General features: G+C 62.4%; 108 protein-coding genes, 1 tRNA gene and 2 pseudogenes (2 of these 111 running past the window's edge). 46 read left to right on the forward strand and 65 right to left on the reverse strand.

Annotation, left to right across the window (positions count from 1 at the left end; translation table 11 throughout):
- Positions 1–42 carry the 3' portion of a Fe-S biogenesis protein NfuA gene (nfuA, locus tag F474_RS00480; protein ID WP_097086376.1) on the forward strand. Its footprint begins 543 nt before the window's first position, so the window shows 42 of its 585 coding nt (coding positions 544–585); its start codon lies off the left edge, out of view; it ends in the stop codon at positions 40–42.
- 167 nt (positions 43–209) lie between these two features.
- On the opposite strand, the gene cobM is transcribed toward nfuA, so the two are convergent.
- The gene (gene cobM / locus F474_RS00485; protein WP_097086378.1) at positions 210–962 is read right to left on the reverse strand and encodes a precorrin-4 C(11)-methyltransferase; all 753 of its coding nucleotides are present in this window, start codon (positions 960–962) and stop codon (positions 210–212) included.
- Positions 959–1,372 (reverse strand): cobalamin biosynthesis protein, encoded by a 414-nt coding sequence (locus F474_RS00490; RefSeq protein ID WP_256577788.1) that lies wholly within the window; start codon positions 1,370–1,372, stop codon positions 959–961. Before F474_RS00490 ends, cobM begins: the two co-directional genes overlap by 4 nt.
- Positions 1,373–1,588: 216 nt before the next feature.
- Between F474_RS00490 and F474_RS00495 the strand changes: the two genes are divergently transcribed.
- Positions 1,589–1,930: a hypothetical protein gene (locus tag F474_RS00495; protein ID WP_125483354.1), complete on the forward strand. Its 342-nt coding sequence runs from the start codon at positions 1,589–1,591 to the stop codon at positions 1,928–1,930.
- A 67-nt stretch (positions 1,931–1,997) separates the two neighbouring features.
- Here F474_RS00495 and F474_RS00500 read toward each other — a convergent pair.
- Together F474_RS00500 and F474_RS00505 are read right to left on the reverse strand one after the other, a co-directional pair.
- Positions 1,998–3,980 (reverse strand): annotated as a pseudogene (locus F474_RS00500) (right-handed parallel beta-helix repeat-containing protein); the annotation flags it as partial.
- A gap of 373 nt (positions 3,981–4,353) precedes the next feature.
- Positions 4,354–5,418 (reverse strand): NAD(P)-dependent alcohol dehydrogenase, encoded by a 1,065-nt coding sequence (locus F474_RS00505; RefSeq protein ID WP_097086385.1) that lies wholly within the window; start codon positions 5,416–5,418, stop codon positions 4,354–4,356.
- Between the two features lie 120 nt (positions 5,419–5,538).
- Here F474_RS00505 and F474_RS00510 point away from each other — a divergent pair, with 120 nt between their 5' ends.
- The 4 genes from F474_RS00510 to F474_RS00525 all read left to right on the forward strand — a co-directional run bounded on the left by F474_RS00510 (position 5,539) and on the right by F474_RS00525 (position 8,247).
- The gene (locus F474_RS00510; protein WP_097086387.1) at positions 5,539–5,865 is read left to right on the forward strand and encodes a thioredoxin family protein; all 327 of its coding nucleotides are present in this window, start codon (positions 5,539–5,541) and stop codon (positions 5,863–5,865) included.
- 36 nt (positions 5,866–5,901) lie between these two features.
- Complete coding sequence (locus F474_RS00515) at positions 5,902–6,684, forward strand: helix-turn-helix domain-containing protein (RefSeq protein ID WP_097086389.1); 783 nt, start codon at positions 5,902–5,904, stop codon at positions 6,682–6,684.
- A 71-nt stretch (positions 6,685–6,755) separates the two neighbouring features.
- On the forward strand, positions 6,756–7,718 hold the full coding sequence (locus tag F474_RS00520) for a zinc-binding alcohol dehydrogenase family protein (protein ID WP_097086392.1): 963 nt from the start codon (positions 6,756–6,758) through the stop codon (positions 7,716–7,718).
- 115 nt (positions 7,719–7,833) lie between these two features.
- Positions 7,834–8,247 (forward strand): response regulator, encoded by a 414-nt coding sequence (locus F474_RS00525; RefSeq protein ID WP_097086393.1) that lies wholly within the window; start codon positions 7,834–7,836, stop codon positions 8,245–8,247.
- On the opposite strand, the gene F474_RS00530 is transcribed toward F474_RS00525, so the two are convergent.
- The 3 genes from F474_RS00530 to F474_RS00540 all read right to left on the reverse strand — a co-directional run bounded on the left by F474_RS00530 (position 8,241) and on the right by F474_RS00540 (position 11,481).
- Complete coding sequence (locus tag F474_RS00530) at positions 8,241–9,167, reverse strand: site-specific integrase (RefSeq protein WP_097086395.1); 927 nt, start codon at positions 9,165–9,167, stop codon at positions 8,241–8,243. The two genes, F474_RS00525 and F474_RS00530, sit on opposite strands and share 7 nt — an antisense overlap.
- Positions 9,164–10,315, reverse strand: coding sequence for a hypothetical protein (locus F474_RS00535; protein WP_097086397.1), 1,152 nt, complete (start codon positions 10,313–10,315; stop codon positions 9,164–9,166). Before F474_RS00535 ends, F474_RS00530 begins: the two co-directional genes overlap by 4 nt.
- Positions 10,316–10,428: 113 nt before the next feature.
- Entirely contained in the window at positions 10,429–11,481 is a 1,053-nt protein-coding gene (locus F474_RS00540) for an AraC family transcriptional regulator (protein ID WP_097086399.1), read from the reverse strand.
- A gap of 321 nt (positions 11,482–11,802) precedes the next feature.
- Here F474_RS00540 and eat point away from each other — a divergent pair, with 321 nt between their 5' ends.
- The 4 genes from eat (at position 11,803) to F474_RS00560 (ending at position 17,244) form a co-directional block, all read left to right on the forward strand.
- Positions 11,803–13,164 (forward strand): ethanolamine permease, encoded by a 1,362-nt coding sequence (gene eat / locus F474_RS00545; RefSeq protein WP_097086401.1) that lies wholly within the window; start codon positions 11,803–11,805, stop codon positions 13,162–13,164.
- A gap of 3 nt (positions 13,165–13,167) precedes the next feature.
- A complete protein-coding gene (locus tag F474_RS00550; protein WP_097086404.1) occupies positions 13,168–14,562 on the forward strand; it encodes an ethanolamine ammonia-lyase subunit EutB in 1,395 nt (464 codons plus the stop codon).
- A 9-nt stretch (positions 14,563–14,571) separates the two neighbouring features.
- Complete coding sequence (gene eutC, locus F474_RS00555) at positions 14,572–15,390, forward strand: ethanolamine ammonia-lyase subunit EutC (RefSeq protein ID WP_097086406.1); 819 nt, start codon at positions 14,572–14,574, stop codon at positions 15,388–15,390.
- 210 nt (positions 15,391–15,600) lie between these two features.
- On the forward strand, positions 15,601–17,244 hold the full coding sequence (locus F474_RS00560) for an acetolactate synthase large subunit (protein WP_097086408.1): 1,644 nt from the start codon (positions 15,601–15,603) through the stop codon (positions 17,242–17,244).
- 87 nt (positions 17,245–17,331) lie between these two features.
- On the opposite strand, the gene aroQ is transcribed toward F474_RS00560, so the two are convergent.
- From aroQ to F474_RS00590, 6 genes are all read right to left on the reverse strand, one after another.
- On the reverse strand, positions 17,332–17,769 hold the full coding sequence (aroQ, locus tag F474_RS00565) for a type II 3-dehydroquinate dehydratase (RefSeq protein ID WP_097086410.1): 438 nt from the start codon (positions 17,767–17,769) through the stop codon (positions 17,332–17,334).
- A 20-nt stretch (positions 17,770–17,789) separates the two neighbouring features.
- On the reverse strand, positions 17,790–18,134 hold the full coding sequence (locus tag F474_RS00570) for a hypothetical protein (RefSeq protein ID WP_125483355.1): 345 nt from the start codon (positions 18,132–18,134) through the stop codon (positions 17,790–17,792).
- Positions 18,135–18,204: 70 nt separating this feature from the next.
- Positions 18,205–20,211, reverse strand: coding sequence for a mechanosensitive ion channel family protein (locus F474_RS00575; RefSeq protein WP_097086413.1), 2,007 nt, complete (start codon positions 20,209–20,211; stop codon positions 18,205–18,207).
- 266 nt (positions 20,212–20,477) lie between these two features.
- The gene (gene codA / locus F474_RS00580; RefSeq protein ID WP_097086415.1) at positions 20,478–21,722 is read right to left on the reverse strand and encodes a cytosine deaminase; all 1,245 of its coding nucleotides are present in this window, start codon (positions 21,720–21,722) and stop codon (positions 20,478–20,480) included.
- A 46-nt stretch (positions 21,723–21,768) separates the two neighbouring features.
- Positions 21,769–22,713 carry a sensor domain-containing diguanylate cyclase gene (locus F474_RS00585; RefSeq protein WP_097086417.1) on the reverse strand — a complete coding sequence of 315 codons (945 nt, stop codon included), beginning with the start codon at positions 22,711–22,713 and terminating at the stop codon, positions 21,769–21,771.
- A 146-nt stretch (positions 22,714–22,859) separates the two neighbouring features.
- Positions 22,860–23,762 (reverse strand): SDR family oxidoreductase, encoded by a 903-nt coding sequence (locus tag F474_RS00590; RefSeq protein WP_097086419.1) that lies wholly within the window; start codon positions 23,760–23,762, stop codon positions 22,860–22,862.
- 331 nt (positions 23,763–24,093) lie between these two features.
- Here F474_RS00590 and F474_RS00595 point away from each other — a divergent pair, with 331 nt between their 5' ends.
- On the forward strand, positions 24,094–24,360 hold the full coding sequence (locus F474_RS00595) for a DUF1652 domain-containing protein (protein ID WP_097086422.1): 267 nt from the start codon (positions 24,094–24,096) through the stop codon (positions 24,358–24,360).
- Positions 24,361–24,365: 5 nt separating this feature from the next.
- Here F474_RS00595 and F474_RS00600 read toward each other — a convergent pair whose 3' ends face one another.
- From F474_RS00600 to F474_RS22845, 4 genes and pseudogenes are all read right to left on the reverse strand, one after another.
- A complete protein-coding gene (locus F474_RS00600; RefSeq protein WP_097086424.1) occupies positions 24,366–26,945 on the reverse strand; it encodes a M10 family metallopeptidase C-terminal domain-containing protein in 2,580 nt (859 codons plus the stop codon).
- 179 nt (positions 26,946–27,124) lie between these two features.
- Positions 27,125–27,745, reverse strand: coding sequence for a LysE family translocator (locus F474_RS00605; protein WP_097086426.1), 621 nt, complete (start codon positions 27,743–27,745; stop codon positions 27,125–27,127).
- A 33-nt stretch (positions 27,746–27,778) separates the two neighbouring features.
- Entirely contained in the window at positions 27,779–29,365 is a 1,587-nt protein-coding gene (locus F474_RS00610; protein ID WP_097086428.1) for an ABC-F family ATPase, read from the reverse strand.
- A gap of 20 nt (positions 29,366–29,385) precedes the next feature.
- A pseudogene (locus F474_RS22845) lies at positions 29,386–29,589 on the reverse strand (site-specific integrase); the annotation flags it as partial.
- 124 nt (positions 29,590–29,713) lie between these two features.
- Between F474_RS22845 and F474_RS00620 the strand changes: the two are divergent.
- Entirely contained in the window at positions 29,714–30,238 is a 525-nt protein-coding gene (locus F474_RS00620) for an SMI1/KNR4 family protein (RefSeq protein WP_165830241.1), read from the forward strand.
- Positions 30,239–30,649: 411 nt separating this feature from the next.
- On the opposite strand, the gene F474_RS00625 is transcribed toward F474_RS00620, so the two are convergent.
- Positions 30,650–31,387 (reverse strand): YkgJ family cysteine cluster protein, encoded by a 738-nt coding sequence (locus tag F474_RS00625; protein WP_256577791.1) that lies wholly within the window; start codon positions 31,385–31,387, stop codon positions 30,650–30,652.
- Between the two features lie 220 nt (positions 31,388–31,607).
- Here F474_RS00625 and F474_RS00630 point away from each other — a divergent pair, with 220 nt between their 5' ends.
- Positions 31,608–32,516: a LysR family transcriptional regulator gene (locus F474_RS00630; protein WP_097086879.1), complete on the forward strand. Its 909-nt coding sequence runs from the start codon at positions 31,608–31,610 to the stop codon at positions 32,514–32,516.
- Here the strand turns inward: F474_RS00630 and F474_RS00635 are convergent.
- Positions 32,502–33,278, reverse strand: coding sequence for a substrate-binding domain-containing protein (locus tag F474_RS00635; protein ID WP_097086432.1), 777 nt, complete (start codon positions 33,276–33,278; stop codon positions 32,502–32,504). The two genes, F474_RS00630 and F474_RS00635, sit on opposite strands and share 15 nt — an antisense overlap.
- 19 nt (positions 33,279–33,297) lie before the next feature.
- Positions 33,298–34,593 carry an MFS transporter gene (locus F474_RS00640; RefSeq protein WP_097086434.1) on the reverse strand — a complete coding sequence of 432 codons (1,296 nt, stop codon included), beginning with the start codon at positions 34,591–34,593 and terminating at the stop codon, positions 33,298–33,300.
- Positions 34,594–34,856: 263 nt separating this feature from the next.
- Here F474_RS00640 and F474_RS00645 point away from each other — a divergent pair, with 263 nt between their 5' ends.
- Together F474_RS00645 and F474_RS00650 are read left to right on the forward strand one after the other, a co-directional pair.
- A complete protein-coding gene (locus F474_RS00645) occupies positions 34,857–35,243 on the forward strand; it encodes a response regulator (protein WP_165830242.1) in 387 nt (128 codons plus the stop codon).
- A 304-nt stretch (positions 35,244–35,547) separates the two neighbouring features.
- The gene (locus tag F474_RS00650) at positions 35,548–36,726 is read left to right on the forward strand and encodes a cellulase family glycosylhydrolase (protein ID WP_097086881.1); all 1,179 of its coding nucleotides are present in this window, start codon (positions 35,548–35,550) and stop codon (positions 36,724–36,726) included.
- 91 nt (positions 36,727–36,817) lie between these two features.
- Here F474_RS00650 and F474_RS00655 read toward each other — a convergent pair whose 3' ends face one another.
- Positions 36,818–37,099, reverse strand: a complete 282-nt coding sequence (locus tag F474_RS00655) for a hypothetical protein (RefSeq protein ID WP_097086438.1) — start codon at positions 37,097–37,099, stop codon at positions 36,818–36,820.
- Positions 37,100–37,245: 146 nt separating this feature from the next.
- Here F474_RS00655 and F474_RS00660 point away from each other — a divergent pair, with 146 nt between their 5' ends.
- On the forward strand, positions 37,246–37,710 hold the full coding sequence (locus tag F474_RS00660) for a response regulator (RefSeq protein WP_165830243.1): 465 nt from the start codon (positions 37,246–37,248) through the stop codon (positions 37,708–37,710).
- A 4-nt stretch (positions 37,711–37,714) separates the two neighbouring features.
- Here the strand turns inward: F474_RS00660 and F474_RS00665 are convergent, their stop codons facing one another.
- Positions 37,715–38,380 (reverse strand): SOS response-associated peptidase, encoded by a 666-nt coding sequence (locus F474_RS00665; RefSeq protein ID WP_097086442.1) that lies wholly within the window; start codon positions 38,378–38,380, stop codon positions 37,715–37,717.
- 93 nt (positions 38,381–38,473) lie between these two features.
- On the opposite strand from F474_RS00665, the gene F474_RS00670 reads away from it, so the two are divergent.
- Both F474_RS00670 and umuC read left to right on the forward strand, forming a co-directional pair.
- Positions 38,474–38,905 carry a LexA family transcriptional regulator gene (locus F474_RS00670; RefSeq protein WP_097086444.1) on the forward strand — a complete coding sequence of 144 codons (432 nt, stop codon included), beginning with the start codon at positions 38,474–38,476 and terminating at the stop codon, positions 38,903–38,905.
- Positions 38,889–40,166 (forward strand): translesion error-prone DNA polymerase V subunit UmuC, encoded by a 1,278-nt coding sequence (umuC, locus tag F474_RS00675; protein WP_097086447.1) that lies wholly within the window; start codon positions 38,889–38,891, stop codon positions 40,164–40,166. The genes F474_RS00670 and umuC overlap by 17 nt, the downstream gene beginning before the upstream one ends.
- A gap of 6 nt (positions 40,167–40,172) precedes the next feature.
- Here umuC and F474_RS00680 read toward each other — a convergent pair whose 3' ends face one another.
- Positions 40,173–40,502 (reverse strand): hypothetical protein, encoded by a 330-nt coding sequence (locus F474_RS00680; protein WP_097086449.1) that lies wholly within the window; start codon positions 40,500–40,502, stop codon positions 40,173–40,175.
- A complete protein-coding gene (locus tag F474_RS00685; RefSeq protein ID WP_097086451.1) occupies positions 40,499–42,097 on the reverse strand; it encodes a hybrid sensor histidine kinase/response regulator in 1,599 nt (532 codons plus the stop codon). Before F474_RS00685 ends, F474_RS00680 begins: the two co-directional genes overlap by 4 nt.
- A 505-nt stretch (positions 42,098–42,602) precedes the next feature.
- Here F474_RS00685 and F474_RS00690 point away from each other — a divergent pair.
- The 3 genes from F474_RS00690 to F474_RS00700 all read left to right on the forward strand — a co-directional run bounded on the left by F474_RS00690 (position 42,603) and on the right by F474_RS00700 (position 45,768).
- Positions 42,603–43,118 (forward strand): GAF domain-containing protein, encoded by a 516-nt coding sequence (locus tag F474_RS00690; protein WP_256577792.1) that lies wholly within the window; start codon positions 42,603–42,605, stop codon positions 43,116–43,118.
- Between the two features lie 147 nt (positions 43,119–43,265).
- Positions 43,266–45,218, forward strand: a complete 1,953-nt coding sequence (locus F474_RS00695) for an ATP-binding protein (RefSeq protein WP_097086454.1) — start codon at positions 43,266–43,268, stop codon at positions 45,216–45,218.
- Positions 45,219–45,348: 130 nt separating this feature from the next.
- A complete protein-coding gene (locus F474_RS00700) occupies positions 45,349–45,768 on the forward strand; it encodes a response regulator (protein ID WP_097086456.1) in 420 nt (139 codons plus the stop codon).
- 167 nt (positions 45,769–45,935) lie between these two features.
- Here F474_RS00700 and F474_RS22590 read toward each other — a convergent pair whose 3' ends face one another.
- Positions 45,936–46,106 (reverse strand): hypothetical protein, encoded by a 171-nt coding sequence (locus F474_RS22590; protein WP_165830244.1) that lies wholly within the window; start codon positions 46,104–46,106, stop codon positions 45,936–45,938.
- A gap of 158 nt (positions 46,107–46,264) precedes the next feature.
- Between F474_RS22590 and F474_RS00705 the strand changes: the two genes are divergently transcribed.
- The 3 genes from F474_RS00705 (at position 46,265) to F474_RS00715 (ending at position 50,127) form a co-directional block, all read left to right on the forward strand.
- On the forward strand, positions 46,265–48,061 hold the full coding sequence (locus F474_RS00705) for a thiamine pyrophosphate-requiring protein (protein ID WP_097086458.1): 1,797 nt from the start codon (positions 46,265–46,267) through the stop codon (positions 48,059–48,061).
- 107 nt (positions 48,062–48,168) lie between these two features.
- Positions 48,169–49,329: a DUF2235 domain-containing protein gene (locus tag F474_RS00710; RefSeq protein WP_165830245.1), complete on the forward strand. Its 1,161-nt coding sequence runs from the start codon at positions 48,169–48,171 to the stop codon at positions 49,327–49,329.
- A 111-nt stretch (positions 49,330–49,440) separates the two neighbouring features.
- Positions 49,441–50,127, forward strand: coding sequence for a tRNA (adenine(22)-N(1))-methyltransferase TrmK (locus F474_RS00715; RefSeq protein WP_097086462.1), 687 nt, complete (start codon positions 49,441–49,443; stop codon positions 50,125–50,127).
- On the opposite strand, the gene mdtD is transcribed toward F474_RS00715, so the two are convergent.
- The 9 genes from mdtD to F474_RS00760 all read right to left on the reverse strand — a co-directional run bounded on the left by mdtD (position 50,108) and on the right by F474_RS00760 (position 59,150).
- On the reverse strand, positions 50,108–51,502 hold the full coding sequence (gene mdtD, locus F474_RS00720) for a multidrug transporter subunit MdtD (protein ID WP_256577794.1): 1,395 nt from the start codon (positions 51,500–51,502) through the stop codon (positions 50,108–50,110). The two genes, F474_RS00715 and mdtD, sit on opposite strands and share 20 nt — an antisense overlap.
- The gene (locus F474_RS00725) at positions 51,472–52,653 is read right to left on the reverse strand and encodes a PotD/PotF family extracellular solute-binding protein (protein ID WP_097086464.1); all 1,182 of its coding nucleotides are present in this window, start codon (positions 52,651–52,653) and stop codon (positions 51,472–51,474) included. The genes mdtD and F474_RS00725 overlap by 31 nt, the downstream gene beginning before the upstream one ends.
- Entirely contained in the window at positions 52,650–53,639 is a 990-nt protein-coding gene (locus F474_RS00730) for a GTP-binding protein (protein ID WP_097086466.1), read from the reverse strand. The genes F474_RS00725 and F474_RS00730 overlap by 4 nt, the downstream gene beginning before the upstream one ends.
- Positions 53,636–53,935: a hypothetical protein gene (locus F474_RS00735; protein ID WP_097086468.1), complete on the reverse strand. Its 300-nt coding sequence runs from the start codon at positions 53,933–53,935 to the stop codon at positions 53,636–53,638. The genes F474_RS00730 and F474_RS00735 overlap by 4 nt, the downstream gene beginning before the upstream one ends.
- A gap of 14 nt (positions 53,936–53,949) precedes the next feature.
- The gene (locus tag F474_RS00740) at positions 53,950–54,699 is read right to left on the reverse strand and encodes an SDR family NAD(P)-dependent oxidoreductase (protein ID WP_097086470.1); all 750 of its coding nucleotides are present in this window, start codon (positions 54,697–54,699) and stop codon (positions 53,950–53,952) included.
- A 9-nt stretch (positions 54,700–54,708) separates the two neighbouring features.
- Positions 54,709–55,476 carry an SDR family NAD(P)-dependent oxidoreductase gene (locus tag F474_RS00745; RefSeq protein ID WP_097086472.1) on the reverse strand — a complete coding sequence of 256 codons (768 nt, stop codon included), beginning with the start codon at positions 55,474–55,476 and terminating at the stop codon, positions 54,709–54,711.
- Positions 55,477–55,489: 13 nt separating this feature from the next.
- Positions 55,490–56,833 carry an MFS transporter gene (locus tag F474_RS00750; protein ID WP_097086474.1) on the reverse strand — a complete coding sequence of 448 codons (1,344 nt, stop codon included), beginning with the start codon at positions 56,831–56,833 and terminating at the stop codon, positions 55,490–55,492.
- 19 nt (positions 56,834–56,852) lie between these two features.
- The gene (locus F474_RS00755; protein ID WP_097086476.1) at positions 56,853–57,734 is read right to left on the reverse strand and encodes a polysaccharide deacetylase; all 882 of its coding nucleotides are present in this window, start codon (positions 57,732–57,734) and stop codon (positions 56,853–56,855) included.
- A 75-nt stretch (positions 57,735–57,809) separates the two neighbouring features.
- Complete coding sequence (locus tag F474_RS00760) at positions 57,810–59,150, reverse strand: amidase (protein WP_097086478.1); 1,341 nt, start codon at positions 59,148–59,150, stop codon at positions 57,810–57,812.
- A gap of 304 nt (positions 59,151–59,454) precedes the next feature.
- Between F474_RS00760 and F474_RS00765 the strand changes: the two genes are divergently transcribed.
- Complete coding sequence (locus F474_RS00765) at positions 59,455–60,459, forward strand: GntR family transcriptional regulator (RefSeq protein WP_097086479.1); 1,005 nt, start codon at positions 59,455–59,457, stop codon at positions 60,457–60,459.
- A 33-nt stretch (positions 60,460–60,492) separates the two neighbouring features.
- Here the strand turns inward: F474_RS00765 and F474_RS00770 are convergent, their stop codons facing one another.
- From F474_RS00770 to F474_RS00785, 4 genes are all read right to left on the reverse strand, one after another.
- Complete coding sequence (locus F474_RS00770) at positions 60,493–62,850, reverse strand: FdhF/YdeP family oxidoreductase (RefSeq protein WP_097086481.1); 2,358 nt, start codon at positions 62,848–62,850, stop codon at positions 60,493–60,495.
- Between the two features lie 74 nt (positions 62,851–62,924).
- Positions 62,925–63,149 carry a hypothetical protein gene (locus F474_RS00775; protein ID WP_097086483.1) on the reverse strand — a complete coding sequence of 75 codons (225 nt, stop codon included), beginning with the start codon at positions 63,147–63,149 and terminating at the stop codon, positions 62,925–62,927.
- Between the two features lie 95 nt (positions 63,150–63,244).
- A complete protein-coding gene (locus tag F474_RS00780; RefSeq protein WP_097086486.1) occupies positions 63,245–63,691 on the reverse strand; it encodes a DUF421 domain-containing protein in 447 nt (148 codons plus the stop codon).
- An 11-nt stretch (positions 63,692–63,702) separates the two neighbouring features.
- Entirely contained in the window at positions 63,703–64,209 is a 507-nt protein-coding gene (locus F474_RS00785; protein ID WP_165830246.1) for a hypothetical protein, read from the reverse strand.
- A gap of 238 nt (positions 64,210–64,447) precedes the next feature.
- Between F474_RS00785 and F474_RS00790 the strand changes: the two genes are divergently transcribed.
- The gene (locus F474_RS00790; RefSeq protein WP_371916163.1) at positions 64,448–65,128 is read left to right on the forward strand and encodes a CinA family protein; all 681 of its coding nucleotides are present in this window, start codon (positions 64,448–64,450) and stop codon (positions 65,126–65,128) included.
- A gap of 47 nt (positions 65,129–65,175) precedes the next feature.
- Here F474_RS00790 and F474_RS00795 read toward each other — a convergent pair whose 3' ends face one another.
- From F474_RS00795 to F474_RS23105, 3 genes are read right to left on the reverse strand one after another with little or no spacing between them, the layout of a single operon-like run.
- Positions 65,176–65,415, reverse strand: coding sequence for a metallothionein (locus F474_RS00795; RefSeq protein WP_097086488.1), 240 nt, complete (start codon positions 65,413–65,415; stop codon positions 65,176–65,178).
- A 26-nt stretch (positions 65,416–65,441) separates the two neighbouring features.
- On the reverse strand, positions 65,442–65,663 hold the full coding sequence (locus F474_RS00800; protein WP_097086490.1) for a PLD nuclease N-terminal domain-containing protein: 222 nt from the start codon (positions 65,661–65,663) through the stop codon (positions 65,442–65,444).
- 17 nt (positions 65,664–65,680) lie between these two features.
- Positions 65,681–65,977: a DUF1652 domain-containing protein gene (locus F474_RS23105; RefSeq protein ID WP_097086492.1), complete on the reverse strand. Its 297-nt coding sequence runs from the start codon at positions 65,975–65,977 to the stop codon at positions 65,681–65,683.
- 910 nt (positions 65,978–66,887) lie between these two features.
- Between F474_RS23105 and F474_RS00810 the strand changes: the two genes are divergently transcribed.
- From F474_RS00810 to F474_RS00820, 3 genes are all read left to right on the forward strand, one after another.
- Complete coding sequence (locus tag F474_RS00810; RefSeq protein WP_097086494.1) at positions 66,888–67,766, forward strand: manganese catalase family protein; 879 nt, start codon at positions 66,888–66,890, stop codon at positions 67,764–67,766.
- Between the two features lie 227 nt (positions 67,767–67,993).
- A complete protein-coding gene (gene ligD / locus F474_RS00815; protein ID WP_371916166.1) occupies positions 67,994–70,492 on the forward strand; it encodes a DNA ligase D in 2,499 nt (832 codons plus the stop codon).
- Complete coding sequence (locus F474_RS00820) at positions 70,485–71,336, forward strand: Ku protein (RefSeq protein WP_097086498.1); 852 nt, start codon at positions 70,485–70,487, stop codon at positions 71,334–71,336. The genes ligD and F474_RS00820 overlap by 8 nt, the downstream gene beginning before the upstream one ends.
- Before the next feature lie 52 nt (positions 71,337–71,388).
- Here F474_RS00820 and F474_RS22850 read toward each other — a convergent pair whose 3' ends face one another.
- Positions 71,389–71,520 carry a hypothetical protein gene (locus tag F474_RS22850; protein WP_256577795.1) on the reverse strand — a complete coding sequence of 44 codons (132 nt, stop codon included), beginning with the start codon at positions 71,518–71,520 and terminating at the stop codon, positions 71,389–71,391.
- A 54-nt stretch (positions 71,521–71,574) separates the two neighbouring features.
- Positions 71,575–71,973 carry a hypothetical protein gene (locus F474_RS00825; protein ID WP_097086499.1) on the reverse strand — a complete coding sequence of 133 codons (399 nt, stop codon included), beginning with the start codon at positions 71,971–71,973 and terminating at the stop codon, positions 71,575–71,577.
- 120 nt (positions 71,974–72,093) lie between these two features.
- Here F474_RS00825 and F474_RS00830 point away from each other — a divergent pair, with 120 nt between their 5' ends.
- Positions 72,094–73,383 (forward strand): MFS transporter, encoded by a 1,290-nt coding sequence (locus F474_RS00830; RefSeq protein WP_097086894.1) that lies wholly within the window; start codon positions 72,094–72,096, stop codon positions 73,381–73,383.
- Here F474_RS00830 and F474_RS00835 read toward each other — a convergent pair whose 3' ends face one another.
- Positions 73,384–73,758: a DUF4124 domain-containing protein gene (locus F474_RS00835; protein ID WP_097086501.1), complete on the reverse strand. Its 375-nt coding sequence runs from the start codon at positions 73,756–73,758 to the stop codon at positions 73,384–73,386.
- 128 nt (positions 73,759–73,886) lie between these two features.
- On the opposite strand from F474_RS00835, the gene treS reads away from it, so the two are divergent.
- The gene (gene treS, locus F474_RS00840) at positions 73,887–75,947 is read left to right on the forward strand and encodes a maltose alpha-D-glucosyltransferase (RefSeq protein WP_097086503.1); all 2,061 of its coding nucleotides are present in this window, start codon (positions 73,887–73,889) and stop codon (positions 75,945–75,947) included.
- 53 nt (positions 75,948–76,000) lie between these two features.
- On the opposite strand, the gene F474_RS00845 is transcribed toward treS, so the two are convergent.
- Positions 76,001–77,053 carry a 3-deoxy-7-phosphoheptulonate synthase gene (locus F474_RS00845; protein ID WP_097086505.1) on the reverse strand — a complete coding sequence of 351 codons (1,053 nt, stop codon included), beginning with the start codon at positions 77,051–77,053 and terminating at the stop codon, positions 76,001–76,003.
- 498 nt (positions 77,054–77,551) lie between these two features.
- On the opposite strand from F474_RS00845, the gene F474_RS00850 reads away from it, so the two are divergent.
- A complete protein-coding gene (locus tag F474_RS00850) occupies positions 77,552–78,043 on the forward strand; it encodes a GNAT family N-acetyltransferase (RefSeq protein WP_097086508.1) in 492 nt (163 codons plus the stop codon).
- Here F474_RS00850 and F474_RS00855 read toward each other — a convergent pair.
- Positions 77,991–78,230, reverse strand: a complete 240-nt coding sequence (locus F474_RS00855; protein ID WP_097086510.1) for a DNA-binding protein — start codon at positions 78,228–78,230, stop codon at positions 77,991–77,993. The genes F474_RS00850 and F474_RS00855 overlap by 53 nt on opposite strands.
- A gap of 81 nt (positions 78,231–78,311) precedes the next feature.
- Here F474_RS00855 and F474_RS00860 point away from each other — a divergent pair, with 81 nt between their 5' ends.
- The 6 genes from F474_RS00860 (at position 78,312) to F474_RS00885 (ending at position 83,517) form a co-directional block, all read left to right on the forward strand.
- Positions 78,312–78,638 (forward strand): helix-turn-helix domain-containing protein, encoded by a 327-nt coding sequence (locus F474_RS00860; RefSeq protein WP_099459020.1) that lies wholly within the window; start codon positions 78,312–78,314, stop codon positions 78,636–78,638.
- 94 nt (positions 78,639–78,732) lie between these two features.
- Positions 78,733–79,377, forward strand: coding sequence for a UvrY/SirA/GacA family response regulator transcription factor (gene uvrY / locus F474_RS00865; protein ID WP_097086512.1), 645 nt, complete (start codon positions 78,733–78,735; stop codon positions 79,375–79,377).
- A gap of 1 nt (position 79,378) precedes the next feature.
- The gene (uvrC, locus tag F474_RS00870; RefSeq protein WP_097086514.1) at positions 79,379–81,202 is read left to right on the forward strand and encodes an excinuclease ABC subunit UvrC; all 1,824 of its coding nucleotides are present in this window, start codon (positions 79,379–79,381) and stop codon (positions 81,200–81,202) included.
- A gap of 35 nt (positions 81,203–81,237) precedes the next feature.
- Entirely contained in the window at positions 81,238–81,795 is a 558-nt protein-coding gene (gene pgsA / locus F474_RS00875; protein ID WP_097086516.1) for a CDP-diacylglycerol--glycerol-3-phosphate 3-phosphatidyltransferase, read from the forward strand.
- A gap of 70 nt (positions 81,796–81,865) precedes the next feature.
- Positions 81,866–81,941: transfer RNA gene (locus F474_RS00880), tRNA-Gly, on the forward strand.
- 460 nt (positions 81,942–82,401) lie between these two features.
- Positions 82,402–83,517, forward strand: coding sequence for a hypothetical protein (locus tag F474_RS00885; protein ID WP_256577796.1), 1,116 nt, complete (start codon positions 82,402–82,404; stop codon positions 83,515–83,517).
- A gap of 278 nt (positions 83,518–83,795) precedes the next feature.
- On the opposite strand, the gene F474_RS00890 is transcribed toward F474_RS00885, so the two are convergent.
- The 3 genes from F474_RS00890 to F474_RS00900 all read right to left on the reverse strand — a co-directional run bounded on the left by F474_RS00890 (position 83,796) and on the right by F474_RS00900 (position 86,975).
- Positions 83,796–84,704: a DUF2167 domain-containing protein gene (locus tag F474_RS00890; RefSeq protein ID WP_097086518.1), complete on the reverse strand. Its 909-nt coding sequence runs from the start codon at positions 84,702–84,704 to the stop codon at positions 83,796–83,798.
- Positions 84,705–85,002: 298 nt separating this feature from the next.
- Complete coding sequence (locus F474_RS00895) at positions 85,003–85,485, reverse strand: nuclear transport factor 2 family protein (RefSeq protein ID WP_097086520.1); 483 nt, start codon at positions 85,483–85,485, stop codon at positions 85,003–85,005.
- 218 nt (positions 85,486–85,703) lie between these two features.
- The gene (locus F474_RS00900) at positions 85,704–86,975 is read right to left on the reverse strand and encodes a DUF2254 domain-containing protein (protein WP_097086522.1); all 1,272 of its coding nucleotides are present in this window, start codon (positions 86,973–86,975) and stop codon (positions 85,704–85,706) included.
- Positions 86,976–87,180: 205 nt separating this feature from the next.
- Here F474_RS00900 and F474_RS00905 point away from each other — a divergent pair, with 205 nt between their 5' ends.
- Positions 87,181–87,903, forward strand: a complete 723-nt coding sequence (locus tag F474_RS00905; protein ID WP_097086524.1) for a ribonuclease — start codon at positions 87,181–87,183, stop codon at positions 87,901–87,903.
- Between the two features lie 15 nt (positions 87,904–87,918).
- Here F474_RS00905 and F474_RS00910 read toward each other — a convergent pair whose 3' ends face one another.
- From F474_RS00910 to F474_RS00940, 7 genes are all read right to left on the reverse strand, one after another.
- Positions 87,919–88,593: an RraA family protein gene (locus tag F474_RS00910; RefSeq protein ID WP_097086526.1), complete on the reverse strand. Its 675-nt coding sequence runs from the start codon at positions 88,591–88,593 to the stop codon at positions 87,919–87,921.
- A gap of 16 nt (positions 88,594–88,609) precedes the next feature.
- Positions 88,610–89,644 (reverse strand): amidohydrolase, encoded by a 1,035-nt coding sequence (locus tag F474_RS00915; protein WP_097086528.1) that lies wholly within the window; start codon positions 89,642–89,644, stop codon positions 88,610–88,612.
- Positions 89,644–90,372, reverse strand: coding sequence for an amino acid ABC transporter ATP-binding protein (locus F474_RS00920; protein ID WP_097086530.1), 729 nt, complete (start codon positions 90,370–90,372; stop codon positions 89,644–89,646). Before F474_RS00920 ends, F474_RS00915 begins: the two co-directional genes overlap by 1 nt.
- Positions 90,369–91,112, reverse strand: coding sequence for an amino acid ABC transporter permease (locus tag F474_RS00925; RefSeq protein ID WP_218191665.1), 744 nt, complete (start codon positions 91,110–91,112; stop codon positions 90,369–90,371). The genes F474_RS00920 and F474_RS00925 overlap by 4 nt, the downstream gene beginning before the upstream one ends.
- A 3-nt stretch (positions 91,113–91,115) precedes the next feature.
- The gene (locus F474_RS00930) at positions 91,116–91,817 is read right to left on the reverse strand and encodes an amino acid ABC transporter permease (RefSeq protein ID WP_097086533.1); all 702 of its coding nucleotides are present in this window, start codon (positions 91,815–91,817) and stop codon (positions 91,116–91,118) included.
- Between the two features lie 45 nt (positions 91,818–91,862).
- A complete protein-coding gene (locus tag F474_RS00935; protein ID WP_097086535.1) occupies positions 91,863–92,663 on the reverse strand; it encodes a transporter substrate-binding domain-containing protein in 801 nt (266 codons plus the stop codon).
- A gap of 71 nt (positions 92,664–92,734) precedes the next feature.
- Entirely contained in the window at positions 92,735–93,940 is a 1,206-nt protein-coding gene (locus tag F474_RS00940; protein ID WP_097086537.1) for an aminotransferase class I/II-fold pyridoxal phosphate-dependent enzyme, read from the reverse strand.
- A gap of 117 nt (positions 93,941–94,057) precedes the next feature.
- On the opposite strand from F474_RS00940, the gene F474_RS00945 reads away from it, so the two are divergent.
- Both F474_RS00945 and F474_RS00950 read left to right on the forward strand, forming a co-directional pair.
- A complete protein-coding gene (locus F474_RS00945) occupies positions 94,058–94,957 on the forward strand; it encodes a LysR family transcriptional regulator (RefSeq protein ID WP_097086539.1) in 900 nt (299 codons plus the stop codon).
- A gap of 114 nt (positions 94,958–95,071) precedes the next feature.
- Positions 95,072–95,872 (forward strand): EAL domain-containing protein, encoded by an 801-nt coding sequence (locus F474_RS00950; RefSeq protein WP_097086540.1) that lies wholly within the window; start codon positions 95,072–95,074, stop codon positions 95,870–95,872.
- Positions 95,873–95,956: 84 nt separating this feature from the next.
- On the opposite strand, the gene F474_RS00955 is transcribed toward F474_RS00950, so the two are convergent.
- Complete coding sequence (locus F474_RS00955) at positions 95,957–97,300, reverse strand: MFS transporter (protein ID WP_097086542.1); 1,344 nt, start codon at positions 97,298–97,300, stop codon at positions 95,957–95,959.
- Positions 97,301–97,409: 109 nt separating this feature from the next.
- Complete coding sequence (gene acnA / locus F474_RS00960) at positions 97,410–100,148, reverse strand: aconitate hydratase AcnA (RefSeq protein ID WP_097086544.1); 2,739 nt, start codon at positions 100,146–100,148, stop codon at positions 97,410–97,412.
- 131 nt (positions 100,149–100,279) lie between these two features.
- On the opposite strand from acnA, the gene rlmM reads away from it, so the two are divergent.
- From rlmM to F474_RS00980, 4 genes are all read left to right on the forward strand, one after another.
- On the forward strand, positions 100,280–101,332 hold the full coding sequence (gene rlmM, locus F474_RS00965) for a 23S rRNA (cytidine(2498)-2'-O)-methyltransferase RlmM (RefSeq protein ID WP_097086547.1): 1,053 nt from the start codon (positions 100,280–100,282) through the stop codon (positions 101,330–101,332).
- 95 nt (positions 101,333–101,427) lie between these two features.
- Positions 101,428–101,670 (forward strand): sulfurtransferase TusA, encoded by a 243-nt coding sequence (tusA, locus tag F474_RS00970; protein ID WP_097086549.1) that lies wholly within the window; start codon positions 101,428–101,430, stop codon positions 101,668–101,670.
- Positions 101,671–101,676: 6 nt separating this feature from the next.
- Positions 101,677–102,825, forward strand: a complete 1,149-nt coding sequence (pdxB, locus tag F474_RS00975) for a 4-phosphoerythronate dehydrogenase PdxB (protein ID WP_097086550.1) — start codon at positions 101,677–101,679, stop codon at positions 102,823–102,825.
- 87 nt (positions 102,826–102,912) lie between these two features.
- On the forward strand, positions 102,913–104,859 hold the full coding sequence (locus F474_RS00980; protein WP_256577797.1) for a bifunctional diguanylate cyclase/phosphodiesterase: 1,947 nt from the start codon (positions 102,913–102,915) through the stop codon (positions 104,857–104,859).
- A gap of 86 nt (positions 104,860–104,945) precedes the next feature.
- On the opposite strand, the gene F474_RS00985 is transcribed toward F474_RS00980, so the two are convergent.
- Positions 104,946–106,406: a PLP-dependent aminotransferase family protein gene (locus F474_RS00985; protein ID WP_097086552.1), complete on the reverse strand. Its 1,461-nt coding sequence runs from the start codon at positions 106,404–106,406 to the stop codon at positions 104,946–104,948.
- Between the two features lie 111 nt (positions 106,407–106,517).
- Here F474_RS00985 and F474_RS00990 point away from each other — a divergent pair, with 111 nt between their 5' ends.
- The gene (locus F474_RS00990; protein WP_097086554.1) at positions 106,518–107,123 is read left to right on the forward strand and encodes a LysE family translocator; all 606 of its coding nucleotides are present in this window, start codon (positions 106,518–106,520) and stop codon (positions 107,121–107,123) included.
- Here F474_RS00990 and glpT read toward each other — a convergent pair.
- The 6 genes from glpT to F474_RS01020 form a co-directional block, all read right to left on the reverse strand.
- On the reverse strand, positions 107,096–108,430 hold the full coding sequence (gene glpT / locus F474_RS00995) for a glycerol-3-phosphate transporter (RefSeq protein WP_097086556.1): 1,335 nt from the start codon (positions 108,428–108,430) through the stop codon (positions 107,096–107,098). The two genes, F474_RS00990 and glpT, sit on opposite strands and share 28 nt — an antisense overlap.
- Positions 108,431–108,554: 124 nt before the next feature.
- Entirely contained in the window at positions 108,555–108,896 is a 342-nt protein-coding gene (locus F474_RS01000) for a YXWGXW repeat-containing protein (protein ID WP_097086558.1), read from the reverse strand.
- 83 nt (positions 108,897–108,979) lie between these two features.
- Positions 108,980–110,035, reverse strand: a complete 1,056-nt coding sequence (locus F474_RS01005; RefSeq protein ID WP_097086560.1) for a lipopolysaccharide assembly protein LapB — start codon at positions 110,033–110,035, stop codon at positions 108,980–108,982.
- 53 nt (positions 110,036–110,088) lie between these two features.
- Complete coding sequence (locus F474_RS01010) at positions 110,089–110,997, reverse strand: hypothetical protein (RefSeq protein WP_097086562.1); 909 nt, start codon at positions 110,995–110,997, stop codon at positions 110,089–110,091.
- Complete coding sequence (locus tag F474_RS01015) at positions 110,994–112,619, reverse strand: NADP-dependent glyceraldehyde-3-phosphate dehydrogenase (RefSeq protein WP_097086564.1); 1,626 nt, start codon at positions 112,617–112,619, stop codon at positions 110,994–110,996. Before F474_RS01015 ends, F474_RS01010 begins: the two co-directional genes overlap by 4 nt.
- Positions 112,620–112,699: 80 nt before the next feature.
- Positions 112,700–113,334: the end of an NAD-dependent succinate-semialdehyde dehydrogenase gene (locus tag F474_RS01020; protein ID WP_097086566.1), read on the reverse strand. The gene runs 799 nt beyond the window's last position; the window shows 635 of its 1,434 coding nt (coding positions 800–1,434); its start codon lies beyond the right edge, outside the window; it ends in the stop codon at positions 112,700–112,702.

A 113,334-nucleotide genomic window follows, 5' to 3' on the forward strand; every position in this document is an offset into this window, starting at 1 on the left:
GATGTGACTGACCACAGCCAGAAAGAAAACGCTTACTACTGATCAAGTTGCGCCAGCGGCGCGCTCCAGGGCCGCCGCTGGGTGGCCCTCCATTGCGTTTGCGGCAGGCCCGTGGTTCCACAGTAGAAACCAAGGTTTTTTTCTCGGCGACGGCTCGGATCCGGAACTCAAGTCGATGAGGCCGTGAAGATCTTCACGAAACATTCTCGTCAGGTGGGGGGGCGGTACAGATGCGCATGGCCTGCGCTGTAAAGACTCGACGCTTCGAACGGCGCGGCTCCAAGCACCTCACCGACCAGAATGAGAGCGGTACGACGAAAACCCAGCGCCTGCACCTGCCCTTGGATATCAGCCAACGTGCCGCGTGCGATGGCCTGATCCGGCCAACTGGCGCGATGGACCACGGCGATGGGGCAAGCGGGCCCATAGTAAGGCATCAGCTCATCGATGATTCGCCCCAGGTGCTTGACGCCCAGATGGATCGCCAACGTGCTGCGGTGCCGGGCCAGGTCTGCCAGGCTTTCGCCCTGCGGCATGGGCGAGCGGTCACCGTAGCGAGTGAGAATGACGGTTTGCGATAGCCCCGGCAGGGTCAGTTCAGCTTCCAGGGCTGCGGCGCAGGCGGCGGTGGCAGTGACGCCGGGGATGATCTGAAAAGGAATCGACCGTGCCCGCAGCTCACGGATCTGCTCACCGATCGCACCATACAGCGAGGGGTCGCCCGAATGCACGCGGGCCACATCCTGGCCGTTGGCATGCGCGTCGGCCAGCACTTGTACGATCTGCTCAAGGTTCAGCGCGGCGCTGTCGATTACCTGCTCGGCCTGGTGGCCTTCAAGCACCGCTTCAGGCACCAGGGAGCCTGCGTAAAGGATTACCGGGCACTGGCGTATCAAACGCTGGCCTTTGACGGTGATCAAGTCAGGGTCGCCGGGGCCGGCGCCGATGAAGTAAACGGTCATGGGGTTCCTTGTGCAATGGCCAGGGTCGCTTGGCCGTTGGCGATTCGGGCGACGCGTAATAGGGCAGGCTGCCCGGTCAGGTACTCGCAGTGGGCCAGCGCCGCGCTTTCGGCGACGCCCGCGCAGCCCGTGCGTTCCAGCGTTATGGCGCTGTGATGGGTCAGGCGAGGGTGCAGGTGCGCCAGAGCCGGGCTGTCATAGGTGAACAAGGGCAGGCGCAACTCATCAGCCAACGCTAGCAGCGCAGGCTCATTCGCCTTCAGGCGGTGGCTGGCGAGCCCCCTGGGGACTTGGCCAGGGCACTGCACCAGGGCCAGCGCCAGCAGCTCGCGCAATGCGCCAACGACGCAGTGGCGGCGGCAGCCTATACCGATGACGATCATCCAAGCCTCGCGCTTAAAAGCCGCCATCATACCGCTGCATGTTCAGGCCCATGGCATTTTATCGACGGCTCATCGCTGTGATGGTCGTTTTCCAGTGCGTTGCAAAGAGAATTGTAATGGTTTTGCACTGGAGCCCGTTTAGCTTCAACCAAAGTGAATAACTCAAGTCTCACCCCTGAGCCCAAGTGGGCGAACGGCTTCTTTTTTCCGCAACTGCGGTTCTAGGCTTATTGAGGGTGATCAATGAAACCGCTGGCAGCGTGGATAATAGGATTTGCTGTTTCGATATATGGCACAGGCCAGGCAATGGCCGCGAAACAAATCATGAGCCCCGAGTTGCTGGTCAATTGCACTGCCTCGGCCATGGAGGCGGGCCGAGGCATTGAACTGTACAAGGCATGGTTCGATGCACTGGACGCCTACAACCGGCACCAAATGCCTGCACTTTCAGATAACGAAAGGCATGTCTATTCGCTGGGGCGGATCGACCAGCGCCGCAACCTGATCAGCGCTTCGGCGGCGAGCCCGACCTCAGCGCTGCGGGGCTATTACGAAGCGAACTGTTCCAGCTATACGTTCCGATAACAGAGAGGGTTTCGCGCCTTGGGGCGAAACCCTTGCCTGATCAGGCTGCGTTTGCGTGTGCAACGCCTAATACAGTTAGCTCTTCGGTTGCGGGCACGGGGGCGAAGATGAAGTTGGCTGCCGTTACATCGGAGGTATGGTTGCCAGACATCGCAAACTCGAACTGGTTACCGTTGGCATCGGCCTCGCGCGACTTGAAGTAGGTCTTGTCGCCGGTGTCATTGAGCACCACTACCAGCGTACCGTCTCGGCCATTGCCAAGCCCGGTGAAGCCGAGCGCAGAAAGGTCGACGCGATCGGTGCCGGCATCGAAGTCGGTGATCAGATCGCCGTGGTTGCCTTCTTCCTTGCTCAGGCCATAGTTGCGGTAGCTGTCGAGCAGGTTCGAGAATCGGAACACATCGTGGCCACCGCCGCCGCTGAGAACGTCAGCGCCCGCGCCACCGTCGATGATTTCACTGGCGCTGGTGCCGGCGAGGCGATCATTGCCTGCAGTGCCTAGCACCAAGTGTTCGAAGCTCACATTGCTGCTGTCGAGCTTGCCCACCAGGTTGCCGCTTAGCGCTACTTCGAAGCGCTGCCCCTGCGCGTCGGCTTCGTAGCTTTTCAGGTAGGTGCGGTCAGTGCTGGCGTTGTATTGCACCGCAAGGGTACCGGCGTAACCGTTGCCCAGGCCGCTGAAGCCTAGGCCAGCCAGGTCCAGGCTGTCTTGGGCGGGGTCGAAGTCGGTGATCAGATCTGCGTAACTGGTACTGGCATCACGGTAGCTGTCGCTGATCTGTTCGAAGCGGAATGTGTCATGACCATCGCCGCCAGTAAGCTTGTCGGCCCCGGCGCCGCCGATGATCAGGTCGTCGCTCGCAGTACCGACCAACACGTCCTTGCCGTCAGTGCCGTCGATGCGGTGCATCGGCACGCTGTCACTGGCAACGCTGCCTTCGCCATATACCAGCGTAGTACCTTTGCTGGTGTGCTCGATCACGTTGCCGTAGAAGCTATTGTGTTCGGTACCAGGTTCCCGGCGCTCGGCAATGCCGTAGGTCGAAAGGTCGCTGCCGGTGATGGTGTTGCGCTGCACCAGGTTGTTGTCGCCGTTGTAGTACCGGCTCGACACTCCCTGGGTATCGTCATAAGCCTGGATGACCACTTCGGGGACCGCGCCATTCTGGGCGTTGTCGTGGATCTGGTTGTTCACGACCTGGCTGCCGCTACTGCCATACAGCCGCACGCCCGCACTGCCGTTGTCGTGGATGGCCACACCGTCGACGGTCACGTTCGTAGACATCTTGACCAGCACACCTTCGGCAGCATTGCCGTACACCGCGCCGCCGCTGATCAGGATGTTGTCAACCAGCGCCCGGTCTTCGCTGCCGCGCTGCACCACGATGCCGGCGCCACCGTTGGCGTACGCCACATTGTCCACCAGCTCGAAGTCGTGAGTGCTGGTCACAATGTTGAAGCCGTGGCGGTCATTATCGTAGGCCACGTTGTTCACGAAACGGCCATCGATCTGGTAGTCAGCTACAAAGCCGTCCAGGCCGTTACCGTGTGAGACGCTGTTGCTGATGGTGAGGTTGATGGTCTGCTCGTGGGGGTCAAAGCCGTAGCCAGAGCAGTCTTTGATCTCGACCTGGTCCAGCAGCACATTGCTGTCGTGGCCGTCACCGTCAGGGATGAACCCGTTGAACCAGCCGTCGACCTTGCCGGTGGTATTGTCACGGTTGCCGTCCAGGGTGAGGTTGTTTACCCCGAAGTCGTGGGTTTCTTCACCGTAGGCCGATCTGATCAAACCGGTGATATTGCCACTGGAACCGTCGGCAAGCTTGAGCGTGCTGACACCCATGCCCGCGCCGCTGATGGTCACACCGCTCTTGATCATCAGGCACCCGCTGGTGGGGTCGCCGTTACCACTGATGATGAAGGTCCCTTCGGGAATTTCGACTTCACCGCCGCCTGCAGCGAACGCCGCGTCGATGGCCGCCTGGATCGCTGAGGTGTCATCGGTTGCGCCGTCGCCTACAGCGCCGAAATCCTTGATATTGAAAGCCATGGTCTGTCCTCGGGTTCAGGGATGCCTTGCAGCGTGAAGCACACTGCGGCGCCTGTTCGACTCTGCGAAGTAGGTCCAATCCCTGCAACGCCGAGGAATAATGTGTAATGGTTTTCCACTGTGAATAATCGATGGGCCAAACTTTGGGGACCAACTTGATCGGCAGCACGCGCCACTAAGCCTGATCAAGCCGTGACAAATCCCGGGCATTGAGTGAAAAGCCCGCTCATGCAATTTCATCTGGCATGAACGGGCTTTCATGGCCGGGGCGCTGCCGGGGAGTAAGCTTCAGGTTGCTTGCTCCTGTGATCCAACGCCCTTGCCACCGCCGGCTGCCCCGCGCGGTGGCTTTTTTTAACGCGCCTTTACCGCATCATGCGGCTGCTTCCTGATGTAGCGAGGCCATGTCGATTACAAAGCGGTACTTCACATCGCTTTTGAGCATGCGCTCATAGGCCTCATTGATGTACTGGATCTGGATCGGCTCGATGTCCGAGACGATATTGTGCTTGGCGCAGAAGTCGAGCATTTCCTGGGTTTCACGGATGCCGCCGATCAAGGAACCGGCGAGGCTGCGGCGCTTGAGAATCAGGTTGAACACAGTGGGTGAGGGGTGCGGATGCTCCGGCGCGCCCACCAGCGTCAGGGTGCCGTCACGTTTGAGCAGGCTCAGGAATGGGTCCAGGTCATGCTTGGCCGCCACTGTATTGAGGATGAAGTCGAAACTGTTAGCGTGTGCAGCCATCTGCTCGGGGTCTTTGGAGATCACTACCTCTTTGGCGCCCAGGCGTAGGCCGTCTTCGCGCTTGCTTTCGCTGGTAGTGAACAGCACCACATGCGCGCCCATCGCTGCGGCTATTTTCACACCCATGTGGCCCAGGCCACCCAGCCCGACGATACCTACTTTTTTACCCGGCCCGGTTTTCCAATGCGACAGGGGGGAGTAGGTGGTGATGCCGGCGCACAGCAACGGCGCTACAGCGGCCAGGTCTTTTTCGGCGTGCGAGATGTGCAATACGAACTGCTCTTTGACCACGATGCGCGTGCTGTAGCCACCGTAGGTGTTTTCGCCGCCGAACATCGGGCCATTGTAAGTGCCGGTAAAGCCGTTTTCACAGTATTGCTCTTCACCCTCGGCGCAGGAAGGGCAGTGCTGGCAGCTATCGACCATGCAACCTACACCGGCCAGGTCGCCTACCTTGAAGCTTGTCACGGCACTGCCCACAGCGCTCACGCGACCCACGATTTCGTGGCCGGGCACTGATGGGTAAAGGGTGTTGGCCCATTCATTGCGGGCGGTATGCAGGTCGGAGTGGCAGACGCCGCAGTGCAAGATATCGATCTGCACGTCGTGCGCCCCAGGCTCGCGACGTTCGATGGTGAATGGGGCCAGTTTGTCGGTGGCACTCTGAGCTGCGTAGGTATAGGTTTTGCTCATTGCGAGGGTTCTCCGTGGGTTCGGGCCGGCAAGTGCAAAAGCGCGCCCGGCCGAGGCGTGGAACGGCGGACCGCTGCCTGTGCTCTACAAGGCTAGGCCCATCGTTCGGAGTCAACCCTCATGCAGACCGCCTACCAACCTGAAACGTTCGATCACGACACGCTGCTGCACGATAGCGGCCTGTTGCTCATGGAGTTCGGCACCAACTGGTGCGTGCACTGCCAGGCTGCACGGCAGTACTTGTTACCAGTGTTGGCGGAGTATCCGCAGGTGCGTCACCTGCAGATCGAGGACGGGCCGGGGCGCCGGCTGGGCCGTGCCTACAAGGTCAAACTATGGCCGACGATGGTCTTCCTACGTGATGGCCAGGAAGTCGCGCGGCTGGTCAGGCCCTCGCATACGGGCCTGATCGAAGAGGCATTCGAGCAGTTGGCCGGCCAGGGATGATAGGCTGGTTGTGCCTTCCCTCAGGTGACGACCGCTATGGCCTTGGCCACGCCTCCCTCATTCGCCCCGACCACCCAGACCGTGCTGCCCCTGGCCAAGCGCTATGAGCGCGGCACCTGCATCGAAACCCATAGCCATGAATGGGGCCAGTTGCTGCACGCGATCAGCGGGCTGATGTGGGTCGACACCCCAAGCTCGGCCCTGCTGGTGCCTCCCCAGCGCGCCGTATGGCTGCCGCCGGGCGTTCCTCATGGGATTCGCGTGGTCAACCCGCTGCAGATGCGCAACCTGTACCTGGCGCCCATGTGGGCTTCAACGGTTGGCAAACGGTTGGCTGTGCTAGAGGTGTCACCGTTGTTGCGCGAACTGGTGGTGAGGCGCGTTCAGTTGGACGATGTTGCCCAGGCGGGCTATGCCCAGGCTCTGGACAACTTGCTGGTGATGGAGCTGCGGGCTGCACCGCCTGGCGGGTTGCAGGTGCCGATGCCCGAGGCGGGCGACCGTCGTTTGCTGGCAGTCTGCAGAGCAGTCATGGCTCAGCCGGCGCAGCACCTGTCGTTCGAGCAGCATGCCGCCGAGGCGGGGGCGAGCACTCGCACGCTGGCCAGGTTGTTTCAGGCGGAACTGGGTATAGGGTTCGTGCAGTGGCGGCGCCAGGTGCAACTGGCTCTGGCCGTTGCCCAGCGCCTGCAGGGCATTGCGGTAGGCCGCATTGCGCGCGACCTGGGCTATGAGCCGGGCAGCTTTAGCGAGATGTTTCGCAACGCTCTGGGTGCACCGCCGTCGGCGTTCGGCCCGAACGCTTGTCCGATTCCCTGAAGTGGGTGGCAGGTCGAGCCCCTGCGCTGCCGCTAGCCTGCAGCCTTCTTTCCCGAAATAGAAGGCCTGCCATGCAAGCACTGCAATTTCAAGCCACTGGAAGCCTGGACCACCTGAGCTTCGCCGACCTGCCTATGCCGGTGCCCGCCGAGGGCGAAGTGTTGGTGCGAGTGGAGGCCGCTGGCCTTAACCCCAGCGACATGAAGAATGTATTGGGCCGCTTCCCCTACACCACGTTGCCACGCGTGCCCGGGCGGGATTTCGCCGGTGTGGTGGAGCAGGGGCCGGCTCAGTTACTCGGCAAGGCAGTCTGGGGCACCGGGCGCGGCCCAGGGTTCACCCGCGACGGCTCGCATGCGCGGTACCTGACCGTACCAGCGCAAGGCGTAACGCCGATGCCCCAAAGCCTGACCTTCGCTCAGGCTGCAAGCCTGGGGGTTCCCTATACCACTGCCTGGGATGCGTTGGAGCGTGCTCAGGTTCAGGCCGGCACGCGGCTGTTGATCATTGGCGCCAATGGCGCAGTGGGCCAGGCAGCCTTGGCCTTGGCCAGGCTGCGGGGGGCGCAGGTGCTGGCAGCGGTGCGGCGGCCAGAACAGGCCACCTCCCTGCACGCCCGGGGCATCGACACGCTGGTGTTAGGCGATCATGAGCAGCTCCGGATGCAGGTGGAAGCGGTTTATCCAGGCGGTGCGCAGGTCGTCTTCGACACCACAGGCTTCTGGCTCCCTGCCGCGGTGGATGCCCTGGCACCCTTTGGCCGGATTGCATTGATCGCCGCGCCCGCGGACGGAACGGTGCAGTTACCCGCGCTGTCGCTTTATCGGCGCGGCGGTGAGCTGATTGGGGTCAATTCGCTGCTGTACGACACGATCGGTTGCGCGGCGATGCTGCATTCTTTTACCGAGGCGTTCGATCAAGGCCATCTGCCCAGGCCGGAGGCGCCTTGCCAGATACCATTGGCGGAGGGCGTTATCAGCTATCGCGCACTGGAAGCAGGGAGTACCGAGAAGGTTGTATTGATACCCTCCTGATCGAACCGTCTGTCGGTTAGTGCAAAGTGGGGCACGAATTATCGGCCAATGCTGTTGACGAAACCCATAAGCGCAATAGCAAACCACTGTACGAACGAATTAGGAAGCGAATCAAATGGATGGCGCAACTTTCAAAGAAACCGACGTACTGGTCAAACGGCGCGTGATGGTGGTTGAGGACGAGCCGATCATCCGCGAGTTCGTATGTGAGCTACTCAACGCCGAAGGCTACGAGATCGAAGATTACGAATCGGCAGACGAGGCATTCGGTTGCCTGCAGGACCATGCCGACAAGATCGACCTGCTCATTACGGACATACGGATGCCAGGGGAGCTGGACGGGGCAGACCTGACCAATCTGGTGCTCGACCATTGGCCCTCCATTCGTGTGATCGTGATGTCAGGCCACGAAACCCCCGAGACTGCGGGCATTGCCAGCCGCGTGGCGTTTCTGCCCAAGCCTTGGAGCATCGGCCAACTGATCGACAGTGTGTATGACGTGACCTCGCAACCGGCCGTCACTCACTGAGAGGGCAGGGCGGCGGGCCCTTCCAGGGCCAGGCCGCCGAACGATGTAGCGGGGTCGATGTACCTTAGCGCCGATTTCACATCCTTCCAGCCAACATACGCCATGAGGCTTTTAAGATCCCAGCCGTTGGCAGTGGCCCACGTGGCAAACCCGCGCCTGAGTGAGTGGCTCGAATAGGCTGTGGCGTCTACTCCACCGCGCTCGAGAATGCCACGTATCAACGGGATAAGGCTGTTGCTGTGCAGCGGTGCATCCGCAAGATGGCCCCAGCGATCGATGCCTCTGAACACTGGCCCGTGTGCGAGCCCAGCGGTGGTAACCCAGGCCAGGTAAGCCTGAACGGGGCACAGGCGGCTCAGGGCGGGGGTGCGAAGTTGGCTACCCAGGTTCTGGCGGTCCCCCTTGCTGCGCGGTAGATACAGCTCGATCCCCACACCGGCTTGGGCCCGTACATGCTCAACGCGCAGGCGTGCCAGCTCATCGCTGCGCAACCCTCGCCAGAAACCTAACAGCACAAGCGCCTGGTCTCGCCGCGCGCGGAGCCGGCGTACAGGGTCAGTGGCTTCGGCTTCAAGCGCCGCGACCACCCGCTCCAGGGTTTCGATTCCCAATGGCGTGGCTTGGCGCGGTTGGGCAGGGTGCAGCGCCCGGATGCCCTTGAACACTTGCCGCACCAAGGGCGTACGCACCGGGTCTGCGAACCCTTGAGTCAAATGCCACTGCGAGAGTGCTGCCAGGCGTTGGCGCAGGGTGGCCAGGCTGTGCGTTGCAGCATGATCGGCCAGGTACCGGGCAACGCTGTCGGCTGTCGCCGGAAGTAACCCACCCCAGCTCACTTCGAAATGCTCGATCGCCGCTCGATAGCTGCGGCGGGTGTTGTCGCGCGTGCCTGCAGCCAGGTATCGGGCGACCTCGCTCACGTACGCCCCCGCATGAAAAAGCCAGCCACGTACTTGTTGAAGGTCTCCGGGCTTTTGAAGTCGGCCAAGCGTTTGAAGGTATCGCTTTTGGGTTCCGGGCCGCGTGGCTGGCCGGTAAGGGAGACCGACAGCACCCGGTCACCATTGGCGCTGAGTAGTAGTTCGTCCATGTGCTGGCCACCCACGACCGGCCGGCGCAGCGTTACGGCAACGCCTTTGCCGGCCATCCAGTCGACCAACCGTACCAACGCTTGCAGAGGTTCGCGCTCTTCATCGCGAAAGACCGGAAACATCAGTTGGCGCGAGAGCACCGGCACCGTCGCGGCGTGGATCAGCTCGTAGAAATGGCTGCCAGGCTGGGCGGGTGAATACAGCGCCATGGCCAGCAGGGGGCCGCTGGCCCGGGCGCCTCCCCATAGCAGGTGGTGGCCCTGGAGGTCGAAACGCTTGTCGGTCGTGGTGAACACCTTGCGCCCGCGCACATCGCTGACGCAGTCCAGCAGCAGCCCATGCCGGCGATGCCGGCCGAAGGCAGTGGAACTGGCCAGCCGGCTTTTGAGCATCATCATGTGCTTCATGTCGAGCCGGGTTTCCAGATAGTGCGCCGCCGGCACGCGCTCTACCAGCGGGTATCGCGCCGCCACTTGCCGTAGGCGGCCGAATTGTTCGCCCAGGCTCGGCTTGCCGGCATGGCTATAGACATTCAGCCCTGCCGCTTCCAGCCAGGTCAGCAGCACTTCCAGCAAACCGTCACGCTCGTGGCTGGCCGGTGCGGCGTTGAAGTCGGCCAGCAGCCGCAGTGGGACGTCTGGTGCGCGCCAGGCCAACGCCTTGGGCGTACCGTGCTCGGCATTGTCGCTTGCGTGTTGTGCGAAGGGGCATCGAGGGGCGTGCTCGGCCGTGCCGGGGTTGCTGTGCAGCGACAGCGTTCCGGTGTGGCCGTTGAGCGTCACGTTGAGCACCGGCATGCTATCGGTGCGGCACTCGCAGCCCAGCCACTGGCCCTCTGCGCGGACACCCATCAGCCATCGGTTAGCCTGCAGCAGCTCACGGCCCTGAGCCTGGCCGAGGGCGAACGCCTCTACCATGGCCTGTTCGGCAGGAGTCAGGCTGCGCAGAATGGCGCCATTGTGGTCGAGCAAACGCATGCTTGCGCCTTGGGCAGGGGTGAGGGCAATGCTGGCCGTTGCTGGCTGTATATACATACAGAAGCGATGAATTGCAAATCTTGTGGCCGACAAACTGCCCTGCGATCAGGGGCCTACCCCTGGATGCTGCGCCACTGGCGGGGGCTGACGCCGAACCAGCGACGAAAGGCCCGGGAGAACGCGCTGGTTTCGGAATAGCCCAGCAGCGGTGCCAGCTCGCTGATGCTAAGGCTCTGTTCGCGCAGATGCCGCAGCGCAAGGTCGCGCCGCACCTGCTCGACCAACTGGCTGAAACACAAACCGTGCTCGCGCAGCCGGCGTTGTAACGTCGCCTCGCCCAATTGCAGCTGGCAGGCCACTCGCTCCAGGCTTGGCTCTCCCAAGTGCAGAGCATGGCGTACCGCATCGCCGGCCTGGGCAAGCAGGTCCGGGCTGCCGGCCAGGCCGCTCAATTGGCGCAGGCTGTCTTTGACCAGCATCAGCAGCACCGGGTCGCGGCCCGGCATCATTCGCCCGGCCAGGTCGTGTTTGGCGATGACCAGGCTGTTACAGGCCTGGCCGAAGTGCACCGGTGCATCGAACAGTTCCCGATGCGCCTGCCAATCGGCGGGGCGGCAATGCTCGAAGTGCACCTCACGGGGTGCCCATCTGGGGCCAAGCACGTGGCGCATCAGGTTGGCCGCCATGCCTAGGGTTAGCTCAGCGTCTTGGCGGCGGGCACCAATGCCGGGCTGGCGCACCTGGTAATCAAAACGATAGCTCTCGCCCTGATCCACCAGCTCGATCAATGTGTTGTGCTGGTGAAGCGGAAAGGCCTGGGTGAAGTTCACCAGGGCTTCTTCGAGGGTGCCTGAGCACAGCCCTATATAGCCCAGCAGCCCCAAGGCTTGCGGCTGGAATTGCTGGCCGTAATGCAGGCCAAAGTTGTCGCAGCCGGTCTGGCGGGCGGCTTCCTCCATCACCTGGCAGTAATTGGCAAGGTTCAGCGAAAGGGTGGGGCTGCGCAGTTGCTCGGGGTCGATGCCGGCGTGGCCGAAGACCCGGTCCAGGTCACCGCCGTGCTGGGTGATGAACCCTTCCAGGCCGCTGGCCGCAGCAGCCAAAACACCTTGGTGGGTGCCGGTGCCGCTGAAAGAAGTCGCAGAATGGGCCAGGTTTTGCAGCATCGTAGTGGTCGCCGAGTGCTAGTGTATGAAATTGTTTCAAGCAAACACCGTACCTAGTCCTGCAAGGCCGGTGCCAGAGGCGCAGAACCTGTCGGCGGCCGAACAGGCGACGTTACCGATGTACTCACAGACAGGTGAAATCTACTCGCGGGCAGGGCCGAAATGGTGCAGCGCACGGTGTCGCGCCCCATGCTGGTACCGAGCTCTAAAACTTGACCGCAGCGGCCTTGTTGCGCATTCGCCGGTCAAGTCTTGCGGGTTTTTTCGTGGTTATCCTGCCGGCATACCCCCAAGCGGGGCTACCTGATGACGAGGTGTCACATGACCGCGACAACACTCAAACCGACCTTGGGCACCCTGCATTTGTGGGGGCTGGCTGTGGGCCTGGTGATTTCCGGCGAGTATTTTGGCTGGAGCTATGGCTGGGGGGCTGCTGGCACCCTGGGCTTTCTGGTATCGACTCTGCTGGTGGCGGTGATGTACACCTGCTTCATCTTCAGTTACACGGAGCTGACCACCGCCATTCCGCACGCCGGCGGCCCGTTCGCCTACAGCCTGCGCGCGTTCGGCCCAGCCGGGGCAACGGTCGCCGGCCTGGCTACCCTGATCGAGTTCGTGTTCGCCCCGCCGGCCATCGCCATGGCCATCGGCGCCTACCTCAATGTGCAATTCCCCGAACTCAGCCCAAGCGTGGCCGCAGTGGGGGCGTATTTGATCTTCATGACGCTCAACATCGTTGGCGTGAACATCGCCGCGACCTTCGAGCTGGTGGTCACCGTGCTGGCGGTGATCGAGCTGCTGGTGTTCATGGGCGTGGTGGCGCCGGGCTTCAGCTTCAGCAATTTCGTGCTCGGTGGCTGGTCGGGCAGCGACACTTTCGGGCCGCAGGCTATCTCTGGGATCTTCGCCGCCATCCCGTTCGCCATCTGGTTCTTCCTCGCTATCGAAGGTGCAGCGATGGCTGCCGAAGAAGCCCGGGACCCCAAGCGCACCATTCCGCGGGCTTACATCGCGGGCATTCTTACCCTGGTAACCCTGGCGCTGGGGGTGATGATCTTCGCCGGCGGCGTTGGCGACTGGCGTGCGCTGTCGAACATCAACGACCCGCTGCCACAAGCGATGAAAACCGTAGTAGGCAATAACTCGGCGTGGATGCACATGCTGGTGTGGATCGGCCTGTTCGGCCTGGTGGCCAGCTTTCACGGCATCATCCTGGGTTACTCGCGGCAGTTCTTCGCCCTGGCCCGTGCAGGCTTCCTGCCGGCATCCCTGGCCAAACTTTCACGCTTCCAGACGCCACACCGCGCGATCCTGGCCGGTGGCGTAGTGGGCATCGCTGCAGTGCTTAGCGACGGCGCGGTGAACCTTCAGGGCATGACCCTGACGGCGGCGATGATCACCATGTCGGTATTCGGGGCTATCGTGATGTACATCATGAGCATGCTCAGCCTGTTCAAGCTGCGCCGTAGCGAGCCGAACCTGGAGCGCAGCTTCCGCGCCCCGGGCTACCCGATAGTGCCAGGCATCGCCTTGGCGCTGGCGGTGGTGTGCCTGGTGGCGATGGTCTGGTTCAACCCGACCATCACCGTGATCTTTGCGGTGTTGATGGTGGTGGGTGCGGTGTTTTCCAAACTAGTGCGCGGCCGCAGCACTTCTGCCGAGCAACTGGCAACGGAGGTATGACAGATGGCGGGCTTCATCCAGGTAGCGGGTGGGCATAACTGGCGTTTTGAGGACTTGCGCGAGCTGATGGCCAAAGCCAGCCCGGCACGCTCGGGTGACTGCTTGGCCGGTATTGCCGCCCAGTCGGACGCTGAGCGCGCCGCCGCGCAGATGGCGTTGGCCGATGTGCCGCTCAAGCGCTTCCTTGAAGAAGCGTTGATCCCCTACGAGGAGGATGAAGTCACCCGGCTGATCATCGACAGCCATGACCGCGCCGCTTTCGCCCCGGTCAGCCACCTGACCGTCGGCGGCTTTCGCGACTGGCTGCTGGGCGAACAGGCCACCGAGAAGAGCCTGCGCGCCCTGGCCCCTGGCCTTACGCCGGAGATGGCCGCAGCCGTGTCGAAAATCATGCGCGTGCAGGACCTGGTGCTCGTAGCGCAGAAGATCCGGGTGGTCACTGCCTTTCGCAATACCGTCGGGCTGAGAGGCCGCATGAGCACCCGGCTGCAGCCTAACCACCCCACAGACGCCGCCGCCGGCATCGCCGCCAGCGTGCTGGACGGCCTGCTGTACGGCAACGGCGACGCTATGATCGGGATCAATCCGGCGACCGACAGCCTGGGCGCGATCGGCGAGTTGCTGAAAATGCTCGACGGGGTGATCCAGCGTTATGGCATTCCCACACAGTCCTGCGTGCTTACCCATGTCACCTCTTCGATTGCCGCTATCGAACGTGGCCTTCCGCTGGACCTGGTGTTTCAGTCGATCGCTGGCACCCAGGCCGCCAACGAAAGCTTCGGCATCAGCCTGAGTGTGCTCCAGGAGGGGTACGAAGCGGGCCTGAGCCTCAAACGTGGCAGCGTTGGGCAGAACCTGATGTATTTCGAGACCGGGCAGGGCAGTGCCCTATCGGCCAACGCGCACCATGGGGTCGACCAGCAGACCTGTGAAGCCCGTGCCTATGCGGTGGCGCGGCATTTCAACCCGTTTCTGGTCAATACCGTGGTGGGCTTCATCGGCCCGGAGTACCTTTATAACGGCAAGCAGATCATTCGCGCGGGCCTTGAAGACCATTTCTGCGGCAAGCTGCTGGGCGTGCCGATGGGTTGCGATATCTGTTACACCAACCATGCCGAAGCCGACCAGGACGACATGGACATGCTGCTGACCCTGCTGGGTGTCGCCGGCATCAACTTCATCATGGGCATTCCCGGCTCGGACGACGTGATGCTCAACTACCAAACCACCTCCTTCCATGACGCACTCTACGCACGCCAGGCGCTGGGCCTGAAACCGGCACCTGAATTCGAAGCCTGGCTGGCCCATACCGGGATCCTGCGCCAGGACGGCGGCCGCCTGCAGCTGGGCCGCGATGTACCGCCGGCGTTTCGCCCGGCCCTTGCCCATTTGGGATGAGCACTGCCTATGCATGACGATGACCATGACGCCCCCGCGCGGCCCGACCCCTGGCAGGCGCTGCGGCGCCTGACCCCTGCACGCATCGCACTGGGGCGCGCCGGCACCAGCCTGCCGACCACAGCGCAGCTGGACTTCCAATACGCCCATGCTCAGGCCCGCGATGCGGTGCATGTGCCGCTGGATGCCGAAGCCGTGGGCCAGGCGCTCCAGGCCCGCGGCTTCGATGTGCTGCAGCTGCACAGCGCCGCCGCCGACCGGCATATCTACCTGCAACGCCCGGATTTGGGGCGGCGGCTGGACGACGCCAGCGCCGCGCTGCTGGATCAATGGGTCGCTGAACACTCGCAGGGTTATGACCTCGCGCTGGTGGTAGCCGATGGGCTGTCATCGCTTGCCATCGAGCGCCATGGCCAGGTGATGGTCGAGCGCATCAGCGAGCTGGCCCGGGCCGAAGGCTGGCGCCTGGCACCAGTGAGCCTGGTCAGGCAGAGCCGGGTAGCGCTGGGCGATGACGTCGGCCAGCGGCTCAAGGCGCGCATGGTAGTGGTGCTGATCGGCGAGCGCCCCGGCCTGAGCTCACCCGACAGCCTGGGGCTGTACTTCACCTACGCGCCCCGTGTGGGCCTGACCGACGCGGCGCGCAACTGCATATCCAACGTACGCCTGGAGGGCATGAGCTACGCCATGGCCAGCCATACCCTTATCTACCTGATGCGCCAGGCGTGGCAACGGCAGCTCAGCGGCGTGAACCTCAAAGACGAGGCTCAGGTGCCTACCCTCGAGGGTGAACCACAGGTGGGCAACTTTTTGCTCGATGGGCAGTAAGTGTTTGCAGCACGGCCGTGACTTTCTTCCCACCAGCGGCGTCGAGACTTCTGTAGCCGTAAATCGCCCGCGCTACAGGCATTGCCCAATGCCTGTAGCGCGGGCGTTTCACGCCGCTGCCGTTCGCCGCCGCTTCGCCTGTGCGGGGCGGCCCACACCGCTCTCACGAGAGGGCGGTGAACCCTATGTGACTTCGAGGTAACGAGGAAGATGGCCAAGGCCGCCGATGTAGTGGTGCAGTGTCTGGAAAACGAAGGCGTCGAGTACGTATTCGGCATCCCAGGTGAGGAAAACCTCGATCTGCTGGAATCGCTGCGCAAATCGCAGATCAAGCTGGTACTGACCCGTCACGAGCAATCCGCGGGCTTCATGGCCGCGACTTACGGCCGCCTCACCGGCAAGACCGGCGTGAGCCTGTCGACCCTGGGCCCTGGCGCCACCAACCTGGTTACCGCCGGCGCTTACGCCTACCTGGGCGGCATGCCGATGATGATGATCACTGGCCAGAAGCCAATCAAGAAGTCCAAGCAGGGCCGCTTCCAGATCATCGACGTGTGCGGGATGATGGACCCCATCACCAAATACACCCATCAGCTCGCCTCGGCCGACAACATCCCGGCACGCATGCGTGAAGCGTTCCGCCTGGCCGAAGAAGAAAAACCCGGCGCTGTGCACCTTGAACTCCCGGAAGACATCGCCGCCGACCAGACCGACGCGATGCCGATCCCGCCCAGCCTGCACCGCCGCCCACTGGCCGAGCACAAGGCCATCGAAGCGACCGTCGAAAAACTGAAAAAGGCCCGCAGCCCGATCTTGGTGATCGGCGCCGGCGCCAACCGCAAGATGACGGCCAAGGTCCTCAAGCAGCTGATCGACAAGACCGGCATCCCGTTCGTCACCACCCAGATGGGTAAAGGCGTGGTCGACGAGCGCCATGAGCGCTTCCTCGGCAACGCGGCGCTCTCTGCCGGTGACTTCGTGCACCGCGCGGTGGAAGCGGCCGACCTGATCATCAACATCGGCCACGACGTGATCGAGAAGCCGCCGTTCTTCATGGTCCGTGGCGGCACCGAAGTGATCCACGTGAGCTTCCGTTCGGCTGAGGTCGATGCGGTGTACTTCCCGCAGATCGAAGTGATCGGCGACATCGCCAACTCCGTCTGGCAGATCAGCGAAGCGCTGGGCGACACCGCCCACTGGGATTTCACCCGGCTGTTGCAGGTGCGTGAGGCCAACGAAGCTCAGATCATCGAAGGCGCCGACGACAATCGCTTCCCGATCTACCCGCAACGCATGGTTGCCGACATCCGCCGCGCCCTGCCGTCCGAAGGCATCGTGGCGCTGGACAACGGTATCTACAAGATCTGGTTCGCGCGCAACTACAAGGCTCACAAACCCAACACCGTTCTGCTCGACAACGCCCTGGCGACCATGGGCGCGGGCCTTCCTTCGGCAATGGCTTCGCATCTGGTGTACCCAGACCGCCCGGTCATCGCGGTGTGCGGCGACGGTGGCTTCATGATGAACAGCCAGGAGCTGGAAACCGCCGTTCGCCTGAAGATGAACCTGGTGGTGGTGATCCTGCGTGACGACGGCTACGGCATGATCCGCTGGAAGCAGTCGAACATGGGCTTTACCGACTTCGGCCTGGACTACGGCAACCCGGACTTCGTGATGTACGCACAGAGCTACGGCGCCCACGGCCACCGCGTTGAAAGCGCCGAAGGCTTCCTGCCGCTGCTGCAGGATTGCCTGAAGACCCCCGGCGTCCACGTAATCGATTGCCCGGTGGACTACTCTGAGAATGACTTCATTCTCAATACCGAGCTCAAGCGCCGCAGCGCGCTGGTTTAAGCGTACCCATCGCCTGGCCCGTTCTGGGCCCAGGCATGAAAAAGGCGGCGGCCCCTCAAGGGCTGCCGCCTTCTTTTTTGAGCGGAGCTATTTGAGCAGTTTGGCGAAATGATCGATCGCCAGCTTATAGCCGTGTGTGCCGAACCCGGCGATCACGCCCACTGCGATCAGCGACACATAGGAATGGTGGCGAAAGCTCTCGCGCTTGTGCACGTTGGAGATATGAACTTCCAGCACCGGTACTTCAGCTGCGGCGAAGGCATCGTGGATCGCGATGGAGGTGTGGGTCCAGGCGCCCGGATTGATGACGATACCGTCGACGGTGCCACGCGCGGCGTGAATCCAGTCGATCATCTGGCCTTCATGGTTGGTCTGCCGGCACTCGGCGTCCAGGCCGTGTGCCTTGGCGGCGGCCTGGCACATGGCTTCGACGTCGGCGAGGGTTTCGCTACCGTAGGTGCCCGGCTCCCGTAGGCCGAGCATGTTCAGGTTGGGGCCGTTCAAAATGAGCAGGCGTTTAGCCATGTGTGTTTTGTCCTAGGTGTTCAGGCAGAAGGAGAGGTGCGACGGTATAAGAGGCTGGCCACCAGCGCGGCCAACAGGCCCCACGCCAGGCCATCGAGCCACCACCAGGCGGTAGCGCCGAGGCGGGCGGGGGCGCCGTGATGAAACCAGCTCGAAAGGTGCGAACCCGGCAATTGCAGCAGCTCCAGTGCGCCCTGTTCCAAAGCCAGCATCCCGCACGACGGCACACTACCCATGCACATGGCTACGCTCGCCTGCAGTGCGCGGGCCAGAAGCATATCGGCCGCGCAGGCGGCGGCGGCGATCAGCAACAGGGTCAAGGTGCGGCGGTTGCGCATGGGCAGGGCCCCAAGAAATAAATGCACGGCAGCATACTCCAGCCTGTTGCTGCGTGAAACCTCGCAAGGCACCGGCCCGTGCGCTGATCGCACTGCCTCATTGCGGGCGCGGGGCCATCAGGTATTGGGCAAAGTTGACGTTGTCCACTTCGTCGACTTTTTTCTTTAGCCGTTCGTTGAAGGCTCGCCCTATGCCGTACTGGCCGCCTGAGGTGGTGCGAAACTGGGCGGTAAGGGTGATGCCGTTCAGGTCCATCTTATCGACCCCGAACACCTGGAAAGGCCCTTGCAGGCTGCTGCGCAGCAGAATGTCCTGTTCGATATCGTCGGCCGTCTCGCGAATCAGCCGCAAGGCGGTGTCGATGTCGCTGTCGTAGGTCACTTGCACCGAAAAGAAGGCGTAGGCGAACTGCCGGGACTGGTTGGTGACGGCCTTGATCTGCCCGAACGGCACAGAGTGCACGAAGCCTTTGCCGTCACGCAGGCGCAAGGTGCGTACTGTAAGGCTTTCGACGGTGCCGGCGTGGCCGGAGTCCAGCACCACCCAGTCACCGATCGCAATGGTGTCTTCGATCAGGATGAACAGCCCGGTGATCACGTCCTGCACCAGTTGCTGAGAGCCGAAACCGATGGCCAGGCCTACTACGCCTGCGCCGGCCAGCAGGGGCGCGACGTTGATGCCCAGGTTGGCCATGGTGGTGATCACGCAGATCACCACCAGCACGATCTTGGCGGCATTGCGAAGCATCGGCAGGATGGTCTTGACCCGCGTGCTGGGCTGACGGCTGGCACGCTTGCCCACGGCAGGCTTCAGGGCCTCCTGGATGGCAGTGTCGATCACCACCCACAGCAGCCAGGTCACTAGCAGGATCAGGCCGATAGCGCTGAGCGAGTCGCTGATTGCCCTGCCCACCGAGTTGCTGGCAGCGAAGGCCAGGACAGAAAAGCCCCAGATGCGAGCCAACAACTCAATGAAAGCGACGGCAATAGCGACCCGTGCCAGCGCATGGCCAAGGCTGCGCACCAGCTCGAGGTAGGGCCGCGAGCGCTCCGGGTCGCCGCTGACGTGCGGGCGCAGCAGATGATGGGCCAGGGTGCTCAGGAACACCGCACCCACCAGCAGCACAGTGGTCATCAGTGCGCGCTGGAGGGCTTGTTGGCTTTCCTCGCCCGCACCGATCAGGTGCACCATCGATACCAGAATCATCAACAAGATGGGCAGGTACCACAGCGCCGAAAAAATACGCAGTGTTTCCTGCACGGCACGGTGCTGATGGCGCACGTGGTAGCTGCGGTTGCGGATCAGGTGCGCCACCGGCCTGCGCATGCGCAGCACCAGTGCTGCGAAGAGCACAGTCGCTGCCAGCCCACAGAATACCGCCAAGCTGCTGGTGAGATTGCTGCCGAGCTGGCGGGCGATCTGCGGGCTGGTCAGTGCATCACCCAAGGCAGCGAAGAAGCCGATCAGGAACAACGGTCGAGGGGTATGCTGGCGCAGCACGCGCACGGCAGCGCGCTTGTGCCCGGCATCGAACAGGGTGATCACGCACATCACGATGGAGGTGGAGAAGGCCCCGCTGCCGGTGGCGTAGGCCAACGAAAGGGCCAGCGCCCGCGCGGGTGAAAGCGCTAGGTGCTGGGCCACACTCAAAGTGATCGGCAGCGCCAGCAGCGCCGGTGTGGTGAAGCGCAGCAGATAGCCAAACACCTCGTGCAGGCGTGGGCGGTGGCGGAACGGCCCCACGCGCCCAGCGCGCGCCCAGAAGGTGCGTGCTAGCAAGTGCAACACTGCAAAACTACCGATCCAGCAGGCGCTGATTATCAGAACGTCGCGGGTCAGCCACAGGCTATCGTCAGCATCATGCTGGTCCAGCAGCTTGCCAGCCTCGTCGGCCGCGCGGTCGGTGCGCAGTCGCCAGGTATCGACGAGGCTATCGTTGAGGTTCAGTGAATCCTGCAGGCTGTCCAGGCTCGAGCCCAGGGTGCCAAGCAGGCCACCTTGGACCAGCGGCTCGGGTGGCTGGGCAGGGGTTGCAGCCGTAGTAGCGGCGTTGAGGTTCAAGCTCAGCAGGGTGAGCAACAACAGCAGGCACAAGCGTGGCACGGGCGGGCTCCAGCGGTGGAAATGCGTGGCGCAGGTGAAGTGGGTTTGTTGGCGCACCCGGCACAGCGCGCCTGCTGATGTTCGCGGGCACTGGCTTGGGGAGGGCCTCCGGGCGTCGCGACGGTTTCTGAGCGCAGCGGCGCTATCAGCTAGAGTTCCAATCGCTTGGCAAGTTCGGTGCACTAACGTATTCCTGACGCCATCGAGCGCTGGAAAGGCAGGGGCGCTGCGCCTTGCCCGGCCAGCCAGCGCACCCGCTCGCCGCGCTACCGGCCCGGCAGTAACTGCACCTGCTGCGGCGCGCGCTGCATGATCACCTCGCCGTTGCGCACCGACCACAACGCCTTGGCCTGGGTGCGCACTGCTTCGTAGTCGCTTGCAGCCTCGAGAATCACGAAGCTTGCCGGCCGCCCCTCGACGAGGCCGTAGCCCTCCCCGAGGCCCAGGGCTCGCGCACTGTGGTCGGTTACTAGGTCCAGGCACCGGCGCAAGTCGTCGTAGCCCATCATGTGGCAGATATGCAGGCCCGCGTCGAGGATGCGCAGGATGTTGCCATTGCCCAGCGGGTACCAGGGGTCTTGCAGTGAGTCCTGACCAAAGCACACGTTGAGCCCTGCACGGTCGAGCTCGGCCACGCGGGTTACGCCGCGACGCTTGGGGAAGGTATCGAAGCGGCCTTGCAAATGAATGCTTTCGGTAGGGCAGGAGACGAAGCTCAGGTTTGCGGCTTTGAGCAGGCGCATCAGTTTGGAACAGTAGGCGTTATCGTAAGAGCCCATGGCGGTGGTGTGGCTGGCAGTGACCATGGCGCCCATGCCGCGTACACGCGCCTGTTCGGCCAGTACTTCCAGAAAGCGCGAGTGGGGGTCATCGGTTTCATCGCAGTGCACATCTACCTTTAGCCCGCGGCGCTCGGCTTGGTCCATCAGGAAGTGGACCGAGCTCACGCCTTGCTCACGAGTGTTTTCGAAATGCGGGATGCCGCCCACCACATCGGCGCCCATGTCCAGTGCTCGCTCCATCAATGCACGGCCGCCTTCGAATGACTCGATGCCTTCCTGCGGAAACGCTACGATCTGCAGGTCGATCAGCGAGCGGGCCTCATCACGCACCTCCAGCAGGGCCTTGAGCGCGGCAAGGGTGGGGTCGGTAACGTCCACATGGGTGCGCACCTGCTGTATGCCGTGCTCGGCAAGCATGCGGATGCCCGCGTGGGCACGGGCCTTGGTGTCTTGGTGTGTGATGGTCGCCTTGCGCTGGCCCCAGCGTTCGATGCCTTCGAACAACGTGCCGCTGCGATTCCATTCTGGCTGCCCCGCAGTGGCCACGGCGTCCAGGTGAATATGGGGCTCCACCAACGGCGGGATGACGAGATTGCTGCTGGCATCCAGAGTGCCAGGCTGGGCTGCCAGCGGTTCGCTTTGTGCAATGATGCGATGGATTCGGCCATTCTGGCAGAAAATGCTGTGCAGCCCGGGCGCCGTGCGCAGGCGGGCATTGACGATGTGCATGGCAGGCTCCTGAGGGGACGTTGCCCCCATTGTGCCCGCGCGGGCTTTAAGCGCGAAAGTCTTTGTATTCGCCGCGCCGTCGCCCGGCGCGCTTGGCCTGAAATAACAACGCGTCGACCTGGTCAACGAACCCCGCCGCAAAATCACGCCGGGCCGGCACTGTCACGCCTGCGCCCAAGCTCAGGCTCAGTGGCTGGCCCTGCGGTGAGGCGGCATGAGGGATGGGGTGCTGGCGCATCAGTTGCAGGCAGCGTTCACCGATGGCGCGCGCTGCCTCCAGATGAGTTTCAGGCAGGATCCAGGCAAATTCTTCCCCACCGAGCCTTGCGAAGAAGTCCCGTGGGCGATTGGCTGCCCCGCTCAGCGTGCGCGCCAGTTGACGCAGGCATTCGTCGCCTTGGAGGTGGCCGTAATGTTCGTTGTACGAATTGAAGTGGTCGATATCGATCAGCAGCAACGCCAGCGGTTGGCCACTGCGCTGGGCATTGGACCATTCCCGCTCCAGAACGCTATCGAACATTCGCCGGTTGGCAATACCGGTAAGGCCATCCTGGTAGGAAAACTCCTCCAGCTGCCTGTGCAACCGTGTCAGTTCCTCTTCGTTTTTCTTACGGTCACTGATGTCGAACATGAAGCCGACCAGCGAGTCGACCTCGCTATTGGCACCCTTGACCACGTGTACCACATCTCGCAGCCACACACAGTGGCCGTGCACGGTGAGTGCGCGATACTCAGCTTCGTGGTCGATGCCGGCACGGGATTGGCTGATACAGAAATTCACGACCTGGTCGCGATCGGCAGGGTGCATGCGTTCGACCCAGTCATTGATGCCAACCCAGCTAGCCAGCGGCCAGCCCAGGAGGGTTTCGATCTGCGAACCCATGTAAGTGAATGTCAGAGTCTGCCAATCCAGGCGCCAAGCGATAGCGCCGGTGGCCTTGAGCAGCCTATCGAGAGCTGCCGGGTCATCAAGCAGGGCGACGGCAGGCATTGGGTATCACTCCGAAGCGGACGGGCTTGCAATATCATGTTGCTACTAGTGGGCGGGTTGCAAGTATTTCCTAAAACCATCGCTTCGGTGGGTGACGCTGGCCTGTAGAGCGGCCCCGGCGCCTCGCGGCACCGGGGCGAAGACATTTACGGCAGCGGGTCGCCCCCTGTCACGCCGAATACTTCGCCGGTGATGTAGCTGGATTCCTGAGAGGCCAGCAGCACGTAAAGCGGGGCACATTCGGCCGGTTGCCCCGGGCGTTTCATCGGGACTTGCTCACCGAAATGCGGGATTTTTTCTCGTGGCTGGCCACCGCTGGGCTGTAGCACTGTCCACACTGGGCCAGGCGCTACGGCGTTGACACGGATGCCGCGTTCGATCACCTGGCCGGCCAAAGCCTTGGTGAAGGCGACGATGCCCGCCTTGGTGGTCGCGTAGTCCAGCAAGGTTGCCGAAGGTTGGTACGATTGGATCGACGCGGTATTGATGATGGTGGCACCGGCCGGCATCAGCGGTACGGCAGCCTTGCACAGCCAGAACAGGCCATAAAGGTTGGTTTTGAGGGTCGCATCGAACTGCTCGGTAGTGACCTCGCTGATGTCGCGCTGGGCAGTCTGTTTGCCCGCGACGTTTACCAGGATGTCCAGGCCACCCAGGGCCTCATGGCCCTGCTGTACAAGCTGCTTGCAGAAGGCTTCATCACGCAGGTCCCCTGGCAGCGAAATCGCAAGGCGCCCTTCGGCTTCGATGAGCGCTTTCACCTGCGCGGCGTCGGGCTCTTCCTCAGGGAGGTAATTGAGAACGATATCGGCCCCTTCGCGGGCGAAAGCGATTGCAACAGCGCGGCCGATACCGGAATCAGCGCCGGTGATCAATGCCTTACGACCCTTAAGGCGCCCGAAACCTTGGTAGCTCTCCTCGCCATGATCCGGCGTCGGTTTCATGTTCGCCCCGAGGCCTGGTGCATCTTGTGGTTGATCTTCGAAAGGGGGCGTCGGGTATTGGGTGAGCGGGTTCTGCATGGCGTATTGATTACGTACCTGGCTCATAGGCCCTCCTGAGTTGTTAAATCGATTCAGTAAATTGGAAGGGCAGAGGCGGGCAGAGGTTTTAATTTTCAGAGGGCTGTACGACGAACGGTACCTGTATAACTTATGTTAATTGATCGTTTGTTCAGTAATATTTTCTCATCAAAAATAGTTCATAAAATTCAACGAGCTACAGAAATAACAAATTCATTGATCTGGCGCATTTGCCGGCGGCGCCTTCTGGGGTTATACCAACTTAGACAACAACGAATGGCAGGGTATTTTGGCACCTGGCTAAGCCACATGCGCGTTGGGTTCAAACAGGTATTAATGCACGCCGTAGGAGGTCGCCATGAGCACTCTGGGACTGTCACCCCTGGAACTTCGCAGCATCATCGAAAAAGCTTTCCTGCCACTGCAATGCCGCTGTGAGGAGGCGGCTAACGGATCCCTGAGCGTATGGGTGGAAAGCCCGGACACCGGTCGCCTGGAGCTGCTGGGAAAGGACGTCGTTACTGATAGGTTGCACAGTAGCCGTGACATCAACGACCTGATTGCCCGGCTGCGCAAGCAGCGCAGCCAAGGCAATGCAGCTAGCCGGCGGGTTGCCGCCAGCTAGCGCGTTCAGGCAGTGATGGTGTGGTGCGAATCGTCCACACCCACGGTGGTCACCTCGGCGGCGATGGCCACGGGGGCGGTGCCAGCCGCCTGGGCCGTTGGCGTCGTTTCGGCGGGTGCCGTGTTCGCAAATACGAACTGGCTGGCCGTCAGGTCCTGGCTATGGTTGCCTGCCAATGCAAGCTCGAAACGGTTGCCATTGGCATCGGCGTCCAGGTCTTTGAGGTAGGTGCGGTCGCTGCTGGCGTTGTACACCACTTGCAAGGTCCCGTTCTTGCCGTCGCCCAACCCGGTAAAGCCCAATTTCGACACATCGATCTTGTCCTGGCCTGCATCGAAGTCCAGGATAAGATCGCTTTTGCTCATGCTGGCGTCCCGGTAGCTGTCGGTCAGCGCATCAAAGCGGAAGGTGTCGGCACCGGCGCCTCCGGTGAGCTTATCTGCGCCCTGGCCGCCGACAAGCGTGTCGTTGCCGCTGGTGCCGATCAGCACGTCATTGCCGCTGGTGCCAGCGATGACCTTGCCTGACGGGCTGGCGAACACGAAGTTGCCCGCAGTCAGGTCGTTCATGTGGTTGCCGTCCAGGGCGAGCTCGAAGCGGTTGCCGTTGGCGTCTTCATCGCGGCTTTTGATGTAGGTTTTCGTGCCTGCACTGTTGAGCACCAATTGCACGGTGCCCCCATGGCCGTCGCCCAGGCCGGTGATACCCAAGGCCGACAGGTCGATCTTGTCGGAGCTGACGTTGAAATCAGTGATGTCGTCGCCTTGGTCGACTGGCGTAGTGCCATAGTTGCGGTAGCTGTCCTGCAGCGAGGTGTAGATGAAGGTATCGCGGCCCGCACCTCCGGTAAGTACATCCGCACCTGCGCCACCCACGATGATGTCGTCGCCGCCGCCGGCGACGATGGTATCGTTGCCCGCCAACCCGTAGAACGTCTCGGCACCGTCGCTGCCTACTAGGCTGTCATTGCCGCTGGTGCCAGTGATAACGTGCTCGAAAACGAAATTACTTGCCGTCAATGTGCTGACCAGGTTGCCCTTCAGGCCGATTTCGAAGCGGTTGCCGTTTGCGTCGGCATCCAGGCTTTTGACGAAGGTCTTGTCGGTGGCCGCGCTGTAGCTGATCTGCAAGGTACCGTTCTTGCCGTTGCCCAGGCCGGTGAAGCCCAACCCCGCCAGGTCAATCTGGTCGGAGCTAGGGTTGAAGTCGGTGATGGTGTCGGAGAAGCTCGAGGTCGCGGTGCGGTAGCTGTCGGTGATCGCTTCGAAGCGGAACACATCGGCGCCTTTGCCACCGGTGAGCGTGTCGGCACCTGCGCCACCGACCAGGATGTCGTTACCGCTGACGCCGTTGAGCACATCATTGCCCGCGCCACCAACGATCAGGTCTGCGTCGGCTGTGCCGACCAAGTTGTCATTGCCGTCAGTGCCGGTGATCACGTTCAGCGGCACGGTGGCGCTCACGTAGCTGCCGTCGCCGTACACCAGGGTGCTGCCCTTGCTGGTGTGGCTGATGGTGTTGCCAACGATCGCGTTACGGTCGGTCCCATCCTCATTGCGCTCGGCCACACCGTAGGTGGACTGATCGCTACCGGTGATGGTGTTGTCCTTGATGATGTTGTCGGAGCCTGCGTAGTAATTGCCCGAAACACCTTTGGTGTCGTCATAAGACTGCACGATGACCTCAGGCACCGGGTTGGTCTGCGCATTGTCAGTGATCGTATTGTTTTCCACGGTCACGTTGCTGCTGCCGTACAGGCGCACGCCTGCCGTGCCGTTGTCATGCACGTTCACGCTGTCGACGGTGACGTGGTTGGACATCTTCACCAATACGCCTTCGGCGGCGTTGTCGTAAACCTCGCCTCCGGTAATGGTGATGTTGTAGGGGGAGGGGATGTCCTCGCTGCCGCGCTGCACCACGATGCCGCCGCCACCGTTGCCGTAGGCAATGTTGTCTTCGAGGGTGAAATCATGGGTGCTGGTGACAATGTTGAAACCATGGCGGTCATTGTCGTAAGCAACGTTGTTCTTGAAGGTGCTGTCGTACAGGTAGTCTGCAACGAACCCGTCCAGCCCGTTGCCATGCGACACGCAGTTCTGGATGACCATGTTCTCGGTCTGTTCATGCGGGTCGAAGCCATAGCCTTCGCAGTTCTTGATCTCGACACCGTCGAGGGTGACGTTGGAGTCCTTACCTTCCTGGCCCGGGGCATAGCCGTTGAACCAGCCGTCGATCTTGCCGCTGGTATTTTCGCGGTTGCCATCGATGGTGATGTTCGAAAGGCCGAAGTCGTGAGTTTCCTCGGCATATGCCGAGCGCACGATGCCAGTGATAGCCATGTTGGTACCGTCGGCCAACTTCAGTGTGGTTTCACCCATACCGGCGCCGGACATGTACACATTACTCTTGAGCATGATGCAGCCGTCGGACGGTTCGTCATGCCCGGAAACGATGTAGGTGCCTGTGGGCACGAACACCTGGCCGCCACCGGCAGCCGAGGCGGCGTCGACGGCCGCCTGAATTGCTGCGGTATCGTCGGTTACGCCGTCGCCCACTGCCCCGTAGTCTTTCACATTGAAGATCATCGCTTGCTCCGTCATCCATTCGGGCCGGGGCGGCTTGCCCGGGCTGAGCCCGCGCGCCGCGCGGCGTGCGTCAAGAAATGGGCGCTTTTGCGCCTCGCTGTGGTTTCACAGCCAACGCTTTGACAGAGCAAAGGGTTTTTGGTTTTTGCCGTTGGTCAGGGAGACACGAAACGACAGTTTCAGTGGCGAGAAAGCAACAGGCCAGTGCCCGCAGCGCCCAGCAATGTGCCACTGGCGCGGTTGAACAACCGGCGTGCGCTACGGGTTGCCAGCCAGCGCCTGGCGTGCAAGCCAAGCCATGCATAAATCCCGATGGCAACCCACTCCAGCACCAGGAACAACATGCCCAGCACGGCAAATTGGGGCAGGGGCGGTTGGTTGAGCTCCAGAAACTGCGGAAGGAAGGCGGTGAAAATCAAAATGGCCTTGGGGTTGCCCGCCGCCACCAGCAACTCGGTGCGCATCAGGCCGGGGACGTTTGCCGCAATGGGTGCGCCAAAACGAGCCTGCTCTGGCACCGGCGCTCGCCACAGTTGCACCGCGAGCCACAGCAGGTAGAACGCACCCACCGTCTTGATGACGGCAAAAGCCCATTGAGACGCCACCAATATCGTGGCCAGCCCCAACGCTGCCAGTGCGATCATCACGCTGAATGCTGCCAACCGGCCAAGCCCGGCCAGGCAGGCGACGCGCCACCCATGCTGGGTCGCGTTGTTCAGCGCGAGCAAGTTGTTAGGCCCCGGCGCAAGATTCAGCGCAAAGCACGCTGGTATGAACAGCAGTAACGTGGCAAGCGACATCCCAAGGCTCCTTTTCGGGGCGCGCCGCGTGAATCAGACGATCACGCCCTGGCTGCGCAGGTAATCATCATAGCTGCCGCTGAAGTCGGTCACGCCGGTCTCCGAAAGTTCGATGATGCGCGTGGCCAGCGAGGAGACGAACTCACGGTCGTGGCTGACGAACAGCAGGGTGCCTGGGTAGTGCTCGAGCGCAAGGTTGAGCGCCTCGATCGACTCCATGTCCAAGTGGTTGGTAGGTTCGTCCATCACCAGCACGTTAGGTTTCTGGCAGGCCAGTTTGCCGAACAGCATACGGCCCTGCTCGCCACCTGACAGCACCTTCACCGACTTCTGGATATCGTCGGCCGAGAACAGCATGCGCCCCAATGCCGCGCGGATGTTCTGCTCGCCCTGGGTCCATTGCCCCATCCATTCGAACAGCGTGTCATTGGCCTCGAAGTCGTGCGCGTGGTCTTGGGCGTAGTAGCCAAGCTCTGCCGCTTCGGCCCATTTCACCGAGCCTTGGTCGGGGGCCAGTTCATTCATCAAGGTGCGTAGCAGCGTCGTCTTGCCGATCCCGTTAGGGCCGATGATCGCCACCCGCTCCCCGGCTTCGACTTGCAGGTTCAGGCCGCTGAACAGGGGTTTGCCGTCAAAGCCCTTAGCGACTTTTTCGAGCGTGAGTGCCTGGCGGTGCAGCTTTTTGGTCTGATCGAACCGGATATAAGGGCTCACGCGGCTGGACGGCTTGACTTCGTCGAGCTGGATCTTGTCGATCTGGCGAGCACGCGAGGTTGCCTGCTTGGCTTTGGAGGCGTTGGCCGAAAAGCGGCTGACGAACTGTTGCAGCTCGGCAATCTGCGCCTTCTTCTTGGCGTTGTCGGACAGCAGGCGCTCACGCGCCTGAGTGGCGACGGTCATGTACTCGTCGTAGTTACCGGGGAACAGGCGCAGCTCGCCGTAGTCCAGGTCAGCCATGTGGGTGCAGACGCTGTTGAGGAAGTGGCGGTCGTGGGAAATGATCACCATGGTGCTGGACCGGGTGGTGAGCACGCCTTCCAGCCAGCGGATGGTGTTGATGTCCAGGTGGTTGGTAGGTTCGTCGAGCAGCAGCACTTCCGGGTCGGAGAACAGTGCCTGGGCCAGCAGCACCCGCAGCTTCCAGCCTGGTGCGACTTCGCTCATCGGGCCGAAGTGCTGTTCCAGCGGGATACCCAGGCCCAGCAGCAGCTCGCCAGCGCGGGATTCGGCGGTGTAGCCGTCCATCTCGGCGAACTCCGACTCCAACTCGGCGACCTTCATGCCGTCTTCTTCGCTCATTTCTGGCAGGCTGTAGATGCGGTCGCGTTCAGCCTTGACCTTCCACAGCTCTTCGTGGCCCATGATCACGGTGTCGATCACGCTGAAGTCTTCGTAGGCGAACTGGTCCTGGCGCAGTTTACCCAGGCGCACGTTGGGCTCGAGCATCACCTGCCCGCCGGAGGGCACCAAGTCCCCGCCCATGATCTTCATGAAAGTCGACTTGCCGCAGCCGTTGGCGCCGATCAGGCCGTAGCGGTTGCCGTTGTTGAATTTGACCGAGACGTTCTCGAACAGCGGCTTGGGGCCGAACTGCATGGTGATGTTGGCGGTGGAGATCAAGGGCCTTACCTATTAGTGAGTTACGCTGGGGGAGAGTCTGCTGATACCGATTTGATACCGATCTGCAGTTTTTCCATCTCGCCCCAGTCCGAGCTTGAGTTGATCCAACGGGCATACGTGGGCAGAAGCATCTGAATGCTGTGCCCAAGGTGTTGGGAAATGAATGCGGGGTTTGGACCGGACATTGCGTGCATTGTCGCATAGCTGTGCCTGCAGTTATACGGGCCGGGCAGCGCTCATTGAGCTTCACGTTACCCAACGATCCCTGGGTGACCGTGGGTTCTCAAGCGGCGGAAGCTGCTGCTACGATCTGCGCAGAGATCTTTTGCACACATGCTGGGAGCAAGGATGGCCGTCGTCACCGGTAGCGGCATTGGGCAAGCGGACATCGCTCTGCTCGCCAAAAAATTTTCGGTTACGTTCCCTCGTGACTACTCCGACTTTCTCCGAACGTATAACGGATTCAGGGTTAAGTCCCCGGATTACTGCAACATGCGTTTCGACAAGGTCGACAATGGCTTCATATCATTTGATGCCCTGTTTGGTCATGGGGGCAGTAACGAATATTTCGATATGCTGGCCATGAATCAGGAGCTTCTCGATGAGCTGGATTTCGTAGCGGCCGCGGCCATTATCGGGGCCGATCCGGGCGGTAACTACTATGTCTTGATCACCGAAGGCCAGCAATCCGGTGTTTATTACTGGGACCGCTCATGCCTGCATGCAGAGGATGCGAAACGGGGTTATGACATTGCTGGGGGCGAGCCATGCCAGCACCTGTACCAAGTTGCAGCCACCTTTCAGCAATTCTTCGACACGGTGGCGGAGCTGACAATCCGTAAAGGAATGTCCGTGTCTGCATATGTAGGTTGAAGTTGGCTCGGCCCGTCATTCAGCCTCAAGCGCGATGCCTTCGAAGCGCAGGGGGCATCAGGCAACGCGTATCGATGCGAAATTCATCTGTCCAAACTCAACGGCTACTTTTCGCTGCGCTTGCGGCTGGCCTTGTGCAATGCGCCGCTGATGCAGGGTGTCAATCGAGTGCTTGAGCAGGCACTGCGCGATCCAGGCTATGTTTACCCGGGCAATTGAAGCCTGGCCGATACCGAGCGGTCGATCAAAGGGCGCGTCCGAGACATTGGGCTACCTACCCTCGGTAACCAAGGCAGCACTTGGCTGCATGCGCCCCCGGAGAGCCCCGCCAGCGAGCCGTGATGCGCTCTCTACCGCACAGCAATGGGGCGTTGTGTTCCGTACTGATCCGTTCGGCTACACAACGCCCCCTTACAACTCATGGAAAATGTAATTTCCGGCCTCGCCTGGCTCTGTCGCAAGCGCGCGAGCGGCAAGCGCTTGTTCCAGCTCAGCGTTGCGTACGCAGATGCGCCAAGGGCGCCGAGCTGCAGTGCCGGTGCCGAGCCCTTCGAACGCAGCGAGCATATCGGCTACCGCGGGCCTGTAAATGGCAAACCCGTTTCCCTTCCATGCCGCTACCGTGATACCCAGCGCCTCGCACCATTGGACCTTAAGCCGCGCATCGTCTCGGTCAGCCTGGCGGGATTGCAGGATCAACTGGGTCAGCTCTCGATCCGAGCCAAGCAGGTCACCCTGGCCCCAGCTTTCCGGTGGGCAGTCCTTGGCCTGGGGCGTCATGGAAATGAACGGGTTGATCTCCGCTGGGTAGATCCTGCACACCAGCGGCCGCTCGTGGTAAATCCCGCAACGGTTGTCGACGCCCAGGTTAGGGCATTGCGGGATTACATTGGCCGCCAGGATGGCGATAACGTTCAATGGAGCGCTTGCGCACTCAACGGGCGCTGATCGCTGCAGGTGGTAATCGAACTCGGCAGCGCCGGCAGGCCACGCCGACTCGTCGAATGCTTCGAGCAATAACGCCACCGGGTGCCCGCGCTCTAACCAGAGGCGGGCCTCGGCCACCGTCAGGGGAACGAAGCGGCCACGGCAGCATGACCCGCACCCCACGCAGGTAAAACGGATGTCGCCAGCAGTGTTTTCAGGCATGAGTCATGCTAGGCCTCAGGTCAGGTGGGGGTAAGGGCAACAGGCCACTTGCCGCAGAAGCTTAGCTAAGGGAAGTGCATGGCGCGAGGCCCAGAAGGGTTGCCAGCGCCAGGCATGTGTCCCGGCAGCCTTTGCCGCCGTCAGGTAGCCGTGAACCTAGTGCAATGCCCCAGTGCCAAGGCTACTGGGGCGATATTCGATCAATACAGTGGGTAATCAGGTGGCCATCGGCTTTGATTTGAATGACCTTCTCGCTTTTCGAAGTGTGGTCGAGCAAGGCAGTTTTCGCAGCGCTGCCGATGCGATTCGCATCACTCAATCGGCCTTGAGCCGGCGCATCGAAAAGCTGGAAACCGCGTTGGGCGTGAAGCTGTTCGACAGAACGACACGTAAGGTCTCCCTGACCAACGTAGGCCGTGCTTTTCTACCTCAGGTCGAACGCCTGCTCGACGATCTGGACCTTGCCTTGCTCAGCGTGGGGGAGGCGGGCGCACTTCGCACCGGCACGCTGACCGTGGCCTGCGTGCCCTCTGCAGCTTATTACTTCCTGCCGCATGCGGTACGCAGCTTCCATGCTCAATACCCTCGCATCAAGGTCAGGTTGATTGATGCATCAGCCAATGAAGTCAGCGCGGCGGTCACCTCTGGAGAAGCCGATTTTGGCGTTAGCTTCAGCGGTAACCTCGACCCTGAAGTCGAATTCAGCCAATTGATGGAGGAGCACTACGTCATCGCCTGCCGCCGCGATCACCCCTTGGCGGGCCGCGAAGCCGTAACCTGGGCCGAGGCCTACCAGCATGACTACATCACATTGGGCAGGTCTTCCGGTAATCGCCTGGTGATAGACAAGGCGTTGCAGGGCCTGAAGGTCGAAAAGCCCAGCATCTGCGAGGCTCGCCATGTGACGACCTTGCTAGGGCTGGTGGAGGCGGGCTTGGGAGTGGCGGCAGTGCCGTCGATCGCCCTGCCAATTGCGCCTCACCCCATTCTGGCCAGCGTGGCGCTGGTCGAGCCGGAAGTGGTGAGGCAGATGGGCATCCTCAAGCGCCGGGGGCGCACGTTGACGCCCGCGGCACTGCAGTTGGAGCGGCTGATTCGCGAGTTGCCTGAGCGATCAGCGAGGCACTGAGTCCAGGCCGGTTTTGCGCACAGTATCCTGAGCCTCCTGGGAAGACAAAAACTGCAGCAGCTGTTTTGCCTCGGCCGGGTGCTCGGCATTTTTCGGGATGCCGGCAGCAAAGCGGGTAACCGACTGCACGCTTTCCGGAATCTTGCCCACATAGGTGATGCCATTGACCGGAAGCAGTTCTGCGACCTGCTGGAAGCCTACTTCGTAGTCACCATTGGCAACCACCGAGCCTACCGGAATGCGCTCGATCATCTTGCTCTTGGGGGCCAGCTGTTGCTCGATCCCGAGTTTTTTGTACAGCTCGTTCTCGATGTAGACACCGCTGGCACTGTCGGAATAGGCCACAGACTTGGCAGCCAGCAAGGTCTTCTTCAGATCCGCTTCGGTCGCGATGGAGGGTTTGCTGGCTCCCGCTTTGACCGCCATGCCGATACGCGAGTCGGCCAGCTCAACACGCGAGGCCGGGTCTACCTTGCCCTGCTTGATCAGGTCGTCCAGCGCATAGCCGACCATGATCACCACATCGGCATGCTCGCCGCGCGCCAGGCGATTGGGGATTGCCTCCTGGGCTTTGCCCATCGAGGGGCCCAGCACAGTATTCAAGGTGTTGCCGCTGTCTTTGATGTATTGCGGGCTGAGGGCTTTGAAGGCGGCGGTGAAGCCCCCGGAAGTCATGACGGTCAGCTCTTCAGCCTGGGCCGCTGTGCTGAGCGCGCAGGCCGCCAGTAGTAGGGCAGAGAAACAGTTAAGCATGGGTTTCATAGCGGTTCCTTGTTTTTAGTTATGCAGCGACGGGGGTACGGGTCGCCAGGCGGCGGTAGAGCACAAGCGTTGCGGTGAAGGCGCAGAGGGCAGCGAACATCATCCAGTACGCCGGAGCAGCCTTGTCGGCCGATACGTGAATTAGCCAGGTAGAGACCGCAGGCGTAAAGCCACCGAATATCGCCGTGGCAAGGCTGTAGGCCAGGGAGAAGCCGGCGACTCGCACTTCAACCGGCATGATTTCCGTGAGCGCCGGAATCATCGCTCCGTTGTAGATGCCGTACAGGAACGAGAACCACAGCAGCACTTCGAGCATGTGGGCGAAACTCGGCGCCTGGGCCAGGAACGACAGCGCCGGATAGGCAGTGATCAGCGTCAGCAACGACATGGCGGCCAGCAGTGGCTTGCGGCCTACGCGGTCGCTCAACGCACCGCCAATCGGCAACCAGAAAAAGTTGGAGACACCCACCAGCAGCGTGACGATCAATGCATCGCCGGTACTGAGCTGCAATACCGTTTTACCGAAAGTAGGGGCATAAACAGTGATCATGTAAAAGGCGGTAGTAGTCATCGCTACCATCAGCATGCCCAAGATCACGATCGCAGCGTTGCTGTACAGCGTGGCGAACACCGCTTTCATGGTAGGGCGTTGCTTGCGCGTCGAAAATTCCTCGGTTTCCTGCAGGCTGCGGCGCAGAAGAAAAATGAACGGAATGATCAGGCAACCGACGGCAAAGGGAACTCTCCAACCCCATTGCATCAGTTCGGCAGGCGCCAGCCAGCTGTTCAACCCGTAGCCCAGGGCCGCTGCAACGACGATCGCCACCTGTTGGCTTGCCGACTGCCAGCTTGCGAAGAAGCCCTTGCGGCCCGGCGTAGCCATTTCAGCCAGGTAAACCGACACACCGCCCATCTCGGCGCCCGCCGAAAAGCCCTGCAGCAGCCGCCCCAGCAATACCAGTGCCGGCGCCCATAGGCCGATGCTCGAGTATCCCGGCACCAGCACGATGAGAAGGGTACCGCTGGCCATGATCGCCAGGGTAACGATCAGCCCCTTGCGCCGGCCGACGTCGTCGATGTACGCACCCAGGATGATCGCCCCCAGCGGGCGCATCAGAAAGCCCGCGCCGAAGACAGCGAAGGTCATCATCAGCGAGGCGAATTCGTTGGTAGAAGGGAAGAACGCGGCAGCGATCTGGGCGGCATAGAAGCCGAACAGGAAGAAGTCGAACTGTTCCAGAAAGTTACCAGAGGTGACCCGGAACACCATTCCGGCCTTGGATTTCTGCTTGGGAGCTAGGCTTTGCCCGTGCATTGTTATCTCCAGCGATTTTTAGATTGTTTGTAAGCGCTTGTAACTAGAGATTCTCAAGCAGATTTTCGAATCGGATAAACGTTTGTTTCGCATGGATTGATGCGTGAAACCGATCAGTGGTTGCTTTCCACTGCTCGCCCTGTGCAAATGACACCTTCGCAGGAAGCTTTCAACCTTTGAGAAGCTAACCGTTGACCCAGCGGGAACCGGCCTTCACATCACCGGTCCGACGTGACACAGCTTTGAGAAGTCGAGAGCGTCTCGTGAATAATGCCCTGATAGTGGAAGACGAATTTATCGCCCGGCAGTTGCTGACGGACGTGATTTCCGGGCTGGGCCTGCAGGTCACCGCTGTTCAGACCGCCGATGAAGGCAGGCAGGAATTTTCAAAGGACCCTCAACATTGGGCCTTGGTGGTGACTGACTTCTTCACCCCGGGGCTCAGCACCGGCTCGGACCTGGTCAGGGACATCCAAAGCATGCGTTCAGACTGCCCGGTAATCGTGTCCAGCGGTTATCTGGACCATGACGACATGCTTGCGGCAGACAATATCAGGCTGCTGATCAAGCCTTGGACGATTAGCCACCTTGAGCTGATAGTGACCGAATTGACCGGCCAAGAGGCATCGCAAGGAAGGGATGATCGATGATTCGCTGATCGGTCGATTACCCTATTTCCGGCGGCCGGCTGCGGTGTTCTATGGCGGCACTGCCGGTGGCAAAGGCCGGTTTTTCGGCCACCTCGCACACGACGCTTGACAACCGCCATCAAAAGGTAGAGATTTTCCCCATCGTGTCACTCCTGCATCCAGCCAGGAGTGGCCAAATAACCCGGCCCCCGTGCCGGGTTTTTTTGTGCCCAAGAAAAGCCTCGACCTCGGTCGGGGCTTTTTACGTTATGGGCACAAGGAAACCGCAACACCCAACCTTCAACTCATTTTCGAGGTAACACCCATGGCTAATTCAAGTACTGGCATCAACGGCCTGACCAACATCCCCCTGCTGGGAATCAACCTAGGCTCCCATGCCAATGCACGGCAGATCGTGCCGGGCGAGGCCGGCACTCATTACTTTTGGCCGACCCGCGACACCATCACCCTATGGGTGAAGCAACGCGGTGTGCGCCTGATTCGTTTTCCCTTCGAAGTCCAACGGGCGATCAACCTCACCAATGAAGGCCTGCCCGGGCAAGGCGCAAGCCTGGACACTACCTTCGTCAGCAAGTGGAAGGAGTTGCTGGGTTGGATTCGTGCCGACTCCAACGGCGAAGCCAAGATCATCCCCGACCCACATCACTACATGCGTTTGATGCGTTACGAGACTGCCAACGGCAAGATGACGGGCCGCCTGCTACCTGCCAACGAGGCAGGCAACCAAGGTAACCGGTGGAAGGCCACGGAGCCGGTGCTGATCAACGACAGCAACAGCATCAGCGGTGCAGCGTGGTCGGCCATTCACTTGGCCAACTTCCACCAGAAGCTGGTGCAGTCCTGCGATGATCCGATGGTCCTGGGCTGGGGGCTGGGCAATGAGCCGTATTTCAACGAGCAGACCGGCGCTACCGACTACATCACCCAGGCAGGCATGAAAACGCTGTACATCAACACCATGAATACGGTGCTCAAGTACCTGCGCAACAGCTCCAGCAAGCCGGTGTTCATTTGCGGGCTTCAGTTCGCCAGCGCCCGCAACTGGGAGACCTACTCGGCCGACCTGCAGGCGCAGATTGTCGACCCGGCCAATGCAATCGTCTGGGAGGTCCATGGCTATGGCGATGTAAACAATAGTTCCAGCGGTGCCTATGAAGGCGACAACACGCAGATCAAGGCAGATATCTTCACCAGCGCGGACTACGGCATCTTCAGCCCGATGTTCAAGTACGCCAGCGACCACAAGATGGCCACCTACATCGGTGAAGTCGGCGTGCCAGGCACCGACGCTGGGCGCACGGCGCTGAAGAACCTGCTGGAGCGCCTCAAGTTGGAGAAGGTGCCGGCTACGTTGTGGATCACCGGGCCCGGTTCGGAAACCGAGAAGATGAGCCTTGAACGCTCCGACCAGGCCTCGACCGTTGCGATGGTGATGCCTTACTTCGCTCAGCGGCTAAGCCACTGGAACTATTCGGCTTCCTGAGCATGATGACGAGCGGCTGCCTGCCAGCCGCTCGATTTTTTACGCAATGTGCCCCTCAAGGGGCTTTTTTCGTTACGCAATCAGCGCGAAATCAATCGGCAGTGAAGTCCGACGCCTCCATCTTGCGGCCGTTGATCAAGGGCAATACTTGCAGCTGCGCGCGCGAGCCTTTCCTTTTTAGCTCATTGATCGCATGTAGCACGATAACGTGGAGGAGGTCGCGGTTCTGATACTGCCACGGTTCGATCAAACGGCTGACCGAAGCATTCGCCTCGGGGTCCCACAGCTCGATCAACATGGTCTGGTCGCTGTAGGCGATCTTGTGCTTGAGGGGCGGGTCCAGCGTAGACAACGCTGATTTCAAGTCTTCCATGGCCATGCTCTCTAGAGTGATGCTCTATTGACTGTGTGGCGCGGCGCGGTGTTCAGCGGATGTTGCTGCGGTGGGGGAGGGAAGTTGTTGAACCATTCAGTTCGCTAAACGTCAATGACTTGAGTCATTACATCCGGTCGTTGCAAATGAGTGAGCAGGTCGAGGTTTTGGTGGTTGAGGATGAGTCGTTGCTTAGCGAACTCATGCTGGAGGTTCTGAGTGATCACAACGTGAAGGTAACGTTGGCGGTTACTGCGGACCAAGGGCGGGAGCTGTTCGCCCAGTCTCCTGACCAGTGGGGGCTGGTAATCACAGACGTACTGACGCCCGGTAGATCGACCGGCTGCGACTTGGCGTGGGACGTCCACCGGGGGCAACCCCAGATTCCTGTGCTGGTATGCACCGGTTTCATGACCGAGATCTGCAACCTGCCGCCTTCGGCCCAAATGCTGGCAAAGCCTTGGTCGTTAAGCCAGTTCGAAGAGCGCGTCGTTCATGCATTGGCCCAGGCTGTCGAGCGCGAGGTTGCGGCACCGGCGCGGTTGGCGCCAGCAGCCAGCCGAAGCCTCGCCGAGGTTACTTCGCAACAGGCGACAGCCCAACAGCGGTAGCCGCTCACGCTTCAGGTAACTCCAGTAACAATTGCGGGCCATCATTGCGCACGTTCCCCACGTCCTTGCTCACCCGATACCACTCGAATTCGGCTGGCCCTGTGCCCAAGTGTGCGGCGATTAGCTCGGCGCGTACCTGAGTGGTCTGTGGGTTGGCCCATTCACGAGCGAGTTCCGGGCACAACACTACCGGCCGACGATCATGAATATCCACCAGGCCGCCCGCTGAATCGGCTGTGAGGATTACAAACCCCTCGCCAGGCGTTCCGATAGCGGCGAAGAACATGGGAGCTCCGGACTGCAGCCTGATGAAGTAGGGCTGCTTGCGTTTCGGATCGCGCTCATCTTGCACCCACTCGTACCAGCCGGTGGCCGGCACCAATAGCCTATGTGGCCAGGCCTCGCGGAAAAAGCGGTTCGTGGCCACGGTTTCGACCCGTGCGTTGATCGGCGGCGGCCGCTCCCCCGTCGCCCAGTGCGGCCGCCAACCCCACCGGATCTGCGAAATCAATAGCCCGGCATCGCTGCTGCTGAATACGCTGACCGGCGCTGAGGGAGCGACATTGAAACGCGCAAGGGCATCGTTGCCGGGCCTGTTGCTGGCTTCGTGCACGCCCAGCCAGTCGACGTAGTCCGCCAGGCTGCGATCTTGTACAAACCTTCCACACATGGGAGCCACCTATCGCTTTTGCGTGCTGCCATATTGACCCCACGCGAGCCGAACGTTTAACTGTATGCATACACAGTAGCGCAGTTTCTTCTCATGATCACTACCTTCGGCCCAGTGCGGTGCGGCGCATTACGCCTGCCCGTCTATTCGTTCCGCGTGCCCGCGGGTTTTCCTTCCCCGGCCACAGACCACCTTGATCAGGCCATCTCCCTGGACGAGCTGTTTCGCCTGCGTGCACCTAGCATCTACCTGGTGCGTATTGAAGGCGACAGCATGATCGGCGCTGGCATTCACGACGGTGACCTGCTGATCGTCGACCGCGCGATCGAACCGGCCCATGGTCAGATCGTGATCGCCGCAGTCAATGGCGAGCCCCTGTGCAAACGGCTGCATCGTCAGGCCGGGGAGGTGGCATTGATGTCCGAAAACCGAAGGTTTCCGCCTCGCTATATTCTCGACGGGGACGAGCTGCAAATCTGGGGTGTAGTCACTTTCAGCGTGCGCGACCATGACCGGCACGGGTGATGCGGCCTTTGCACTGATCGACTGCAACAGCTTCTATGCCAGCTGCGAGCGAGTGTTCCGGCCAGACCTGTCACGCACGCCCATCGTGGTACTGAGCAACAATGATGGCTGCGTAATTGCGCGCTCGGCCTGCGCCAAACCCCATGTGAAGATGGGGCAGCCGTATTTCCAGGTACGCGATGTCCTGCGCCGCCACGGTATCCTTGCGTTCTCCTCGAACTACGCGCTTTACGGCCAGATGAGCGAGCGGGTGATGGCCATCATCGAAGGCCTGGTGCCCCGGCTGGAGGTTTACAGCATCGATGAGGCTTTCGCCGACCTCCGCGGCCTGGGCGGCAACCTCGAGCGGCTGGGGCGCACCATACGCACACAGGTCAAGCGCGACACCGGCTTGCCGGTGGGGGTCGGCATCGGCCCAACCAAAACACTGGCCAAGCTCGCCAACTACGCCGCGAAGGTCTGGCAGCAGCAGACTGGCGGGGTGGTCGACCTGCACGCACCGGCTTACCGCGATTGGGTGCTGCGCCATTGTGACGTGGGTGAAGTGTGGGGCATCGGCCGGCGGATGAAGGCCCACCTCGAACCGCTGGGCATTCGCACCGCCTGGGATCTGGCCCATGCCGACGCGCGGGCTCTTGGCGAGCGCTTCAGCGTAGTGTTGGAAAAAACCATTCGAGAGCTTGCCGGCACCTCATGCCTTGCATTGGAGGATATCGAGCTGCCCCGCCGCGAGATCTGCTGCAGCCGCATGTTCGGTGATCGCCTGAGCGACCTGGCGCCGATCCGCGAGGCAGTGGCCAGCTACACCTTCCGTGCCGCCGAGAAATTGCGCGGCCAGCGTTCGCTGTGCAAGAAGCTGCGGGTCGGGATTCGTACCGGCATGTACAACACCGGCGAGGCGACTTACGCCACCGCGCAGATCGTGGAGCTTCCGTACCCTACCGACGATACCCGGTTGCTGACCCAGGCCGCCTGCGCAGCGGTAGAGCGGCTATTTCGCCCGGGGTATCGCTACAGCAAGGCCGAGGTGATGCTGCTTGAGCTGTGCCAGCGCGGGGAATACAGCGACGACCTGTTCACTGCTGCGCAGCCAGCGGCTGCGCAGAAGGTGATGGGCGTGCTCGATGCCATCAACGAGCGTTGGGGTAGGGGCACGCTGCGCACCGGTGCGTTTCCGAACGCGCCAGGGTGGGCGATGCGGCAGGACCTGATGAGCCAGCGCTACACCACGCGGCTGGATCAGCTCATGAAAGTACGGTGAGCGGCATCAGGTGGGCAAAGCGAGGTTTTGATACCACTGCGCGTAAGGCGTGTTCTTCACCAGAAACCGGTTCAGGTCGGGCGCACCGTCATCCCACCAGGGGGCTCCACGTTCTCCCAAGGCCGTCTTTACGGCATCTACCTGTTGGCGGGCGTCGATCAGGGCCTGGTCGTTACCGGCATCTTTTGCCCTTTTCACGGCCCGCCGTGCAGCCATCAGGTCGCCTACCAGCTGCTGGCGCACATCGGCCGCCAACGACGGGTCGCTACAGCGCCAAAGCCGGCCCCTGACCACGAAATAACGACCGTCTGGGGTGTGGGGGTAGGCGGGTTTCATGCGACGCCGTTAGGGCCGTCCAGCACCTGCCGCACCTTGCGCGCCAGATCGTGAGGCATGCACGGTTTGGAGATCACATCGAATTCGGTGCCACCAATGTCGGTGCGCTCCAGCGAGTTTTCCGCATAGCCGGTGGTCAGCAGCACTTTTACCGCGGGGTAACGGCGCCGCACCTCACGCGCGAGCATTACACCGTTCATGCCACCTGGCATGATCAGGTCGGTAAAGAGCAGGTCATAGGTATGCCCCCCCTCGAAGCGCTTCAAGGCTTCGCGGGCGTTGAGCACCATGTCGGCGAGATAGCCGTAGTCTTCCAGCACCATCTTGGCCAGCTCCGCCACGTCCGGGCGGTCTTCGACGATGAGGATGCGCTCGGTGCCAGCCTTCTGCTCGCTGAGCCGCTGCGGCTCGTGATGGGCGACGCTGCCGCTGTCGACCGGGAAATAGAGGCGCAAGGTGGTACCGACGCCTTCCTCTGTATAGATGCGCGCAGCGCCCCCGGACTGCTTGGCGAACCCGTAGACCATCGAGAGCCCCAGGCCCGAACCCTTTCCTTCGTCCTTGGTAGTGAAGAAGGGGTCCATCACCCGATCGCGAATGGCGGCCGGCATGCCAATGCCGTTGTCGGTGATGGCGATGCTGACGTAGTTACCCGGCAGCAGGCCGTCATAGTTGCCGCTGGCAAGGTCCTTCACAGCGATATTGCGGGTTTCAATGAAGATTCGCGGATCATCCCGGCCTATCAACGCGTCGCGGCTGTTGATCAGGATATTCAGCAAGGCCACTTCTGCCTGGGTTGGGTCAATCCTGCAGTTTTTGAGTACCGGCTCAAGGTCGTAGTCGATCGATACGTCGGGGCCGAAGGTGCGCTCTATCATCGGCTCGATATTGGCCACCATCTGGTTGAGGTTCAGCACACGGCCTTGCAGCTTTTGCTTTCTCGCGAAGGCCAGGAGCTGTTTGGTCAGCGTGCTGGCGCGGTCCACTGCCGATTGAGCGTGGTCGACACTGCGCCGGATGCGTTGTACATCGGGCGAACCCTTGTTCAGGGTGGAGGTGATCAGCCCTAGGTAGCCGCCCATCACCTGCAGCAGATTGTTGAAGTCGTGGGCAATACCCCCGGTCAGCTGGCCCAAGGCTTCCATTTTCTGGGCTTGGCGCAAAGCATCTTCAGCGTCGCGGCGGCGGCTCACGTCCAGTTGCGAGGCGAAGAAATAGATCAAGTCGCCGTTGTCGTTGAGAATGGGCGAGATGAACAGCGCATTCCAGAAGGTCGAGCCGTCTTTTCTATAGTTGAGGATCTCGGTGGCGATATCCCGTTTGTTGGCTATCGCTTCTCGCACCGTGGCAACCACCTCACGATCCGTCTCCGGGCCCTGCAGAAAGCGGCAGTTATGCCCGAAGATCTCATCGGCGCTGTAGCCGGTCATTTCTAGAAAAGCGTGGTTGGCGAAAATGATTGGGTTATCCGGCCTGCTCGGGTCGGTCACAATCATCGGCATGCGCGTGGTCTCTACGGCAGCGAAGAAAATATCCTTGTGGGGCTGTGTGATATTGGCGCCGACGGTGTTGTCGACACGGACTTTTTCGCTCACTGAGCGCTCTCCAAGCAAATACGGGATGCCTATGTGATTCGCCTGAAGCGAAAACGTTTTATAGGGGGGGCAGCGCAATACCGCGTTCCAGCGAGGAAAATCCAAGGCCACTCGGTTTGGAACCTCAGCGTGCCGGGCACTGCCCAAACCTTAAGTCACTGAGGAGAAACATCATGGCGGAAAACCAACAGCAACCTGCAAAGGACGAGACGCCCGCACACTCCACCGAGCAAGAACGCGAACGGCTCAAGGACTTCAACAAAGGCGGCATCCCACCAGGCTCGAGCTGATGGAAAGGGCGTGGCCGGCACTTCATTGCTGCCGGCCGCAGGCCGAACGGCACCTGGGTAGGTGAGAGGGCGGCTGTGCTTTGAACCGAACGTTGCGCACACCTTGATTAGGGGTTACAACGCAATCTGTTTGCCTTGCCCATGGCGCCGTGATATTAGCTTCGGTCAACGCCACGCAGCATTACGCGCGGCACCGGCTACTGAGGCGTAAGCACGTGGGAATCGAGCAAGATAATCTAATCTCCAGGGAAGAACGCAACGCAATCGCGGAGATCGAAGCAACCACTGAAATCCTACGATTGGTGGTCCGGCTGACAGGCATGAGATTCGCGGCCATCGCCAAGTTTGCCGATGACGACTGGGTGGCCTGCAGCGTGAATGACCAGATCAGCCTTGGGATCCGCACCGGCGAAAGCTTTCCGCTCGAGCAGTCGATGTGCAGCAACATGATCGAGGAGCGCAAAACCCTTTACGTCCCCTCCATAAGCCGGGACGAGCGTTATCGTTCTAATATCGCCGCCCAACGCTATGGCTTCGACAGCTGCATCTCGGTACCGATTTTCGTGAACTCCAATGAGTTGTTCGGCGCACTGTGCGTGCTCGACCCAAGCGCTCAGTTGGATCAATCCACAGAGACGCTCGAGGCGCTGCAGATATTCTGCAACCTGATTGGCCGTATTTTCAGTTGGCACAAGGAAGGGGTGGGCGCTGAAGCGGCACTCGCTCAATAACTTAGTTATTCCAGCGGTGGGGTTTGCGCAAGGGCGCTAATTTTTCCGGGAAGCGGAACTGGCCTGCGCTATTACCTTCAGATGGCGCATGAGCTTCATTGATTTGGCTCGCGGCCTTCGGCGCTGTTCAGGCGCCACGGAGAAGTTGTGCAGTTCGTGACCTCGCCTCAACTGAAATTGTTGCTCAAGCTGCTGGCTCAGCCTATTCCCAGGCCGTGGCGGTACGTATTAGCGCTTGCGATGGTAGGGGTGTGCACGCTGATAAGGTCGCAATTGCCCCATTACATGCTGCCCTACCTGTTTTTCATCCCGTTTTTAATGATGAATGGGTTCTGGTTCGGCGTGGGGCCGGCGCTTGTCTCGACATTGGTAGCGACCGCAGCCGCCGAATATTTCTTTGTGGGAATTGCCTATTCCTTCGAATTCACGCAGCAACAGGTCATCAATAACCTGTCTTTCGCCTGCGTCAGCGGCTTGATGGCCGTGGTATGCGCGTTATTCCGGCGCAATTTGGAGCGGCTATTTCAGACCGGCGGAGATCTGGCACGCCAGGTAGAGCACCGCACTGAAGAACGAGACTCCATTTGGCTAATTTCTCCTGACATGCTGGGTGTGCTGGATGCCAGCGGCCGGCTGCTGGGCGTGAACCCGGCCTGGCAACACGCGCTGGGATGGAGCGAAGCAGAGCTGCTCGCTGGCCATTTCGAGCAGGTGATTTCCCCCGCCCAGCTGCAGCAGCGGCTAAGTGAAGTAGGCAAAGGCGAGGAAACAGTGCGCTTTGAAACCCAGTCAGCCACTCGCCTGGGCCAGCCGTGCTGGTTGTCGTGGCACATCGTAGCCAGCAATGCGCTGTTTTACGCCTGCGTGCGCGATGTCACCGAAGTCAAACGCCATCAGGCGGCGCTGGATGCCGCGGAACAGCAACTGCGACAAAGCCAGAAAATGGAGGCGGTCGGGCAGTTGACCGGCGGCATCGCCCATGACTTCAACAATCTTCTGACCGCCGTGAGCGGTAGCCAGGAACTGATGCTCATGCGTCTCAGGCAAGGGCGCACTCAGGACCTTGAACGTTATCTGGGCGTAGCGCAGGGGGCAGTGCAGCGCGCGGCCGCGCTGACCCACCGGCTACTGGCTTACGCACGCCGGCAAACACTGTCGGCCTCGGCGGTGAACGTGAACACGTTAGTGGCTGATATGCAGGAGTTGATCGCGCGCACGCTGGGCCCGCATATTCAGCTACAGGTGCGGCAGGCACACGACCTATGGCACTGCCTGTGCGATGCGCACCAACTCGACAACGCGTTGCTCAACCTGTGTATCAACGCGCGAGACGCCATGCCCAGCGGCGGGCAACTGGTCATCGAAACTGCTAACGCTCGTCTCGACGAAGCAGCGGGGCACCAGGCCGACATCGCCCCAGGCGAGTACGTCAGCGTTTCGGTCAGCGATACCGGTACGGGGATGTCGGCCCAGACGATCCAGCGGATATTCGACCCGTTTTTCACCACCAAGCCGGCCGGGGCCGGTACGGGCCTAGGGCTGTCGATGGTGTACGGTTTCGTTCGCCAGTCAGGTGGGCAAATACGCGCACGTTCCGAACTCGGCAAAGGTTCGACTCTGACGCTTTACCTGCCGCGCTGCCCGGCAGGGCCCCAGTGCGAAGCCAAGGTGCCTGCGAACTCTATGCCGCATCTGGCAGGGGCAACCTTACTGGTGGTCGACGACGAGCCCGCGATTCGGATGGTGGTTGCCGAAGCGCTGGAGGCCCATGGGGTGGTGGTGCTGCAGGCCGGAGATGCGGCCACGGCACTGACGATCCTGGAATCGGACGCGCCCCTCGACCTGATGATGACCGACGTAGGGCTGCCAGGCGAGGTCAACGGCGCCCACTTGGCAGCCACTGCCCGGCAACTGCGCACTGAATTGCCCGTGTTGTTCATAACAGGCTATGCGGAAAACGCCGTGATCCAGCAAGGCATGCTGGATACGCGCACGCAGGTGCTGACCAAACCGTTTGCTATTGAGGCGCTGACGGAGCGCCTGAATGCATTGATCCCTCACCGGGCAACGGTTGCCCATCCGCAGCTGCCCAGGCCCTGAAGAGGTGTACCAAGGGGGCTGTTGTACAGCAATGGCTGAAATAGCTATACAAAATGGGCGGTTCGTCCCTTGTCGCGAACCTATGACCGGCTTTTCCGTTCTTCTTGCTACAGGGTAGAGGGCAAGCGAAATGGATTACACAGTCAGGGTGCTGTTAGTGGAAGACGAGCCGGTACTGGGGGAGTTGATGGTCGACCTGCTCCAGGAAATGAACCTGCGTGTAACCTTGGCCGCCACCGCTGACCAAGGGCGCCAACTGTTTTGCAGCGCGCCGGAAAAATGGGGGCTGGTGGTCACCGATGTCCGCACACCCGGCCATTCGGATGGCTGCGACCTGGCCTGGGATGTGGAGCAGGCCTGCCGGCGCACGCCATTGCTGGTATGCAGCGGCTTCATGGTAGACACCATCGATTTGCCGCCGTCGGCCAATGTGTTGTCCAAGCCGTGGTCGCTTGAAGCGTTCGAGGCGCGGGTGCATACCCTACTGTCACCGCGGCGGCGCGACGATGACGAACAAGCGGCCGGTTTTACGAGCCCTGCCATGGCCTGATGTTCACCGGCCACCTTCAACTGCCCGAATCGCTACTACTGCTAATTGGCAGGCCCAATGGCCTGTTAAGTGAGGGTCGACGCCGCAATGGCAGACCTTTGCGTAGCGCTACTGGGTAAGCGAGCGCGCCGCTACCGCGCGCCCGCCCCTCTGAATCGACACCCTGCCTATTGCTGGCCCTGAGGCTTCTGCTCTTGAGCTGGCTTCATCTGGATAGAGGCCCCGGTGTCATTGCCGTTGGAATTGGCTTTGTTCTTGTCGCTACTGGAGCTGTCGAAGCAGCCGGCCAGGGGAGCGGCCAGCAGGGCCGCCAGGGTTAGCGTGCGAAGGGTAGTCATGGGGTTGTCCCTCAGATGGTGTGAATGTGTGCAGTCGAGCCCAGCAGGAAGGCGCCGCTCCCTTGGGCTGACCAACGGTAGTGGGCAATCTTTCTGAACACTGCTGTGACCTGCCGGGTCGTAATTGGCGAATCCATTGCCCTAGAGCGAGCCCGACCATGAGCCAGACCGTAGGCGACTTTCTTATCGACCGACTCAGCCAGTGGGGTGTAACGCGCATCTTTGGCTACCCAGGCGACGGCATCAATGGCGTATTCGGCGCCATGCGCCGTGCTCCGGGGAAAATCGAATTCGTGCAATGCCGCCACGAAGAAATGGCAGCGTTCATGGCCAGCGCACACGCGAAGTTCACCGGCGAGCTGGGCGTGTGCATCGCCACCTCCGGGCCCGGGGCCTCGCACCTGCTGACCGGGCTGTATGACGCGCGCATGGACCACATGCCGGTGCTCGCCATCGCCGGCCAGCAGGCGCGCACCGCCATGGGCGGGCACTACCAGCAGGAGCTCGACCTGCTGTCGATGTTCAAGGATGTTGCCGGTGCTTATGTGCAGCAGGCCAATGCGCCGTCGCAGGTGCGCCATCTGGTGGACCGCGCCGTGCGCACCGCGCTCGGTGAGCGCCGGGTCACTGCGCTGATCCTGCCCAATGACTTGCAGGAGCTGCCCTACGAGGAACCTGCCCGGGCCCATGGGACGCTGCATTCGGGTGTGGGCTTCACCCGGCCGAAGGTCGTGCCTTATGAGCAGGACCTGGCCCGGGCTGCCGAAGTGCTCAACGCCGGCGAGCGCGTCGCGATCCTGGTGGGCGCCGGTGCGTTGGGGGCGGGCGAGCAGGTGAGGGCGGTTGCTGAGCGGCTAGGCGCAGGGGTGGCCAAGGCGTTGCTGGGCAAAGCCGTGTTGCCTGATGCATTGCCCTGGGTCACAGGCAGCATCGGGCTGCTGGGCACCGAGGCGAGCTACCAGTTGATGAACGAGTGCGACACCCTGCTGATGATAGGCTCGGGTTTCCCTTATGCCGAATTTCTGCCCAAGGAGGGCCAGGCCCGGGGGGTGCAGATCGATCTGAGCCCGAACATGCTGGGCCTGCGCTACCCAATGGAGGTGAACCTGGTAGGCGACTCGGCCGACACCCTGAACGCCTTGCTGCCGCTGCTTGAGGCCCGCCCTCACCGCAAATGGCAGCAAAAAGTCGAGCGCTGGCGTGGCGACTGGGAGCGCAAGCTGGAGCGGCGTGCACTGGCCAGTGCCGAGCCGATCAACCCCCAGCGGGTGGTGCATGAGCTGTCGGCGCAATTGCCGGACGCGTCTATCATCACCAGCGACTCAGGCTCTTGCGCCAACTGGTATGCCCGCGACCTGAAAATCCGTGAAGGCATGATGTGTTCGCTCTCAGGTGGCCTGGCCTCGATGGGCGCAGCGGTGCCGTATGCCATCGCTGCCAAGTTCGCCCACCCGGAGCGGCCTGTGATCGCGCTGGTAGGCGATGGCGCAATGCAGATGAACAACCTGGCCGAGTTGATCACCGTCGCCAAGTACTGGAAACAGTGGGGCAATGGCCGTTGGATTTGCGCAGTGTTCAACAACCAGGACCTCAACCAGGTGACTTGGGAGCAGCGAGTGATGGAGGGTGACCCGAAGTTCTCGGCCTCGCAGGACATCCCCGACGTGCCCTATCACTTGTTCGCTATTTCCATTGGCTTGAAAGGCATCTACGTCGAGCGCGAGCAAGACGTGGCCGACGCCTGGGCCCAGGCGCTGGCAAGCGAGGTGCCGGTACTGCTGGAGTTCAAAACCGACCCCAATGTGCCGCCACTGCCACCGCACATCACCTTCGAGCAGGCAAAAAAGATGGCCAGTGCTCTGCTCAAGGGCGACCCCGACGAAGCTGGCATCATCAAACAGGCCGCTAAACAGCTCTTCGGCAGCGTGCTGCCGGGTGACCCAAAGGGCCAATGACTGCCAGAACAGGGAGGTTGAGTTGACGTAACCGGCACATGGCGTAAGGCTACTAACGACGGGCACCGATCAGGATGCGGCGTCCACTTACGCCAAGGAGCCGGTCTGTGCCCAACGTCAAACGCCTCGCTTTGTTCCTGGACGGTACCTGGAACACTGTCTATGACAACACCAACGTGTACCGCGCGAAAGCGCTGTGCAATGACTCCCCCGAACAGCGCTGCTATTACAGCAAGGGCGTGGGTACCCAAGTAGGCGAACGCCTCTTGGGTGGCCTGTTCGGCATCGGTATCGACCGGGAAGTGCTCAAGGCCTACGAATGGTTGGTCGACAACTATGAAGCCGATGCTCGGATCTACATTTTCGGCTTCAGCCGTGGGGCCTTCACCGCGCGGAGCCTGGCCGGCTTCATCTCCATTTGCGGGTTGCTCAAGCCTGGGTCGCCGATTTCGCTTACCCAGATCTTCGACCGTTACCGCAAGGGCAAGGCTGAACATTCGATCCGTGCCTTGGCAAACCTGCCCGAGGAGGGGCTGAGCCAGGGCGACCTTTGGCTCAAGCGCTATTCACGCGCTATTCCGATCTGGTTTCAGGGCGTGTGGGATACCGTTGGCGCAGTTGGCATACCGCTGCCTTGGTTGCCGCGGGTTAGCAGTGCCGACTTTGCCTTTCTGGAAACCGACCTGCGTATCAATGAAACCCACGGGTTCCATGCCCTGGCCGTCGACGAGCAGCGGCGAGCCTTCGCCCCGACCTTGTGGACGAAAGTGACCGAAAAATACGCAGACAACTACCCGCCGCGGCCTTTGGAACGCGTCGAGCAGCGCTGGTTCGTGGGCGCGCACGCCAACGTTGGCGGCGGCTACCCCAATGACCTGTTGGCCCAACCGCCGCTGCAGTGGCTGCTTCGAAAAGCGGCTGACCACGAGCTGGTGTTCAATGACCAGGTGATACTCGACGGCGATGAAGTCAAGGCCAAGGTCGAGGACTCCTATGCACAAATGGGTGGTGGGCTGTACCGGTTGCTGACCCTGGGCCGCCGGTGGTACCGGCCGATCGGCGCTGCGCCCTTGGAAACGCCGACGCAGTCAACCGCGGCGATCAACGAAACCATCGATGCCTCGGTGTTTCGCCGTTGGCGCGAGGATCCAGGGTATCGCCCGGTCAACCTGCAGCGTTGGGCCCAGGCACTTCAGCTTGACCCTGCCGCAGTCCAGAGTTGTCTGTGGGCACACGACGGCAAGCCGGTCGTCGAGGGCTCGGTCTAGCCCGGGGCTGAGGCAGGTGATCTCTATGGGTGCTGCACGGCATTGAGATATCGGCGATAGGCCGGCACAATCGCGCTCCGCCAACTAAGGGCCTTGTTCTTGAACCTGCCAATGACCTTATCCAAGCGCCTGTCGCGCGTCGCCGAGCTGATCCCGGCCGGCGCGCGGCTGGCCGATATCGGCTCCGACCACGCCTACTTGCCAGCGGTGCTGGCTAGCCGGCGCGCCATCGAGCACGCCATTGCAGTGGAGGTGGCTAGCACCCCTTTCGCTGCAGCACAGCGCACGGTGCGCAAGCAGGGCGTGGAACAGTGGGTGAGCGTGCGCCAGGGCGATGGGTTGGCAGGCGTGCACGCAAGCGACCGGCTCACGGCCATCAGCCTGTGCGGCATGGGTGGGGAAACCATCCGCGACATTCTCCAGGCTGGCAAGGCACGGCTCAACGGCGGCGAGCGGCTGGTGATGCAGCCCAATGGGGGTGAGCAGCCGCTGCGCCGGTGGCTGATGGAGCACGGGTACCGCATCGTTGCCGAGCAGGTGTTGCGCGAACACCGCTTCGACTACGAAATCATCGTCGCCGAACCCGACGGGCCGGTAGCCTACAGCGAGCGCGAGCTGTACTTCGGGCCCCTGCTGTTGAAAGAGCGTGGCGATGCGTTCATTAATAAGTGGCAACGCATGCTCGGGCAGCGGCAGCAAACGCTGGCCAACTTCGGCCGCGCTCGGCAGGCGGTGCCGGCGGCCAAGCTGGAGCAGGTGCACCTGCACATTCACTGGATCAGCGAGCTGCTGGGCTAGCGTCGGGCACCTGCCAGAACACCAGCGCTGGCAGCGCGGTGATGATCGCCACGCCCAGCCACACCATGGCGAACCCCCCTTGCAGGCCGCTGCCCGCCGCGGCCGCAGCGAGCAACAAGCCAGCGACCGTCACGCCGATGCTCATGGTCAGTTGCTGCGTCATTGACATCAGGCTGTTGCCGCTGCTGGCGAGCTCGTCTGGCAGCTCCTTGAGGGTGAGGTTGTTCATGGTGGAAAACCGCACGCCATTGACCATGCCGATGACCAGCAGCACCGCCGGGATCGCCCAGGGCATGGCCAGGCGAGCGGCCAATGGCAGTAGCAATACCAACGCGGCAAGCGCCAGCGTGGCGCCGACCAGCACGCAGCGGTAACCGAAGCGGTTGACCACCCGCACCACCAAGCGTTTGACGCCCATGTTGCCCAATACCAGGGGCACCATCATCAACCCGGCATGCGCTGGCGCGAAGCCGAGCCCCAGTTGCAGGTACATCGGCACCAGAAACGGCAGCATGGCGCTGCCGATGCGGCCGTAGAAGCCGCCAAGCAACCCCATCGAGAACACCCGGCTGTCGAACAGCTTCAGGCTGAACAGGGCGTGAGCGTTCCCGCGGGCATGGGCCAGGTAGAGCAAGGCGGTAGCCAGGCCTGCCGCCAGCAGTGCCAGCAGCGCCACTGGTGTATGGTGGCCTTCCAGCGCCAGGGTGAGAGCGGCCATGGCCACGCCCAGCAGGGCATAACCGACGAAGTCGAAGCGCTTGGGCGGCAGGGTCAGGTTCGGTAGCCAGCGCCAGGTGGCAACGGCACCCACCACGCCCACCGGCAGGTTGATCAGGAAAATCCAGTGCCAGCTGGCGTACTGCACCAGCACACCGCCCAGCGCTGGCCCCAGCAGCGGCCCGATCTGCCCGGGCAACGTCACGAAGGCCATGGCGGCGAGGTACTGGTCCCGCGGCACTAGCTTGAGCACTGTCAGGCGGCCGACCGGCACCATCATCGCACCGCCGATGCCTTGCACCACCCGCGCCGCCTCCAGCTGTTGCAGCGAACCGGCGCAGGCGCAACAGAGCGAGCCGAAGCTGAACAGCACAATTGCAGCAAGAAACACGTTGCGCCCACCGAAGCGGTCGGCCAGCCACCCACTGACCGGCAGCGTGACTGCCACGGTCAGCACATAGGCGACGATCACCCCGTGCATCCGCAGCGGGCTTTCCCCAAGGCTTGCGGCCATCGAGGGCAGGGCGGTGTTGACGATGGTCGTGTCCAGCGTCTGCATGAAAAAACCGAAGGCCACGATCCACAGCTGCCAGCGCAGGCGGGGGTCGGTGTGGCCCAATGCGCCGTTCAACGCCCCGCGCGGAGAAAGTCCGCCCACTTGCGCACCAGGTAGTTATGTTCGTCCATCACCGCGTTCCATACACCAATGTGGCCCATGCGCTGTTCGTAGGCGCCGCCCTCGCGCACCTCTCCGGCTTCGATCAGCGGCTGGCCATCGCTGCCCATCAGCTGTTCACGGGCGGGCAGCCCGGCGTACCAGTAGTCCCATTCGGCGGAACTGAGGTGATCGCGCGCCCGCGGCGGGTTGGAAATATAGAACCCCTGGCGCGCCATGACGGCGCCCGGCCAACCGGCCAGCCACCAGTTCAGGTAGGCATAGGCGGCGTCTTTAACCGGCCCCTGCACGCAGCGCGACAACGACAGCCCACCGAACCAGGCCCGGTAGCCCTCCCGGGGGATGGCCAGCCGATACTGGATGCCGGCGCGGTGCAGTTGCATGAGTGTGGGCGACCACAGGCTCTGGATATGGACGGCCGGCCCGAGCATCAACTCACCGGCTTCTCGATCATCGCCCCAGAAAGCCGCGAAATGGCGGTGGCGCTGGCGCTGAATGAGAAAGCTCGCCAAGGTGTCGATTTCTTCCAGCCGCAAGTTGCCGATGTTGGCGAACTGCGCCAGGCCACTGGCCTGGACCGCCAGCGCGGCATCCAGTGCGCCAATCGCCGCATCGCTCTGCAACGCCACGTGCCCGCACCAGCGCTCGTCGAGCAACCAGGCCCAGCTCTCAGGCTGCCCGGCCAGAGCCTTGGGCAGGTGCTCCGGGCGGTAGGCAAAGCTGTCGGCGTTGTGGGTCAATGGCAGCATGCTGATCGACCCGGTAGGCGTGCTGCCCAGGCTACCGTCGTGCTGCACGTAGAGCCGGTCGCACGGCAGGCCGCCGTTGGCCAGGGTGTCGCCAGGGTGCAGGCGGCCGCGCTTGGGCAAGTCGTTGATCTCGTCCCAGAGCGCAACCCGGCGTGTATCGATGGGCTGGATCGCACCGGCCGGCCAGACGAAATCGACGTTGTGAAACCACTGGTCGTAGAGGTCGTAGGTGTGCGGTTGCATCACCGCGATGCGCTGCGCGGTTTGAGCGTCGTGGATCTGATAGACCAGCTCGATGCCCAGCTCCTGTTCGGCGCGAAGGCGGATCGATTCGAGCAAGGTGACGGAGGTGCCCAGTACACGCAGGGTGACCTTGGCCGTCATGCCGCCTGCCCCAGCCTGCCAAGAAAGGCCGCGAAGGACCGGCGCAGTGCCTGGGTGTCGAGGCCGCGCACGATGAACACCAAGCGCGAGCGTGGCTCACCGCCGGGCCAGGCCGGCAGGTGCACCGGAGCATGCAGGCTGTGCTGCACGCCATGAATCACGATGGGTTGGCTGGAGTCGATCACGTCAAGCAGGCCCTTGACCCTGAGAATACGTTCGCCGTGGCATCTTAGCAGCATCGACAGCCACACCCCAAAGGCCACCCAGTCCAGCGGCCGGTCGAACTCCAGGCAGCATACCTCGGCACCACCGTGGGGGCCCGAAGCCACAGGCGTGAACAATTGCCAGCGGGCGACTTCCTGTTCGGGGCCTTGGCCGCGCAGGCCTTCACCCAGCAGCAGTTGATCCCCCTGCTGCACATCACTGGCAAGGGCCTGCGAAGCGCCCGGGTTGAGTGCTGCCAAGCGCTGCACCAAGGCGTCGACGGCGCGAGGCTCGACGCGGTCGGCCTTGCTGATCAGCAGGCGGTCGGCGGCAGTGACCTGCACCAACCATTCCGGGTGCAGGCGCCGTTGCAGCTCAGCCTGCTCCGCGTCTACGACCGCGACCGTCAACCCTAGGTGAAAGCGCCCGCGCAGGTGCGCGTCGCGCAGCAGGGTGGCAATGATCGGAGCAGGGTTGGCAAGGCCCGTGGTTTCCAGTATTACCCGCTTGAACGCCGGCACCTCGCCACGGGCGCGGCGGCCATGCAGGTCGAGCAGGGCCTGCTTCAAGTCGCCCTGCACCGAACAACACACGCAGCCGCCGGGTAGCAGCACGGTGCCGGGGGCCACTTCTTCCACGAGCAAATGGTCGATGCCCACCTCGCCGAACTCGTTGATCAGCAGCGCCGTATCACCCAAGGCCTCACCGGCCAGCAGCCGCTTCAGCAGCGTGGTCTTGCCGCTGCCCAGAAACCCGGTGACTACGCTTACCGGCAAGCTCATCGCGCAGCCTCCAAGGCATCAAGGATGTTCCCGGCAAGTGGGTCCAGCGGCTTGCCGATCACCGCCTCGGCCTGCTGCCACAGCTCATCCAGCCCGGTGGCCAGCGCCTGGCGGCCGGTCGGGCCCTGAATCAGGTACGAGGCGCCTTGCACATCCGACACTTTCAGGCGAAACGGCGCCAGCACCTGGTTGATCGCCGCCAGCCTGCGCAGGCGCTCGCGCCGCCGTGGCAGGCTATCGCCCAGGGGGTCGCTCCAATGGCCATCCTCGCCGATCAAGCCACACAGCCCGCACATCGTTCACCTCCTGCTCATGGCATGACATCGCCGGAATTGGGCCCCAAGGTCTGCCCCACGAAGAGGTTGCCCCCCGGCTCACTGGCCAGCAGTACCGCCACCGGTGCGACCTCTTCGGCGCGGCCGAAGCGCCCCAGCGGCAGCTCCTTGGCCTTGGCGGTTTTCCAGGCCTGGCTGATGCCATCGACCAGGGCCGTCTCGATCGGCCCCGGGGCGATGGCGTTGACCAGCACGTTCTGCCCGCTGACCTCCAGGGCCAGCGATTTGGTGAACCCGATCACCCCCGCCTTGGCCGCTGCGTAATGGCATAACTCGGCGCCACCTTTGATGCCCAGCTGCGATGCGACGTTGATGATGCGGCCCCAGCGCTGCGCGAGCATGTATGGCAAGGCCCGCTGGCTGGCGATGAAGACGCTGGTGAGGTCGACCCGCAGCATGTCGTCCCACATGGCCTGAGTGAGCTCCACACAGGGCGCCTGGGTCAGCATGCCTGCGTTGTTGACCAGTATGTCGATACCGCCGTAGGCGGCTACGCAAGCGTCTACCCCGGCCTGGGCGCCTTCGCGGGTGCCGACGTCGGCAACCGATTCGGCCACCGCCACGCCCACCGCTCGGCAGCGCGTGGCCACCTCGGCCAGGCGCGCCGCATCGCGGTCGCACAAAACCAGCTGAGCGCCCGCCTGGGCGTAGGCCTGGGCGATAGCGGCGCCGATGCCGCTGGCCGCGCCGGTGATCACCGCGCGGCGTCGTTGCAGTGCTGCCATGTTCAGCTCCTACTCTGGCCAGCGGATGGTCAGGCCGCCGTCGATGATCAGGCTTTGCCCGGTGATGTAGCTGGCCTGCTCGCTGGTGAGAAAGCGCACCAGGTCAGCGACCTCGCGCGCCTTGCCCACCCGCCCCAGTGGGATGGCGCGTGCGGCCTGTGCCAGGCCCTCGGGCCCCAGGGAGTTCTTGGCATCCAGCGATTGCGGGGTTTCGATCAGCCCTGGGATCACCGCATTGCAGCGGATACCGCGGCTTGCCAGCTCCACCGCAAGCGACCGGCACAACCCTGGCACGCCTGCCTTGGCTGCGGCGTAGTGGGCATGATCCTGCCAGCCGTACACGCCCCCGGCGATCGAGGAAATGGCCACCAAGGCTCCCCCGGCCGGCAGGTACCGCGCGGCGGCGCGAAAGGTGCGCATCACACCGGTGAGGTCGACGTCGAGCATTTCGTTCCAGCGCTCGTCGGTCATCTCCAGCAGGGGCGCGCGGCGCAGCAGGCCGGCATTGGCTACGGCATAGTCGAGGCGGCCGAAGTGCGCGATGGCCGCTGACGCCAGTGCGTCGAGCGAAGCGCTGTCGGTCACGTCTGAAGCCTGCATCAGGCATTGGCCGCCGGCCTGCTCAACCAAGGCTTCGGTGTGGCCTGGGTCATGCGGGTCTCCGCTGAAATAGCCGCCGATCACGCGCACGCCCTGTTCGGCGTAGGCCACGGCCAGGGCCTGGCCGATACCGCTGGCGGCGCCGGTGATCAGGGCGACGGGGTTCGATGAAGTCATGTGAAAGTCTCCGTCATTTGATGCTGGTGGGCTCGACATGGCGTGCCGCCCACATCACCAGCCCGGATAGAAAGCACGGCAGGGCCCCGAACCACAGCGCCGCACCATGCCAGTCGCCGCCGCCCGAAAGCACGCCGGTGATACCCAGGCCGGCCAGGATCGCGCCCACCGGGCCCATGGCATGCACGATGGCGCCGCCGGTCGCGCGGATGCTGGTGGGGAAGCTTTCGCCCATGAAGAACAACATCGCCGAATAGGGCCCTGTGAGGAAAAACAGCCCCAGGCTGTACAGTGCCACCACGGTTGCCAACTGGCTGGGCGCCTGGATCATGGCGAAGAACGCCAGCCCACCGAGCATCCAGCCCAGCGCCACGGTGTTGCGCCGGCCGATGCGGTCGCCCAGCCAGCCGTGAAACAGGTAGCCGATGAAGCCCACCAGGTTCGACAGCACCAGAATCCACAGGGAGTTTTCGAATGACAACCCGTGCACGCTGACGATCACCGAAGTACCCAACACGCTGAACACCTGGATCGCCGACCAGTTCAGCAGGATGGCCAGGCTCAGCACCACGGTCGGGCGTAGCGCTGCACCGCGAAAGGCTGCAGCAACCCCGGCCTTGGCGTGCTCGTCGTAATCCACCCCGTGCGCCAGCGCCAGGCTGCGCGCCTGCTCGGCCTGGCCGGCCTTGCGCAGGCGTGCGATGCGCTGGTGCACCTGAAACTGCGGGCTTTCTTTGAGCTTGCGTGCCAGCACTGCAATTACAAACGCCGGCACAGCGGCGAAGATGAAACAACCCTGCCAGCCGATGTGAGGCAGTAGCAGGGCAGTCAGGCCGGCCGCGATCAGCGCGCCTACCGGCCAGCCACTTTGCACCAGGCTGTAGATGAAGCCGCGGCGCTTGACCAGCTTGGGGTCATCGGATGCGGCATAGATCTCGGTGAGGTAGGTGGCGTTGACACCTTCTTCGGCATAGCCCAGCCCGGCCACCGAGCGCACACCGATCAGCGCACCCTTGCCCATGCCGGCACACACCGCCGTCAGCGCCGAGCACAGGGCCGCACCGCCGATGGTGAACATGATGCCGCCGCGGCGGCCGATGCGGTCTACCAATGGGCCGATGGCAAAAGCCACCACCGCGCCGCCCACCGCTACCCAGGTGGCGATCTCGGCCTGCTCGGCCTGGCTCCATTGATAGTGCCCACCCATCACCGGCAACAGCGTGCCGAACAGGATGAAGTCGTAGACAGCGAAAACCCAGGCGAAGAACGCGATCCAGGTGGCATAGACAACATCCCTGGGCGCCAGCGGCACGGGCTCGAAGGCGTCCAGTGCCGGCGTTGCGATGTGAGTGGTCATGGTCAGGCTCCGGGTGGGGTCAGCGTTGGCGGGGGTTGCGCGCGAGGAAGTCGTCGGCGATTTCATCCATGGTGGTGAAACGCACGCCTTCATGGTCCTTGATGTATTCGATCAGGCGTTCGAGCATCAGCAGCACCTGGGGCCGGCCAGACACGTCCGGGTGAATGGTGATGGGGAACACGGCATAGTCCATTTCGCGGTACACCCAGTCGAACTGGTCGCGCCACATTTGCTCGATGTCCCGAGGGTTGACGAAACCGTGGCTGTTGGGCGCCTTCTTGATGAACATCATCGGCGGCAGGTCGTCCAGGTACCAGTTGGCCGGGATCTCAACCAAGTCAGTTTCCTGCCCCCGCACCAGTGGCTTCATCCAGGCATCGGGGTGGGCGCTGTAGTCGATCTTGGTCCAGCTGTCCTTGACCCGAACGTAGTAAGGGCTGAAGTCGTTGTGCATCAGGCTGTGGTCATACTTGATGCCCTTTTTCAGCAACAGCTCGTTGGTGACGTTGCTGAATTCCCACCAAGGCGCCACGTAACCGGTGGGCCGCTTGCCGGCCAGCTCGGTGATCAGCGCGATAGACTTGTCGAGCACGATTTCTTCCTGCTCAGGTGTCATGGCGATGGGGTTTTCATGGCTGTAGCCGTGAATACCGATTTCGTGGCCGGCGGCGGCCACGGCTTTCATCTGCTCAGGAAAGGTCTCCACCGAATGCCCGGGGATGAACCATGTGGTGCGCAGGCCATAGCGCTCGAACAGTTTCAGCAGTCGCGGGGCGCCGACCTCGCCAGCGAACAAGCCGCGGGAAATGTCATCAGGGGAATCCTCGCCGCCGTACGAGCCCAGCCAACCGGCCACTGCGTCGACGTCGACGCCGATGGAGACGAATATTTCTTTAGCCATGGGTAAGTGCTCCTGTGCCCGGAGGGTCAGCGCGCGCCGTGCGAGGCCGGGCCCCCGCGCGGCGCAGGCATGAATTCAGTGGTTGCGAACCAGAGGCTCGATCGCCAGCGCGGCGCGCAGCAGGTCGGTGTCCTGGCCACTGGGGGCGGCCAGCAGCAAGCTGGTGTGCAGGCCTTGGTTGTCCTTTCCGCTGGGCATCGCCACGCCGGGCATGTCCAGCAGGCTGCCGGGCATGGTCAGGCGCAGCGTGGCAAGGTTGGTACGCGCGAACAGTTCGTCGTCTTCGAGCAACGGCCCCAGCGGTGGGGCCACGTGGCCTACGGTGGGTGTTACCAGCAGCGCGCCGTTGAGCTCATCGCGCAGTTGTTCGCGCAAATCTTCGGCAGCTTGGCTGAGCATCAATTGGGTACTGGCCGGCACATGGCGAGCAGCCTCCAGGCGCTTGCGCACGCGAGGGTCGAGGCGTTCGGCCTCGGGGCCGTCGAGCAAGTGCTGATGCAGCGTGAAGGCTTCGGCGCTGCCCAGCCAGCCGTGCTTTTCGATCAAGGCCAGGCACGCCTGCAGTGCTGCCACCGGCCGTTGTTCGACCAGCACGCCCGCTGTACGCAGCCGCTCCAGTGCTGCCATCAGGTTGTTCCGCACGGCAGGCTCAACGCGGGGGTCGCGCAGTACGGCGGTATCGACCCTCAGGCGCAGCCCGGGGAGGGGTAACGGTGGCGAGGTTTGAGCGCCACTGAGCAGTTGGTCGAGCGCCAGTACATCGCGCACGCTGTGGGCCAGCGGGCCGAGGGCATCGAGCGAGCGCGCCAGCGGGAAGACACCTTGCATGGCATAGCGTTGGCGGCTCGCGCGGTAGCCGATCAGGCCGTTGAAGGCTGCCGGTATGCGAATGGAGCCCGCCGTGTCGGTGCCCATCGCCAGCGGCACGATGCCCGTGGCCACCGCGATGGCCGAGCCGCTCGAAGAGCCACCCGGCGCCCGCGTGGGCTGATCGCCGCAGGGCAGGGAAGGGGTGCCGAAATGCGGGTTCAAGCCCAGGCCTGAGTAGGCCAGCTCGCTGAGGTTGGTTTTGCCCAGGTTCACCAGCCCTGCGCGGGTCAGCGTGTTGACCAGCGCCGCGTCGCGCAGCGCCGGCTCGCCCTGGCGCCGCACCTGAGCGCCCGCCGTGGTGCGGGTACCCCGCATGTCGAAGAGGTCCTTCCACGCAATGGGCACACCGTCCAGAACAGACAGCGGCTGCCCAGCGATGAGGCGCTCATGGGCGGCACGGGCTTCCCGGCGTGCGCGCTCCACCGTGGTCTCGATAAACACTTCCGGCGCGGCGAACGCGCGCAGGAGTGCTGCCTCAAGTGTACCCACCGGATCCGCCTGGCCTTGTGCGAACGCTTGGGCCAAGGCCAGCGCATCGAACACCATGATCACCTCATTAAACGTATATATAAATAATATGTACGTTTAATCGAGCAGAGTTCGTGCCAGCTTATTCAAAATGCATCGGTTTTTTTGAGCGAATAGCTCTGGTGAGCCTGGTTCAGCCGTTGAACGCCAAAATGACTCGCCCTCTATAAAAAATGGATATTGAGGTAAATGATCCATTAATGGGCATTCCGGTAACACGTGCACCACTGCACGGCGCTCTTGCTGTTACCGTGGTGCCAGTGCCAGCGAGGCTGCGTTAGCTGTGAGACAATTGCCGGCCTCTGCGCCATGGACACTGCACATGCCCGCCGCCTCTGTTCCGGAAGACCGCTCCGCTTCACGCTACGAAATGATCCGCAACACGCTGCGCGATGCCATTGTGGCGGGCCATGCGGCGCCAGGCCTGGTGCTGGTTGAAGCCCCCCTGGCAGCGTTGTTCGGCACCAGCCGGGTGCCGGTGCGGCAAGCGTTGCAGCTGCTGCACGAGGAGGGGCTGATCCGGCGTTTCGAAGGCCGTGGCTATGTAATCGATGCGGCTGGCGAGCAAAGCCCACCCCAACGTTTGCCGCTGACTCGCCAGCTCCTAGGGCTTGAGCCGCGCCAGGAACTGATCGACACCCGGGCATTGGGCGAGCGCGTTCACGACGAGCTGGCCAGCTGCGTGGCAGCATTCATGGTATTTGGCCATTACCGGTTGGATGAGCAACGCGCCGCCGAGGCGCTGAACGTCAGCCGCAACGTGGTGCGCGAGGCGCTGATGCGGCTGCGTGACCGCGGCCTGGTCGAGAAAGAGCCCTATGCACAGTGGCTGGCGGGGCCCTTGACTGCCCAGGCAGTGACCGAAGATTACGAACTTCGAGCGTTGCTCGAACCCGACGCTCTGCGCCAAGGCGCTGGCTTGCTGGGCCGGGAGGTGCTCCAGGCAATGCTCGAACGGGTGATTACGGCGCAGCAGGCCGGCAGCGCAGTGGCCCGGGCAGCGATCGAGCAAGTGGAGCTAGACCTGCATGTGACTTGCCTGGCCGGCTTGCGCAACGGGCGCATGGCCGCGGTCATCCGCCAGAGCCAGATCCCCATGAGCATCGGCCGCGTGTTGCACCAGGCACTGGGCAGCAGTAACGACGAGGCCATGCTGGTGGAACATCGGTTGGTATTGGAATCGCTGCTGTACGGCACCGCCGATTCGGCGGCATTGAGCTTGCGTGAACACCTGCTGCGTGCCCGTGAGCGAACCTTGCAGCGATTGAAGGTGATGTCGGTGCTACCCGAGCCCACGCTACCCTCATACCTGGAGCGGCTGGCCTAGGCTGCCTGCGCGTGCGCCGGGTAGCGGGCGCCCCTAGACCACCTGGTCTTTTTCCGGAATCTGCCGAGCGCCCCCCTGGGCACCGGGCTGGGCGGCATGCAGCGTAACGGGCACCGATTTAGCCGCTGGTACCTTGCTGCCTTCTGCGTAGTGCCACAAAGGCACCAGTGGGTTGCATTCGGGGTAGTAGGCCGCCGCGCAGCCCACCGGAATGTCGTAGGCGATGATCTGCAGGGGGCCCACTTCGCGCCGAACCTCAGGCTCAACCGCTGTTCGCAGGGTTAGCCACTGGCCCGGGCGAAACCCCAGCCGCTCGATATCATTGCGGTTGAGAAACACCACGCTGCGCGTGCCGCTCACGCCCCTGAACCGGTCTTCGTAGCCATACACGGTCGTGTTGAACTGGTCGTTGCTGCGTAGGGTCATCAGCTGCAGCACATCGTGCTGCCCCGCCACCGCAGCGTGTTCGTCTTGGTTTTCATCGAGTGAAGGCGGTGTCACGAACTGCGCTTTGCCCGAAGGGGTAGCCCAGTCACGCTGCACTGCGGGCAGAGGGCGGTGAAAACCACCGGGTTGCCACATGCGCTGCTCGAAGTCGTGAAAGATCGCAGGGTACACCTGGGCGATGGCTTGGCGGATGCGCGAGTAGTCATCGCGCCAGCCTGCCCAGTCGATGCCGCTGGCCTGCCCGAGGGTGGCCTCGGCCAGGCCGGCGACAATCGCCACTTCGGCCAGCAATGACTCGCTACCAGGCTCGCGAGTACCACGCCAGCCACGTACGACCCCCGTGCTGTCTTCGGTGGTATAGGCCTGCTCGACGCCCTGCTGGCGATCGATCTCGATTCGACCCAGGCACGGCAGCAGCCAGGTATGTTCGGCCGGTACCAGATGGCTGCGATTGAGCTTGGTAGCCACTTGCACGTTCAACGCAAGGCCCGCCCAGGCGGGCTCCATCCGGCCGGTGTCGGGGATTGCCCGGAGAAAGTTACCGCCCAGGCCGATAAAGCCCTTGACCGAGCCGTCGACGATGCCTTCACAGGCCTCGACCGTCGCCCGGCCCTTGTGCGGCGGCACTTGGATGCCGAACAGCGCCTGCAGCTTGTCGGCGGGCACTTTGGCAGGGTCTTCGGTGATACCGACGGTGCGCTGGCCCTGCACGTTGGAGTGGCCGCGTACCGGGCAGATGCCCGCGCCGGGCTTGCCTATGTTTCCGCGCAGCAACAAGAGGTTCACCAGCATCTGCACGTTGTGCACGCCCTGGCGATGCTGGGTGATGCCCATGCCATACACCAGCATGGCGCGTTCGGCCCTGGCGTAAACGAAGGCAGCGGCTTCCATTGCCGAGCGTGACAACCCGCTGCGTTGCTCCAGGGCGGTCCAGGTGTAGCCGTCCACAGCGCTGAGCAGCGGCTCTAACCCTTCGGTGTGCTGCTCGACAAAGGCGCGGTCGATCACGCCTTCGCGCCCTTCGGCACGGGCTTGTTGATCCATTGCAACCATGGCCTTGATCATGCCGGCGACAGCGGCCAGGTCTCCGCCGATTTTCACTTGATGGTATTGCGTGCTGATGGCTGTGGAGTCTGGGCCCAGCATTTCCTTGGGGGACTGCGGGTTGACGAAGCGCTCAAGGCCCCGTTCGCGCAAGGGGTTAAAGCTGATGATGGGAATGCCGCGCTTGCGCGCCTCCTGAAGCGGATGGAGCATGCGCGGGCTATTGCTGCCCACGTTCTGGCCAAAGAACAGTATGCAGTCGGTGTGTTCGAAATCCGCCAGGGTCACGGTGCCGACCGGTACGCCGATACTGTGCTGCAAACCTACCGATGTGCTCTCGTGGCACATGTTCGAGCTGTCGGGCAGGTTGTTGGTGCCGTAGGCGCGGGCGAACAGCTGATACATGAAGGAGGTTTCCAGCGAGGCACGCCCCGAGGCATAGAACACTACGCTATCGGGTTCCAACCTTTTGAGTTGCTGGCCAATGCCTTCGAATGCCGTTTCCCAACTCACCTGCTGGTAGCGGTCAGTGGCGGCATCGTAACGCATGGGGTGGGTCAGCCGCCCGTGCTGTTCGAGCTGGTAGTCGCTCCAATCCCGCAGCTCGGTGAGGGTATGGGTGTCGAAAAAATCCGGCCCGGTGCGCCGGGAGGTCAGCTCCCAGGCGGTGGCTTTTGCGCCGTTTTCACAAAACTCCAGTGCGTGAGGGTGTTCAGGCTTGGCCCACGCGCAGCTGACACAGGCAAAGCCCTTGGGTTTGTTCTGCTTGAGCAACGCCGCCGAAGCTGCACCCATCGCTTGCTCTCGCCAGAGGATATTGAGCACCGAATGCGCCGACCCCCAGCCGCCCGACGCGTGTGTGTAGGGGCGAAAGCGCGCGGTGGAATGGATCAATTGCATGGCGGTGATTCTCCGAAACGGCGCGGCAGGGGAGGATATGCCGGCGCCTTGGGGAAGGGCGCCGGCGGATGTCGTCAGGGGGTGTTGCGCAGCTTTTGCTCCACCTCATCGATTTTGCGGTTCAAGGCCTTGGCGTCCTCGTCCTTTACGGCATTACCAGCAGGGGTGATCACCTTGTCGAAGTCCTTTGCAGGGCCGTCAGGCTTTTGCGCGGCCTTCTCGACCACATCCACCGGCTTGCCCTGAGTATCCGTGGGCGGGGCGTTATGGGCTTGGTTAGGTTCGTTGCTGCGGGTCATGTCGCTATCTCCTTGGCTTGTCATTAGGTATGACGCCGGGCGTGCGTGGGGAGTTCTGTTTGCCTTCAGCCGCGCCCCCTCTGCTGAGGGCGCACTCACTGCTTGGTCGGGATGATGGAGATTGACCCATTGCGCTCGATGATCGCGTAGCGGATATCGCTCATTTGCACGATGCCCTGGTTCAAACGCGCCGCCGCCAACACGTCCTCATCGGTAACGCGGGCTTCCTGCATGCGTTTGCGCAAGGGTTCGCCGTTCTCCACGATGATGGTCGGGCCGCCGTCGAGCAGCCGGGCCAAGCCCTTGTAGCGCTGTTTGAGCCGGGAAAAAGTGATGTCGATCGTAATCAAGGTAGCGATGATGATCGCCGCGTTAGTGACGGAAAAGTCGTCACCCAGCAAGGCCTGCTGGGTAGCTTCCCCTACGATCAACAGCAAGATGAAGTCGAATGTGGTGAGTTCGGCCAACGAGCGGCGCCCGGCTATCTTGAACAGGATCATGAGCACCAGGTACATCGCGCAGGCGCGCAGCACAGCGTCCATACAGCAGGCTCCTAGGGGTAGATGAATTTGGCCGCAGTGATCGCCTGCGCGCCCTTGAGCGCAACGGCGCCCTGATAGAGGCCGACCCCATCGCACCGCAGCGTCAGGTACACGACGGCCAGGCCATTGGCATCGGCCCGCATCGGAATCAACAGGTCGTGGTTTTCGCTGCGCAGCGGTGAAGGCTGAGGATTCAGCGCCTCGATCGACATTCCTTCCAGCCAGCGGCCGCTCAGTGAGATTGCGAGCATCTCATCAGGATGGCCGTGGGCTTCGATCACCAGGTTGTCTTGAGCGCCGTTACGGCTAAAACGCTGGTAGTGCACTACCAGGCGCCCGTCGGCAGTGCGCGCTTCGACGTCGCTCAATGGGCCTGTGGAAAATAGCCCGGCCAAGGCAAGCGCCACCACGACCCACAAACCAATAAAACCTGCGCGCTCGAAACGCCAGCGTTTGCGTTGAAGCGCGATGTCTTCTTCGACCGGCCCCTGCCGATTGCGTAGCTCGTCTTCTGCCATGTTCAGTCCATGTGCCCGGCGCGGCCCCTAGCAGGCCTCGGGTATGAAGCTCCGACACAGCCGTTTCGCTTAGATTCCGTTCGACAATGCCGCTGCGTAGGTACTTTCGTCGGTCAGAAGGAATTTTCCTGGATCAGCAGCGCTCATCCATACCTGCGCCCGTCGCCGTAGGAGCTAGCGATAGCCGGGCTGGCCGGCGAGGGCCGCGTAAGCGGTACATAGGGTTCAAGGAGGGTGCGTGAAAAACGACGATATCGAGGCGCTGATCGAAACAGACCTGGCCGGCGCCAATCATGCCCTGGCCAATGGCTGGAGATTGATGGCGGTAACCCATACCAGCAGTCCGCAAGTGCCTGGGCAAACGCAGACGGTGTATGTGATGGGTAAGCCGATGGGGCAGGCGGCGCCTGCGCTAGCGACGGGTTTGGGCCTGGACCGGATGGCGCTGGAAGCGGTAGTGGATTACCTTCACGAGCACGAGCTCAAGCTTTCGACAGCGGAGTCCTGCACGGCGGGGCAAATGGTAGCGCTCCTGGCCTCCGTATCGGGGGCCGGCACCTGCGTCGAAAGCGGTTATGTAGTGTATTCGCCTGATGCAAAAAAACGTCTGCTGGGTGTGAGCGAGCAGACCGTCCAGCGGTTCGGCCTGACCAGCGTAGAACTGGCGCGGGAAATGGCCGTAGGCGCCTTGCAGCAAGGGCCAGCAGACATTGCGGTGGCCACCACCGGCGTGGCTGGGCCCGAGCCCATGGCGGGTGTTGAGCCGGGCACCGTGTGCATTGCGTGGGCATTCAGCGTGGGGGATGACATTCGGGTATTCAGCGAGACCGTACGGTTTTCCGGCAACCGGGCCGTGGTGATCAATACCGCTTCATTCTATGGGCTGGTGCAGATCCCTCGGCTGCACGAGGGGCTGTAATAGAACGCGGCGCGGGGGCGCCGCGTTTATCTGCGCCCCGTCGACGCTTAAGGCGAGACCGGGTCGCTGGCAGGGAAGGTTTCCTCTACCGCGTGGTCCAGCGTTGCGCCACTTTGCTCGCGGGCGGCGGCACTGGAGCACTGGCAGCCCGGCATCTGGCACTTCTCACCCTGGCGGTGGCCATCGGCACACGCCGGGCAGCAATAGGCCAAGCCATCATTGACATGGCGTGGCGGGTCGGGCAATTCGCAGGTGCAGGCATCGCACGCGCACAGTCTTGACGTCATGGTAAAACCCTCCTCATCAAGGTAGGTCAGCCTTTGCTATGGCTGGGTGAGGTGGGCGCCTTAGCTACCCCGCGCGGGCCGGTGATGCCCCAGATAACCAGGCCCAGTACGGGCGCTATCAGGATCAACACCGTCCACCCAGCTTTGCTGCCGTTGTCTTTCGGGCTGCGCCACACGCTGTTTATGGCCCACACGTCGAGCAGTAAAACAATCACCAGTAGCGCGGTGTAGAACGAAAAGATTTCCATTGGATTCACCTTCAGATCTAGAAGCGAGGGCCGGAGCGGGCGCCACTCTGAGAATGGGCTGCTGCGGGGCGTGATGCGGGAACTGTATCGAACAACTCACGTACCTCCTGCACTAGGCCAGCCAAAGCGCGCATGGAGACTAAGGCGTCGTGGGGTACCCATTCCTTGAAGACCACACGTCGCGAATCCTCATGGCTGGTCACCTTCAAGTGGACATGTTGAGCGTCCACATCCTGAATTTCACAGGTGTCGGGCAAGAAAGCTCGCTCGACGATGTGCCTAAGTTCCAGGTCGGAAAGACCGGTGGGAAACATGATTTAAACCTCGCAAGCTCATTGTCAGGGGTGCAGCGGCCTATCGGTGCGGTTCGTATCGATCAATGCTGCAGTTCCCCGGCGTACTATTCGTGATTTGTACCGTTAAACGTGTTTGGCGGCTATATCGCCTGCCTCGCTGGTCGCGGGAGATTGATGGCGTGAGTGGGCGGTGCAGATTGGATCGCCCAGTTCATCCCTCATCAACGCGATGCCTCGCGCCCCATGGGTTTTAAAACTTTCTCAAAGATCAAAACCGAGGAACGCTTCATGATCGAGAGCCAGGTCGAGGTAATAATTCCAGCGACTGGACGGACGGCTGAAAACTTTACAAAGTATTCATAGTTGTAAAGGTTTTACTATTGCATGAGCTGCAATGCCGATTTGAAGTGTGGGCGGGATATTAATTAACCCGCGCCACAGGCCAGGCCCGTAGTGATACAGAGCCATTGAGTGATGACATCATTCACTTTGCTAGTTGCCTAATGTCGGCCGCGCCAAATACACGTGCTCTTGGCCATTCGTCGGGCTGAAGGGCAATCGGAGAACACTTTTGCCCCCGGTCCCCTCTCGATATACATGTTGGTAGCCCTTATCGCTCTCGTCAGTATCAGGCGGTATTGGCTTAGTAAGGCAGGCAGTGTGCTTAGGGCTTTATGCTCTCGAACTCATTGACAGTTACAGCATTGGCAGCGCTATCGGCTTTCAATCCTCGGCACGCTTGCCCTTATAAATACTCAGCTAACTAGATTTTGGGTCGTCGCAAGCCGTCGCTGGGGACTCTCGCCCTAGAAAGAACGACTCGAAATATCTGCATTGCTTAGCTTGCAACTTGCCCAGTCACTTGAGCGCTGCAATCGCCTGACCGCGCTTTAGCGCACACCGTGAAACGCCTAATGGAGAACTCATAATGTTCATGCATAACAAACGACTGCAATACACCGTTCGCGTCGCTGAGCCCAACCCCGGCCTGGCCAATCTGATGCTGGAGCAGTTCGGCGGCCCGCAGGGCGAACTGGCCGCGGCCATGCGTTACTTCACCCAGGCCGTGACCGAAGTCGACCCGGGCCGCAAAGACATGCTGTTCGACATCGCCACTGAAGAGCTCAGCCATTTGGAGGTCATCGGGTCAATCATCGTCATGCTGAACAAAGGCGCCCGAGGTGATTTGGCCGAGGGCACTCAGCAGGAAGGGGAGCTCTATCGCTCTCTGACGGGGGCGGGCAATGATTCGCATATCACCAGCCTGCTTTATGGCGGGGGTGCAGCGTTGATCAACTCAGCGGGCGTACCCTGGAACGCCGCCTACATCGACACCATCGGCGAACCCACCGCGGACCTGCGCTCCAATATCGCTGCAGAAGCGCGCGCCAAAATCGTCTACGAACGTCTGATCAACGTCACCGACGACCCTGGTATCCGGGACGCCCTGACCTTCCTGATGACCCGCGAAATTGCCCACCAGCTGTCTTTCGAAAAAGCGCTGCATTCCATTCAGCCCAATTTCCCACAGGGCAAATTGCCGGGTGACCCGAAATATACCCAGGTGTATTTCAACCTGTCGCAGGGTGAGCCGGACCTGCGTGGTCCGTGGAACCAAGGCGAGGGCTGGGAGTATGTCGAGAATCCGCAGCCAGCCGTGGATGGCGGCGACGGCATGCCGAGTGTAACGCTGCCTGCCGAGCAGGAAGCGGCGGTTGAGGCTATGAAGCTGCGAACGATGAGCTCGCCGGATGCTCAGCCGCTGACCGGTGCTGAGTTGGGCAGCGCCAAAGGCGGGAAAATCTGATGCATCCCTGGCCGCGCTCTGCGCGGCCAGCTCTTGGAAGCCTCGACCCACCTAACACCTGCTTTGATAGCAGTATCACAATCGAATCGCCGCCTTGAAGGGCGTTGGCTGGGCATCCCGGCCAGCCCAAGGCTGATCGCGCCTCGGCACAGCGGTACCCAGCCGGTGAGCAACTGAACTGTCGGGCGCATCGAGGGCTCCATCGTTGATCGACACGGAGGATCCTCATCGTGAAAGCGCCGCCCTTGAGTGACTACAACCGCAAGCGCGATTTCACCGCGACCCCGGAGCCATCAGGGCAGGGCGGCCCGGCCCCAAGGCTTGGCAGCGCGCGGCAATCCGTGATCCAGAAGCACGACGCTTCGCACCTGCATTATGACTTTCGCCTCGAACTGGACGGTACGCTCAAAAGCTGGGCGGTGCCCAAGGGGCCGTGCCTGGACCCCTCAGTCAAGCGGCTCGCGGTGCAGGTTGAAGACCACCCTGTGGATTACGCCAGTTTCGAAGGCAGCATTCCGGAAGGCCATTACGGTGCGGGGGAAGTGATCGTCTGGGATCGGGGCGTCTGGGAGCCTCAGGGTGACCCTGCCCAGGCCTATGCCAAAGGGCGGTTGAAGTTCACCCTCCAGGGTGAAAAGCTGACCGGGCAGTGGAACCTGGTGCGCACCGCCAGTAAGGGCAAGCAGCAGCAGTGGTTTCTGATCAAGCACCGTGACGAGGCCGCACGTGACTATCCCGCCTACGACGTGCTCGAGGCAGAGCCGGCCAGTGTGCTCAGCGATAGGGCAATAGGTGACGTCGGTGAAAAGCCCACCAAGGCCAAAGCCAAAAGCAAGTCCGAAACCAAAGCCAAGCCCAAAGCGGCGATGCCGCGCCAGTTGAAGCCTCAGTTGGCGACACTTGTAGAGGCTGCGCCCTCAGGGGATTGGCGTTATGAACTCAAGTTCGATGGCTATCGAATGCTAGCGCGGGTCGAGGATGGCGAAGTGAGGCTGTTCACCCGCAACGGCCATGACTGGACCGCAAAGCTCAGTGCTCAAGCTCAGGCGCTGGCGACCTTGGGTGCGAAGCAAGCCTGGCTCGACGGCGAAATGGTTGTGCTCGATGACGAGGGTATACCGAGCTTCCAGCGCTTGCAGAACGCCTTCGACAGCGACCAAACTGGCGCCATTGTGTATTACGTGTTCGATATGCCCTGGCTCAATGGCCAGGACCTGCGCGAGGCGGCCCTTGAGCAACGAAGAGAAGCGTTGGCGGCGCTGCTAAAGGGGCATGAAAGTGATGTGCTGCGGTATTCAGAGGACTTTGACGAAGATGGCAGCGCACTGTTGCATAGCGCCTGCGAGCTGCATATGGAAGGGCTGATCGGTAAGCGTGCCAACAGCCCCTACACCTCTGGCCGAAGCGACAGTTGGATCAAGCTCAAATGCCAGCAGCGCCAGGAGTTCGTGGTGCTGGGTTACACCGCGCCCAAGGGGTCGCGCAAAGGCTTCGGGGCCTTGCTGCTGGGCCTGCACGAGCAGCAAGGAGGCCCGCTGCGCTATGCGGGCAAGGTGGGCACGGGCTTCAGCGCCGCCACCTTGAAGTCGATACACGCGCGGCTCAAACCGCTGCACCGTGAAGGCCCGCCGCTGGTTGACCTCCCCGGGGGAATGGCTGCGCATGGGGTGCAATGGCTTGAGCCGCAGTTGCTGGCTGAAGTGGCCTATGCACAAATGACCGGCGATGGCTTGGTGCGTCATGCCGTATTCCAAGGGCTGCGCGATGACAAGCCGGCCACCGACATTACCCAGGAGCAACCCAAGCGGCCACCCAAACCCCGCCCGAGCCGGGCCGCCGGGGCGGTGCGCATCACCCACCCCGATAGAGTCATAGACCCAGCCAGCGGCGCCACCAAGCAGCAACTGGCCGACTATTACGAGCAAGTAACCGAATGGTTGCTGCCGCAGTTGCGAGAACGGCCCGTTGCCTTGGTCAGAGCGCCGGAGGGCATCGAGGGTGAGCTGTTCTTCCAGAAAAATGCAGGGCGGCTACGCATTCCAGGGCTTGAAGGGTTGGACAAAGCGTTCTCCGGCCAGCCGGTCATGCTGGTACAAACGCCTCGCGCGCTGCTCGGCGCCGTTCAGATGAACACGGTGGAGTTGCACACCTGGAACGCCGTGAGCACTTCACCGGATCACCCCGATCGGTTCATCCTCGACCTGGACCCAGACCCTGCGCTGCCTTGGCGGGCCATGATCGAGGCCACCCAGCTCACGCTGGCGGTGCTTGACGAGCTTGGGCTCAAGGCCTTCATCAAGACCAGCGGCGGCAAGGGTATGCACATCGTGGTGCCGCTCAAGCCGAAGGCCGGCTGGGATGAGGTCAAGGCCTTCAGCAAGGCCATTGCCGAACACCTGGCCGAACAGATCCCCGAGCGCTTTAGCGCAGTGGCCGGGCCCAAGAACCGGGTCGGCAGGATCTTCATCGACTATTTACGCAACAACCACGGCGCCACCACCGTGGCTGCCTACTCCGCCCGGGCTCGGCCGAACCTGCCCGTGTCGGTGCCGGTGTCGCGCCATGAGCTGGGTGAGCTCAAGGCGGCCAATGCCTGGCATATCGGCAATCTGCCCAACCGCCTTGCGCAATTGAAGCAAGACCCCTGGCAGGGCTTCGAGCAAGCGCGCCAGACCATCACCGCGGCGATCAAGCGCCGCCTTGGCAAGGAGCACCGTAATGCCTAGATCCCTCTGGAACGGCGCCATCAGTTTCGGCCTGGTGCATATCCCCGTATCGCTTGTGTCTGCCACTCATACCGGCGGGGTGGACTTTGACTGGCTGGACAAGCGCAGCATGGACCCAGTCGGCTACAAACGCGTCAACAAGAAAACCGGAAAAGAGGTGGGCAAGGAGGATATCGTCAAAGGGGTGGAGTATGAGAAAGGGCGTTATGTGGTGGTCAGTGAAGCGGAGATACGCGCAGCGCACCCGGAAGCCACCCAAACCATCGACCTGTTCGCGTTTATCGACCGTGAGCAGATCCCACTGCAGAACATCGATACGCCTTATTATTTAACGCCGCAGAAACGCGGGGAAAAGGTCTACGCGTTGTTACGTGAAACCCTGACCAGCACTGGCAAGGTTGGGCTGGCCAACGTAATCATCCGTACCCGCCAACACCTGGCGGCACTGATGGTGGTCGAAGACGCCCTGGTGCTGGTTTTGCTGCGCTGGCCGGCCCAAGTACACCCCCTCGACGACTTGGAAATTCCGGAGAGCGCTCGCAAGGCTAAGCTCAGCAAAGCCGAAAAAGACATGGCCCGGCAGTTGGTCGAGGGTATGAGCAGCCAATGGCAGCCCGAGCAATACCAGGACACTTTCGAAGAACAGATCATGGCGTTGGTGGAGACCAAGGCCAGCAAGGGCAAACTTGAAGAGGTAGAGGCGCCTGAGGAGCCCAAGCGCCGTTCGGCCGATGTGGTAGACCTGACCGAACTGCTCAAGCGCAGCCTCGGTGGCGGGAAGCCTGCAAAGACCAAGACAAAGGCCAAGCAGCCTGCCACGCGAAAATCACCCAAGGCATCTTGATGGCGTTGCGGCCAGGCATGTGCCGGAACTCTCTCGGTCGCTGAGTGCGAAGCTACTCATCGACCAAGGGCACCGGTGCATCCTCGAGCCACTCCGACCCCGGGTCTTCATTACCCGGGTCATTGAGCGGCGGCAGCTCGTCTTCCTGGTATTCAGGCTCATGAACAGGCTTGGATGGGTGCATGGTTTAAACCTCCGCGGTCAGTACAGGTATGACCTCGCACTCGGTGCAACGGCGCTACTGGGCGACCAGCGGCTCGCGCCACTGGATGACATTGCCTTCCGGGTCGTAGCCATCACAGGCCCTGAAATAAGGGCCCTGCCATTCATCCTGCAGGGCATCCAGGCCCCCGCCGAGCGATGGCGCGAGGGTACGGACCCTGGCCAGGGAGGTCGTCGGAAACACCAGCTTGACCGGCACGTCGTCCCGCCGTAGCGGTGGCGAAGCGATTACCAGGTTGGCACTGATCACCTCCGGCAGGCCATGGAGCACCAGTTGAAAGCTCTCAGACTCCAGCACGGTGAGATTGGCCTGGCGCATGACCAGTCGCAGGTCGGCCAGCTGTTCGTAGAATTGGGCCAGGCGGTCCAGGTCTTTGCCGAACAGTACGGCACCGGCTTTTAGAGGGGCGGGCATGAGTAGAGGGCTCCGGGAATAGTGAGTTGACGCTAGAGCGCAGGGATGGGCTTGTCCAGCGCTCTGGCCGGCCGTATTGTTGTTACTTCCCCTTACAATTACTGCCCAGAGGCGTTTCTGATGATCTCCAACGCGCTGGCTGGCGCTCTGCAGCGCCGGCGTGTCCATTATGGTTGGGCTGTGGTGTTGGCCACGTTTCTGGTCATGCTCACCGCTGCCGCCGCGATGGGGGCCCCGGGCGTCTTGATCCAGCCGCTGCAGGCCGAATTTGGCTGGAGCACTGAGCAGATCTCCGTCGCCTTGGCCGTGCGCTTGGTGCTGTTTGGCCTGCTGGGCCCGTTCGCTGCTGCGCTGATCAATCATTTCGGTTTGCGCCCGGTGGTGGTGGCGGCGATGAGCCTGATCGGCCTGGGGTTTCTTGGTTCGCTGTTCATGACACAGTTATGGCAACTGCTGTTGCTGTGGGGCGTAGTGGTAGGCGTAGGCACGGGTATGGTGGCCATGGTGCTGGGCGCTACCGTAGCCACGCGCTGGTTCGTGCACCGTCGTGGGCTGGTCATGGGGCTATTGGCTGCCAGCTCGGCGACTGGCCAACTGCTGTTTTTGCCGTTGATGGCCGAGCTCAGCAGCCGCTTTGGCTGGCGCGCTGCAGCGGTGTTCGTGTGCGCCGTGCTGATGCTGGCAGCCCTGGTGGCGCTGCTGCTGATGCGCGACCGGCCGGCTGACTTGGGCCTGCCCCTGTATGGCGAAACCGAGCTGGCGCCGGGGGCGCCAGCGCAAGGCTTGCGTGGTCACCTGCTGTCGCCGCTGGGCGCGCTGCGCGAGGCCTCCGGTACGTTGACGTTCTGGGTGCTCGCAGGCACGTTCTTCGTCTGCGGCCTGAGCACCAATGGTTTGGTGCAAACCCATTTCGTATCGCTGTGCGGCGACTTCGGGCTGGCGGCTGTGAGCGCGGCCAGCCTGCTGGCACTGATGGGTTTGTTCGACTTCGTCGGCACGCTGGGCTCAGGCTGGCTTTCGGACCGTTACGACAACCGGTGGTTGCTGTTCTGGTACTACGGCCTGCGCGGGTTGTCGCTGATGTGCCTGCCATTAACCGGTTTCAGCCTGTATGGCCTGTCGTTGTTCGCAGTGTTCTATGGGCTGGACTGGATCGCCACCGTGCCGCCGACGGTCAAGCTGGTCGCTGACCGTTTCGGCCGCGAGAAGGCGGGCCTTGTATTTGGCTGGATTTTCGCCGCCCATCAACTGGGCGCCGCTACGGCTGCATACGGCGCTGGGTGGTCGCGCACGGTACTGGCCAGTTACCTGCCTGCTTTCGTCTTCGCCGGGGTCATGTGCGTAGTCGCTGCGGCAAGCGTGGTGGTTTTGCTAGAGCGCAAGCGAGGGCCTGCACTGGCTGCAGCTTAGTCAGCGAGCCTTCTCGCAGCTGGGCACCCCGCCTACCGGCGTGCAGCGGATCGGCGTGAGCCGGGGTACAGGGTGGGGCGTGCGCGGTGGCGCGGGGCCGTCCAGGTAATTCACTTTGTAGGTGATTCGGGTGCGATAGCTGCTTTGCAGCACGCGCAGGGCGCGCTGGTTTATGTTGTGGGGCTTGGCGTCTTCTTCGTTAACGCTCACCCAATGGCCCGGCACCGTTTTGCGGTCACGCAGCGCATCGCCCTCTGCGGCTGGGCAGGGCACCGAAGCAAAGCTCAGGCGCCCTGCGCGGTCAATGCACTTGAAAGCATCGGCCTGGGCAAGCAGCGGCAGGTAGAGTAGGGCGAACACACTGGCGCGAAGCATGGCGGGAAGTCCGTAGGCATTTGGCCAGTATGCTGACAGGCTCGCCAGAGGGTATCAACCAGCCCGATGCAACATTGGCCCGCCGCTGCGTTCTGACACAGCACACGCCGTTGAAAAGGACCTTGCCTATGACCTCCCCCGATCACGTGCAATGGCTAGTGCAGCGCTCGATGCTGCAAGCCGCCAAAGAGCGCGCGCGCCTGTACTCGGGACAGGCGCGGCTCTGGCAGCGGCCATTCGCCCTGGCCCGGCCGCGCGACGCCTCGGCGATTGCCTCGGTGTGGTTCACAGCCTACCCGGCCTCGATCGTCACGCGCGAAGGCGAGACGGTACTGCAGGCCCTTGCCGATGAAGACCTCTGGCACGCGTTGTCGGACATCGGCATCCAGGGCATCCACAACGGCCCGCTCAAGCTGTCCGGCGGCTTGCAGGGCAAGCGCCACACGCCCACCGTCGATGGCAACTTCGACCGTATCAGCTTTGAGGTCGACCCGGCCTTGGGCGACGACGCACAGATGGTCGCGCTGAGCCGCATCGCCGCTGCCCACAATGCCATCGTGATCGAGGATGCAATCCCGTCGCACACCGGCAAGGGGGCCGACTTCCGCCTGGCCGAGCTCGCCTACGAGGATTACCCAGGCCTTTATCACATGGTGGAAATTCGGGAGGACGACTGGGCGCTGCTGCCCGACGTGCCCGAAGGCCGTGATGCAGTCAACCTGCCCCCTGCGGTGGTAGACACCCTGCGCGAGCGGCACTACATCGTCGGCCAGTTGCAGCGGGTGATCTTCTTCGAGCCAGGCGTCAAGGAAACCGACTGGAGCGCCACCCCAGTGATCACGGGCGTCGACGGTAAGCCCCGGCGCTGGGTTTACCTGCACTACTTCAAGGAAGGGCAGCCGTCTCTGAATTGGCTTGACCCAAGCTTCGGCGCTCAGCAGATGATCATCGGCGATGCGCTGCATGCCATCGATGTGGTCGGCGCCCGTGTGCTGCGCCTTGATGCCAATGGGTTTCTGGGCGTCGAGCGGCGCGCCGAGGGCACGGCCTGGTCGGAAAGCCACCCGCTGTCGATCACCGGTAACCAGCTGCTGGCGGGCACCATTCGCAAGGCGGGCGGTTTTAGTTTCCAGGAGTTGAACCTGACGCTGGACGATATTGCCAGCATGTCCAACGGCGGCGCCGACCTGTCCTACGATTTCATCACCCGGCCTGCCTATCAGCACGCCTTGCTGACCGGCCGCACCGAGTTCCTGCGGCTGATGCTCAAGGAAATGCACCGTTTCGACATTGACCCGGCCTCGCTGATTCATGCCTTGCAAAACCATGACGAGCTGACCCTGGAGCTTGTGCACTTCTGGACCTTGCATGCCCACGAGCAATACCTCTACCAAGGCCAGACGTTCCCAGGCAGCATCCTGCGCGAGCACATTCGCGAAGAAATGTACGAACGCCTGGCAGGTGAGCACGCCCCTTACAACCTAAAGTTCGTAACCAATGGCGTGGCGTGTACCACCGCCAGCATCATCACTGCGGCATTGGGGATCCGCGAGCTGGACTCGATGACGCCAGAGCAGGTCCGCCAGGTGCAGTACATCCACCTTTTGCTGGTGATGTACAACGCCATGCAGCCAGGTGTGTTCGCGCTGTCGGGGTGGGACCTGGTAGGGGCTCTGCCATTGCCGCACGAGCAGGTCGAGCACCTGATGGCCGACGGCGATACCCGCTGGATTCACCGCGGTGCCTATGACCTGGTGGATTCAGACCCCAGCGGCGAGCCCTCCAAAGGGGGCATGCCCAGAGCCAGGGCCCTGTATGGCAGCCTGCCCGAGCAACTGGAACGCCCTGACTCGTTCGCCTCGCAGCTCAAGAAGATTCTTGCGGTGCGCCGCGCTTACGAGATCGCGGCGAGCAAGCAGATCATGGTGCCTGATGTCGAGCACCCGGGCCTGCTGGTGATGGTGCATGAGCTGCCCGCCGGCAGAGGTACGCAGATCACCGCGCTCAACTTCAGCGATGAGCCGCTGGATGAAACCCTGCACCTGCCCGGTATTGCGCCGGGGCCAGTGGTAGACATCATCAACGAGCGGGTAGAGGGTGACCTGAGCGAGGCGGGGGACTTCACCATTCACCTTGACCCCTACGAGGGGCTGGCGCTGCGCGTCGTATCAGCCTCGCCACCCCTGTAGAGTGATGTGACAGCGGCCAGGCCCAGGCCTGGCAGCTGAGCCACTCACGCTGTTCAGGCGCCGGCGGCGCGCCTGAGCAAGCTGGCGGTGGCTTCCCATCCCAGGCAGGCGTCGGTGATGGAAACGCCATAGCGCAGGCCTGGGCCCAAGGCTTGGCTACCTTCGAACAGGTTGCTCTCCAGCATCACACCGACCACCTCCCGCTCACCGGCTGCGCGCCGGGCCAGCAACGCGTCGAGCACCTGCGGTTGGCGAGCTGGGTCTTTTCCACTGTTGGCGTGGCTGCAGTCGACGACAACGCGCGGGCATACCCCGGCTTTTGCGAGTTGCTCAGATGCCTGGGCCACGTTGGCGCGGTCGTAGTTCGGGCCACGGTGGCCACCCCTTAGCACCAGATGACCGTGAGGGTTGCCTTCGGTGCGGATAATCGCCGGGTGCCCGTGAATGTCCAGGCCGAAGTGCCGATGGCCATGGGCTGCGCTGCGGATTGCATCACAGGCGATGGTGGTGGAGCCATCGGTGCCGTTCTTGAAACCGATGGGCAGGGCAAGCCCGCTGGCCATTTCCCGATGGACTTGCGACTCAGTGGTGCGCGCACCGATGGCGGCCCAGGCCAGGAGATCGTCAAAGTAGCCGGCGGCCATGGGCTGCAGCAATTCGGTCGCCACAGGTAGGCCTGTGTTCAGAATCTCCAGCATCAGCTCCCGAGACAGCGTAAGGCCGGTAAGCATGTCGTCGCTGCCATCGAGGTGCGGGTCATAGGCCAGCCCTTTCCACCCGACAGTGGTGCGAGGCTTTTCGACGTAGGCACGCATCACGATGAGCAGGGTATCGCTGAGTTCGCGAGCTAGCGGCGCCAGGCGCTGGGCGTATTCGAGTGCAGCGGTGGGGCAGTGCAGCGAGCAGGGGCCGACGACCACCAACAGTCGCGGATCGAGACCGGCGAGGATATCGGCTATCGCCTGGCGATCAGCCTGCACCTGAGCGGCAAGGCGGCCAGAGAGGGGCAACTGCTGGCGCAGCGTAGCGGGGGTGGGCAATCGCTGGCCAACGCCCTTATGGAGGTTGGTGGTAGGCAACGGCAGTGTGTTGAGCGGAGCGTTCATCGGGGCGTCCAGTAGTAGGGGCGCCCGCCTGGCCTATGCGGGCAAGCGGGGTCGCGGGGGTGTTCGAAGGGGTTCGCCACCGCGTACGGGCCGCTCGGAGGTGGCGCACTGGCCCAAGCGGGGGGTGGTAAATCGCCAAGTGGCGTGGGCGCTACGGTAATAGGCTTGATACATGGTGCATTCCTCATGGTTGATGCGTTTCAAAGGGCTGGAAAAACAAAACCCCCGGTCGGGAGGCCGACCGGGGGTTTTTTCAAACACTGTGTCAGGCGACCCGGGAGTGGGCGCCTGTGGGGTATCAGGCGCGCCAGTGGCTGAACCAGTACCCAAAATAAAAATACGATGCCACTGCCGCTTCGCCCACGGCAACGCGCTGCGAAACGCAGGCGGCAGTGGAGGCGCAGAGAGTGCAGGGCATGGTAGTGTCTCGTCTGAAGATGGCCGGAGCTTAACCGAGCCTGCGCGGCCCTGGCAATGGCTTTGAAGACAGGAGGAAGGATGACCACACCCGCGCGCTGGCAGCCAGCGGACGACGCCGAGGGCCTGCCATTCGCCCGCGCCCTGACACGGCGCACCATGACGCCTTACTACACCCGTTATGAGTTGCTGTGGCGCGACGAAGACTACGACGCCGGCTGGAGCTGGCGGGAAAACTACCTGCTGATGGGCCCCGACGGGCCGCTGGGCTACATCAGCCTGACTCAGGACCCACGCGCGCTCTATATTCGCGAGTTTCACCTGATCGACACGGCGCGCCGGCAAGGGCAGGGCACCGCTGCGCTGAAGGAGGCCTTCGAGCTGGCGGCCCGGCGGGGCCTCTCGGCAGTTCGCCTGACCGTGTTCAAGGCCAACCCTGCGCAGCGATTGTATGAGCGCCAGGGCTTCGCGGTAGTGGGCGAAGACGGTTGTTTCTGGCGCATGGAGCGCAATGTCGAAACTACGGTGTCGGGCGATCGCATTGGCACCCGCACGGCGTGGCGGGCGGGATGATCCCCTCTTTCATACCCAGCAATACCGCCACCTTGTGCGCTTCCCCACGCCGCCCTTTTTTTCTTCCCGACAGCACCTGATAGGTGGTGGCGGGGTCTACACCGTGTTCGCGCGCGAACTCCTGTACCGATTTGCCTTGGTGGTCCAGCCATGCGCGCGCTTGTGCGGCAGTCCGTATCCCGTGCATAGTTCAAGTCCGTTTCGGTTGACATGTTAGTGTTTTAATTTGCACCTTTTTGAAGGTGCTAGATATGGATTATACATTCAAATGGCTACAATTGGCGTGCGGCTGCGCGAAGAACGAGAGCGCCTGGCGTTGACTCAGCGCGCATTCGGCGAGATCGGGGGTGTAGAGCCCAACGCTCAAGGCAAATACGAGAGCGGCGAGCGCCACCCCAAGGCTGACTACCTGGCCGCCGTCGCTGCCGCCGGCGTAGATGTGCTTTATGTGCTCACCGGCCGGCATACGCCAGTGCAGGCCGATGGCCTCGCAGATACCGAGCAGAAATGGCTCGCGGCACTTGGGCAATTGCCCTCGCCCGAGCAGGCGCTGGTCATCCAGCTGGCACATGCGCTGGCGCGTAAGCCGGCTTAATCGTTGCAAGGCTTTTCCGCGTGAGCCTAGGTAACGTGGATGAACTTTGTTAAGGTACTGGGCTTAAGGTATTGGGGATAAGAGGGGTGCTTGCTTGATCAAGGTGCTGGTGGTCGATGACCACGATCTGGTGCGCACAGGCATTACCCGCATGCTGGCCGACATCGACGGTTTCCAGGTGGTAGGCCAGGCCGAATCCGGTGAGCAGGCCTTGCAAAGTGCCCGCGAGCTCAAGCCGGATGTCATCCTGATGGATGTCAAGATGCCCGGCATCGGTGGCTTGGAGGCAACGCGCAAACTGCAACGCAGCTATCCCGACATCAAGGTCGTGGTAGTCACTGTGTGCGAGGAAGACCCATTCCCCACACGCTTGCTGCAGGCCGGGGCCGCCGGTTATCTCACCAAAGGCGCAGGGCTTGAGGAAATGGTCCAGGCCATTCGCCTGGCCTTCGCCGGGCAGCGCTACATCAGCCCGCAGATCGCCCAGCAAATGGCGCTCAAATCCTTCCAGCCGCAAACCGCAGGGTCACCGTTCGACTTGCTGTCCGAGCGCGAAATCCAGATTGCCCTGATGATCGTCGACTGCCAGAAGGTACAGGCCATTTCCGACAAGCTCTGCCTGTCACCCAAAACGGTGAACACCTACCGTTACCGGATCTTCGAGAAGCTTTCCATTACCAGCGATGTCGAGCTCGCGTTGCTGGCCGTTCGCCACGGCATGGTCGATACCAACGCCTGAGATGACAACCCCCTTTGACGCCAGCGCTTTCCTCGCCACTTGCAGTGGGCGCCCTGGTGTGTACCGCATGTTCGACGAGGGCGCCCGCCTGCTGTATGTGGGCAAGGCCAAGAACCTCAAGAAGCGGCTAGCGAGCTATTTTCGCAAAGCCGGGCTTGCGCCCAAGACCGCCGCTCTGGTGGGGCGTATTGCGTCGGTCGAAACGACCATCACTGGCAACGAAACCGAAGCGCTGCTGCTGGAACAGACGCTCATCAAGGAGTGGCGCCCCCCGTATAACATCCTGCTGCGCGACGACAAGTCCTACCCCTATGTATACCTGTCCGACGGTGAGTACCCGCGGCTTTCCATCCATCGGGGCGCCAAGAAGGGCCGTGGCCGCTACTTCGGCCCTTACCCCAGTGCCGGTGCCATCCGTGAAAGCCTGAGCCTGTTGCAGAAGACCTTCCAGGTGCGCCAGTGCGAAGACAGCTATTTCAAGAACCGTACCCGGCCGTGCCTGCAGTACCAGATCAAACGCTGCAAGGGCCCCTGCGTACGCGCCGTGGAGCCTGAGGAGTACGGCCAGGATGTGCGCCACTCGATCATGTTCCTGGAAGGTCGCAGCCATCAGCTGACTCAGGAACTGTCCAGCGAGATGGAAAGCGCGGCAATGGCGCTGCAGTTTGAAAAGGCCGCGCAGATCCGTGACCAGATTGGCGTGCTGCGCAGGGTGCAAGACCAGCAGAGCATGGAAGGCGGCAGCGGTGACGTGGATGTGGTCGCAGCCTTCCTCAACCCAGGCGGTGCCTGCGTGCACCTGATCAGCGTCCGCGGCGGCCGCGTGCTGGGTAGCAAGAACTTCTTTCCCCAGGTGGGCATCGAGGAGGAGCTGGGTGAGGTGATGTCGGCGTTTCTGTCGCAGTATTACCTTGGCGGCGGCGAGCGCGAGCTACCGGCCGAGGTGATTCTCAACGTGGTGCCCGATGACATCCAGGCCCTCGCCGAGGCGCTGGCCAGCCTGCGTGGCCGCGAGATGGACTTCAGCCACCGTGTACGGGGCACGCGCGCCCGCTGGCAGCACATGGCGGTGACCAACGCCGAGCAGGCCCTGGGCGCGCGCCTTGCCAACCGGCAGCACATGGCTGCCCGGTTCGAGGCGCTGGCGCAGGTGCTGGAGCTGGAGGAAGTGCCCCAACGCCTGGAGTGCTATGACATCAGCCACTCCAGCGGCGAAGCGACAGTGGCTTCCTGCGTGGTGTTCGGCCCGGAAGGCCCGATCAAGAGCGACTACCGGCGCTACAACATCGAAGGCGTCACTGCCGGCGACGACTATGCGGCGATGCAACAGGCCCTGATGCGGCGCTTCAGCAAGATCAAGGACGGCGAGGGCAAGTTGCCCGACGTGCTGCTGGTAGACGGCGGCAAAGGGCAGCTCAACATGGCCCGCGAGGTGATGCAGGAGCTGGCCTTGAGCGACCTTACCCTGCTGGGCGTGGCCAAGGGCGTGACCCGCAAGGCCGGCTTCGAAACGCTTTACCTCAACGACGTAGCCCACGAATTCACCCTCAAGGGTGACTCACCTGCGCTGCACCTGATTCAGCAGATCCGCGACGAAGCCCACCGTTTTGCTATCACCGGCCACCGCGCTCGGCGCGGCAAGGCCCGGCGCACTTCGACGCTCGAGGACGTCGCCGGGGTAGGCCCGAAGCGCCGTCGCGAGCTGCTCAAGCACTTTGGCGGCCTGCAGGAGCTGGGCCGCGCCAGTGCCGACGAGATCGCCAAGGCGCCTGGCATCAGCAAAAAGCTGGCCGAGTCGATTTATGCCAGCCTGCACAGCGAGTAGAATCCCCTTTTTCAGAGCCTTAGCCAGTGGCATCGATGAATATCCCCAATCTGTTGACTGTGTTGCGTGTCGTCCTGATTCCTATCTTCATCCTTCTGTTCTACATGCCCTATAGCTGGAGCTTCGTCGCAGCCAGCACCGTGTTCGCAATTGCTGCGGCCACTGACTGGCTCGATGGCTATCTGGCCCGCAAGCTGGGGCAGAGCACCCCCTTCGGCGCCTTCCTCGACCCGGTGGCCGACAAGCTCATGGTCGCCGTTGCCTTGGTGCTGCTGGTGCAGGAACATCACAACATCTGGCTTACGCTCCCGGCGGCGGTGATCATCGGGCGTGAAATCGTGGTATCGGCCCTGCGCGAATGGATGGCCGAGCTGGGTGCCCGCGCTCACGTGGCGGTGTCTAACCTGGGCAAGTGGAAAACCGCGGCACAGATGGGCGCGTTGGTGATCCTGCTGGCCAACCCGCCAACGTTCTCGTTCTTCGTGCTGTTGGGCTATGCACTGCTGATCGTCGCGGCCGGGCTTACGCTCTGGTCGATGCTCAACTACCTGCGGGCCGCGTGGCCGCACCTTTCAAGCCGCGCAGGGGTATGAATAAATCTTTTTTTGAATCAAGAGGTTGACGGCGCTGCTCAGTTCGATAGAATGGCGCCCGCAACACGACGCGGGAATAGCTCAGTTGGTAGAGCACGACCTTGCCAAGGTCGGGGTCGCGAGTTCGAGTCTCGTTTCCCGCTCCAGATTTTGATTTGTAGAGGCCAGGTGCCGCTACAAGTTGCTGAAAAAGGCCCTCCGGGGCCTTTTTTCGTTTCAGTGACTATCTTCTTTAGGCCGCTGCCGCGCGATGTACGCTTTCAAGGTTGAAATCGAGCAGAGCCAGTGCACCCGTTGGCCCCATCTCTTAAGCCTACTTCGTAGGTTCCTCCTCTTGCTCAAGTTCGAGTGAAGGGTCGTCGCGCCTACCTCCATTCAGCCCGTACTCCTCGAAATTGTGAAATATGCAAGTAGCGCTGGATATCTTGAAGCGCAACTCAAGGTGAGTTCAGGGGGCGCTTTACAGCCGTTTTGGGTAATGCACCTCGATCTGCGAAGCATCCAGCCCGTTGCTGTTTGCCCTGGCAACGTTATCAGTTACCGGGCAACGCCCTTCACAGTAAGTTGCTCCTGTCAGACGCCTGATCAGCCATCACGGGAGGTAAAATGAACAACAAATTGTCCATGTTTAGCGTGCTTGCAAGCTTCCTGGCGTATTTGCCGAGCCTCAATGCAGCGCCTGCGGATTCGCCGGCAGTGTCTGTCCAAACGCGGCTGGCACCCTGTTATGAGCGGAACAGGAATGTGAACTGCGAGGTTTCTGGAGTGGCAAGGGTCGGCCACGAGTTAATTCTGGCCAATGACAAGCACATGCCCGAACCCGGAGACCCTGCCATGTTCTCCCTTCGGCTGGGCAGTGGAAACATACTGCAGGGGAGTCCTGCTTATTTGAGTAGCCCGGTGCTGGATGAAGCGGATAAGTACGAGGGCCTGACCACTACGCTCGATGGCAAGTACGTCGTCGCCATCACTGCGTTCAACAAGGAAGGCACGCAAGAGCAGCCTGCGGCTGATGCGCTCAATACCTTGCTCTACTGGCCGGTCGGGGCGCCGCAAGACGCAAAGGTGGTCAGTGCTTCGGCGCGCGGGCAGGTGGTCAGCTCACGAGGGTTGCGCGAGCGCATCAGTAGGGCGGTTAAAGCGCCGTACTACCAGATTGAAGCGCTCTCCACCGCGCCAGGTGAGCGGCTTCTGATCGGTATACGCAAATACGGTGAAAACAGCAAAAATGCAGTGTTCTCATTCCTGCTGCTGTCGGTACCGTTCAAGATCACTGAGCACGGGGCGGTGCTCGGGGACGAATTCGATGTGCTTTGGCAGCTTACCCCGGACGACTTGGCGAAGAAACTGGGCCCCACGCAACCACTGCGGCCTGAATTAGGTCTTTCCGCGTTGGAGTTTGACCGCCACAACGGAGATCGTTTTTACGCCACTACCAGTTTTGAGAATGGGGAAAAAATGGGGGGATACCTGTGGGTGCTGCCGTACAAGGGTGGGGCGATCGGGGAACCACGACCTGTGCGGCTCAACGGGGGTACTGCGCTAGTGTTCAACCATAAACCTGAAGGTGTGGAAGCACTCGACGAAGATCATGTGCTTGTCGTGCACGATGACGATCGGGTCAGAGTGAAGGCCTCGGATACTCAGCAGCAGCGAGAAGCTCATGAGTTTGCTTATGAGGTAGTGAGTTTCAGCGCCCTGGGCGAGTCAGAGTCGAGGTGAGCAGTACGGCATCCAACGCCAGATAAGTTGCGCAGTGCCATCTTCTGCGATGGGCCCGATAAAGCCTGCGAAAAGGTCCTCGATAGCGAGCGGCGGCACGAACATCCACTCCCTGATCGCCGGCATCGCATCCTTGGGCAGTTCGAGCCAACAGGCCACGGTGCGTATGCCGCGGCCAATGACGTCTCTGCCTCGGCAACGGCAGGCGCCAGGCTTTTATTGAGCGGGGGCCGGTCGCCGCCAGCTGTCCCGCTCCAGCAGGGGTGAGCCAGTTCCAATCAGGCTCGCTTGCGCTTGAACAGCTTGCCGAAGAAGCCAGCCACGGCCAGCAAGCCCAGTACGATGAACTTCTTGAACGCCAACAGGGCGATACCGATCTTGGCGAACAGGCCTGCCTTGGCGGCGATGCCCCCGGCGACCAACGCGGCCAGGCCGTAGGGCGCCAGCTTGTCGGTCTTGGAGTCGTAGTCGGCGTAGCGATTACCGTCAGTGAAATTGGTGAAGGCGAGAATCTTCGGCGTTTCCTGCTTGATTGTCGGCAGGTCGGCCATCGCCGCCACCGCGTTAAGCTCCAGCACGCCTTCGCGGCCTAATATGCGGATGCTGTAGTTCAGAGTGGTCTGGTCGGCGTTGTCGGCCTTGAGTTCTCGCGCCCAGTACATCTTGTGGGTGGCTTGATCGTAGCTCGGTGGTTCGGCCCAGCCCAGCAGTGTGACGCCAGCATAGCCTTGCTTGCGACGCTCCTGATTGTCTTCCACGTCCTCCGCCTTCATTTGCTTGAGCAGGTCGGCGTAGTCGATCTTTGCGGCGTCATCGTCGGAAATGTGGCCGTCGTTCTTGTAGCTGATGATCACGCCCCAGCCGTTGTCCGCCAGCGGGCTGACGGCAGTCGGGACGATCATGCCGAGGGTCTTGAACCCTGGAGGGTTGCCCCAGGCTTCGGTGAGCAAGCGCTCGGTATCCTCCGGCGACAGGTAATAGAACTCGTTGTTGAGTTTCAGGCTGGCGATGCCACTGGGCAGCGTGATGTTGCCGTGCTGCGGCTTGAGCGTCGCCAGCCACTGTTCGGCGGTCTGTTGCGGCTGTTCGCTGGCGATTGGGGCAGGTGCAGGCGTGCTGGCGGCCATGGCGGGCAAAGTGGTTGCGCACAGCAACACTGCCGCCGCTAACTGGCGCAGGTGTTTCATCGTAGTCCCTTACAATTTGAATTAATTTGGCCGCGCAGGATAGCCGAAAGCACTGGTCAATCGCCAGAATCTCGTGCTCATGCCTACTCGCCGGCTGCTCCAGGCTTGGATGACTGGCACTGGCTTGTTGCGGCCTCTATTCGCCCAGTGAGAGCCCCCGCTGATCAACGCCCGCGATTCACATCAGAGCTACCCTTGAGCCGGCGGCAAAAAAGAGCGATGGCCCGCCAGCTTACTGGCTCGGCTCTAGAGGTTGTGGCACACCGAGGCAGCGGTGGCCTGCTAGACCAATTTGCGCTCAAGGTTGGCCAACACGGCCGGCCTGATAGGCGCGCAGCGCTTTCAAGGCCTGACGCCGCACTTTGTTCTTGACCAGCGGTGACCAGCCCAGCAGCAGGCCCGGCATACCCAGTGCCTGGCGTGCCCAACGCCACAGGTCGAAGTGGTCATGGTGCTCACAGATCCTGCCATCCCGTAGCACGAAACGGGCGCGGACGCTGTTGACCACCGTACGGCCCGTTTGGGTGAACGGATAGGTGGCGACCCAATGCGCGGCTCCTTCGCCGTTTGCTGCCTGTACCTGGTCGAACGTCAACGATAAGCCCTTGGCCCGCGCTGTCAGCATGCGCCACATATCAGCGGCGTCGCTGCCCAGCAGCGTGCCGAATGCCGGATCGCTGAACACCACATCATCGGTGTAGCAGGCCATCATGGCTTCGGCATCCAGTCGCTGGAAAGCCTGATAGAACTGAATGATCACGGCTTCGTCGGTAGTGCTCATGGGCGTGTCTCACAGTGGAATGGCGCCATGCTACCAGTTGCCTGGCGGCCCGCCATCAGTGGGCGGCGGATGGAGCTTTCAGGTATCGCCAGGAGTAGGCGACGTCCAGGCGCCACTGGGGTCTGGTGACAGGCCTGCACGCTGCGGTTGCGCGCAAGCGGCTGAAGGCGATGGTTGAGTACACAGGCGAGGCTTAAGCAGGCGGCCTCACACCGCTTTCACCCGCGCCCTTCGGCCAACCCCAGCTCGCGCGCCAGCCCAGCGAGCGCCTCGATATCCTGCCCAAGCATTTGCACATGCCGCGCTTGGGCCAAGTGGCGGCTCGCGTACTGATGCGCCAGGGGCGCCAGCGCAGGCTCCAGGCGCTTGAGGCTGGCAAGGGCCTTGAGTAAACGAACGCCTACTTCCACCTGCGCTACACCGTCTCGAGCGATTGGCGCGAAAAAGTCGCTGAACAGGTCATCGGTTGAAAGCGGCGGCACGAACACCCGCTCGCTGATCGTTGGCATCACCTGGCCCTGGGGTTCGAGCCAGCAGGCCAGCGTGCGTACGCCTCGGCCAATCACATCGATGGCGGTGCCAGGGTCGTTGATCGCTTGTGACAACGCCCGCGAAGCGATTTCCGAAAGGACGGCCAAGCCAAAGCGAGGGTCATGCTCGAAGGTGCGGCGCAGGTCGATGGTGAACGCCGCCGCCAGCTTTTCGAAAACCGCCTCGGAGCATTCACCGCCCGGGCCGGCGGCAACTTGCATCAGAGGCTCCCCACTGACCACGAAGTGGCCGGGCAGGGCGCTCACATAGAGGTCGAGGTCGTGCTCATCGGCCAGATGCGCGAGCGCTCGGACGTCCAGGTGCTGGATGTACCCGATGTGCCTCGCAGGCACTGCCACCAGGCCAGCGGGCAATTCGGCGGGTAGCGCTTGCGCCCCCAGGCAGGGCCATTGCGCACGAGCCTTCAGCGCTGCGAGGGTAGCGGCTTCGACCCGGTCGATGGTTTCCCCCACACGGCCGAGCTTTGAGAGGTGATCGATCCAGCGCAACAATGTGGAGACGATCAGCGCGACCACCAGCAAGGTGACACCGAACAGCAACACGCGGCCCTGAGTGCCGTAGACACCTGCCGTCAGGGCGATGATGCCGACCAGGCTGAACAGGAAAGAGCCAATGAAAGTAGCCAGGGCATTCTGGGTGGTGGGGTCTTCCATCACCAGGGTAGTTGCGCGCGGGGTCACGCCACTGCTGGCAGCGCTGTAGGCACTGACCATGGTGCTGAGCGAGAAGGTGGTGACCGCCAGCATGCTGGAGGCGATGATCCCAAGGATATTGTCTACCGCATCAGCCCCTACCAGCGACGACACCGATGGCGGAATGTATTCCTTGAAAAGCGCCGCCAGCAAGGCTGTGGCGGCACCCAGCAACGAAAATAGCGTCGCTCTGAACCACAGACGTTTTGCCATCCTGCCCAGCAGCCATTTCCAACGCGCGACCATTTTCAACTCCTTGAATGTTGTGACTGCCCCAGCGGTTGCCCGCTGGCCAGGCCATGACTGTGATGGACTGCCAGGCGCACGGATCGTTACCGCATCCAAGTGGGCTTTGCGAACCTGACAAGGTTACCAGTGGCGTACGCGCGTCGGACTTGCTTGACTGGGGCCGTTGCCACAGGCGTGGCGTGCCTCTACAGGAAGTGAAACCATGCGACTGCCATCGATTGTTTTTTGCCTGCTAGTGCTAACCAGCTCGGCCCCGGCGCTTGCCTTGGATGCCAACGAGCAGACATGGGACAAAAGCACCGATGTCGACTTTTGGGTTTACTCAGTCACGTGGCAGCCCACCTTCTGCCTGATGTCCCCAACCACTGCAGGGTGCGATCAGGTGCCGCAGCGCCTGCTGAGCCATGGCATCTGGCCTTACGCCAACAGCACCTATCAGTTCACTAACCGCCATCCGCAGAACTGTGTCGATTCTTCATCGTGCGATAATAAAGGGGTCTGTGACATGGATGAGACGCAACTCAAGCAGGTGCTTGCCGATGCCCCGCTGCGCGGTATCGTGACCCGTGACCCGGAGGGGATGTTCAAACACGAATGGCGCAAACATGGCACCTGTTCTGGCAAAACCATGGTTGGGTATTTCCAGGCACTGGTGGATTTGAGAAGTCAAGTAGTGGTGCTCAAAGACCCCAAGGCGTTCGAAAGCATGATCGGCCAGGCCACGCCCTTTTCGAAGATCCGGGACGTGTTTCCAGCCAACACCGCGTTTCGCTGCTACCGAGACCCGGCAGGCAAGCAATACCTGCACGAAGTGTTTTACCTGATCGATCAGCAAGGCAACCCATACCTGCCCACGAAGAGCCTGCAAATCGGCGTGCAATGCACTGAGCAGGACACCTGGGTTCCACGTGGCAATGCTGTGTGAGGGAGGCTGCACAGCTCAGGGCAGTGTGCACTGCCGGGCTCTCAGGGCTTCCAGCACCCAGGCCCGGGCGTTGCGCCCTTCGGCGATCTCGGCAAGTTGCTGATGTTCGGCATCGGATTTGGCCTTCGCCTTGGCGTAGACCGTTTCCAGCTCGGCAAAGGGCACGCATAGCAGCCCGTCCTCATCACCGATGACCAGGTCGCCGGGCTCAATCACCATGCCGCTGATGGCCACGGGAACGTTGATCTCTCCCGGGCCATCCTTGTAGGGGCCGCGGTGGGTGATGCCGGCGGCGTAAACCGGCAGGTCCCGTTCGGAGATAGTGCGCGAATCGCGAATCGCACCGTTGATGACGAAACCGCCTAGGCCCTTGTATTCGGCGTAGCGGGTCATCAGCTCGCCGATCAGCGCGTTGGTCAGGTCGCCGCCGGCGTCCACCACCAGCACATCGCCCGGCTCTGCGAGGTCCAGTGCGTAGTGCAGCATCAGGTTGTCTCCCGGGCGGCATTTCACCGTCAATGCCGGGCCCGCGAGCACGCCAGCACGGTGCATAGGGCGCAGCGCCGCGCCGGCAGCTGTCATGCGGGACATCGAGTCGCTGATGTTGGCCACCGGCAGTTCGCGAAAGCGTGCGACATGGTCTGCACTCGCCTGGCGGGTACGTTGCAACACTCTGAAGCCTAGGGTCATGGTCGGTTCTCTCAGGTCAAGGAAGTGCAATGCGATACAGCTTGGCCGCCGTCTGGCTGAACAGGCTGGCGCGCTCGTGAGCGCTGAAACTTTGTGTAAGGCGTTTGAAGGTGTTCCACAGCACGCCGTAGCCGTACATGCCCTTGTCCACCGGAAAGTTACTCTCGAACAGGCAGCGCTGCGGGCCGAAACATTCGATGCAGTGCAGGATGTACGGCCGCCATAATTCGGCCAGTTGTATGGAAGAGGGTGGCTGCGGCTGCAGGTGCAGATCGAAGCCGGAAACGCTCATACCCAGGCCGCCCAGCTTCAGGTGCACGTTCGGGTAACGGGCCAGGCGCGTGATGGCAGAGGCCCATTCGACAAATACTTCGTCGCGGTGGCCTTGATAGGGCCCGGCGCCCAGCGGCCCGCCCACATGGTCGATCACGATCGGCTGATCGGGAAGGCGCTCGGCCAGGGCGGTCACTTCGTCAAGCTGGGTGTGGTAGGCCCAGATATCCAGCACCAGCTCCAAGCGCGCCAGGCACGCGGCGCCGCGCAAGAAGGCCGCCTCGCTCAGCACGCCGGCCGGTGCAGGCCGGGAGTTGGTCACCAACCGCGGGTCTGGGTGCCAGGCAGTGGTGTTACGCACCCCGCGCAGGCGCGCCCCGGCACGCTCGTGCATGACTTCGAGCACTGGCAGCACCGCCTCGCCCAGGCGCAGGTCAGCACCGGCAATGATGGCGGCGTTCATCCGGGTCGGGCCATACAGGCCGCTAGCACTGCACGCTGCTACACCGGCGGCGAACTGCACTTCCCCGACAGGGGCGAAGGCAGGCTCAGCTGCGGGGTCGAACATCGAGCGGCACTGAGCGTAGACCGTGGCCACCACGTTATGGCCGGCCGCGTCGATGTCGGCCTGGTATTCGTCCTGCAGGTAACGCAAGCCAGGCCGGTCCCAGAGGTGGTGGTGGGCATCGATCACCGGCAACGCCGGCTCCAGCGCCGGCTCTTGCACCTGTGCCAGCCAGGCCTGGCGCACCGGGATATGGGGAGAGGCGGCGTTCATCAGTGGGCCCGGATGTCGGAGATGAATTTGGCCGCCCGCGGATGCTGCGGTGCGTTGAAAAACGCTTCGGGTTCGGCCCGCTCCAGAACCTGGCCTGCGTCCATGAACCAGATGCGGTCGGCCACATCGCGAGCAAACCCCATTTCGTGGGTCACACAGATCATGGTCATGCCTTCCGCTGCGAGCGCCTTCATCACCTGCAATACTTCGCCGACCATCTCGGGGTCCAGCGCGCTGGTCGGCTCATCGAACAGCATCACCGGTGGTTCCATCGCCAGCGCGCGGGCGATGGCCACGCGTTGCTGCTGGCCCCCGGAGAGCTGCGCCGGCATCGACTGCGCCTTCTGCGCCAGGCCGACTTTGGCCAACAGCGCCAGGGCAGCGGCCCGGGCCTGTGCCTTGTCGCGCTTTAGCACGGTCAAGGGGCCGATCATCACGTTGTCCAGCACGCTCATGTGCGGGAAGAGGTTGAAGTTCTGGAACACGAAGCCGATTCGGCTGCGCAGCGCATTGAGGTCGTTGCCTTTAGCGTGCATGTCGTGGCCAGCGACCTCGATGCTGCCGCCCTGGATCTCCTCCAGGCGGTTGACGGTGCGGATCAGCGTGGACTTGCCCGAGCCGGACGGCCCGCACACCACTACCACCTCTCCGGCGGCGACCGTTTCGTTCACTTCATTAAGCGCGCGATACGCGCCGTACCATTTGTTGACACCCTTGAATGCGATCATTTGCTTTGCCCTGCCAAGACGGTATGGCCATCGGTGTCGATACCGGTGCGCGGTGCACCGGCGCGCTTGCGCCCAATGGCGCTTTCCAGCCACCTGGCCAGGCGGCTGAGTGAGAAACACAGCACGAAGTAGAAGCCGGCCAGCAGCAGGTACACCTGAAAGGGCTGGGTCAGCAGTTGGTTGTTCACCTGGTAGGCGGCGAAGGTCAGCTCCTGAGTACCGATCAGGTAGGCCAGCGAGGTGTTCTTGGTAATCAGGATGAACTGGTTGAGGATGCTAGGGAGCATGTTGAACAGTGCCTGCGGCAGCACGACCTTGCGCATCGCCTGGCTGTAGCTCATGCCGATGGCGCGGGCCGCCTCGGTTTGGCCCTTGGGGATGGCATTGATCCCAGCCCGCACCGCCTCGCCAAGAAACGCACCTTCGTACACCACCAAGGCCACGACCATGGTCACGCTGCCGGAGATGTTCACCCCGGTGATCAGCGGGATCACGAAATAGGCCCAGAAAATCAGCAGCACCAGCGGGATCGAGCGCACCAGGAAGGTGTAGCCGGTAGCCAGGCCCCGGATCGGCGCCACGTTGGAGGTACGTGCAAGGCCGATCGCCACTGCCAGTGGGAAGGCCAGCACCAGGCTTGCAACCGCCAGGAGCAGCGTCAGGGCCAGCCCGCCCAGCGGGCCCTGGGGGTATTGGCCTACCAGCAGCATCACGCCGTAGTCATGAAGAATTTCGAGCATCATTCACCTCGCTGCGCGCAGATGGATGCGCCGCTGCCATAGGCCGCCGACGCTCATCAAGGTCCAGGAACCGGCCAGGTAGAACAGGCTAGCCACGGCAAAGCTCTGGAAGGTCATGTAGGTTTCGCCCTCGATCTGGCGGGTGATGTACATCATTTCACTGGTGCCGATCGCCATCGCCAGTGCGGTGGACTTGAACAGGGCCAGGGCCTGGTTCACCAGCGACGGCGCGGCGGCGCGCACCGCCTGGGGAATGAGGATCTTGCGCAAGGTCTGCCGGTAGTTCATACCCAGCGCCGTCGCGGCCTCTCGCTGCCCGCCAGGCAGTGAGCGCAAGCCACTGCGCAGGTCTTCGCTGGTATAGGCGGCAGCATTGAGGGTCAGGGCGATCACTGCAAAGACCATTTCCCCGCCTTGGGCGTTGATCCAGTCCTGAGCGGCCGCCGGCAGCAGCTGCGGCACACCGAAGTACCACACGAACAACTGCACCAGGCTGGGCACGTTACGGTGGTACTCGACAAAGCCGTCCACTATCCAGCCCGCGGCGCGCAACGGCAGCAGGCGAATGCCCATCAACAGGCAGGCCAGGGTGAAGCCCAGCACCGCACACATCACGAACAGTTGGAGGGTGACGGCAATGCCGCCAAGAAACAGCTGCAGGTAGCTGCCCTGCAGCAGGGAAGCGAAGCCGTGAAAAATCGACATGGTCTACCTCCAATCGGGCTGCCACGAGCAGCAGCCCGGGCGCGGTCACTGGAAGTCGGAGAGCGGCGTCAGCTTTTTCTCGCGCGCCAGCTGGAACTCGGTATCAGGGCCATACCATTTGTCCCACAGCGTTTGCAGCTCACCGCTGCTTTCCATGTCTTGGAGGGCTTTGTCGACGGCCTGGGTGAGGGCTTCTTCACCTTTCTTGATACCCAGGCAGTTGGGCTCGAAATGCAGCGCCTGACCGAGAAAGTGCATGTTCTGAGAGCGGGCGTGGAAGCGAATGGCAGCAGGTTCGGTCATGGCCATGCCTTGGGTTTTGCCCTGCTGCAGGGCCATGAAGGCAGACGGTGCGTCCTCGAATGCCACGATGGTGGAGTCGGGCAACTGCTGTCGTGAATACAGCTCCGGGGTAGAGCTTTTGATCGCGCTGATGCGCTTGCCCTTCAGGTCGTCGAAGGTTTTGATGGCCGGGTCTTTGACGAGAATCTTGATTGGCACCTGATAGTAGGCGGCCGAGAAGTTGATCTGTTGCGCCCGTTCCTTGGTGTAGCCCAGCGCCGCAGCGACCACGTCAGCGCGGCCAGAGACCAGAGTGGGGATGCGCGCGCTCACCGAGATACCCTGCAGCTCAGGCTTGACCCCCAAGTGCTGGGCCAGTGCCTTGCACACGTCCACGTCCAGGCCGACGATTTCCCGGGTGGCAGGGTCTTGGTAGCCCAGCGGCACACTGTCGGTAAGCGTGGCACAGCGCAGGGTGCCACGTGCCTTGACGTCCTCAAGCGCATCGGCCATTGCGGTGGAGCAGGCCAGCAGGCCCAATGCAGCGATAAGTGCCCGTTTCATAGTCAGTTCTCTGATGGTGCGTTGGCGGCAGGAATTAAGGCGTACGTTCGGATTGTTGTTATAGCGTCGCTTTACATCAGGGCCTGGCAAGCAGCCTCTATTCGCCGGCAGCCTTCTTCGATCACCTCGGTGGAGGTGGCAAATGACAGGCGCAGGTACGGCGAGAGCCCGTAGGCCTCACCGTGCAGCACAGCGACCTGCGCGGCTTCGAGCAAGTAAGTGCGCACGTCCAGATCCGTTTCGAGCACCTGGCCTTGGGGCGTGCGCTTGCCCAGCAGGCCTGCGCAGTTGGGGAACGCATAGAATGCCCCTTCGATAGGCTGGCAGTGCAAGCCAGGCACTTGGTTCAGGCGTGTCTGGATCAGTTCGCGTCGCTGAGCGAACAGCGCGGCGGCTTGTTCGACAAACGCTGCGCCCTCATCGAGTGCGGCGGTGGCGGCCGCCTGGTTGATGCCGGAGGCGCCCCCCACGCTTTGCGACATCAGCTTGTCCATGGCTTTGATCAAAGCAGCCGGGCCACCTGCGAAACCGATGCGCCAGCCGGTCATGGCGTAGGCCTTCGACACGCCGTTGATTACCAGCGTGCGCCCTTTGAGCGCCGGCGCCAGGGCGGCCGGCGCCGCCAGTGGTTGGCCCAGATAGTTGAAGTGCTCGTAAATTTCGTCGGTCATCAGCCACACGTGCTCATGGCGCAGCAGCACCTCGCACAGCGCCTGCAATTCGCTCTGGCTGTAGATGGCGCCGCTGGGGTTGTTCGGCGTGTTGAGCACCAGCCATTTGGTCCGAGGCGTGATGGCCGCCTCCAATTGCGCGGCGGTGATCTTGAAGCCTTGGGTATCCGGGCATGGCACGGTTACGGCCACGCCGCCATTGAGCTTGACCACGTCCGGGTACGACACCCAGTAGGGTGCTGGAATGATCACTTCATCACCGTCGTCGACCGTACAGCCGAATGCCGTGTAGATCAGCTGCTTGGCACCGGCGCCGACGATGATTTCGTCCAGCCCGAACTCCAGGCCGTTGTCACGGCGAAACTTACGCTGCACAGCCTGCTTGAAGGACGGCGTGCCGGTAGTGGCGGTGTAGCGGGTGTGCCCCGCGAGTGCGGCAGCATGGGCGGCCTGCACCACCCGCTCGGGGCTGTCCAGGTCCGGCTCGCCCGCCGTGAAATCAAGCACGTTCAGGCCCTGGGCCTGCAGCTCGGTGACACGGGCCTTGGCCGCGACACTGGCCGACGGGCTGAAGCGATCGAGGCGGGCGGAGAGGGGGTAGGTCATGTCAGGCCCTTGCAAGGAGGAGGGAAGATGACCGTGAGATTAATCCTCGTATTTCTGGAAAAATAACGATATTTTTTCGCTTTTATCCATCGCATAAAGGCATGAAAGAGGGCGGCAATGATCACTATCAAGCAGGTCGAAGCCGTCTATTGGGTGGCCCGGCTGCGCAGTTTCGAAGCAGCGGCAGACCAGTTGAATACTACGCAGTCGGCGGTCTCCAAGCGCATTCAGGACCTCGAGGCGCGCTATGGCCAGCCCTTGTTCGACCGAAGCGGTCGGCGCGCACTGTTGACCCCGCTGGGCGAGCAGGTTGCACGTTTGGCCGAGCCCTTGCTCGCCCAGCGAGATGTGCTGTTGCAAACCCTTGAAAGCCCCGCCACGTTGCAGCGAAAGCTGCGCCTGGGGGTCACCGAGCTGACTGCGCTGACCTGGCTGCCTGGCCTGGTGCAGGGCATCGGCGAGCACTACCCGAAAGTGGAAATCGTGCCCGAAGTCGATACCAGCCCGGTATTGTTCGCCCGTTTGGAAAGCCATTCGATCGATCTGATCATCGTGCCCGACACCTTCGGCGCCCACCGCTTCGCCAGCCAGTGGCTTGGCGCAGTGGAAAACGCGTGGATGTGTGCCCCTGGCCTGGTCGGGGACGCCGGCGAACTGCCACTGGCCCGCCTGGCCGAGCGTACCCTGGCATTGCAAAGCAGCCAATCGGGCATGGGCCGGGCCTATGGCCACTGGTTCCGCGAGCATGGGGTAGACATCAGCCGCTCGGTCTTCTGCAATAACCTGCTTGCCCAGATCGGCATGGTGGTCAGCGGCCTGGCCACCTCCTACCTGCCTCGGGGCACCTTGCAGCAGATGATCGACCGCCGGAAGCTGGCGGTGCTCCAGGTGACGCCGGTACTGCCACCGCTGGATTATCGTGCCCTTTATCGGGAGGTCGAAGGTGATCCTTTCATTGCTGACATCGTGGAAATAGCCCGGCAGCGGTGTGACTTCAACCGGACTATCATGCACTGAGCTGGCCAACGGGCAGGCCGGGGCGGGCATACTTCGCTTTTTGGTTTTTTTGCGCTTGCGTGAATCGACAATCCTCGGCAAGGTGGCATATTGCCAGTTCACTTGGGAGGCCTCATGAGCCATACCGTATTTCCCAAGCCCTTTGAGGCGATCGGTTGCAATCAGTGCCGTTCCGCCGCAGACCTTGGCTTCCAGATCACGATGGCCTTCCAGCCCATCGTGAATGTAGTAACGGGCAAGCCCTACGCCTACGAGGCGCTTGTTAGGGGCGTCAATGGAGAAAGCGCCGCACAGGTGCTGGCCCAGGTCACGTCGGAAAACATCTACCGCTTCGATCAGCGGTGCCGGGTTCAGGCCATCGAGCAGGCGTCTCGGCTGGGCCTTCAACACCTCGACGATTGCCGGTTGAGCATCAACTTTCTGCCCAATGCGGTGTATCGCGCCAGCACCTGTATCCGTGCCACGCTCGAAGCCACCCGGCAGTTTGGCTTTCCAGCCGACCGGCTGATGTTCGAGGTCACCGAGGGTGAACGGGTGGATGATCCCGACCACCTCAAATCGATTTTCCACGAGTACAGCCGCCAAGGTTTCACAACGGCCATCGACGATTTCGGCTCTGGCTATTCGGGCCTGAACTTGCTGGCCGAATTCCAGCCCGATGTACTCAAACTGGACATGGCGCTGACCCGCCAGATCGACACCGACCCGGTGAAGGCTGCCATCGTCGCGGGTATCGTGCTGGTGGCGCAACGCCTGGGCATCACCCTGATCGCCGAAGGTATCGAAACCCCCCAGGAGCGGGACGCCCTGGCACTGCTGGGGATCGAGCTGATGCAGGGTTATCTGTTCGCGCCGCCGATGATCGATGCGCTGCCTCTGGGCGAGCGCTTCGGGCAAGCCCAGCCGTCTCTTTGAGCCGGCCGAGCCTCGTTCAACTCCGCTGCGAGGCGGCTCAAGCCCCGGAACCGGTCAAGGTCGGCAGGTTCCGCGCCTTATCCCTCAGGGCTGCAATGCCCGTGCTACCGGGTCATCGTCCAGCTCACCTGCGTCATGCAATGAAATACGCGATGTTTCCGGCAAGGCCAAGCCGCCGGCCATGGCCAGCACCGCGATCACGACCAAGTAGAACGCCGGTGCCAGGTTACTTCCGGTAAGGTCAATCAACCAGGTGGCCATCAGCGGTGCCGTGCCACCGAAAATCGTGTAGGCCAGGTTGTAGGTGATCGCCGACGCCGTGTAGCGGGTGCGGGTTGGGAACGTTTCGGACAGCAGCGCGGCGGTGACCACACCACACAGCAGTGCGCCCACTGCCAACAGCAATACGCCAAGAACCGACGCCCCCACGCTGCCGGAGCTGGCCAGCCAGAAGGCCGGGAACACGCTGATCATCACCCATAGGCAGGTAAAGCCCACCGTCTTGCGCCGCCCGACTTTGTCCGAAAACGCCCCGGCGATTGGGCAGGCGGCGGCCGCGAATAGCAGCGCAATAGTCGACACCATCAATGCCTGTGCGCGGGTCAGGTGCCCGACCACCTGCAGATAGGTCGCGAAATAGGTGGTGAACATGTAGAACGACAACGCCGTCAGCGAGATGAAGGCACCCAACCGGCATATGGCGCCGCCATGGTGACGCAGGGTCTGCTTGAGCGGCGAATGGCTGTGCGCCGGTGCTTCGCTCATGGCTTCACGGAACGCGGGTGTCTCCTCCATGCGCCAGCGCAGATAGAGGCCGACGATGCCCAGTGGCGCGGCCACCAGGAACGGAATGCGCCAGCCCCAAGTGTTCATGGCCTCGGCTGGCAGGGTGGCGTCCAGGGTATAGGCAAGCACGGCAGCGCAAGCGAATGCAGAGAATGTCGATACCGGCACAAAGCTGCCGTACCACGCCCGTTTGTGACGTGGTGCATGCTCCATCAGGTAGGCGCAGGCCCCGGCGTATTCCCCGCCTGCTGAAAAACCCTGGATGCAGCGTGTCAGGGTCAGCAGCACAGGTGCCATCAGGCCGATGCTTTCGTAGGTGGGCAGCAGGCCGATCACTGTAGTGGCGCCGGCCATCATCAGGATGGTCAGGGAAAGGATCCGTTTGCGGCCCACTCGGTCGCCGAGAGCGCCGAAGAATACGCCGCCCAGCGGCCGTAGGGCGAAGGCAACGGCGAACACGGCGAAGGTTTTCAGCAGTGCGACGCTGGTATCGCCGCTGGCGAAGAAGGCCTTGGCAATGATCGTGGCAAGAAAGCCGTACACGGCGAAGTCGAACCATTCGACGAAGTTGCCGATGGCGGATGCGGCGATCACCTTACGCAGCGTGGCCGGTGGAACGTGCGGCTCGGTATGTTGCGTCATGAAAGCCCCCTATTGATCGAACGGTAAACCCGATTATCAGTAGGGGGCTAATGATGGCCTGTAGGAAAAGCGGCGTTGAGATAGTCACAAACGCCCTTGGCTGCACAAATCAGGCAATCAGTTGTCGCAGCACGTAATGCAGGATACCGCCTGCCTTGAAGTACTCCACCTCATTGAGTGTATCGATCCGGCACAGCACCTCGACCTCTTCGCGCTCCCCGTTTGTGCGGGTAATCCCGAGGGTAAGGTGCATGCCAGGCTTGAGCTCCTGGCCCTCCAGGCCGCAGATGTCGAAGGTTTCGCGGCCAGTGAGGTTCAGGCTCTTGCGGCTTTGCTCGGAGAGAAACTGCAACGGCAGCACACCCATGCCCACTAGGTTGGAGCGGTGAATGCGCTCGAAACTCTCGGCGATCACTGCCTTGACCCCCAACAGGTTGGTACCCTTGGCCGCCCAATCGCGGCTTGAGCCGGTGCCGTATTCCAGGCCTGCAATGATCACCAGCGCAGTGCCCGCTTCCTGGTAGCGCATCGCAGCGTCGTAGATGGCCATTTTCTCGCCCGAAGGAATGTGCACGGTGTTGCCGCCTTCCTCGCCACCGAGCATCTCGTTGCGGATGCGGATATTGGCGAAGGTACCGCGCATCATCACTTCGTGATTACCACGGCGCGACCCGTAGGAGTTGAAGTCCTTGGGCTCTACGCCATGCTCGCGCAAATAGCGCCCGGCGGGGCTATCGGCCTTGATGTTGCCGGCCGGCGAGATGTGGTCGGTGGTTACCGAGTCGCCCAGTACCGCCAGCGCGTTGGCACCTTTGATGTCGACCACCGGTGGCAGAGGGCCGGCGATGTCGGCGAAAAACGGAGGGTGCTGGATATAAGTCGAATCAGCCTGCCATTCATAGGTGGCAGCTTGTGGCACTGCAATCGACTGCCACTGCGCGTCGCCCTTGAACACATCGGCATACTGCCGGTTGAACATGGACGTCTGGACCTTGGCCACTGCCTCGGCCACAGCCTTCTGGCTTGGCCAGATGTCGCGCAGATACACCGGCTTGCCGTCCTTGCCTTCGCCCAGTGGCTCGCTGCTGATATCCACCTGCACGTTGCCAGCCAGCGCATATGCAACCACCAGGGGAGGGGAAGCGAGCCAGTTGGTCTTGACCAGCGGATGCACACGGCCCTCGAAGTTGCGGTTGCCCGACAGCACCGACGCTACCGTAAGGTCGGCCTCCTGAATCGCTTTTTCAATAGGCGCGTCCAGTGGGCCGGAGTTGCCGATGCACGTGGTGCAGCCGTAGCCGACGAGGTCGAAACCCAGCTCGTCCAGGTAGGGCGTCAGCCCCGCGGCCTCGAAATAATCAGTCACGACCTTGGAGCCCGGGGCGAGGGAGCTCTTGACCCAGGGCTTGCGCGCCAGGCCTTTCTCCACCGCGTTCTTGGCCAGTAACCCAGCGGCCATCATCACGCTGGGGTTGGAGGTGTTGGTGCAACTGGTGATGGCAGCAATCACCACTGCGCCATTGCGCAGCGAATGGCTTTTCCCGGCCAAGCTGTAGGTGGCTTCGCCGGCCTGGGCAGCATTGCCCACGGCCACGCCGCCGCCACCTTCGCTTTCCAGGCGGCCTTCTTCCTTGCTCGCCGGCTTGAGCTGCAGGCCCATGAAGTCGTTGAAAGCCTGGGCCACTTGCGGCAGCGGCACGCGATCCTGAGGGCGCTTGGGCCCGGCAAGGCTCGACTCCACCGTCGCCATGTCCAGCGCTAGCTGCGCGCTGAATACCGGCTCCTGGCCGGGCAGCCGCCACAGGCCCTGAGCTTTGCAGTAGGCTTCTACACGCTGCACGGTTTCGTCACTGCGGCCGGAGAGGCGCAGGTAATCCAGGGTGACGTCGTCGACCGGGAAGAACCCGCAGGTGGCGCCATACTCCGGTGCCATGTTGCCCAACGTGGCCCGATCGGCCAGCGGCAGCTCAGCCAGGCCGTCGCCATAGAATTCGACGAATTTTCCCACTACACCTTTTTTGCGCAGCATCTGGGTCACTGTCAGCACCAGGTCGGTGGCGGTGATCCCTTCACGCAGCTTGCCCGTGAGTTTGAAACCCACCACCTCGGGGATCAGCATGGAGACGGGCTGGCCGAGCATGGCCGCCTCTGCCTCGATGCCGCCCACCCCCCAACCCAGCACACCCAGGCCATTGATCATGGTGGTGTGCGAATCGGTGCCTACCAGCGTGTCAGGGAAAGCATAGGTGCGGCCATCTTCTTCCTTGGTCCACACAGTCTGCCCCAGGTATTCCAGATTGACTTGGTGGCAAATGCCCGTGCCCGGCGGCACGACGCTGAAGTTGTCAAAAGCGCTTTGGCCCCAACGCAGGAACGCGTAGCGCTCGCCGTTACGCTGCATCTCGATGTCGACGTTTTCCTCGAACGCTTGCGGCGTTCCATAAGCGTCGACCATCACCGAGTGGTCAATGACCAGGTCCACCGGGGAGAGGGGGTTGATCTTCTGTGGGTCGGCGCCTGCGCTGGCAACCGCAGCGCGCATGGCCGCGAGGTCGACTACGGCCGGCACCCCGGTGAAGTCCTGCATGAGTACCCGCGCCGGGCGGTACTGGATCTCCCGATCAGAGCGCCGCTCTTTGAGCCAGCCGGCCAGGGCCTGGATGTCATCACGGGTCACGCTGGTACCGTCCTCGAAACGCAGCAGGTTTTCCAGCAGCACTTTGAGCGACATCGGCAATCGCTGCAGGTCACCCAGGCTTTTGGCGGCTTCCGGCAGGCTGTAATAGTGGTATTCACGCCCGCCGGCTTCGAGGGTGCGAAGAGTGTTCAGGCTATCGTGGGAGGGCATCGCGAAAGTCTCCTGCGCGGCCCGCACGGCACGGGCCTTGATGGGTTTGGTCTTTGAAAGTGGACTTCCCCGGCGCGCCAGCGGTTCCGAATTCATTTATCATCCGCGCCTTTAGCGTCTCAGGGTTTTCCATGAACACGTTGTTTATGCATTGCCGGCCGGGGTTTGAGGCCGAAGTGTGCGCCGAGCTCAGTGACCTGGCAGCGCACGCTGGCGTGGCCGGCTATGCCAAAGGCCGGCAGCACAGTGCCTGCGCCGAATTCGTCTGCAACGACGCCCAAGGCGCCACAACATTGATGAAGCAGCCGTTCAGCGGCCTGATCTTCGCGCGCCAGTGGGCCCGGGGTAGTTGGGTGACGCTGCCGGAGACCGACCGCATCAGCGTGTTGCTGGCTGCGCTGGCCGACTACCCGGTATGCAGCAGCCTGTGGCTTGAAATGGCCGATACCAATGACGGCAAAGCCCTGGCTACGTTCTGCCGCAAGTTCGAAGGGCCCTTGCGCAAGGCACTGGCCCAGGCGGGCCGGCTGGTCGAAGGGGGCACCGGCCCCCGCCTGTTGCTGACCGTGCAAAGCGGGCGGCAGGTCTTCGTCGGGATCGCCGAAGCCGACAATTCGGCGCTGTGGCCCATGGGCATTCCCCGGCTGAAGTTCCCTCGCGAAGCCCCAAGCCGTTCGACCCTGAAGCTCGAAGAAGCCTGGCACCAGTTCATCCCTCGCCAGCAATGGGACGAGCGCCTGCATGGCGACATGACCGCCGTCGACCTTGGCGCTGCACCCGGCGGCTGGACCTACCAGCTGGTGCGCCGCGGCATGTTGACCACCGCCGTCGACAATGGCCCGATGGCCCAGAGCCTGATGGACACGGGGCTGGTCCGCCACCTGATGACCGATGGCTTCACTTACGTCCCTAAACCTGCGGTCGACTGGATGGTCTGCGATATCGTCGAGAAGCCTGCGCGGAATGCCGCCCTGCTCGAAACCTGGTTGGGGGAGGGCTACTGCCGCGAGGCAGTGGTGAACCTGAAGCTGCCGATGAAGCAGCGCTACGCCGAGGTCAAGCGTTTGCTCGAACGCATCGAGGCAGGTTTCAAGGCTCGCAAGGTGAAGGTGAGCATCGCCTGCAAGCAGCTGTACCATGACCGTGAGGAAGTGACCTGCCATCTGCGCCGGCTCGACCACTGAATGACTGACCTGCTGCGTTACCTGGAACCTCCGCCTCTCTGGCGCCTTGGAGAGGCCTGCTCACCGGGCAACGCGCTCGAACCTCGGATACTCCCATGCCCGAACACCTTATAGAAGATGCCCTGCTCGACGCCTCTGGCCTGAACTGCCCAGAGCCGGTGATGATGCTGCACCAGAAAGTCCGCGACCTTCCCGCTAGCGGCGTGCTCAAAGTAATCGCCACCGACCCGTCGACACAGCGTGACATTCCCAAATTCTGCACCTTTCTGGGCCACGAGCTGGTGCGCCAGCAGGCCGAAGGTGGCACCTACCTCTACTGGATTCGCAAAGGGGCCTGAGACGCCATGCTGATCGTCGTCGACGAAAACATTCCTCTGGCCCATGAATTCTTCGCAGGGTTTGGCCAGCTCCGCCGCGTGCCGGGCCGTGAAATCCGCCGGGAGCATTTGCAGGGCGCCGATGCGCTGATCGTGCGCTCGATCACCCGGGTCGACCGTGCGCTGCTCGAGGGCACATCGGTGCGCTTCGTGGGCACTTGCACCATCGGCACCGACCACCTTGACCTGCCTTGGCTGGCGCAGGCCGGTATTGCCTGGGCCAGCGCCCCAGGCTGCAATGCCCGGGGTGTGGTCGAGTACGTGCTGGGTAGCCTGCTGGTGCTGGCCGAGCGTGAAGGCTGCGAGCTGGCTACGCGCACCTATGGGGTAGTGGGCGCGGGCCAAGTGGGGGGGCGGCTGGCCAGCGTGCTGCGCGCGCTGGGCTGGCAAGTGCGGGTCTGCGACCCAGTGCGCCAGGCGGCGGAGGGTGGGGAGTATGTCGACCTCGACACGCTCTTGGCGCAGTGCGATGTGATCAGCCTGCATACCCCGCTGAGCCGTGACGGTGAGCACCCTACCTGGCATTTGCTCGATGCCCAGCGTTTACGGGCATTGCGCCCCGGTAGCTGGCTGATCAATGCGGCACGGGGCCCAGTGGTCAGCAACCTGGCGCTCAAGCAGGTGCTGGCCGAGCGACCGGACCTGTCGGCGGTGCTCGATGTCTGGGAGCACGAACCGAGCGTCGACCGAGAGCTGGCCGCGCGCTGCCTGATCGCAACGCCGCACATCGCCGGCCACAGCCTTGACGGCAAGCAGCGCGGCACCGCGCAAATCTATCAGGCCTTTTGCCGCTGGCTGGGCGCCGAAGAAACGGTGAAGCTTTCCGACCTGCTGCCTGAGCCGTGGCTGCAGGGCGTTCGCCTGCACCCAACCTGCAGCCCGCAGTGGGCGTTGGCCACGCTGTGTCGGGCCATTTACGACCCGCGCCGTGACGATGCCGACCTGCGCCGGAGCCTGGTGCCTGATGACGCAACCCAACGCGCCGGTTTCGACCATTTACGCAAGGCCTACCCGTATCGCCGTGAAGTCGAGGGGCTGGATGTTCACGTCGAACGCCCCAGCGACGCGTTGCGCCAAGTGATCGATGCGCTGGGTGCACGCTGCGTGCATCCATAGCCTACAGTTTTACTGGAAGGTGCCGACACGGTAAGGAACGGCGCGTTTTCACGCGCGCTCCTACAACTTCCAGTGCAACGAGGGCACATGGCGTCGATCAAAGGGTTGGGTGAACGCCTGCGTGCAATGATGGACCTTCCTCGGGATGACCCGCGGCTGCTTCGCGCGCAATACACCGCTCTGGGCCGGCAGCTGCCGATGATGTATTTCATCCTGGTGGTCAACACCTGGGTTCTGGTGGCCACCCACATCCACCTAGCCCCCGCGGCGCTCACATTGGCGATGCCGACGGTGCTCACGGCCGTGAGCATCTGGCGGACCCTTTACTGGTGGCGCCGACGTGGGATTGTGCCGGACGACCGCGAGGTGCACGGTGCCCTGATGCGCACCGGCGTGCTCTCGATACCAGTGGCAGTGGGTTTCACGGCCTGGGCCCTGTCGCTGTATCCCTACGGCGATGACTATGCCCGCGTGCATGTCGCCTTTTTCATGGCAATTACGGTGATTGGCTGCATTTTCTCAATGATGCATCTGCGTCGAGCGGCCTTGATCACCACCGCTGTAGTAGACACGGCGTTTGTATTTTTCTTCATCAACACCGGCGTCCCCGTGCTAGTGGCGTGCGCGGTCAATATCCTGTTGGTATCGATCGCGATGCTGGTGATCCTGCATAACCACTACACCACCTTTACCCGTCTGGTTGCCGAACAGGCACGTAGCGAACAGCTCAGCGACGAAAATCTGCGCCTGGCGCACGAAGACAGCCTCACCGGGCTACCCAATCGCCGGCAGTTTTTCATTGCCTTGGAGCAAGCACTGGCGCGTGCCCGCCTCGAGGGGACGCGCTTGGCCGTGGGCATCCTCGACCTGGATGGTTTCAAGCCGATCAACGACCTGTACGGCCATAGCGTCGGGGACCGCCTGCTGGTGCAGGTAGGCGAGCGGTTGAGCACGCTGGTCGATCGGCGCACCCGGGTGGCTCGACTGGGTGGCGATGAATTTGCCCTGATCATCGAGCAGGTGGAGAGTGATGCTCAGTTGCTCGCTTTCGGCCAGTTGATCTGCCAAGTGTTGGCGGTACCAATCACCCTCACTGACGTCCCGGTGCAGATCGGTGCTTCGCTGGGAGTGGCTACCTTTCCGGACCGTGCCACCGACGCCGAGCAGGCCTTCGAATTTGCAGACTATGCGCTTTACCAGAGCAAACGCAGCCAGCGCGGGCAGGTGTCGGTGTTCAGCGAGCAGCACCAGTCGCAACTGCAGCGCGACATCCTCACGGAACAGGCCCTGCGACGCGCCGACCTTGATGCCGAACTGGCGGTGGTCTTCCAGCCGATCATTGCGCTGGACGGCCGGGGCACCGTAGCGTTCGAAGCACTGGCGCGCTGGCACAGCCCGCACTTGGGCTTCGTGCCGCCGGGGCAGTTCATCGCCGTGGCCGAGCGCATCGGCATGATCAATCAGCTGACCGTTCCGCTGCTACGCAAGGCCTTGGCAACCGCTAGCCAGTGGCCGGCCGAGGTACGGCTGTCGTTCAACCTTTCTGCACGCGATTGCGGTTCGCCCAAGGCTGCACAGGTGTTGATCGATGTGATCCGCGCCAGCGGTTTCGATCCCGTTCGTCTGGACCTGGAAATCACTGAAACCGCCGTGATGCAGGATCTGCAGCAGGTGCAGGCGGTCATCGCGATGTTCCGTGGCATGGGCTGCGGGATTTCCCTGGACGACTTCGGCACTGGGTATTCGAGCCTGTCGCAGTTGCACGCGCTGGCATTGACCAAACTGAAGGTAGATCGCAGCTTCGTCAGCGACATGCACATCAACCCGGCCAGCTTCAAAATCGTTAAGTCGCTGCTGGCACTGAGCGCCGACATGCAGCTGGACTGCATCGTCGAAGGGGTGGAAAGTGCGCAAGAGCTCAGCGCGCTGGAAAGCCTGGGGGCCAAGCTGGTGCAAGGTTATTACTTCGCCAAGCCGATGCCCGCTCAACAGACGTTGGAGTGGCTGGAAACACCCATCTGTGCGATCCAGTGAGGGTTTTTGGCCATTGCGAACCGCAGTGAGCTCACCGTCATCGTGCTCGCCTTCCAACGCCTCGCTGAACCGGCTTAGCGCATGCCCTAGGGTTGGCGGTCTCGGCCAGCGGCCAATTCGACCGCCCGGTGGGTAAGGGCCCCTAGCGTTTTCAAGCCATTGACATAACGATCATCCAGCACCTGTGCGCAGGACAGGCGGATGCAGTGCTTGTACCGGGCGCCTTGCGAATACACCTGCCCCGGCATGATCACCACTGCTTCGGCGAGCGCGGCTCGAAACAGCGCCAGGCTGTCTACCTCGGCCGGCAATTCGAGCCAAAGCAGGAAGCCGCCCTCCGGTTGGGTGGCCCGGGTGCCTTCAGGGAAATAGCGCGCGATCAGCCCCCGCACACTGGCAACCTGTTGTTCATAGAGCCTGCGAATGCTGCGAAGGTGATGATCGTAGTGCCCGCTCTGGAGAAACGCCGCCAGCGATTGGCACAGCAGTTCGGACTCCCCGCCACTGGAGGCGAACTTCAGATGGCGCACGGCCGTGGCATAGCGGCCGGCGTCGATCCAGCCCAGCCGGTAGTCCGGGGCGATGGCCTTGGAAAAGCTCGAACACACCAGCACCCAGCCTTCGCTGTCGAAGGCACGCGCCGCCGGTGCAGGCGGCTCGGCGTACTGCAGCTCGGAATAGACCATGTCCTCGATCACCGGCACTTGATGCTGCTGCGCCAGGGCTGCAAGGCGTTGCCGGCTGCTCAGGGGCATATTGCACCCCAGCGGGTTATGCACGGTGGGCATGCACACCAGTGCATCGATACGGCCTTGGGCCATGGCCTGTTCCAGCTCATCCATCACCAGGCCGTGACGGGGGTGGGTCGGCAGTTCAAGCGCTTTGAGGCCAAGGCTTGAGAGCAGGTCGTAGATATTGAAGTAGGCCGGGGCCTCGATGCCGACCGTGTCGCCTGGGCGGGTACAGGCGCGCAGCGCCAGTTGCAGCGCCTCCATGGCGCCATGGGTGATGACGATGTCTTCGGCGCGCAGTGCCATGCCCAGGCGCTGCGCGCGCAGGCGCACCTGCTCGCGCAAGGCCAGTGGGCCGGGGGGCAGAGCGTAGCGGCTCAACCAGTCGGGTTGCTGGCGCAACACCTGGGCAGTGACCTTGGCCAACCGTTCTTGTGGGTAGAAGCGCGGCCCCTTGGGAATAGCCAGGGCCAGGTTCAGCATGCCGGGTTGGGCCTGCGCCTCCATCACTTCGGCCAGCAACTGCTGCTGCGCGCTGCCCTTGACCTGGCTGGGTTGCCTGCGAAGCGAAGCGCTGGGCTCGGCCAGCACGCTGCGCACGTAGAAGCCCGACTGAGGCCGCGCCGCGATCAGCCCCTGGTCTTCCAAAAGCCGGTAGGCCGCCGTCACCGTGTTCAAGCTCAGCCGGCGCTGGCTGGCGCATTCGCGCAGCGACGGCAAGCCGCTGCCTGCGGGCAGGCGACCTGCATGGATGGCCTGCGCCAGTTCATCGGCCAGGGCCTGGTAGCGGGTACGAGGGGTGAGGGAAGTGCTCATGGCGGCGGCTCGGCTGGCGGGGAACTGTCACCATTGAAACACAGCCTCTCTGAGTCTGTATCCATCTGTTTCAGCTGGTTAGGATAGCCCCATCGACAAGGAGCCTGTGCCATGACCGAATTTATCGCGCTGTTCAGTTACCTGCTGGTGATGATCATCACCCCCGGGCCGAACAACATCATGCTGACAGCGTCCGGCGCCAATTTCGGCGTGCGCCGTACGCTGCCGCATCTGTCCGGAATTCTGGTAGGCAATGCCACGCAGTTTTTCATTGGCACCTTGCTGCTGGCCGGCGCCGCCGGGGTCATGGACCCGATCCGCAAGCCTCTTGCGGTGACCGGCTGCCTTTACTTGTTGTGGATTGCGTTGAAGCTGGCCAGGGCAGGCGCGCCTGGGCGCAAGGCGATCGCCGAGCCGATCGGCTTCATCGGCGGCATGTTGTTCCAGTGCGTCAACCCCAAGGCCTGGCTGATGGTGCTCAATGCCGGCGTGCTGTTCATGCCCAGCGGCGGCAAGTTGGTGGGCGCACTCACCATCACCGCCACTGCGTTCTGCATCGGCGTACCGTCGCTGTTGACCTGGGTGTGGGGCGGTGAGCGCCTGCGGGTATGGTTGGGCAACCCGCGGGCGCTGATGCTGTTCAACCTGTGCATGGCCGCGCTGCTGGCCGGCACAGCGTTCTGGCTGCTTTATGAGGAGCTGTGGCGCGGCGCCTGACGCAGTGTCGGCAACATGAACACTATGGCCAGCACACAGCCGCCTACCAGCAGGATGAAACCGCCGTTCCAGCCGTAATGGTCGACGACCTTGCCCATCAGCGCACTGGCCGCCACCGAGCCGCCCAGATAGCCGAACAGGCCGGTGAACCCGGCAGCGCTACCGGCGGCCTTCTTGGGCGCCAGCTCCAGCGCCTGCAGGCCGATCAACATCACCGGGCCGTAGATCAGGAAGCCGATGGTGAACAGCGCCGCGAGGTCGACGGCCGGATGGCCGCTGGGGTTGAGCCAGTACACCAGCGTGGCGACGGTGACACCGATCATGAAGACGATACCGGTCAGGCCACGGTTGCCCTTGAACAGTTTGTCCGACAGCCAACCACACAGCAGGGTGCCGGGGATGCCGGCCCATTCATAGAAGAAATACGCCCAGGAGCTGGTATCCACCGAATAGCCCTTGGCCTCTTTCAAGTAGGTCGGCGCCCAATCGAGCACGCCGTAGCGCAACAGATAGACGAACACGTTGGCCAGGGCGATGTACCAGAGCATGCGGTTGCGCAGCACATGGTCGATGAAGATCTGCCGGGTGCTGAATTCGGTCTCATGCTCGCGTTGGTAGCCGTCGGGGTAATCGTTGCGATACTCCTCCACCGGCGGCAAGCCTACCGATTGGGGGGTGTCACGCATGGTAAGAAAGGCGAAGCCGGCCACGGCCAGGGCAACGGTAGCCGGCACGTAGAACGCGGCGTGCCAATCGTTGAACCAGGCCAGCCCCAGCAGGAACAGCGGCCCGATCAGGCCACCGCCGACGTTGTGCGCCACGTTCCACACCGACACCACCGAGCCGCGCTCCTTCTGTGACCACCAGTGCACCATGGTTCGGCCACTGGGCGGCCAGCCCATGCCCTGCGCCCAGCCGTTGATGAACAGCAGCGCAAACATCACCGCCACACTGGAGGTCGCCCAGGGCGCGAAGCCGAACAGAAACATCACCGCCGCTGACATCAGCAACCCGGCGCTGAGAAAGTAGCGCGGGTTGGACCGGTCCGAGACCAGCCCCATCAGGAACTTCGACAGGCCGTAGGCGATGGCCACCGCCGACAGTGCCACCCCCAGCTCAGCGCGGCTGTAGCCTTCCTCCACCAGGTACGGGATGGCCAGCGAGAAGTTCTTGCGCAGCAGGTAATAACCGGCGTAACCGATGAAGATCCCGGCGAAGATCTGCCAGCGCAAACGCCGGTACAAGGGGTCGATCTGATCGTCGGGCAGGCGAGGGCGGTGCGGGGCAGGTCGGAAGAGGGCGAACATTCAGACTCCGTGTTTCTAAGAATTGTCGGTCGATTATTACAATTCGATGACAACTCCGCCCCGCTTCAGCGGACGCTTACGGTCGGCCAGGCGACATGCCCGGCCGGCCCGCAGCCTCGGCCGGTCAGCCGCTTACCCAAGCACCCACGTGCCAATGCCAACCGTCACCGCGCTGTTCCCAGTACGGGTGCACATAGCGATAGCCAGGGCGGACCGGCTCCCAGTGGCCGTGAGTCGCAACGTAGCGGTTACCGTTCCAGCGCCAGTAGCCTCGGGCCCATACATAACCTGGCCGGGGGGCCGGCTCGACCTCAATCACTTCTTGCGGCGGCGGCTGCGGCGCTACCACCTCCTCGACGTACTCGTGGCGCGGTGGCTCGCGGTAGGCATAGCGCGGGGTTTCGTGAACCACGCAACCGCTGGCGCTGGCCAGCGCTACGACCAGGGCAATCAAACGGATTTTCATGGGGCAAGCCTCGTCGGCAGGTGATGACGATTTCTTTGTAACGCATTGTTGCTGTATGCCGACTGAACGAATCTTCAGCCCGGTCAAAGGCCCTGTTGCAGGGCCGGGTCATCCGGGTTCATCCGCTCGAGCTCAGCTAGCAGCACCTGCACATTCTGTAACTGCCCGCTTTGTTTCCAATAGTCGATCAGGGTCAGGCGTGCCCGGCGGTTTGCCGGGTCGCGGCGCAGCAGTTCGTCAAGCTGGCCCTGCGCGGCGTCCTGCTGGTCCAGCCCATGCAGCGCCACGGCGAGGTCGTAGCGGTAGTCGGAGGTTTCCGGCTCCAGCTCGACGGCTCGGCTCAGGGCCAGCAGGGCATATTCTTCCTGATGGTGCGCCAACAGCCAAAGGCCCAATTCATGCTGCATGTAGGCCGAGTCGGGCTGGCGCTTCAGAGGCTCGGCGAGCACCGCACGTGCCTTGTCGGGCTGGCCTTGCAGGTCGAGCACGCGCGCTTTCATCACCACGGCTTCCAGGTCGCCCGGGGTCTGCGCCAGCACCCGGTCGATCGCCGCCATGGCCTGGTCATAGTCGCCGTCGTGCAGGTAGATGCGGGCGAGCTGGGCTTGCGGGCGGGGGCGGTCGTGCTCGCGCTCGAGGGTGTTTACGTAGTCGTCCAGCACCGCCTGCAAGGGGCCGAAATACACGCCCAGGTCGTCTGGGGCGAGGGCCATCATCTCCTGTGCGGCGTGGTAGCGTACATCGGCCTGCGGGTCGTCGAGCAGCGGGCCCAGCCATTTGGCGCGGCGGCTACCGGCCAATGCGCTCACGGCATCGATCGCGGCATGGCGAACCAGCAGGTTGCCTTCGAGCAAGTCGGCCTTGGCCAATGCCAGCGCGCGATCGCTGGGATAGTGGGGCAACTCTGCGTAGAGGCGGGCGCGGCGATCCGGGGCCAAGTCAGTGCGCGCCAATTGCTGATAGAGCACTCGAGCAGCGCCAGGTTGGCCTTGGTGGGCTTGACTCAGGGCCTGGGAATAGCTGTGCCGGGCCGCGGTAACGGGAGCCGGCGCTGTGGCCGGCCGCGCCCACCAGGCCCCGGCCGCTACGCACAGCACCACCAGCAGGCTGAGTAAGGCATAGCGCAAGGCGTTAGGCATGGCCGGTCCGTGACAGTGAGGGGGCGACAGCTTACGACCGCCTGCAGGGGGCTTCAACCCGGGTTCAACGCTTGGCGGCCCTGAGGTGAAGGGAAGACACAACTGACCTCGTGCGCACAACCGGGCACCACCAGCAGTGGCGCACCGGCGTTACGGGTGAAGGCCGCGGCGCGGGCCAGCCGGCTGTCGCCTTGGGCTTGTGCGGCGCAGCTGCGATCCAGAATACGATTGTGGGCGGCGGGCGCATCGCCTTGGTCCTGCTCCCCGACCAGGTAAGTGATGTCTGCATGGCGGTAGCGCTGGCGCGCCTGCTCAGCGTCGCCCGGGAGCCATGAGGGTAACTGCTCAAGGCCGTATTTCCACTGGTCCTGCTCTGTGCAACCCGCCTGGGGCTCTGCCCGTTGATCGCTCAGGTACAGCCAGCTGCCGGGCGAGGCAACGACGAAGCGCACGTGCATGCCTGGCGGGGCGGGGGCGGCGAATGCAGCATAGTGCTGCACCCATTGTGCCCCGGCGGAGAAACCGGCGAAGGTTACGCTGCTTACCTGAGGCCAGCGCCGGTGAACTTCTGCCACCAACTGGTCGATGGCGCCGAAGGCCGTGATATCACCGGCATTGCTGGCCGGCCCGCCGGTGAGCCAGCTGCTGCACGTCCAGAGCAGGTCGCCTCGTTGGGCTTCGGGCTCACCCCGGCTCTGGCAGCGGCCGGCGCGGTCGGCCGATACCTGAAACAGCGGCGCCAGCACCAGAGTGCCGGGGGGCGCCGCTGCCTGCGCGGCGTCGAAGGTGTGGCGCGCATCCCGGGGGTGGCCGTGAAACGCGATGATTGCGTCGCGCGGCGCCGCTGGCTGGTTGATGTAGAAACCAAGATCACCCCGCCCAGGCACTGGCTCGAAACGCTCGAAGGTCGCCCCGTGGGCCATAGGTGCTACTGCCAGCAGGCACCACCACAGCGCTTTCAAAACAGATAATCCGTGGTCAGGAAACTGGAACGGCGCTCATGAAGAATGTCACTGACCAGCTGCTGGTTGGCCGGGTTGAAGCGGGTAGCCACCAGCGTGCGGATCGAAAAGGTACGTAGTGCGTCGTGTACCGACAGCGTGCCTTCGGCTGAATCCTTGCGCCCGTTGAAGGGGTATTGGTCCGGGCCGCGCTGGCACTGGGCGTTAAGGTTGATGCGCCCAACCTGGTTGGCGAAGGTGTCTACCAGCCGGCCGATCAACGCAGGGTCCTTGCCGAACAGCGAGAGCTGCTGACCGTATTGCGACTCCAGCACGTAATCGATCACCTCGTCGATTTCATCGAACGGAACGATGGGGACCACAGGCCCGAACTGCTCTTCGTGATAAACGCGCATGCGCGCATCGACCGGGTAGAGCACCGCTGGATAGAAGAACGATGCGCGTACCGCACCGCCGCCGGGGTTGGCCACGTGCGCGCCCTTGTCGAGCGCGTCGCTCACCAGGCTTGCGAGGTAGTCAGGCTTGCCAGCTTCGGGCAATGGCGTCAGTTGCACGCCGTCTTCCCAAGGCATGCCAGGTTTGAGGCTGGCCAGCCGTGCGCAGAACTGTTCGGTGAAGGCCTGGGCGATGCTGCGGTGAACGAACAGGATCTTTAGCGCGGTGCAACGCTGGCCATTAAATGACAACGCGCCGGTCACGGCTTCTTCCACGGCGTTGGGCAGGTCGGCATCGGCCAGCACGATCCCGGGGTTCTTCGCATCCAGGCCAAGCGCCGAGCGCAGCCGGTGGGGCTTTGGGTGAAGCTTCTTGAGCTCGGCAGCGGCTTTGTGCGTGCCAATGAAGGCGAAGATGTCGATCAGCCCGCTTTGCATCAGTGCAGTGACCGTCTCGCGGCCACTGCCGTAGATCACGTTGATCACACCGGCAGGGAAGCTGTCGCGGAAGGCCTCGAGCAGCGGCCGGATCAGCAGCACACCGAACTTGGCAGGCTTGAACACCACGGTATTGCCCATGATAAGCGCTGGGATCAAGGTGGTGAAGGTTTCGTTGAGGGGGTAGTTGTAGGGGCCCATGCACAGCGCCACGCCCAATGGCACGCGGCGGATCTGCCCGAGGGTGCCCTGTTCGAGCTCGAAGCGGCTGGAGCGGCGGTCGAGGTCCTTCAGGGCATTGATGGTGTCGACGATGTAGTCGCAGGTGCGGTCGAATTCCTTCTGCGCATCCTTGAGGTTCTTGCCGATCTCCCACATCAGCAGGTTGACCACTGCCTCGCGCTGCAGGCGCATGCGCGACAGAAACCCTTCTACATAGCCGATGCGCTCGGCCACCCTCAGGGTTGGCCATACGCCCCGGCCCTTGTCATAGGCTCGCACTGCGGCATCCATCGCACTGAGGGCGGCGTTGGCATCCAGGCGTGGCGTGGCGCCCAGCACTACCTGTTGATCACCCTCGGCGGTGTGCAGGTAAACAGGGCTGCGAACTTCGGCGAGCGGGCCGGCCCACTGCTCCAGGCGCCCGTCGACCAGGTATTCGCGCTGCTCTTGCGCAGCCCCCAGGCGGTACGCCTGGGGGATTTCATCCGGTTGCGGAAAGAGCCGCGGCAGGCTGTGGGCTTCGGGCATGGCAGTGACCTCCTGGTGTGGGCCTTGAACGAAGCCTTGAGCCTAGCAGGGGCGTACACGCTGCTCCAATGAAAGGGGTTTTAGCCGCGCTGAGTCACCAATTTGGTATTCAGGTAAGCCTCGATGGCTTCGGTACCACCCTCTGACCCATAGCCCGAATCCTGAACGCCACCGAATGGCACCTCGGGCAGCCCCAGGCCCATGTGGTTGATGGTCAGCATGCCAGCCTCGATGCCGTCACTCAGCGCCTGGGCAGTCCGTGTGCTGGTCGTGAAGGCATAGGACGCCAGGCCGTACGGCAGGCGGTTGGCTTCGGCCAGGGCCTGCTCTAGGGTGTCGAAGGGCATCAGCAAAGCCAGCGGGCCGAAGGGCTCTTCGTTCATCGCTGCCATGTCGGGGGTCATGTTGCCCAGCACTGTTGGCCCGAAAAAGTAACCGGGGCCTTTGGGCACGTCGCTGGCCAGCAGCTCGGTAGCGCCCTTGCTCTTGGCGTCCTCGATCAGTTTGCGCAGTGCAGGGGCACGGCGATCATTGGCCAGCGGCCCCATCTGGGTGCCCTCGGCCAAGCCGTCGCCGACCTTGAGCGTCTTGGCATGTGCCACGAAGCGTTCGGCAAAAGCCTCGTACACGCTGCGCTCCACCAGCATGCGCGTAGGGGAAATGCAGACCTGGCCGGCGTTGCGGAATTTACTGGCGACCAGCAATTTAGCTGCTT

Origin of the sequence: Pseudomonas sp. URIL14HWK12:I12 (assembly GCF_003097135.1) — a bacterium.
In the GTDB taxonomy this organism is placed as follows: Bacteria; Pseudomonadota; Gammaproteobacteria; order Pseudomonadales; family Pseudomonadaceae; genus Aquipseudomonas.

Coding starts and splice junctions, on each gene's coding strand:
- cobM (WP_097086378.1), bottom strand. CDS start 962: ATGACCGTTTACTTCATCGGCGCCGGCCCCGGCGACCCTGACTTGATC.
- F474_RS00490 (WP_256577788.1), bottom strand. CDS start 1,372: ATGGCGGCTTTTAAGCGCGAGGCTTGGATGATCGTCATCGGTATAGGC.
- F474_RS00495 (WP_125483354.1), top strand. CDS start 1,589: ATGAAACCGCTGGCAGCGTGGATAATAGGATTTGCTGTTTCGATATAT.
- F474_RS00505 (WP_097086385.1), bottom strand. CDS start 5,418: ATGAGCAAAACCTATACCTACGCAGCTCAGAGTGCCACCGACAAACTG.
- F474_RS00510 (WP_097086387.1), top strand. CDS start 5,539: ATGCAGACCGCCTACCAACCTGAAACGTTCGATCACGACACGCTGCTG.
- F474_RS00515 (WP_097086389.1), top strand. CDS start 5,902: ATGGCCTTGGCCACGCCTCCCTCATTCGCCCCGACCACCCAGACCGTG.
- F474_RS00520 (WP_097086392.1), top strand. CDS start 6,756: ATGCAAGCACTGCAATTTCAAGCCACTGGAAGCCTGGACCACCTGAGC.
- F474_RS00525 (WP_097086393.1), top strand. CDS start 7,834: ATGGATGGCGCAACTTTCAAAGAAACCGACGTACTGGTCAAACGGCGC.
- F474_RS00535 (WP_097086397.1), bottom strand. CDS start 10,315: ATGCGTTTGCTCGACCACAATGGCGCCATTCTGCGCAGCCTGACTCCT.
- F474_RS00540 (WP_097086399.1), bottom strand. CDS start 11,481: ATGCTGCAAAACCTGGCCCATTCTGCGACTTCTTTCAGCGGCACCGGC.
- eat (WP_097086401.1), top strand. CDS start 11,803: ATGACCGCGACAACACTCAAACCGACCTTGGGCACCCTGCATTTGTGG.
- F474_RS00550 (WP_097086404.1), top strand. CDS start 13,168: ATGGCGGGCTTCATCCAGGTAGCGGGTGGGCATAACTGGCGTTTTGAG.
- eutC (WP_097086406.1), top strand. CDS start 14,572: ATGCATGACGATGACCATGACGCCCCCGCGCGGCCCGACCCCTGGCAG.
- F474_RS00560 (WP_097086408.1), top strand. CDS start 15,601: ATGGCCAAGGCCGCCGATGTAGTGGTGCAGTGTCTGGAAAACGAAGGC.
- aroQ (WP_097086410.1), bottom strand. CDS start 17,769: ATGGCTAAACGCCTGCTCATTTTGAACGGCCCCAACCTGAACATGCTC.
- codA (WP_097086415.1), bottom strand. CDS start 21,722: ATGCACATCGTCAATGCCCGCCTGCGCACGGCGCCCGGGCTGCACAGC.
- F474_RS00585 (WP_097086417.1), bottom strand. CDS start 22,713: ATGCCTGCCGTCGCCCTGCTTGATGACCCGGCAGCTCTCGATAGGCTG.
- F474_RS00590 (WP_097086419.1), bottom strand. CDS start 23,762: ATGAGCCAGGTACGTAATCAATACGCCATGCAGAACCCGCTCACCCAA.
- F474_RS00595 (WP_097086422.1), top strand. CDS start 24,094: ATGAGCACTCTGGGACTGTCACCCCTGGAACTTCGCAGCATCATCGAA.
- F474_RS00600 (WP_097086424.1), bottom strand. CDS start 26,945: ATGATCTTCAATGTGAAAGACTACGGGGCAGTGGGCGACGGCGTAACC.
- F474_RS00605 (WP_097086426.1), bottom strand. CDS start 27,745: ATGTCGCTTGCCACGTTACTGCTGTTCATACCAGCGTGCTTTGCGCTG.
- F474_RS00620 (WP_165830241.1), top strand. CDS start 29,714: ATGGCCGTCGTCACCGGTAGCGGCATTGGGCAAGCGGACATCGCTCTG.
- F474_RS00625 (WP_256577791.1), bottom strand. CDS start 31,387: ATGCCTGAAAACACTGCTGGCGACATCCGTTTTACCTGCGTGGGGTGC.
- F474_RS00635 (WP_097086432.1), bottom strand. CDS start 33,278: ATGAAACCCATGCTTAACTGTTTCTCTGCCCTACTACTGGCGGCCTGC.
- F474_RS00640 (WP_097086434.1), bottom strand. CDS start 34,593: ATGCACGGGCAAAGCCTAGCTCCCAAGCAGAAATCCAAGGCCGGAATG.
- F474_RS00650 (WP_097086881.1), top strand. CDS start 35,548: ATGGCTAATTCAAGTACTGGCATCAACGGCCTGACCAACATCCCCCTG.
- F474_RS00655 (WP_097086438.1), bottom strand. CDS start 37,099: ATGGAAGACTTGAAATCAGCGTTGTCTACGCTGGACCCGCCCCTCAAG.
- F474_RS00660 (WP_165830243.1), top strand. CDS start 37,246: ATGAGTGAGCAGGTCGAGGTTTTGGTGGTTGAGGATGAGTCGTTGCTT.
- F474_RS00665 (WP_097086442.1), bottom strand. CDS start 38,380: ATGTGTGGAAGGTTTGTACAAGATCGCAGCCTGGCGGACTACGTCGAC.
- F474_RS00670 (WP_097086444.1), top strand. CDS start 38,474: ATGATCACTACCTTCGGCCCAGTGCGGTGCGGCGCATTACGCCTGCCC.
- umuC (WP_097086447.1), top strand. CDS start 38,889: ATGACCGGCACGGGTGATGCGGCCTTTGCACTGATCGACTGCAACAGC.
- F474_RS00680 (WP_097086449.1), bottom strand. CDS start 40,502: ATGAAACCCGCCTACCCCCACACCCCAGACGGTCGTTATTTCGTGGTC.
- F474_RS00700 (WP_097086456.1), top strand. CDS start 45,349: ATGGATTACACAGTCAGGGTGCTGTTAGTGGAAGACGAGCCGGTACTG.
- F474_RS22590 (WP_165830244.1), bottom strand. CDS start 46,106: ATGACTACCCTTCGCACGCTAACCCTGGCGGCCCTGCTGGCCGCTCCC.
- F474_RS00705 (WP_097086458.1), top strand. CDS start 46,265: ATGAGCCAGACCGTAGGCGACTTTCTTATCGACCGACTCAGCCAGTGG.
- F474_RS00715 (WP_097086462.1), top strand. CDS start 49,441: ATGACCTTATCCAAGCGCCTGTCGCGCGTCGCCGAGCTGATCCCGGCC.
- F474_RS00725 (WP_097086464.1), bottom strand. CDS start 52,653: ATGACGGCCAAGGTCACCCTGCGTGTACTGGGCACCTCCGTCACCTTG.
- F474_RS00730 (WP_097086466.1), bottom strand. CDS start 53,639: ATGAGCTTGCCGGTAAGCGTAGTCACCGGGTTTCTGGGCAGCGGCAAG.
- F474_RS00735 (WP_097086468.1), bottom strand. CDS start 53,935: ATGTGCGGGCTGTGTGGCTTGATCGGCGAGGATGGCCATTGGAGCGAC.
- F474_RS00740 (WP_097086470.1), bottom strand. CDS start 54,699: ATGGCAGCACTGCAACGACGCCGCGCGGTGATCACCGGCGCGGCCAGC.
- F474_RS00745 (WP_097086472.1), bottom strand. CDS start 55,476: ATGACTTCATCGAACCCCGTCGCCCTGATCACCGGCGCCGCCAGCGGT.
- F474_RS00750 (WP_097086474.1), bottom strand. CDS start 56,833: ATGACCACTCACATCGCAACGCCGGCACTGGACGCCTTCGAGCCCGTG.
- F474_RS00755 (WP_097086476.1), bottom strand. CDS start 57,734: ATGGCTAAAGAAATATTCGTCTCCATCGGCGTCGACGTCGACGCAGTG.
- F474_RS00760 (WP_097086478.1), bottom strand. CDS start 59,150: ATGGTGTTCGATGCGCTGGCCTTGGCCCAAGCGTTCGCACAAGGCCAG.
- F474_RS00765 (WP_097086479.1), top strand. CDS start 59,455: ATGCCCGCCGCCTCTGTTCCGGAAGACCGCTCCGCTTCACGCTACGAA.
- F474_RS00770 (WP_097086481.1), bottom strand. CDS start 62,850: ATGCAATTGATCCATTCCACCGCGCGCTTTCGCCCCTACACACACGCG.
- F474_RS00775 (WP_097086483.1), bottom strand. CDS start 63,149: ATGACCCGCAGCAACGAACCTAACCAAGCCCATAACGCCCCGCCCACG.
- F474_RS00780 (WP_097086486.1), bottom strand. CDS start 63,691: ATGGACGCTGTGCTGCGCGCCTGCGCGATGTACCTGGTGCTCATGATC.
- F474_RS00785 (WP_165830246.1), bottom strand. CDS start 64,209: ATGGCAGAAGACGAGCTACGCAATCGGCAGGGGCCGGTCGAAGAAGAC.
- F474_RS00795 (WP_097086488.1), bottom strand. CDS start 65,415: ATGACGTCAAGACTGTGCGCGTGCGATGCCTGCACCTGCGAATTGCCC.
- F474_RS00800 (WP_097086490.1), bottom strand. CDS start 65,663: ATGGAAATCTTTTCGTTCTACACCGCGCTACTGGTGATTGTTTTACTG.
- F474_RS23105 (WP_097086492.1), bottom strand. CDS start 65,977: ATGTTTCCCACCGGTCTTTCCGACCTGGAACTTAGGCACATCGTCGAG.
- F474_RS00810 (WP_097086494.1), top strand. CDS start 66,888: ATGTTCATGCATAACAAACGACTGCAATACACCGTTCGCGTCGCTGAG.
- F474_RS00820 (WP_097086498.1), top strand. CDS start 70,485: ATGCCTAGATCCCTCTGGAACGGCGCCATCAGTTTCGGCCTGGTGCAT.
- F474_RS22850 (WP_256577795.1), bottom strand. CDS start 71,520: ATGCACCCATCCAAGCCTGTTCATGAGCCTGAATACCAGGAAGACGAG.
- F474_RS00825 (WP_097086499.1), bottom strand. CDS start 71,973: ATGCCCGCCCCTCTAAAAGCCGGTGCCGTACTGTTCGGCAAAGACCTG.
- F474_RS00830 (WP_097086894.1), top strand. CDS start 72,094: ATGATCTCCAACGCGCTGGCTGGCGCTCTGCAGCGCCGGCGTGTCCAT.
- F474_RS00835 (WP_097086501.1), bottom strand. CDS start 73,758: ATGCTTCGCGCCAGTGTGTTCGCCCTACTCTACCTGCCGCTGCTTGCC.
- treS (WP_097086503.1), top strand. CDS start 73,887: ATGACCTCCCCCGATCACGTGCAATGGCTAGTGCAGCGCTCGATGCTG.
- F474_RS00845 (WP_097086505.1), bottom strand. CDS start 77,053: ATGAACGCTCCGCTCAACACACTGCCGTTGCCTACCACCAACCTCCAT.
- F474_RS00850 (WP_097086508.1), top strand. CDS start 77,552: ATGACCACACCCGCGCGCTGGCAGCCAGCGGACGACGCCGAGGGCCTG.
- F474_RS00855 (WP_097086510.1), bottom strand. CDS start 78,230: ATGCACGGGATACGGACTGCCGCACAAGCGCGCGCATGGCTGGACCAC.
- F474_RS00860 (WP_099459020.1), top strand. CDS start 78,312: ATGGCTACAATTGGCGTGCGGCTGCGCGAAGAACGAGAGCGCCTGGCG.
- uvrC (WP_097086514.1), top strand. CDS start 79,379: ATGACAACCCCCTTTGACGCCAGCGCTTTCCTCGCCACTTGCAGTGGG.
- pgsA (WP_097086516.1), top strand. CDS start 81,238: ATGAATATCCCCAATCTGTTGACTGTGTTGCGTGTCGTCCTGATTCCT.
- F474_RS00885 (WP_256577796.1), top strand. CDS start 82,402: ATGAACAACAAATTGTCCATGTTTAGCGTGCTTGCAAGCTTCCTGGCG.
- F474_RS00890 (WP_097086518.1), bottom strand. CDS start 84,704: ATGAAACACCTGCGCCAGTTAGCGGCGGCAGTGTTGCTGTGCGCAACC.
- F474_RS00895 (WP_097086520.1), bottom strand. CDS start 85,485: ATGAGCACTACCGACGAAGCCGTGATCATTCAGTTCTATCAGGCTTTC.
- F474_RS00900 (WP_097086522.1), bottom strand. CDS start 86,975: ATGGTCGCGCGTTGGAAATGGCTGCTGGGCAGGATGGCAAAACGTCTG.
- F474_RS00905 (WP_097086524.1), top strand. CDS start 87,181: ATGCGACTGCCATCGATTGTTTTTTGCCTGCTAGTGCTAACCAGCTCG.
- F474_RS00910 (WP_097086526.1), bottom strand. CDS start 88,593: ATGACCCTAGGCTTCAGAGTGTTGCAACGTACCCGCCAGGCGAGTGCA.
- F474_RS00915 (WP_097086528.1), bottom strand. CDS start 89,644: ATGAACGCCGCCTCTCCCCATATCCCGGTGCGCCAGGCCTGGCTGGCA.
- F474_RS00920 (WP_097086530.1), bottom strand. CDS start 90,372: ATGATCGCATTCAAGGGTGTCAACAAATGGTACGGCGCGTATCGCGCG.
- F474_RS00925 (WP_218191665.1), bottom strand. CDS start 91,112: ATGCTCGAAATTCTTCATGACTACGGCGTGATGCTGCTGGTAGGCCAA.
- F474_RS00930 (WP_097086533.1), bottom strand. CDS start 91,817: ATGTCGATTTTTCACGGCTTCGCTTCCCTGCTGCAGGGCAGCTACCTG.
- F474_RS00935 (WP_097086535.1), bottom strand. CDS start 92,663: ATGAAACGGGCACTTATCGCTGCATTGGGCCTGCTGGCCTGCTCCACC.
- F474_RS00940 (WP_097086537.1), bottom strand. CDS start 93,940: ATGACCTACCCCCTCTCCGCCCGCCTCGATCGCTTCAGCCCGTCGGCC.
- F474_RS00945 (WP_097086539.1), top strand. CDS start 94,058: ATGATCACTATCAAGCAGGTCGAAGCCGTCTATTGGGTGGCCCGGCTG.
- F474_RS00950 (WP_097086540.1), top strand. CDS start 95,072: ATGAGCCATACCGTATTTCCCAAGCCCTTTGAGGCGATCGGTTGCAAT.
- F474_RS00955 (WP_097086542.1), bottom strand. CDS start 97,300: ATGACGCAACATACCGAGCCGCACGTTCCACCGGCCACGCTGCGTAAG.
- acnA (WP_097086544.1), bottom strand. CDS start 100,148: ATGCCCTCCCACGATAGCCTGAACACTCTTCGCACCCTCGAAGCCGGC.
- rlmM (WP_097086547.1), top strand. CDS start 100,280: ATGAACACGTTGTTTATGCATTGCCGGCCGGGGTTTGAGGCCGAAGTG.
- tusA (WP_097086549.1), top strand. CDS start 101,428: ATGCCCGAACACCTTATAGAAGATGCCCTGCTCGACGCCTCTGGCCTG.
- pdxB (WP_097086550.1), top strand. CDS start 101,677: ATGCTGATCGTCGTCGACGAAAACATTCCTCTGGCCCATGAATTCTTC.
- F474_RS00980 (WP_256577797.1), top strand. CDS start 102,913: ATGGCGTCGATCAAAGGGTTGGGTGAACGCCTGCGTGCAATGATGGAC.
- F474_RS00985 (WP_097086552.1), bottom strand. CDS start 106,406: ATGAGCACTTCCCTCACCCCTCGTACCCGCTACCAGGCCCTGGCCGAT.
- F474_RS00990 (WP_097086554.1), top strand. CDS start 106,518: ATGACCGAATTTATCGCGCTGTTCAGTTACCTGCTGGTGATGATCATC.
- glpT (WP_097086556.1), bottom strand. CDS start 108,430: ATGTTCGCCCTCTTCCGACCTGCCCCGCACCGCCCTCGCCTGCCCGAC.
- F474_RS01000 (WP_097086558.1), bottom strand. CDS start 108,896: ATGAAAATCCGTTTGATTGCCCTGGTCGTAGCGCTGGCCAGCGCCAGC.
- F474_RS01005 (WP_097086560.1), bottom strand. CDS start 110,035: ATGCCTAACGCCTTGCGCTATGCCTTACTCAGCCTGCTGGTGGTGCTG.
- F474_RS01015 (WP_097086564.1), bottom strand. CDS start 112,619: ATGCCCGAAGCCCACAGCCTGCCGCGGCTCTTTCCGCAACCGGATGAA.